The 114,564-nt window shown below is 68.7% G+C and carries 95 protein-coding genes, 23 pseudogenes and 1 CRISPR repeat array (1 of these 119 cut by a window edge); of the genes and pseudogenes, 50 read left to right on the top strand and 68 right to left on the bottom strand.

The genetic code is table 11. The annotated features are described in order from the left end of the window. The 4 genes from D9753_RS36865 to D9753_RS36185 form a co-directional block, all read right to left on the bottom strand. Positions 1 to 583, bottom strand: a 583-nt coding sequence (locus D9753_RS36865; RefSeq protein ID WP_163010901.1) for a GNAT family N-acetyltransferase, incomplete at its 3' end; no start/stop codon positions are given. 176 nt (positions 584 to 759) lie between these two features. Further along, complete coding sequence (locus tag D9753_RS36195) at positions 760 to 1,488, bottom strand: helix-turn-helix domain containing protein (RefSeq protein ID WP_121785195.1); 729 nt, start codon at positions 1,486 to 1,488, stop codon at positions 760 to 762. Next, the gene (locus tag D9753_RS36190) at positions 1,488 to 3,587 is read right to left on the bottom strand and encodes a hypothetical protein (RefSeq protein WP_121790798.1); all 2,100 of its coding nucleotides are present in this window, start codon (positions 3,585 to 3,587) and stop codon (positions 1,488 to 1,490) included. Before D9753_RS36190 ends, D9753_RS36195 begins: the two co-directional genes overlap by 1 nt. Positions 3,588 to 3,604: 17 nt before the next feature. Then, positions 3,605 to 4,201 carry a helix-turn-helix domain-containing protein gene (locus D9753_RS36185; protein WP_121785196.1) on the bottom strand — a complete coding sequence of 199 codons (597 nt, stop codon included), beginning with the start codon at positions 4,199 to 4,201 and terminating at the stop codon, positions 3,605 to 3,607. A 555-nt stretch (positions 4,202 to 4,756) separates the two neighbouring features. Here D9753_RS36185 and D9753_RS36180 point away from each other — a divergent pair. Further along, positions 4,757 to 5,980, top strand: coding sequence for a DUF6236 family protein (locus D9753_RS36180; protein WP_121785197.1), 1,224 nt, complete (start codon positions 4,757 to 4,759; stop codon positions 5,978 to 5,980). 99 nt (positions 5,981 to 6,079) lie between these two features. Here D9753_RS36180 and D9753_RS36175 read toward each other — a convergent pair whose 3' ends face one another. Genes D9753_RS36175 through D9753_RS36155 form a run of 5 tightly spaced genes read right to left on the bottom strand, consistent with a single transcriptional unit; the run spans position 6,080 to position 11,257 of the window. Then, positions 6,080 to 7,225 (bottom strand): hypothetical protein, encoded by a 1,146-nt coding sequence (locus D9753_RS36175; RefSeq protein WP_121785198.1) that lies wholly within the window; start codon positions 7,223 to 7,225, stop codon positions 6,080 to 6,082. Continuing rightward, positions 7,222 to 7,989, bottom strand: coding sequence for an ATP-binding protein (locus tag D9753_RS36170; RefSeq protein ID WP_121785199.1), 768 nt, complete (start codon positions 7,987 to 7,989; stop codon positions 7,222 to 7,224). Before D9753_RS36170 ends, D9753_RS36175 begins: the two co-directional genes overlap by 4 nt. Beyond that, complete coding sequence (locus tag D9753_RS36165; protein WP_240468412.1) at positions 7,986 to 9,092, bottom strand: ATP-binding protein; 1,107 nt, start codon at positions 9,090 to 9,092, stop codon at positions 7,986 to 7,988. Before D9753_RS36165 ends, D9753_RS36170 begins: the two co-directional genes overlap by 4 nt. Next, entirely contained in the window at positions 9,089 to 10,672 is a 1,584-nt protein-coding gene (locus tag D9753_RS36160) for a Mu transposase C-terminal domain-containing protein (RefSeq protein ID WP_121790797.1), read from the bottom strand. Before D9753_RS36160 ends, D9753_RS36165 begins: the two co-directional genes overlap by 4 nt. A 60-nt stretch (positions 10,673 to 10,732) precedes the next feature. Then, positions 10,733 to 11,257, bottom strand: a complete 525-nt coding sequence (locus D9753_RS36155) for a transcriptional regulator (protein WP_163010533.1) — start codon at positions 11,255 to 11,257, stop codon at positions 10,733 to 10,735. A gap of 836 nt (positions 11,258 to 12,093) precedes the next feature. On the opposite strand from D9753_RS36155, the gene D9753_RS36150 reads away from it, so the two are divergent. Next, positions 12,094 to 13,116 carry a hypothetical protein gene (locus D9753_RS36150; protein WP_121790795.1) on the top strand — a complete coding sequence of 341 codons (1,023 nt, stop codon included), beginning with the start codon at positions 12,094 to 12,096 and terminating at the stop codon, positions 13,114 to 13,116. 812 nt (positions 13,117 to 13,928) lie between these two features. Continuing rightward, entirely contained in the window at positions 13,929 to 14,519 is a 591-nt protein-coding gene (locus tag D9753_RS36140) for a hypothetical protein (RefSeq protein WP_163010534.1), read from the top strand. Positions 14,520 to 14,885: 366 nt separating this feature from the next. Here the strand turns inward: D9753_RS36140 and D9753_RS36130 are convergent, their stop codons facing one another. The 3 genes from D9753_RS36130 to D9753_RS37315 form a co-directional block, all read right to left on the bottom strand. After that, positions 14,886 to 15,410, bottom strand: coding sequence for a GNAT family N-acetyltransferase (locus D9753_RS36130; protein ID WP_121785205.1), 525 nt, complete (start codon positions 15,408 to 15,410; stop codon positions 14,886 to 14,888). A gap of 334 nt (positions 15,411 to 15,744) precedes the next feature. Beyond that, positions 15,745 to 16,362: a GIY-YIG nuclease family protein gene (locus D9753_RS36125; RefSeq protein ID WP_163010900.1), complete on the bottom strand. Its 618-nt coding sequence runs from the start codon at positions 16,360 to 16,362 to the stop codon at positions 15,745 to 15,747. A gap of 217 nt (positions 16,363 to 16,579) precedes the next feature. Then, positions 16,580 to 17,932 carry a hypothetical protein gene (locus D9753_RS37315; protein WP_205614347.1) on the bottom strand — a complete coding sequence of 451 codons (1,353 nt, stop codon included), beginning with the start codon at positions 17,930 to 17,932 and terminating at the stop codon, positions 16,580 to 16,582. A gap of 1,040 nt (positions 17,933 to 18,972) precedes the next feature. Here D9753_RS37315 and D9753_RS36115 point away from each other — a divergent pair. Together D9753_RS36115 and D9753_RS36110 are read left to right on the top strand one after the other, a co-directional pair. Then, positions 18,973 to 19,404, top strand: coding sequence for a hypothetical protein (locus tag D9753_RS36115; protein WP_163010535.1), 432 nt, complete (start codon positions 18,973 to 18,975; stop codon positions 19,402 to 19,404). A 244-nt stretch (positions 19,405 to 19,648) separates the two neighbouring features. Further along, entirely contained in the window at positions 19,649 to 20,332 is a 684-nt protein-coding gene (locus tag D9753_RS36110) for a cupin domain-containing protein (RefSeq protein ID WP_163010899.1), read from the top strand. A 1,004-nt stretch (positions 20,333 to 21,336) separates the two neighbouring features. On the opposite strand, the gene D9753_RS36105 is transcribed toward D9753_RS36110, so the two are convergent. The 3 genes from D9753_RS36105 to D9753_RS36095 are packed head-to-tail and all read right to left on the bottom strand — an operon-like array spanning position 21,337 to position 23,136. Continuing rightward, positions 21,337 to 21,738, bottom strand: coding sequence for a DUF6527 family protein (locus D9753_RS36105; protein WP_121785208.1), 402 nt, complete (start codon positions 21,736 to 21,738; stop codon positions 21,337 to 21,339). After that, positions 21,735 to 22,904, bottom strand: a complete 1,170-nt coding sequence (locus D9753_RS36100) for a ThiF family adenylyltransferase (RefSeq protein WP_121790792.1) — start codon at positions 22,902 to 22,904, stop codon at positions 21,735 to 21,737. The genes D9753_RS36105 and D9753_RS36100 overlap by 4 nt, the downstream gene beginning before the upstream one ends. Further along, positions 22,879 to 23,136 carry a multiubiquitin domain-containing protein gene (locus tag D9753_RS36095; RefSeq protein WP_121785212.1) on the bottom strand — a complete coding sequence of 86 codons (258 nt, stop codon included), beginning with the start codon at positions 23,134 to 23,136 and terminating at the stop codon, positions 22,879 to 22,881. Before D9753_RS36095 ends, D9753_RS36100 begins: the two co-directional genes overlap by 26 nt. A gap of 135 nt (positions 23,137 to 23,271) precedes the next feature. Between D9753_RS36095 and D9753_RS36090 the strand changes: the two genes are divergently transcribed. The 12 genes and pseudogenes from D9753_RS36090 (at position 23,272) to D9753_RS38575 (ending at position 34,009) form a co-directional block, all read left to right on the top strand. Then, on the top strand, positions 23,272 to 23,634 hold the full coding sequence (locus tag D9753_RS36090; RefSeq protein WP_240467961.1) for a helix-turn-helix domain-containing protein: 363 nt from the start codon (positions 23,272 to 23,274) through the stop codon (positions 23,632 to 23,634). A 1-nt stretch (position 23,635) separates the two neighbouring features. Next, a complete protein-coding gene (locus D9753_RS36085; protein ID WP_205614014.1) occupies positions 23,636 to 24,202 on the top strand; it encodes an ImmA/IrrE family metallo-endopeptidase in 567 nt (188 codons plus the stop codon). Between the two features lie 592 nt (positions 24,203 to 24,794). After that, positions 24,795 to 25,772 carry a hypothetical protein gene (locus D9753_RS36080; protein ID WP_240468411.1) on the top strand — a complete coding sequence of 326 codons (978 nt, stop codon included), beginning with the start codon at positions 24,795 to 24,797 and terminating at the stop codon, positions 25,770 to 25,772. Between the two features lie 476 nt (positions 25,773 to 26,248). Continuing rightward, positions 26,249 to 26,500, top strand: a pseudogene (locus tag D9753_RS36075) (IS701 family transposase); the annotation flags it as partial. 143 nt (positions 26,501 to 26,643) lie between these two features. Further along, positions 26,644 to 27,473 (top strand): annotated as a pseudogene (locus tag D9753_RS36070) (IS5 family transposase). A gap of 106 nt (positions 27,474 to 27,579) precedes the next feature. Next, positions 27,580 to 27,774 carry a hypothetical protein gene (locus tag D9753_RS36860; protein WP_163010898.1) on the top strand — a complete coding sequence of 65 codons (195 nt, stop codon included), beginning with the start codon at positions 27,580 to 27,582 and terminating at the stop codon, positions 27,772 to 27,774. Beyond that, the gene (locus tag D9753_RS36065) at positions 27,744 to 28,199 is read left to right on the top strand and encodes a serine integrase family protein (RefSeq protein WP_121790791.1); all 456 of its coding nucleotides are present in this window, start codon (positions 27,744 to 27,746) and stop codon (positions 28,197 to 28,199) included. The genes D9753_RS36860 and D9753_RS36065 overlap by 31 nt, the downstream gene beginning before the upstream one ends. A 209-nt stretch (positions 28,200 to 28,408) precedes the next feature. Next, positions 28,409 to 29,611 (top strand): annotated as a pseudogene (locus tag D9753_RS36060) (IS3 family transposase). Positions 29,612 to 29,972: 361 nt separating this feature from the next. Then, positions 29,973 to 31,265 (top strand): IS256 family transposase, encoded by a 1,293-nt coding sequence (locus tag D9753_RS36055; protein ID WP_121790790.1) that lies wholly within the window; start codon positions 29,973 to 29,975, stop codon positions 31,263 to 31,265. Between the two features lie 106 nt (positions 31,266 to 31,371). After that, a CRISPR array of direct repeats spans positions 31,372 to 31,705; the repeat unit is 29 nt; unit sequence GTCCTCCCCGCCGACGCGGGGGTGCTTCG. Positions 31,706 to 31,845: 140 nt separating this feature from the next. Continuing rightward, a pseudogene (locus D9753_RS39585) lies at positions 31,846 to 32,653 on the top strand (IS110 family transposase). Next, the gene (locus D9753_RS39580) at positions 32,610 to 33,176 is read left to right on the top strand and encodes a transposase (RefSeq protein WP_394346792.1); all 567 of its coding nucleotides are present in this window, start codon (positions 32,610 to 32,612) and stop codon (positions 33,174 to 33,176) included. Before D9753_RS39585 ends, D9753_RS39580 begins: the two are co-directional and overlap by 44 nt. A 266-nt stretch (positions 33,177 to 33,442) precedes the next feature. Further along, positions 33,443 to 34,009, top strand: coding sequence for a hypothetical protein (locus D9753_RS38575; RefSeq protein WP_240468410.1), 567 nt, complete (start codon positions 33,443 to 33,445; stop codon positions 34,007 to 34,009). Positions 34,010 to 34,100: 91 nt separating this feature from the next. On the opposite strand, the gene D9753_RS36040 is transcribed toward D9753_RS38575, so the two are convergent. Continuing rightward, positions 34,101 to 34,277 (bottom strand): thiazolylpeptide-type bacteriocin, encoded by a 177-nt coding sequence (locus D9753_RS36040; protein ID WP_121790789.1) that lies wholly within the window; start codon positions 34,275 to 34,277, stop codon positions 34,101 to 34,103. A gap of 402 nt (positions 34,278 to 34,679) precedes the next feature. Between D9753_RS36040 and D9753_RS36035 the strand changes: the two genes are divergently transcribed. Continuing rightward, positions 34,680 to 35,969, top strand: coding sequence for an IS256 family transposase (locus tag D9753_RS36035; RefSeq protein ID WP_121790788.1), 1,290 nt, complete (start codon positions 34,680 to 34,682; stop codon positions 35,967 to 35,969). Positions 35,970 to 36,360: 391 nt separating this feature from the next. On the opposite strand, the gene D9753_RS36030 is transcribed toward D9753_RS36035, so the two are convergent. Continuing rightward, positions 36,361 to 36,876, bottom strand: a complete 516-nt coding sequence (locus D9753_RS36030) for a MarR family winged helix-turn-helix transcriptional regulator (protein WP_121790787.1) — start codon at positions 36,874 to 36,876, stop codon at positions 36,361 to 36,363. A 50-nt stretch (positions 36,877 to 36,926) separates the two neighbouring features. Here D9753_RS36030 and D9753_RS36025 point away from each other — a divergent pair, with 50 nt between their 5' ends. Both D9753_RS36025 and D9753_RS36020 read left to right on the top strand, forming a co-directional pair. Further along, a complete protein-coding gene (locus tag D9753_RS36025; RefSeq protein ID WP_121790786.1) occupies positions 36,927 to 37,883 on the top strand; it encodes a DMT family transporter in 957 nt (318 codons plus the stop codon). 176 nt (positions 37,884 to 38,059) lie between these two features. Further along, positions 38,060 to 38,770 (top strand): annotated as a pseudogene (locus tag D9753_RS36020) (IS6 family transposase); the annotation flags it as partial. A 4-nt stretch (positions 38,771 to 38,774) separates the two neighbouring features. On the opposite strand, the gene D9753_RS37310 reads toward D9753_RS36020, so the two are convergent. From D9753_RS37310 to D9753_RS36010, 3 genes and pseudogenes are all read right to left on the bottom strand, one after another. Then, positions 38,775 to 39,347 (bottom strand): recombinase family protein, encoded by a 573-nt coding sequence (locus D9753_RS37310; RefSeq protein ID WP_240468409.1) that lies wholly within the window; start codon positions 39,345 to 39,347, stop codon positions 38,775 to 38,777. After that, positions 39,348 to 39,563 (bottom strand): annotated as a pseudogene (locus D9753_RS39785) (zinc finger domain-containing protein); the annotation flags it as partial. It lies immediately after the preceding gene. A gap of 60 nt (positions 39,564 to 39,623) precedes the next feature. After that, entirely contained in the window at positions 39,624 to 40,010 is a 387-nt protein-coding gene (locus D9753_RS36010) for a MerR family transcriptional regulator (protein ID WP_121790785.1), read from the bottom strand. 275 nt (positions 40,011 to 40,285) lie between these two features. Between D9753_RS36010 and D9753_RS36005 the strand changes: the two genes are divergently transcribed. Next, complete coding sequence (locus tag D9753_RS36005) at positions 40,286 to 40,906, top strand: amidohydrolase family protein (protein ID WP_240468408.1); 621 nt, start codon at positions 40,286 to 40,288, stop codon at positions 40,904 to 40,906. A gap of 194 nt (positions 40,907 to 41,100) precedes the next feature. Here the strand turns inward: D9753_RS36005 and tpg are convergent. The 4 genes and pseudogenes from tpg to D9753_RS36855 form a co-directional block, all read right to left on the bottom strand. Beyond that, a pseudogene (tpg, locus tag D9753_RS36000) lies at positions 41,101 to 41,654 on the bottom strand (telomere-protecting terminal protein Tpg). A 15-nt stretch (positions 41,655 to 41,669) separates the two neighbouring features. Beyond that, positions 41,670 to 41,891 (bottom strand): annotated as a pseudogene (locus tag D9753_RS39780) (IS5 family transposase); the annotation flags it as partial. Next, positions 41,881 to 42,189, bottom strand: a complete 309-nt coding sequence (locus D9753_RS39775) for a transposase (protein ID WP_240468407.1) — start codon at positions 42,187 to 42,189, stop codon at positions 41,881 to 41,883. The gene D9753_RS39775 and the pseudogene D9753_RS39780, both read right to left, overlap by 11 nt. A 102-nt stretch (positions 42,190 to 42,291) precedes the next feature. Next, positions 42,292 to 43,392 carry a hypothetical protein gene (locus D9753_RS36855; RefSeq protein ID WP_163010897.1) on the bottom strand — a complete coding sequence of 367 codons (1,101 nt, stop codon included), beginning with the start codon at positions 43,390 to 43,392 and terminating at the stop codon, positions 42,292 to 42,294. 123 nt (positions 43,393 to 43,515) lie between these two features. Between D9753_RS36855 and D9753_RS35990 the strand changes: the two are divergent. Continuing rightward, positions 43,516 to 44,646 (top strand): annotated as a pseudogene (locus tag D9753_RS35990) (IS701 family transposase). A gap of 642 nt (positions 44,647 to 45,288) precedes the next feature. Here D9753_RS35990 and D9753_RS39570 read toward each other — a convergent pair. The 3 genes from D9753_RS39570 to D9753_RS35975 all read right to left on the bottom strand — a co-directional run bounded on the left by D9753_RS39570 (position 45,289) and on the right by D9753_RS35975 (position 50,151). Continuing rightward, on the bottom strand, positions 45,289 to 45,525 hold the full coding sequence (locus D9753_RS39570; RefSeq protein WP_394346791.1) for a hypothetical protein: 237 nt from the start codon (positions 45,523 to 45,525) through the stop codon (positions 45,289 to 45,291). 607 nt (positions 45,526 to 46,132) lie between these two features. Further along, the gene (locus tag D9753_RS35980; protein WP_121790784.1) at positions 46,133 to 47,728 is read right to left on the bottom strand and encodes an RICIN domain-containing protein; all 1,596 of its coding nucleotides are present in this window, start codon (positions 47,726 to 47,728) and stop codon (positions 46,133 to 46,135) included. Between the two features lie 59 nt (positions 47,729 to 47,787). Further along, positions 47,788 to 50,151, bottom strand: a complete 2,364-nt coding sequence (locus D9753_RS35975) for a ricin-type beta-trefoil lectin domain protein (protein WP_121791472.1) — start codon at positions 50,149 to 50,151, stop codon at positions 47,788 to 47,790. Between the two features lie 637 nt (positions 50,152 to 50,788). Here D9753_RS35975 and D9753_RS36850 point away from each other — a divergent pair. Continuing rightward, positions 50,789 to 50,938, top strand: a complete 150-nt coding sequence (locus D9753_RS36850) for a hypothetical protein (protein ID WP_163010896.1) — start codon at positions 50,789 to 50,791, stop codon at positions 50,936 to 50,938. A gap of 270 nt (positions 50,939 to 51,208) precedes the next feature. Here D9753_RS36850 and D9753_RS35970 read toward each other — a convergent pair whose 3' ends face one another. Continuing rightward, positions 51,209 to 52,180, bottom strand: coding sequence for an expansin EXLX1 family cellulose-binding protein (locus D9753_RS35970; RefSeq protein WP_121790783.1), 972 nt, complete (start codon positions 52,178 to 52,180; stop codon positions 51,209 to 51,211). A gap of 404 nt (positions 52,181 to 52,584) precedes the next feature. Here D9753_RS35970 and D9753_RS35965 point away from each other — a divergent pair, with 404 nt between their 5' ends. The 5 genes and pseudogenes from D9753_RS35965 to D9753_RS36845 all read left to right on the top strand — a co-directional run bounded on the left by D9753_RS35965 (position 52,585) and on the right by D9753_RS36845 (position 57,377). Then, positions 52,585 to 54,396: a ricin-type beta-trefoil lectin domain protein gene (locus D9753_RS35965; RefSeq protein WP_163010895.1), complete on the top strand. Its 1,812-nt coding sequence runs from the start codon at positions 52,585 to 52,587 to the stop codon at positions 54,394 to 54,396. 271 nt (positions 54,397 to 54,667) lie between these two features. Further along, a pseudogene (locus D9753_RS35960) lies at positions 54,668 to 54,999 on the top strand (sugar ABC transporter substrate-binding protein); the annotation flags it as partial. A 27-nt stretch (positions 55,000 to 55,026) separates the two neighbouring features. Further along, positions 55,027 to 55,475: pseudogene (locus D9753_RS38560) on the top strand (aldo/keto reductase); the annotation flags it as partial. Continuing rightward, positions 55,466 to 56,173, top strand: a complete 708-nt coding sequence (locus D9753_RS35950) for a FadR/GntR family transcriptional regulator (protein WP_121790781.1) — start codon at positions 55,466 to 55,468, stop codon at positions 56,171 to 56,173. The pseudogene D9753_RS38560 and the gene D9753_RS35950, both read left to right, overlap by 10 nt. A 907-nt stretch (positions 56,174 to 57,080) precedes the next feature. After that, positions 57,081 to 57,377 (top strand): hypothetical protein, encoded by a 297-nt coding sequence (locus D9753_RS36845; protein WP_163010894.1) that lies wholly within the window; start codon positions 57,081 to 57,083, stop codon positions 57,375 to 57,377. A gap of 172 nt (positions 57,378 to 57,549) precedes the next feature. On the opposite strand, the gene D9753_RS35935 is transcribed toward D9753_RS36845, so the two are convergent. Both D9753_RS35935 and D9753_RS35925 read right to left on the bottom strand, forming a co-directional pair. Further along, positions 57,550 to 59,013: a non-reducing end alpha-L-arabinofuranosidase family hydrolase gene (locus tag D9753_RS35935; RefSeq protein WP_205614449.1), complete on the bottom strand. Its 1,464-nt coding sequence runs from the start codon at positions 59,011 to 59,013 to the stop codon at positions 57,550 to 57,552. A gap of 915 nt (positions 59,014 to 59,928) precedes the next feature. Further along, the gene (locus D9753_RS35925) at positions 59,929 to 61,695 is read right to left on the bottom strand and encodes an alpha-L-fucosidase (protein ID WP_121790777.1); all 1,767 of its coding nucleotides are present in this window, start codon (positions 61,693 to 61,695) and stop codon (positions 59,929 to 59,931) included. Positions 61,696 to 61,912: 217 nt separating this feature from the next. Between D9753_RS35925 and D9753_RS38555 the strand changes: the two are divergent. Further along, a pseudogene (locus D9753_RS38555) lies at positions 61,913 to 62,275 on the top strand (transposase); the annotation flags it as partial. Positions 62,276 to 62,398: 123 nt separating this feature from the next. Here the strand turns inward: D9753_RS38555 and D9753_RS39140 are convergent. From D9753_RS39140 to D9753_RS35870, 10 genes and pseudogenes are all read right to left on the bottom strand, one after another. After that, on the bottom strand, positions 62,399 to 62,644 hold the full coding sequence (locus D9753_RS39140; protein ID WP_338058018.1) for a LutC/YkgG family protein: 246 nt from the start codon (positions 62,642 to 62,644) through the stop codon (positions 62,399 to 62,401). A gap of 387 nt (positions 62,645 to 63,031) precedes the next feature. Continuing rightward, positions 63,032 to 64,531 carry a LutB/LldF family L-lactate oxidation iron-sulfur protein gene (locus D9753_RS35910; protein WP_121790775.1) on the bottom strand — a complete coding sequence of 500 codons (1,500 nt, stop codon included), beginning with the start codon at positions 64,529 to 64,531 and terminating at the stop codon, positions 63,032 to 63,034. Further along, entirely contained in the window at positions 64,528 to 65,268 is a 741-nt protein-coding gene (locus D9753_RS35905; protein WP_121790774.1) for a (Fe-S)-binding protein, read from the bottom strand. Before D9753_RS35905 ends, D9753_RS35910 begins: the two co-directional genes overlap by 4 nt. Further along, positions 65,259 to 66,167, bottom strand: a complete 909-nt coding sequence (locus D9753_RS35900; protein ID WP_121790773.1) for an amidohydrolase family protein — start codon at positions 66,165 to 66,167, stop codon at positions 65,259 to 65,261. The genes D9753_RS35905 and D9753_RS35900 overlap by 10 nt, the downstream gene beginning before the upstream one ends. Then, positions 66,164 to 66,475, bottom strand: a complete 312-nt coding sequence (locus tag D9753_RS35895; protein WP_121790772.1) for an L-rhamnose mutarotase — start codon at positions 66,473 to 66,475, stop codon at positions 66,164 to 66,166. The genes D9753_RS35900 and D9753_RS35895 overlap by 4 nt, the downstream gene beginning before the upstream one ends. Continuing rightward, complete coding sequence (locus tag D9753_RS35890) at positions 66,472 to 67,518, bottom strand: aldo/keto reductase (protein ID WP_121790771.1); 1,047 nt, start codon at positions 67,516 to 67,518, stop codon at positions 66,472 to 66,474. The genes D9753_RS35895 and D9753_RS35890 overlap by 4 nt, the downstream gene beginning before the upstream one ends. Further along, on the bottom strand, positions 67,515 to 68,273 hold the full coding sequence (locus D9753_RS35885; protein ID WP_121790770.1) for an SDR family NAD(P)-dependent oxidoreductase: 759 nt from the start codon (positions 68,271 to 68,273) through the stop codon (positions 67,515 to 67,517). The genes D9753_RS35890 and D9753_RS35885 overlap by 4 nt, the downstream gene beginning before the upstream one ends. Beyond that, positions 68,270 to 69,607, bottom strand: coding sequence for an L-fuconate dehydratase (locus D9753_RS35880; protein ID WP_121790769.1), 1,338 nt, complete (start codon positions 69,605 to 69,607; stop codon positions 68,270 to 68,272). Before D9753_RS35880 ends, D9753_RS35885 begins: the two co-directional genes overlap by 4 nt. A 14-nt stretch (positions 69,608 to 69,621) precedes the next feature. Beyond that, positions 69,622 to 70,473 (bottom strand): fumarylacetoacetate hydrolase family protein, encoded by an 852-nt coding sequence (locus D9753_RS35875; RefSeq protein ID WP_121790768.1) that lies wholly within the window; start codon positions 70,471 to 70,473, stop codon positions 69,622 to 69,624. A gap of 261 nt (positions 70,474 to 70,734) precedes the next feature. Next, positions 70,735 to 71,564 (bottom strand): annotated as a pseudogene (locus D9753_RS35870) (IS5 family transposase). Positions 71,565 to 72,228: 664 nt separating this feature from the next. Here D9753_RS35870 and D9753_RS35865 point away from each other — a divergent pair. The 8 genes and pseudogenes from D9753_RS35865 to D9753_RS35835 all read left to right on the top strand — a co-directional run bounded on the left by D9753_RS35865 (position 72,229) and on the right by D9753_RS35835 (position 78,538). After that, entirely contained in the window at positions 72,229 to 73,281 is a 1,053-nt protein-coding gene (locus D9753_RS35865; protein ID WP_121790767.1) for a sugar ABC transporter substrate-binding protein, read from the top strand. Between the two features lie 115 nt (positions 73,282 to 73,396). Next, on the top strand, positions 73,397 to 74,998 hold the full coding sequence (locus D9753_RS35860) for a sugar ABC transporter ATP-binding protein (protein WP_121790766.1): 1,602 nt from the start codon (positions 73,397 to 73,399) through the stop codon (positions 74,996 to 74,998). A gap of 2 nt (positions 74,999 to 75,000) precedes the next feature. Beyond that, positions 75,001 to 76,044, top strand: a complete 1,044-nt coding sequence (locus D9753_RS35855; RefSeq protein WP_121790765.1) for an ABC transporter permease — start codon at positions 75,001 to 75,003, stop codon at positions 76,042 to 76,044. A 67-nt stretch (positions 76,045 to 76,111) separates the two neighbouring features. Further along, complete coding sequence (locus tag D9753_RS35850; protein ID WP_121790764.1) at positions 76,112 to 76,813, top strand: FadR/GntR family transcriptional regulator; 702 nt, start codon at positions 76,112 to 76,114, stop codon at positions 76,811 to 76,813. Between the two features lie 450 nt (positions 76,814 to 77,263). Further along, positions 77,264 to 77,497: pseudogene (locus D9753_RS38845) on the top strand (transposase); the annotation flags it as partial. Between the two features lie 16 nt (positions 77,498 to 77,513). Then, a pseudogene (locus tag D9753_RS37305) lies at positions 77,514 to 77,694 on the top strand (IS701 family transposase); the annotation flags it as partial. A 131-nt stretch (positions 77,695 to 77,825) separates the two neighbouring features. Continuing rightward, complete coding sequence (locus tag D9753_RS35840) at positions 77,826 to 78,023, top strand: hypothetical protein (protein ID WP_121790762.1); 198 nt, start codon at positions 77,826 to 77,828, stop codon at positions 78,021 to 78,023. Positions 78,024 to 78,037: 14 nt separating this feature from the next. Then, positions 78,038 to 78,538 carry a cupin domain-containing protein gene (locus tag D9753_RS35835; protein ID WP_121790761.1) on the top strand — a complete coding sequence of 167 codons (501 nt, stop codon included), beginning with the start codon at positions 78,038 to 78,040 and terminating at the stop codon, positions 78,536 to 78,538. A 166-nt stretch (positions 78,539 to 78,704) separates the two neighbouring features. Here the strand turns inward: D9753_RS35835 and D9753_RS35830 are convergent. The 3 genes and pseudogenes from D9753_RS35830 to D9753_RS35820 form a co-directional block, all read right to left on the bottom strand. Next, positions 78,705 to 79,167, bottom strand: a pseudogene (locus D9753_RS35830) (transposase); the annotation flags it as partial. A gap of 176 nt (positions 79,168 to 79,343) precedes the next feature. Then, positions 79,344 to 79,616 (bottom strand): hypothetical protein, encoded by a 273-nt coding sequence (locus tag D9753_RS35825; protein ID WP_121790760.1) that lies wholly within the window; start codon positions 79,614 to 79,616, stop codon positions 79,344 to 79,346. Further along, complete coding sequence (locus D9753_RS35820) at positions 79,609 to 80,016, bottom strand: hypothetical protein (protein WP_205614346.1); 408 nt, start codon at positions 80,014 to 80,016, stop codon at positions 79,609 to 79,611. The genes D9753_RS35825 and D9753_RS35820 overlap by 8 nt, the downstream gene beginning before the upstream one ends. Before the next feature lie 121 nt (positions 80,017 to 80,137). Here D9753_RS35820 and D9753_RS35815 point away from each other — a divergent pair, with 121 nt between their 5' ends. After that, complete coding sequence (locus tag D9753_RS35815; protein WP_121790759.1) at positions 80,138 to 80,740, top strand: ArsR/SmtB family transcription factor; 603 nt, start codon at positions 80,138 to 80,140, stop codon at positions 80,738 to 80,740. A 34-nt stretch (positions 80,741 to 80,774) separates the two neighbouring features. Here the strand turns inward: D9753_RS35815 and D9753_RS37300 are convergent, their stop codons facing one another. Then, positions 80,775 to 80,987, bottom strand: coding sequence for a hypothetical protein (locus tag D9753_RS37300; RefSeq protein WP_205614345.1), 213 nt, complete (start codon positions 80,985 to 80,987; stop codon positions 80,775 to 80,777). Positions 80,988 to 81,110: 123 nt separating this feature from the next. After that, positions 81,111 to 81,290, bottom strand: coding sequence for a site-specific integrase (locus D9753_RS37295; RefSeq protein WP_205614344.1), 180 nt, complete (start codon positions 81,288 to 81,290; stop codon positions 81,111 to 81,113). Between the two features lie 303 nt (positions 81,291 to 81,593). On the opposite strand from D9753_RS37295, the gene D9753_RS35805 reads away from it, so the two are divergent. Then, entirely contained in the window at positions 81,594 to 82,076 is a 483-nt protein-coding gene (locus D9753_RS35805) for a hypothetical protein (protein WP_163010892.1), read from the top strand. Between the two features lie 693 nt (positions 82,077 to 82,769). Here D9753_RS35805 and D9753_RS35800 read toward each other — a convergent pair. The 4 genes from D9753_RS35800 to D9753_RS35785 all read right to left on the bottom strand — a co-directional run bounded on the left by D9753_RS35800 (position 82,770) and on the right by D9753_RS35785 (position 87,700). Then, positions 82,770 to 83,909 carry a methyltransferase domain-containing protein gene (locus D9753_RS35800; protein WP_240468406.1) on the bottom strand — a complete coding sequence of 380 codons (1,140 nt, stop codon included), beginning with the start codon at positions 83,907 to 83,909 and terminating at the stop codon, positions 82,770 to 82,772. Between the two features lie 560 nt (positions 83,910 to 84,469). Continuing rightward, positions 84,470 to 85,570 carry a helicase associated domain-containing protein gene (locus D9753_RS35795; RefSeq protein ID WP_240468405.1) on the bottom strand — a complete coding sequence of 367 codons (1,101 nt, stop codon included), beginning with the start codon at positions 85,568 to 85,570 and terminating at the stop codon, positions 84,470 to 84,472. Positions 85,571 to 85,910: 340 nt separating this feature from the next. Then, positions 85,911 to 86,279 (bottom strand): STAS domain-containing protein, encoded by a 369-nt coding sequence (locus D9753_RS35790; protein ID WP_121790756.1) that lies wholly within the window; start codon positions 86,277 to 86,279, stop codon positions 85,911 to 85,913. Beyond that, positions 86,276 to 87,700, bottom strand: a complete 1,425-nt coding sequence (locus D9753_RS35785; protein ID WP_240468404.1) for a PP2C family protein-serine/threonine phosphatase — start codon at positions 87,698 to 87,700, stop codon at positions 86,276 to 86,278. The genes D9753_RS35790 and D9753_RS35785 overlap by 4 nt, the downstream gene beginning before the upstream one ends. A 518-nt stretch (positions 87,701 to 88,218) precedes the next feature. Here D9753_RS35785 and D9753_RS35775 point away from each other — a divergent pair. The 3 genes from D9753_RS35775 (at position 88,219) to tkt (ending at position 92,003) form a co-directional block, all read left to right on the top strand. Continuing rightward, positions 88,219 to 88,581, top strand: coding sequence for an ATP-binding protein (locus D9753_RS35775; RefSeq protein ID WP_240468403.1), 363 nt, complete (start codon positions 88,219 to 88,221; stop codon positions 88,579 to 88,581). 82 nt (positions 88,582 to 88,663) lie between these two features. Continuing rightward, entirely contained in the window at positions 88,664 to 89,086 is a 423-nt protein-coding gene (locus D9753_RS35770) for an STAS domain-containing protein (protein ID WP_121790755.1), read from the top strand. A gap of 706 nt (positions 89,087 to 89,792) precedes the next feature. Next, positions 89,793 to 92,003 carry a transketolase gene (gene tkt, locus D9753_RS35760; protein WP_121790754.1) on the top strand — a complete coding sequence of 737 codons (2,211 nt, stop codon included), beginning with the start codon at positions 89,793 to 89,795 and terminating at the stop codon, positions 92,001 to 92,003. A gap of 150 nt (positions 92,004 to 92,153) precedes the next feature. Here the strand turns inward: tkt and D9753_RS35755 are convergent. Continuing rightward, positions 92,154 to 92,813 (bottom strand): annotated as a pseudogene (locus D9753_RS35755) (transposase); the annotation flags it as partial. Between D9753_RS35755 and D9753_RS35750 the strand changes: the two are divergent. Both D9753_RS35750 and D9753_RS35745 read left to right on the top strand, forming a co-directional pair. Further along, positions 92,804 to 93,031, top strand: a pseudogene (locus D9753_RS35750) (transposase family protein); the annotation flags it as partial. The pseudogenes D9753_RS35755 and D9753_RS35750 sit on opposite strands and share 10 nt — an antisense overlap. A gap of 28 nt (positions 93,032 to 93,059) precedes the next feature. Continuing rightward, a pseudogene (locus D9753_RS35745) lies at positions 93,060 to 93,281 on the top strand (DUF2283 domain-containing protein); the annotation flags it as partial. 181 nt (positions 93,282 to 93,462) lie between these two features. On the opposite strand, the gene D9753_RS35740 reads toward D9753_RS35745, so the two are convergent. Next, on the bottom strand, positions 93,463 to 94,014 hold the full coding sequence (locus D9753_RS35740) for an ATP-binding protein (protein WP_240468402.1): 552 nt from the start codon (positions 94,012 to 94,014) through the stop codon (positions 93,463 to 93,465). A gap of 614 nt (positions 94,015 to 94,628) precedes the next feature. Between D9753_RS35740 and D9753_RS35735 the strand changes: the two genes are divergently transcribed. Beyond that, a complete protein-coding gene (locus D9753_RS35735) occupies positions 94,629 to 95,027 on the top strand; it encodes a hypothetical protein (protein WP_121790751.1) in 399 nt (132 codons plus the stop codon). 474 nt (positions 95,028 to 95,501) lie between these two features. Here the strand turns inward: D9753_RS35735 and D9753_RS35730 are convergent, their stop codons facing one another. After that, positions 95,502 to 95,840 carry a thioredoxin family protein gene (locus tag D9753_RS35730; protein WP_121790750.1) on the bottom strand — a complete coding sequence of 113 codons (339 nt, stop codon included), beginning with the start codon at positions 95,838 to 95,840 and terminating at the stop codon, positions 95,502 to 95,504. 549 nt (positions 95,841 to 96,389) lie between these two features. Continuing rightward, complete coding sequence (locus D9753_RS35725) at positions 96,390 to 97,529, bottom strand: PucR family transcriptional regulator (RefSeq protein ID WP_121790749.1); 1,140 nt, start codon at positions 97,527 to 97,529, stop codon at positions 96,390 to 96,392. Between the two features lie 87 nt (positions 97,530 to 97,616). Between D9753_RS35725 and D9753_RS35720 the strand changes: the two genes are divergently transcribed. From D9753_RS35720 to D9753_RS35710, 3 genes and pseudogenes are all read left to right on the top strand, one after another. Then, positions 97,617 to 98,672, top strand: coding sequence for a ferredoxin reductase (locus D9753_RS35720; RefSeq protein WP_121790748.1), 1,056 nt, complete (start codon positions 97,617 to 97,619; stop codon positions 98,670 to 98,672). A gap of 7 nt (positions 98,673 to 98,679) precedes the next feature. Then, the gene (locus tag D9753_RS35715; protein ID WP_121790747.1) at positions 98,680 to 99,798 is read left to right on the top strand and encodes a fatty acid desaturase family protein; all 1,119 of its coding nucleotides are present in this window, start codon (positions 98,680 to 98,682) and stop codon (positions 99,796 to 99,798) included. 299 nt (positions 99,799 to 100,097) lie between these two features. Beyond that, a pseudogene (locus D9753_RS35710) lies at positions 100,098 to 100,652 on the top strand (ATP-dependent DNA ligase); the annotation flags it as partial. 201 nt (positions 100,653 to 100,853) lie between these two features. Here D9753_RS35710 and D9753_RS35705 read toward each other — a convergent pair. Then, positions 100,854 to 101,420 (bottom strand): VanZ family protein, encoded by a 567-nt coding sequence (locus D9753_RS35705; protein WP_394346790.1) that lies wholly within the window; start codon positions 101,418 to 101,420, stop codon positions 100,854 to 100,856. A gap of 492 nt (positions 101,421 to 101,912) precedes the next feature. Between D9753_RS35705 and D9753_RS35700 the strand changes: the two are divergent. After that, positions 101,913 to 102,041 (top strand): annotated as a pseudogene (locus D9753_RS35700) (IS5/IS1182 family transposase); the annotation flags it as partial. 184 nt (positions 102,042 to 102,225) lie between these two features. Here D9753_RS35700 and D9753_RS35695 read toward each other — a convergent pair. From D9753_RS35695 to D9753_RS35670, 6 genes and pseudogenes are all read right to left on the bottom strand, one after another. Beyond that, positions 102,226 to 103,116 (bottom strand): SDR family NAD(P)-dependent oxidoreductase, encoded by an 891-nt coding sequence (locus D9753_RS35695; RefSeq protein ID WP_240468400.1) that lies wholly within the window; start codon positions 103,114 to 103,116, stop codon positions 102,226 to 102,228. Further along, positions 103,088 to 103,369, bottom strand: coding sequence for a MarR family winged helix-turn-helix transcriptional regulator (locus tag D9753_RS38545; protein WP_240468399.1), 282 nt, complete (start codon positions 103,367 to 103,369; stop codon positions 103,088 to 103,090). The genes D9753_RS35695 and D9753_RS38545 overlap by 29 nt, the downstream gene beginning before the upstream one ends. 47 nt (positions 103,370 to 103,416) lie before the next feature. Then, positions 103,417 to 104,172 carry an NADPH-dependent F420 reductase gene (locus tag D9753_RS35685; protein ID WP_121790746.1) on the bottom strand — a complete coding sequence of 252 codons (756 nt, stop codon included), beginning with the start codon at positions 104,170 to 104,172 and terminating at the stop codon, positions 103,417 to 103,419. A 117-nt stretch (positions 104,173 to 104,289) separates the two neighbouring features. After that, complete coding sequence (locus D9753_RS35680) at positions 104,290 to 105,267, bottom strand: SMP-30/gluconolactonase/LRE family protein (protein ID WP_121790745.1); 978 nt, start codon at positions 105,265 to 105,267, stop codon at positions 104,290 to 104,292. A 113-nt stretch (positions 105,268 to 105,380) separates the two neighbouring features. Then, positions 105,381 to 106,138, bottom strand: a pseudogene (locus tag D9753_RS35675) (dienelactone hydrolase family protein). 84 nt (positions 106,139 to 106,222) lie between these two features. After that, the gene (locus tag D9753_RS35670) at positions 106,223 to 106,915 is read right to left on the bottom strand and encodes an SDR family NAD(P)-dependent oxidoreductase (RefSeq protein WP_163010891.1); all 693 of its coding nucleotides are present in this window, start codon (positions 106,913 to 106,915) and stop codon (positions 106,223 to 106,225) included. Positions 106,916 to 107,121: 206 nt separating this feature from the next. On the opposite strand from D9753_RS35670, the gene D9753_RS35665 reads away from it, so the two are divergent. After that, entirely contained in the window at positions 107,122 to 108,000 is an 879-nt protein-coding gene (locus D9753_RS35665; protein ID WP_121790743.1) for a helix-turn-helix transcriptional regulator, read from the top strand. 69 nt (positions 108,001 to 108,069) lie between these two features. On the opposite strand, the gene D9753_RS37290 is transcribed toward D9753_RS35665, so the two are convergent. From D9753_RS37290 to D9753_RS35625, 8 genes and pseudogenes are all read right to left on the bottom strand, one after another. After that, complete coding sequence (locus tag D9753_RS37290; RefSeq protein ID WP_240468398.1) at positions 108,070 to 108,288, bottom strand: MmyB family transcriptional regulator; 219 nt, start codon at positions 108,286 to 108,288, stop codon at positions 108,070 to 108,072. Next, entirely contained in the window at positions 108,218 to 108,484 is a 267-nt protein-coding gene (locus D9753_RS39565) for an SDR family oxidoreductase (protein WP_121790742.1), read from the bottom strand. Before D9753_RS39565 ends, D9753_RS37290 begins: the two co-directional genes overlap by 71 nt. Positions 108,485 to 109,265: 781 nt before the next feature. Continuing rightward, positions 109,266 to 110,740: pseudogene (locus D9753_RS39135) on the bottom strand (oxygenase MpaB family protein). Continuing rightward, complete coding sequence (uppS, locus tag D9753_RS35645) at positions 110,737 to 111,456, bottom strand: polyprenyl diphosphate synthase (protein WP_121791468.1); 720 nt, start codon at positions 111,454 to 111,456, stop codon at positions 110,737 to 110,739. Before uppS ends, D9753_RS39135 begins: the two are co-directional and overlap by 4 nt. A 563-nt stretch (positions 111,457 to 112,019) precedes the next feature. After that, complete coding sequence (locus tag D9753_RS35640; RefSeq protein ID WP_121790740.1) at positions 112,020 to 112,313, bottom strand: DUF1330 domain-containing protein; 294 nt, start codon at positions 112,311 to 112,313, stop codon at positions 112,020 to 112,022. Positions 112,314 to 112,425: 112 nt separating this feature from the next. Next, a complete protein-coding gene (locus D9753_RS35635) occupies positions 112,426 to 113,880 on the bottom strand; it encodes an MFS transporter (protein ID WP_121791467.1) in 1,455 nt (484 codons plus the stop codon). Between the two features lie 26 nt (positions 113,881 to 113,906). After that, positions 113,907 to 114,365, bottom strand: coding sequence for a MarR family winged helix-turn-helix transcriptional regulator (locus D9753_RS35630; protein WP_240468396.1), 459 nt, complete (start codon positions 114,363 to 114,365; stop codon positions 113,907 to 113,909). After that, positions 114,362 to 114,564, bottom strand: the 3' end of a protein-coding gene (locus D9753_RS35625; RefSeq protein WP_121790738.1) for a transposase family protein. It continues 655 nt past the right edge of the window; the window shows 203 of its 858 coding nt (coding positions 656-858); the start codon falls outside the window, past its right edge — the gene reads right to left on this strand; its stop codon occupies positions 114,362 to 114,364. The genes D9753_RS35630 and D9753_RS35625 overlap by 4 nt, the downstream gene beginning before the upstream one ends.

Here is a 114,564-nt window from a genome sequence, read left to right as displayed (position 1 = left end):
GCTGGAGTGCCTTGACGGCGAGTTGGTAACCGTCGGATCCGTCGTCACAGGAGGTGAGTCCACCGAGTCGGGTGCGGAAGACAACGGGTTCACCCTGGGCTGCGACGGTGTATCCGCGTCTGCGATACCAGCGCATGACCGGGAAGGCACCGATACGGACCTTGGCGAGAGCCAGGCGGGTCCCGTCAGCGCGTGCGGCGTGCTCGGTTTCCTCCAGCAGAGCCGTACCGATGCCGTGGTGGCGGTAAGGCTCTGCGACGGCGAGAAGCTCGATCTCGGTGAGTGAGTGGATCAGGCCGTTGCGCTGAGCCGGCGGATGTGCGCGCAGCCAGCGTATGGGCGGAGTGGCATACAGCATCCCCGCGATGGTTTCCCCGACCCTGGCGATGCGGCACTGTCCTTGACCGTAGGGCAGCGGGACACAGCCACCGTGCTCGTCGATGGCCGCGGCCAAGACCGCGGGCACCGCTGCACTGTCGAGGTGACTGCCGAGAGCAAGAGCCCCGAGGGCTGCTGCCGCATGTCCGTCTCCTCGCACAGCAAGGGCGATCGAGGCGGAGCCCCCACAGGCCTGTCCGGTCATGACCGCACCTTACGACAGGCTGGCCGAGGCCCTCGTCGAAGCGAAGACAGATACGCCCATGCTGCGCACTGGGCTGAGAGCGCACCGTGCACGCGCCTGCGTGCCCGGCCTTCGCACAACACTCGGGGGGTCGGCCGGGTGGCCGGGAGCGGTTCAGGCCGGCGGCTGAGCGCCGGTCATCGGGAGGCTGGAGGCTGCCAGGTACGGACCTCGAGGTGGAGAATACGGGCATCGGGCTGGATGCGACCGGTTTCGGTGAGCCACTGGTGGACGGCGGCGGTGACGTCACCGCCCGCGGCGTCGACCCGGCGGGCGAAATCGGCTGCGTCGAACCCGCGGGTCCGGGCGGAGCCGTAGGAGCGTTCTTCGGTGTGGTCGGCGCGTTGGATCACATCCCGGCGGATCCCTGGTGAGTCGGTGCGGCTGCCGGAGGGGTGCAGGTAGCCGGTCCTGGCCAGGCGGACGGTGAACGCCAGGCGCAGACCGCGGCGGGCGGCTTCGGCGATCAGGGGCCGCAGGCGGGCGGAGCCGGAAGCGATGGCCTGGGCACCGACGCGCCCGGTGCCGGTGCCGGTAGGGGTGATCAGGACGGCTTTGCCGCGCACGCGGGCTCGGGCGCCGGAGGCGGTGGTGCGGCGCGTGATGTGACGGGTTGCGATGGCGCGGAGTTCGGGCAGGTCGGTGATGCCGCCGGCCTCGACAGCGGTGAGGACCTCGCGCAGGGCGGGGACGAAGGCCGCTCCCTTGTTCCTGGTGTAGAACTGCGACACCAAAGAGGGGTCCCGGTCGATGATGCGGGCGATGTCGCGTTTGGTGTACCCGGCCTGTTGGAGCCGGTCGGCCAGGCGGGCCGCCTCGTTCAAGGCTGTGCGGCCGGTGGCCTGGCGTCGGCGTCGGGGCGGCATCAGGACTCCTGGTTCGTGGTGAGGGCGGTACGTCCGGCGTCCCGCAGGCTGAGGAGCTCCTCCTCGCTGGTGGGGGCAGCCAGGGGGCCGGTGAGGTGGCCGCGCAGGAGGTAGTCGCCGGGCTGGTGGTGGTAGGGCCAGTCCTGGGCCTCGGTGAGGTAGAGGGCGTCGGTGCGGAAGGCGATGACGCTGCCGGGCGGGGTGTGCAGGGCACCCGCGTAGGCGTTGTCGTCGCGGTGGCGCTGGGTGAGCAGGGCGGCCCGGGCGCCGGACCAGATCGCGGCGGCCCATTCGGGATGGGCGTTGGGGTCGCGGCTGAACCCGGTGGGCTTCTGCCAGGTGATGCGTTCGTCGTCGAAGGCGATGATTTCGGCGTCCGCGGGGACGTCGCGTTCGGCGGTGCGGGGGGTGGTGCCGGTGACCATGCGGGGGCGCTGGGCGAAGGCGCCGATGCCGTACAGCAGGATGGAGCGCACCGCGCGGGAGGCGAGGTGAGCTGCGCGGGCCTGCTGGGCATCCCCCTGGAAGTGGGCCTGGGCGGAGAGGTTCGCCCAGGTCTCCTTGAGTTTCCTGGCCCAGTCGTCGAGGGGCTTGCCGTCGTCCCACAGGATGCCGTCCAGGATCTCGATCTTCCACGGCTGGATGGGGTTGGTCAGGGCGGTGTGGATCTCGGGGCCGCCTGCCCAGGTGGTGAAGGTGGTTCCGGGCTGGGCGGGGTAGTGCCACGCGCGGTCGCCGGGAGCGGGCGCCGGCAGCAGGCCGACGTGGTTCCAGGTGGTGGGGACGGTCACGCGGACCTGCCAGTGCCCGCACCCGTACAGGGCCCGCATCTGTTCCTTCTCACTCCACGCGGCGAAGGTGGTAGCGGTGATGCGGCGTGGGGTTCCGACGGGGGATTTCCATGTGTGTTTGGCGTAGGCGAAGGTGCGGTCGTACTCGACGAGCCGGGGCAGCTGCTCGGGGACGCGGGGTGGGGTGATCAGTTCGTTGCGGCCCTGACCTGCGGTGGCGTGCAGCAGGCCGCGGAGCTCCTCGGACAGGACGGGGAAGCCGTCGGCGTACTGGCCGCGGGTGGGGATGGTGCGCGTCCACAGGTCGCGGCCGGTCTGGGAGGGGGAGCCCATGATGACGGCGTCGCTCCAGTGGCGGCGCAGGGCCTGCCACAGCAGGACGAAGGCGTCGCGGATGACGGCGGGGTCGTCGCCGTCGGTGTCGAACCACTCCCCCACCGAGCGGATCTCGACATGCTGGTCATTGTTCTCGCGCTGGTAGCGGCCGACGGGGTTACGGGCGTGGACGAAGTGCCCGGCCATCCGGTCTTTGCCGCGGCCGGTGTCGGTACGCCAGCCTGGGGCCGGTGCGTTGAGCCAGGCGGCGACGGCGTCACGGAGGTAGGGGTAGCGGTCGGCTTCGCGGTGCCAGGGATCACCGGCGGTGACGTAGATCCGCTCCACACCCTCAGGGACGGCGTGGAAGACGGCGGTGAGGAGGTCCGCGGCCGTGGCGGCGCCGAGGTCGAGGTGGTGGGTCTGCTGGCGGTGGACCAGGACGCCGGTGGTGGTGTCGAGGAAGACGGTGGAACGGGCCTGCTGGGTGAAGTTGGGCCGGGTGGAGGCCAGGCCCGGTGTGTGGGTGAACCAGGCATCGCCGGTGGTGTCTTTGGGGATCGACGGAAGGCTGCGTGCTGTGGAAGCCGGCGGCGGTGAAGTCGGGTTGACGGGTTCGACAGGGTCTGGTGCGGTGGTGAGCCGCGGGAGGGCGGTGCTCGCCGCAGTGGCGATCGCCGCCTGCGGCTTGGCAGTCTCGTCAACGGGCCCGGCGGCGAGTGTTTCGGGGGCGGGGCCCTGGGGCTGTGGCTTGTCGGCTGTGACGGCGAGGCTGTCGGGTGCCAGGGCGGGGGCGACTGCGACGACGTCGGTCACGCTCAGTCCGGCGGCCGGGGCGATCCGCTCCGCCTTTGCCTTGCCGTAGGAAGCCAGCTGAGTGATGCGCTTGTCCCGGTCAGCCTCCAGCTTCGACAGTTCCGCTCGGGCTTTCTTGATCGCGTCCCGCACGGTGCGCAGTTCGGAGAGCGCGGCGTTGTAGCTCTGTGCGTCCATCGGGCGTCCTTGTTCGGTCAGCCTGCGGTATGCGTGGTGACGTAGGCGACTGCTCCGCCCGAGTGGGAGGCGAGCCGGGTGCCCAGCAGCAGCTTGGCGAGCCGGCGGTCGCCGTCCGGGCCGGAGGTGATCACGGTTTTCGGGGTGGCCAGGTCAGTGACGTAGCCGGCCAGTCGGGCGTCGGGAAAAGCATGACGGCCCTTGGTGTTCTTCTCCCATCGCTCCAAGCCTGTAAGGACGGCAACGACGTAGCCGGACAGCGTCACCGGCAGCACTCCCCCGGCTGCGACGCTCGCGGCGTCGCATCGCCACCAGCCGCGCAGTGCTTTGAGCAGGTCCTCGGGGGTAAGGGATGAAGCGAATCCGAGCCAGTCGCGACCGGGCTCGTGTGCTGGCTGGGCTGTATCGACCCTCAGCACAGCAACTTCCGGGGCTTCCAGTTGATGCAGCGGGGCATGACTGCGCTCCCGCAGAGCCTGGACGGTTTCGAGCGGAATCATCACGCGTACGCCACGGCGCGACAGGCCCGGCAGCAGTCCTGCCTGTACGAGGCGTCGCAGGGTGGTGATTGCGCAGCCGATTTCTTCCGCGGCCTGCCCGGTGGTCAGCAGCATCTCACCCACCCTTCATGCGTACTCTGATAACTGAGTTGGCATATGCAAAATAGCGGCGTAGCGGATCGAGGTCAAACGCTTCTTGGTGAGCCGCCGCGAGCACTGCTGGCGCGGACGGCGTGTGCTGAGCGAGCGAGTAGGCCTCGCTAGGTCGTGTCGGGGTCGATCAGACGTTCGGCGATCGTTAGGTCGGCGCCCAGTCCTCTTAAGGGCAGAGCATCCACGAAGTCGCCGAACTCGCTGCGTGTGTAGGTGATGTAGCTGCAGAGGCGAAACACGAAGTCGATCCGGCTGCCAGTGGTAGAGCAGTTGCTCCAGCAGCTCCGGGACAGCAGCGAGGGCAGAGACGCCGGAGCGGAAAAGCGTGGAGAGAAGGGGTGTTCTCCTTGGCGTAGTGCAACGCCGGTCACTGTACGCACGTCCGGTACAGCTCAAGATTCGAGGGCTCGGCTGCAGTCCATGGACTCGCCTCCGTCGTCCCGCTCAGTCGCTCTAGCCCCTAGTATGACGCTGGTCGCGCCAGTGGGGGCTGGTGCATCGACCAGGGAGTTGAGGATGGTGGCCATCGGTCTGTACTACCCCTACGTTCACTTCCGTGACCCGGCTTGGATCAAGGCTGCAGCGCTGTACATGCCGCGGCTCGCCCGTGTCGTTCCCCGCGGTTTCCGGGTGTCTGATCCCAGCGAGGTCCAGGCGCTTCAAGATGGCTTGGGTTTTGTAGAGAACTTCGACCCCGCTGACGCTGTCGAAGCCGCGTCTGCACACTTGCTTGCCACAGTGAACGCTCACGGGGATGAACTGGCGGGCGCCTTTGGCGTCGGACCGTACCGGGCTGGTGGGGTGAACGCCGAGCCTTCACCTCCCGGGTTCTCAGCGCACCTTACCCACTCTGGTAACAGCAGGCAGTTTGGCGGCCAGGGTCTTGCCGGCCTTTACCCCGGCGAGATGACGGCTTCCCTGCGCCAGGCCTTGGGGGACAGCGGTCTGGCCGTGCCGGCGATCCGTAACTCTGTAAGCGGGCAGTCCGGCACAGAATGGATCGGATTGGATCCGGCTGTGGCGTGGGTGTACAAGTGCGCTCTGACGGCCGAAGTCGCACGACGTACGGCCTTCATCCCGCTGACGGACCAAGTGGCCGCACACACTGCAGCGGGCCAGTGGGACGCTGATCGCATGGCGGCAGTTCTGCTGGGTGGGCCCTTGGGCTCTACCGAGATGCTTGATCTGACCAGTCGAGTCGGGGTTCTGTCCTTGCAGTACGTGCTGCCCGCCCGGCTGGCCACGGTGCCCGTGGACAAGATCGTGGAGCTGCGCACGAAGTATCAGTCGGAGTTCGTCGCCTACAGCGATGCGGTCCGGCAGACCGCGCAGAAGCTGCAGGAGAACGTGGGTGACATCCCCAGCCGACAGGCGCTGGAACTGTATCTGCGGCAAGCAGTACACCACGACTTCGAGACGAAGGTTGACGATCTACGCAAGGTGATGAACGGCATCGGCCTGCAGACCATCACCACGGCGATCAGCGCCAAGTTCGAAATGCCCAGCTCAGTTGCCCTGTTCAGTACAGCCGGCGCTCTCGCCAGCAGCATGATGGGCACCATGGCCGGGGCAGCCGGAACGACCGCCGTAGCCGCCTTCGGCCTCGTCACCGGCGCACGACGACAATCAGACCAGGCTGCGGCAGCCAATCCAACCGGCTTTCTGCTGCGCGTCGAACGCGGCCTGAAACCGACCACCTTGTGGCGGCGGATCCGGCACAGCTGTGGAGCCAGCCTCTGATGCCACCACGCTCTGGCTGGGCCGGCTTCCCGCACAGGACGCACGGGGTCCTCTTGAGGTAAGGCCTCCGATGGGGAGGCTACTACTCACACGCTTCTCTCAGGACCGTTGGCGTGCACGGCGGGCGCGGGCTGCAATGAGGTGGCAGGTTTCGGTGGCATGGGCGATGTCGTTTCTGTCCCAGGACCCCAGCCGGAACGGCCTGTCCGCGCCCGACAGGTGGGCGGGCAGATCATGGCGGATGTATGCCTGCAGGTCGGTGTGAATGCAGGCGGCGTCCAGAAGGAGGCGCGCCCAGTTTGGCAGTTCGGTGGGGAGGTCCGCTCGTGGGTGTTCTGGGGTGGCAGTGGTGAGCTGGGACAGCTGGTCGGTGCCATAGCCGGCCAGGGCTCGGATCGCGACGGCTGCGGCGTGTATGGGGTGGGCGATGCGGGTGTGGATGCGCTGAGCCACGATCTCGTGGTGGGGGCCGCTGGGGGTGTCTGGGTGGGTGTGTGCTGGCAGAGCAATGGCAGGCGGCCGGCTGTCGGTGGCATGGAGCCGGGTGGGCGTGCCGCGGGAGCTGGTGGTGATTTCGTCGGGCGTTCCGGCGGGGTGTCGGGGGCGTGGGGGCAGCTCGTACCAGGGTTCGTCGTGAGGGCCGGGAAATGGGGCGCTGTGCCACCAGGGGTAGCTGGCGGGAGGCCGAGATGAGGTGTCTTGGTTCAGGTGCTGGCGGGCATCTTCGAGGGTGTCGATCTGGTGGTGGGCGACGGTGTTGAGGATGGTGGCCAGGGCAGCCGATGTTGGACCGCTGACGACGAGCGTGAGGCGGATGCGGGTGAGTTCGCGCAGGGCCATGAGGTGCTCGAGGTGGCGGCCGGTGATGCGGTGGGCGCGGCAGATGACGTAGTGGCTGATGTTGAGGGCTTGGGTCCACGCGGCCGCAATGCGCCAGGACTCGTCGGCGTTGCCGGTCCACCAGGGCGGGTCGATGTGTGGGGGCGGGAGATGTTTGCCGAGCGCGCGGATCAGGTCGTGGGCGAGGTAGGCGGGCGCGGTGGCCAGGGGTGTGGGGTGGACGGCAATGCGGCCGAGCCCAGGTTGGTGGGCGGCGAGTGCGGTGGTGGTGTAGGGGGGCTGGTCGTGGGTGTCGGTGATCAACGTGATGGGCGGCAGGCCGGAGTCGGTGTGGTCCGGGGACCAACTGGGGGTCCACTTTTGGAGGGTGTCGTCGGGTGCAGCGCTGTGGGGCGTTGAGGTCATGTTGTGAGGGCCAGTCGGTGGTGCAGACGGCGCAGGAGGGCGTCCGGGTCGGGTGGGTGGTCGGGGTGGCGGCGCCGGTGGGCTTGGAGCTGATGAGTCAGGGCGGCCCAGCGGCGAAGATTGCCGTGCGCCCACATCTCGTCCAGGTGGGTGAGGGTGCGGTTTGGCGTGTTGTGCCACAGCGGGTGGAAGGCGGGCAGGACGGTGAGGACTTCATCTGGGTCGAGGGGTTCCATGTGGTGCCAGGTAGTGACGCGGCTGAGCAGGGTGGGTTGTGAGCGCAGGGCTTTGAGGCGGGGACGGCTGGCCAGGAGCAGGATGGTGACCTGCGGGGTGGGGTCGTCATGGAGGTAGCGCAGGTATTCGATGCAGGAGGTGGACAGTTGGTGGGCTTCGTCCACGGCGAGGAGGCGGGGCGTGTGTGCGAGGGCGTGGCGCAGGTAGTCGTCGCAGATGCCGGCGTCCTGGGGCGGGTCGCCGGGCAGGTTGAGGGCGTGGTGGAGGCTGTGACGGAGGTCGTCGGGGCGTGCCTGGGGGCGTTGCAGTAACCGCAGTGCGGGCAGGGTGGGGCGTTGCTCGCACAGGGTGTGCAGAGTGAAGGTCTTGCCGACGCCGGGGTCGGCGGTCAGGCACATCATGCTCTGCTCGCGCAGTACCTTGTCGAGGGCGTGGGCGGCGGCCCGCACGGCCTGGGTGGTGACAGTGCGGGCGTCGGGCAGGCTGAGGTAGTGAGGAGCCGGTGCGGTGGGTTGTGTACTGGTCATCCGGCGTCCTGCTGGGGGCGGCGGGCGCGGCGGCGGTGGGGCAGGGCCCGGCGGATCGCCCAGCGGGCGATGGATTCGTCGACCTTCTCCAGGCCGCGGCGCTTCATGCCTTCGAGGACGTGATAGGTGATCTTGGACCAGACGCGGAAGGTGCCGCCGGCGCCTTCTTCGTAGACGTAGTCGATGAGTTCGGGTGATGCGCTGGCCCAGACGGGGTGGAAAAGGGGAATGTTCTTCTGGACCTCGTCGGCCTCCATGGGTGCGAATTCCTGCCAGATGTAGATGCGGGAGGCGAGGGAGGGTTCGCTGTAGAGGGTCTTGTAGGCTTCTTCGCCGCCGACGAAGAGGACGGCGGGGCGGTTCTTGCCCTGGCCGGTGTCCCACAGGTGGCGGACGAACTCGAAGCATTCGCGGCTGAACTGCTGGGCTTCGTCGCAGACGAGGACGTAGGGCTTGCGGGCGAGGGTTCGCTTGAGCAGGCGGTCGAACTCGCTGGGGTGGGAGGGGGGTTCGCCTTCGAGGCGGAGTTCGGTGAACAGTTCCTGGCGGATGTCGCGGGGGGTGGGGCGGGAGCGGAACTGCAGGAGCAGGACGCGTTCGGCGGAGATTTCCTTGAGTGCGGCCAGGACGGAGAAGGTTTTGCCGAGGCCGGCGTCGCCGTAGATGCAGGACATGGCGCGGGCTTCGATGGTGTCGGCGATGTTCTCGCTGGCTTCAAGAAGGGCTTCGGTGGCCACGATGCGGGCGTCGGCGAGGTTGAGGTAGAAGTCGGGTTCGCCGACGACGTCGTCCCGGTCGGGGCGGGGTGTCGTCTGCGTGGTGTCGGTGCCGGTCATGTGGGTGTCCTTCAAGGTGGTCGGGGCGGTGGGGGTGCTGTCGGGTGCGGGGTGGGCGGGCTGGGCGTGGGTAGTGCCCGGTGGCCGGCCGGTGTCGTGGTCGTCGAGGTCGGCGGTGCCGGCATCCTCGGAGCGGATGCGGACGGTGCAGCGGGGGTGGGTGGTCGCCCAGGCAGCCGTGCAGGAGGTGGCCTCGCCGGCGCTCCTCCTGGCCGAGGGCGGTGTGGGGGCTTGGGGTGGGTCGGGGGCGGTGCGCGGGGTGGTCATGTCTCTTCCTCGGTGGGGGTGGATGTGCCGGGGACGGCCCAGCCGCCGGGCGGGGTGATGCGGCGGGGCATGTAGTCGGAGGGCAGATCGTCAGCGGTCCGGCCGGAGCTCCAGGCGCCCAGTTCCTTGGCGGCCTCTTTGCGGGTCATCGCGGTGTCGGCCTGGGCCGGTCCGGTGGTGGTGTGTGCTTTGAAGCGGCGGCGGCGCAGGGTTTCGGCCCGGCGCAGGTCGCGGCGCACGCGGCGGGAGCGTTCGGCGCGGGCTTGATAGACCTGCTCGATTTGCTCGTCGGTGGCCTGGTCGGCCAGGTGGGCGGTGCCCAGATGCCGGCGGTTGTCGGCGTCGAAGATTTCGATCTGGTCGAGGTGGTGGGGCTGGAAGCGGATGTGGACGCGGGTGCCGGAGCGGCCGGTCATCCAGCCGGCCATGTAGTCGCGCCCCTTGAACCGGATGCCGTGGCCGTTGATGACGCGGGTGGAGCGGTCGCCTTCCAGGAGGAAGGCGTGAAGGTCCTTGGCGCTGACTTCGCGCAGCGGGGTGTTCTCGCTGTTCCACCATTGCAGCGGGGTGAGGTCGCCGTAGCCGGCCATCGTGTGGTCGGCGTTGCGGGTCTTGACCCACTGCGCGAAGAGCTCGACGAATCCTTCGAAGGTCAGGGCTGGGTCCTTGTCCCCCGAGTGGTGGCGGGAGTCGAGTTTCTGGGCGTGGGTGTAGCGGGGCAGGGTGGAGAAGAACATGCTGGTGGCGGCGCGGTTGAGGTTTTCGATGCTGCCTTTGAGGTGGGGGGTGTAGGGAGGCAGGACGTCGACCTGGACGGCGAAGGCGCCGAGTGCGTCCTGGACGGCGCGGGAGAGGAAGTCTTTGCCGCGGTCGATGCGGATCCGGGTGGGCAGGCCGCCTGCCGGGCCGTAGCCGTCGTCGTGCAGGATGCAGGATCTGAGGGCGGCCAGGATGGACCCGCGGTGCGGGAAGTGAGGGGTGACGGCCCAGCCCATGATCATGCCGGTGTGGCAGTCGCAGAACCAGGTCACCCAGGGTTTGACCAGCCGGTCGTTGGCCCACACCCAGACGGGGGCTTGCTTGTGGTCGCCTTCCCACTCCTCGTTGCGGGCGGTGGGCGGGCGGCGCAGATGCGGGTCGTGGCCGCGGGAGGCGGGGAGCCCGTTCTTGAGGCCGGCTCGGTCACCTGGCGGCAGGTCGCGTTTGATGGCGCGGTGCAGTGTGGACAGGCTCACCGGGGTGGCGCCGGATGTCTCGGCTTCCTGCGCGAGTTCTCTGTGGACGGCTTTGACGTTGCCCCGGTGGTAGGCGAGCAGCGTGCGGATGGCGTCGGTGATCTCGAAACGGTCCCGGCTGCGGTGCAGGGGTTCACCGAGCCGGGCGCGGGCCAGCTTGCGCCACACAGTCGTGACGTGAACGCCGAGGGTGTGGGCGGACAGTTCGACATGAGCGGTGGTCAGCTCTCCGCGCTGCGAGAGCTGCAGTAGGGAGCGTACGGCGGGACCCATGAGTTCCCGTTGTGCGTGCCGGCGGCGGGCCAGGTCTTCTTCGGTGAGGTCCTCGGGGTCCGGGGGCTTCATGGAGGCGTTCCTTTGGCGCGGGTCGATCAGGGGTTCGGTGCTGCGGCGGCGAGGGAGGGTTCAGGCCCAGAAGCCGAGGTGGGTCACGTGCTCGTACATGCGCCAGTCGGAGTCGAGGTCGGTGATGACGTCGTGCCACCGGTGGGTCAGTTCGCGCAGGTCGCTGCGCGACCAGGCTGCGATGATGGGGTCCCAGCGGTAGATGTTCTTGTGCCGCCACCGGGCGGTGCGCCGGTGCTTGTCATCGACGTCGCTCTGGTCGACGGGGTAGATCTCCACGCGGGTCCCGCCCCTGGCGTTGAGCCGGCGCGTCATGCTGGGCGCCATGTTGCGGCGGCGCAACAGGCGGAACGCGTCCTCCAGGCGCCGCTGCTGCTCGGGGCTTGGGATGCGTTCCTCGGCGAGCCAGGCAGTGATCATCCGCCGGTCCATCCGGATGCCGCAGTCCTGCATAAAGGTGTAGCCGTTTCGGGAGCGGGTGAGGTAGAGCAGGTTGCGTCGCAGCCGTTGTGTCGGTGTTATCCAACGGCTGGTGACCTGGGCGATCTCATCGAGTGTGGTGTTGAGGGCTACAGCCCCGGGCACGCCCTGGGCCCCTAACCGTCCGAATCCCATACGTGTTCTATCTCCAAGGGCTTACGTGATGTCGAAGTGGTGCGCTGTGCACTTGGCAGGGGCTCCCTCGTTCGGGGAGGCATCGCATTCGCTGTGCTCCAGCGCGCTGCTGGCCCCAACGTGAGTGCCGGGTGGGCGTGTGGGGGACGCGTGAGCCGGATGGGCTCCGATGCACGGCACCTTAGGAGAGCGGGAGTCCGACGGAACGAGTTCAGGCCGACATCGAGACGATGGCACTTTTCGAACATTTCGCCCCCTCGGGGCCGGCTCAACGACCCAGCCCGTCAGGCGTCGAACCCATCGACGCGAGGCATCGATCGGCGATCCGGTCAGCCAGTGCAGCCCGCGAAGTAGTGCATGATTCCGGCCACTTCAAGCCGTGCCATAGGTTCCGAGGAATCAAATAGCCGGGCCCATCCCATAATTCGGATCTGCTTTGAGCCACTAGAGAGAAGCGGGACTTCTGCTCTCCGCCTCCCCTACTCGCGAGTACATAATGCAGAACCCCGCCGCTTTAGGCATGCGCACGTCAGCCGGTGCGAGTCGACGCAGGACAACAGGAACACTAGCGTTCGGGTCTGACAACGAACGGCCGACTTCCTCGCGCGCCTCGCCATTGCACCCGGTGATTGACTTGTTTTTACTGCTTCGACGTCTTGTTGAATAGTTGATCTTTCATATTCGCTGGTCAGGGGAACATGCCTGGGAGTGCGGAACCCAGGGGTGGCTTGATAAGCCTTCAAGGAAAAACCGCAGGAAGGTTTCGGCGCGGGGGCGTTGTCAGAGCCGTCCTCCAGGATGCCCGCATGAGTCTCACCTCCCATCTCAAGGACCCGCGCTCCCCTATCTCACGCTTTCTGGCGGAGCAGCTTCCCGGCACCAAGGACGTCCTGACCGACTACCGTGAGCGCTTAGCCCGCTTCCCCGCCCCGCTGCTGCCCCGGGCAGAAGCCGGTCTCAAGCCCGAATACCGGATGCTCGGCCACACCATCGACCACCGCCTGCGCATCTCCCTGGGTGCGCCGACCGGCATCCCCATCAAGGAAGGCATCGTGCGGGCGGTCCTCGACGACGACGGCTGGCCCAGCCGGGACGTCATCCGTGCCGTACAGCAGGCCGGCGATGCGATGCTCGAGGAACTGGCCCGATACGAGAGCGACACCGGGCAGCCCCTGTCCCTTGCACCAGCGGAAGAGGAGCGGCTCATCCGGCTGTGCCATGTCGCTTCCAGCTTCGAGGCGATCTTCCGGCACTGCGGCTGGATGCGCGGCAACACTCTCGGCCTGTGCGCTCCCGGTTCCACCTTGGACGACCTCGTCGATGCCGTGGCGGACTACGTCGTCGACGACATCCGCCAGCAGATGCAACTCGCCGCGCACCCAGGCCCCTTCGAGGCCCTGCGTCTCCTAGACGCCAGCGCGCGGATCTGCGGCCCTGTCTTCGACGGCAGCCTGCAGGTCGGTGGAGCAGACGCCGACTTCATCCTCGATGGGACACTCATCGACTGCAAGGCGACCATCCGCCCGGAACGCATGGGCCGCTCCGAGATCTACCAGTTGGCCGGGTACCTGCTCCTCGACTACAGCAACACCCATTCCATCTCCACCGTCGCGCTCTACCTCTCACGCCAAGGCGCGCTCATCGACTGGAGCGTCGAGGACTTCCTGGGCCTGCTCGGCGCACGGCACGACCTTGCCACGTTGAGAGAAGCGTGCTGCCACGCGCTGACCGGCGGCCAGCACGGCACCCCGCTGCCTCCCCCGGACCCCGCCCGCCTCCTCCCCCCGGCCGCGCGCCGCCTCCCCCGCGCTTCAGCCCTCGCTTTTTGATCAGGTGGACTGAGCCGGCCCTACTGGACGACGCTCACGGGCGGGGTCGGACGTAGTCCGGCACCGCCCTCGCGCATACGCTCAGCAGCGTCGTATGGGGAAGCCGCCCGTGCACGGCTCGTAAGAGTGGCCCGGCTGGTCGTCCTTCATCTGGTCCGTGACCCATCCGGCGAGCACCGCAGCAAGGAGAAGAACCGTCAACGCGACGGCGCCGCGCACGTGCAGGGGGAGGGCGTCCCACCGCTGGCGCCGCCTCGACGCTGCCCGCTTCCGAACCAGCCGGGAGAGCCGGAGCCCGGCATCCGGGTGGCCAGCGTCCCTGGCGTGCCGCACCGCAGCAGTCATCTCGTACCCGGGGGTCGTGGGCACCTCGGCACCACAGTACGCGCACACAAACTGCGACATCATGCTCCAAAATTGGTGTAGAGCCCGGCCCGCCTTGAGGTAGGCACATTTAACGAGTCTGAAGTGGCGCAGTCGGCGCCTTGGCCCACAGCCTCCGCGCGCCGGGATACATCACGTTTGCTGGCTCGGCAAATCAGTGTGGAGCACCTCAAAGCACACGCAGCGGGCGGCACACGTGCCGCCGAGGCGGGGCTGCGAAGCCGCTGGCGATGAGACTGGCTGTGAGATCGGCTGCGGGCCAACAGCTCGGCCGGCCTCGCGAAGAGTGCGCTGCGCGGGCGCACCGAGCAGATCGTTGCCCGGTCCGCAGCCCGCGGGGCCCGCGTCGGTGCCCCTCCAGACCTGCCGGATAACTCCGGCGGGACCTGGTCCGGGCCGGGCGGGGCCCCTGAGCGATGATGGCCGGCATGAATGAGCAGTGGGCCGGTGTGGTGGGCGCCGTGGCAGGTGGGGTGTTGGCAGGTGTGCCGGCGTTGTTGAGCGCGAGTTGGAGCCGTCAGGCCCAACGCGAGCAGACCCAGTCCCAGCACATACTTCTAGCGGGCCAACTGCAGTCGGCCCATCTGTTGCAGGTGATGGAACCACGGCGGCGAGTCTACGGCGACTTCATCGCCGCGGTGCATGAGCTGCGCACCAAGTCGTATGAGGCGTGGAGCGGCGGCCATCCAGACGGCTATGGTCGGTTGCTGCTGGTGCTAGAGGATGAGGAGTTCAGCCGGCGGCTGGAGCACGTGCGCGCCCAGGTCTCGCTGGAGGGCCCCGAAGCGGTCGTCGCAGCGGCCGAAGGTGTCATGGAGTTGCTCGCCACCATGCACGCTCGTGTCATTTCGATCGAGGAGAGCGACATGGCAGCTGAGTTCGGCATGGCAGGCGAGGAGGTGCCCCCTCCCCCGGAGTTGGCTGAGCTGAAGCCAAGGCTGGACTGCATGATCACAGAGGCTCGCCAGGCCCTGGCCGACCACGGCGCCACCGTCCTGCTGCCGTCCGCCAACCACTAGCGTTCTGGACTACTGCTCCACAGCCGGACCAGGAGGCGCCTGCTGCCCGTTCAGACGGCCCTTTACTGCTCGGCATCTGGTGGTAGCGGGCTGCTCGGACGGCTCCCACCGGTGTACGCAGCGCTTGTACTTGCGGCCGCCGCCGCACGGGCAGGAGCCGCTGCGCTTGGGCGGCTGATCGCTACCGCCTGCGTAGGAGGGACGGCTAGGGCGTGTATCGAGTCATGGGCGGTGACCGTGCAGTGAGCGCTCAGGTCAAAGAGCCTTTGCCCCAGCCTGTTGCGGGGGAACTGTCGCGGGGGCACTGCGTCTCCCCTGCTCCAGGACGCCTTCACTAGCCTGTGACCACCGTATGCGCCGACTCGCCTACCGGCCTATGGCGGAGGACCCTGAAGCGGGATGGGCGGGAACGATTTCCTTGGTCATGAGGACATGTGTGTCGGTGGCGAGGCGGGAGTGTGCTGTCCAACCGTGGCCCTCCCAGAACCTCAGAGCGCCGCTCCATCCGTCGTCCCCTTTGAAGACCTTCAGGTAGACGCCCCGGCAATCGCGACGGGCCAACTCCTGGACCGCGTACCGCACGAGCCGCGAGCCGTGACCACTGCTGCGATGCTTTTCGTCGGTGACCAAGTACTCCAGATACACCGGCCAGATCCGACCAGCGATCGTCCGCGGACTCTTCCACTCGACGGTGAGCACGGTGATGGCAGCACCACCGGATTCGATCAACCACCCCCCTCGCCGGGCGCGCAGTCCGTATTGCTCGTACTGCTCCAGGTCTTCTCTCCACCGGGAGACATTGCTTTCCTGCCAAGTGGGGATCTGAGCCAAGAGCCGGACAATGCCAGGAGCGTCGGCGGAAGTAGCCGCGTGCGTCGAGTAGTTGACCATGCGATCAGTATCTTGCCAGGGCACCCTCACCAAGGCCGCGATACGCCTGCCTCCAAAGCTTCAGCCGCAGCAGTTTCCCGCTCGTTACACGGGGAGGTCGACTGGAGCAGCCTCGATCCTCAGCCGCTTCCCGGCCAGAGCACGGTGAACATCTGATGCCGAGCGGGTTCGCCGCGCCCCGCACAGGCGTCCAGCAGCCTGCCGCTACAGGCCTCACGGGGGACGCATCGGGGGATGCGGTCGCGAGGTGCGGCGCCGATGGCTGAGGGTACCCGCGCGGTGGGTGCTCCCGCGGCCGAACAGGCCGGACTTGATGGCAGTTTCCTGCCTTCATTCACGTCGGAAACTCGACGATTGTGGCGTTCTTCAGCAGGCCTCGCGCGGCTTTCGCAATCATTGCGACGGGGTCTGCGACGTCTGTGAAGTCGAACCACTCACCCCCCAGCGCTCTGGTTGCGAAGCGGTCGTGCAGGCGGCTCTCCAGGAGGCCGCCTCCGGTTGAGGTCCACCGCACCGCTAGCGGAGATCCGGATCCGGACTGCAGCGATCTCAGACGTCCGGGCACGTTCTTGGACACACCGATCTTGACTATCTTCGCTTCGGCCTCAGATGAGACGACGTACACGGACCGGGTGTCGTACTGAGGTGTCCTGGCCGGGGCCTTAGGGACCGGCGTAGATCTGAGCTGGCGCAGCGCCTCGTCCTCGCGCCGGTCTTCTTCGTCGGCCTCCTCAACCTCGTCCACGACGGCTTCGAGCATGTCGCGCACCGCGCCGGCACTGGCAGCGCCGCCCTCGACCAGCGCGAGCAGTTCGATGACAGTGGCGATGTCGATATCTAGGCGCCGGAAGGGAGGACGGGGCGGACGCCGGGACGACGTCAGGGTAACGGAGATACCGGGTAAGTCGTGGCCGGCGATGTGGAGGTCGGTGGTGAAGACGGTGATATTCACGGTGCGGGTTCCTGTCTGGCGTAGGGCTCCGGTGCTGCCGGTGGCATCCGCTTGGCCCGCCGGGGCGTTGCGCCCGTCAGAAGAGGGCGCCACTTCGGGCAGTGCCCTCGCCGACTGCATCTGTTTCGACTGTCTGCGGGCAGCAGGTGGGCACTGACCCGCCGGTTCGGGAGCAGCGCGGGACCAGAACCCGTGGCCGGTTCCGTGAGCATCACGATTAACGCGAGAGGCCGGCACGGACGGTGAGGTAGTGGGTGTACTGGTCGGGCGTCAGGCGTTGGCCGGACCATCCGTGGCAGAAGGAGCAGCTGGGGCCGTTCCATTCGCAGAAAGTCGTCAGGTCGAGGAGTTCGGCCAGGGTCATTCGTTCGGTGTCCGGGGTGAGGGGGTGGGCGTGCTGGCAGTCCCCGCCCACAGCATGGGAGCGCCCCCGGTAACGGCCGTTGAGGTTGCTGCCGTAGATCCACAGGTCGGCCAGCGGCCCGAGGGCGGCGGGGTTTTCCCGGAAGAGATGCACATTGAAGCGGCGACCGGGGAAGGTGAGGGCGTCGGTCCAGGCGTTGCGCAGGCCGAAGTGCATGTGCGCGATGCGGGCGGCCAGTTGGCGCAGGTCGGTGTCGTGGGTGGCCTGTGCAGCGACGGCCAGGGCGGTGGCGCGGTCACTGTGGCTCCAGCCGGAGGACTCGCACTCCCGCCGAAGGTCGGACAGGCTCGCGGCGGCAGCCAGTCCGTCGCTGGGCTCCGCCTCTGCCTCCGGGGCGAGCGGGGGCGGCTGACGGGGAGCGGCCGGCACGGAAGCGGCCAGCGGGGCGGGCGGGGTCACGGCTGGCTCAGGGAGAGCGGGCCGATCCTCGAGGTGGGCCCGGTAGGCAGCGGAGAGGTCCTCCAAGTCCTGGCGGCGCGCACGGTGCAGGTCGATGGGCTCCTGCAGGCTGGTGTCGAGCAGCTGCACCCCGCCGTGGAAGGCGTGGAAGCCGATCGACTCCCACAGGGCGGCGATTTTGGCCTTCGCGGTAGCACGGTAGGCGTCACTCACCTCGTCCCGGTTTTCGGGCCATTCGGCCATGCCGGGCTCAGCCGCGACCGCGCAGCAGCCACCGGACAGGCGGCGGATGGCCTCGGCGGCGAACACCGGGCCCAGGCCGAAGCCGCGCCAGGGACGGGTCAGGAACACCCGGTCCACGATGAGCAGATCCCCCACCGGACAGTCGATGGTCTCCTGGAAGGCATCGGAATACTCGCCGTCGTGAAGGATGGCGGAGGCGATGCTCTCCAGGTCTCCCGACTGGGCGTCCGCGACCATCCAGCGGTCCACACCGGTGTAGTCACGCAGCCGCCACAGACGCAGCCAGCCGACCTCGCTGCCGTCGTCGATAAGCTGCTGACAGGCTTCGGTGCAACCGCCAGCGCATTCCTCCTCCTCATCGTGGTAGGCGCGGATGGAGACACCCCAGTGCTCGAGGGTGTCCTCATCCTCGTAAGGCACGGCGGGGTGCCCGTGGCTGTAGACGAGCCGCAACTGGGCCGGGTCGCCGGGAAGTTCGCTAGCCGGTCGGCGCGCAAGACTCATGAGGGTGGAGGCTAGCCGTCGCCACTGACAATGGGTCCGGCGTCGAGCCTCGGCCGACGGTAGCTGAGGATGTTCATTGCACTCCGGACATCGGGCGCGGGCCGACATGTCGGAGTGGGAGGGGCAGTTACCACTGCTTCCGCTGCGCGGTTCGGTAGGCGAGGGGCCTCAATCATCCGCTGAAGTCTTCTCCGGAACAACGCCCCGAGCGGCAGCGTCACACAGTGGTGCGGCGAGGGCGTCCCAGCCAGGCCTGGCGGGATGCAATGCAGGCTGTCATTGCGGATCACGGCATGGTCTTTCCGCTCAACCGGCCGGTGATGAGCCGCGCTTGGGCGACCTGTGCGTCATGCTCTCCTCGCGAGCCCGCTTGGCGTCTCGGATGGCAATGGCCCATGCAGCTATGGCCGCTGCCGAGGCGACTATCGCGCTGTACGCGTCGGCAGGGAGAGCAAGCATGTGGGGTGGGCCTGTCGCTGACCGTACCAAGCCCTGCCTCCAGAAACGTCGGTTGCGACGGCGCCCACCGTCGTGCGCGCCCGGCAGCAAAATGGGAGGAAGGTTCACGAAGATCTGTCGTGTCCCTTACGGCTCCGCCCTGGGCAACTGTGTGGGCACCCCACTGCCGACGGTGCGGGGCCCCAGCCGGAGAGGCGGCACCACTGCAACTGTGCAAGCCCAGTAGGTGGTCCCGCGGGGCTTCGCCAGATGACGCGGCCCTGCCACATCTGGACACGACGCCGGGGTACCGGCGTGAGGTGTGGGTTAGCCGGAGGCCGCTTCTGTCAACCGAGAACCGGCTTATCACTCTATCGATGTGCCACCGATGTTGCCGCGGCGGAATGCGTGGAAGTAAGGCCGTAACAGCGGTACCTGCGGCGTTCTTAACCCACATCGGCGGGCAGAGTTCGCGGCTTCTCTCTCACTGCGGTCTCTGCTCGCGTCCGCGTAGCGCTAAGGTCACGGCACAGGTTGAGGAAGGGGGAAGGGTGGCTCATCAAAGCTTCCTGCTCAACAGCGCCAGACATTTGCGGAGCTTGGTGGCTGAGGACGAAGAGGCAGTGCGGGCCGCAGCGAAGCGGGTCCAGGAAGCGCAGGAGTCGCTCGAGGACGCTCAGCTGCGGGCGGAGGCCTCGCGAGAAGTTCTCCAGAGCGTGGAGAGCCGTTTGAGCAAGGTGGTGGGCTCACCCCTGGCATCGCAGGATGTGCTGTTCCCGTCGACCACGGCTGACGCGAACGCCTCCACTCCACCGATGCCTGTGGTCGATCTGATCCGGGAATTCCTGCGGCCGCGCGGGGAAGCGACAACGGGTGAGATCATCGAGCACGTCCGCCAGTCACGCCCCTCGACCAACTCCTCCAACGTCAGCCCCGAGTTGAGCCGGCTGGTGAAAATGGGCGATGTGGTGCGGCCACGGCAGGGCGTATACAGCCTTTCCCCAACCGCTAAGTCACACGAGGGGAGTGCCTGACCCGGACGGTTCTCGAGCAGCGCAAAGCACCGCCGGTTGGCCCCGACGGTGCTGTGATGCGCGCACAAATCAGCTGAAGTCACCAAACAACCCACCGATCGGCTCCGCGCGTACTCACTATAGCGAGCACGCGCGGACCGCGCGGATGGGTCACCCACCCATTTCGAAAAGCGGTACACATGTTCGTATATTCTGCTGGCGCCCTATCGCTTCCAGCGTCGGCCTGTGCGAGGGGGGCTCGTTGATGACGACCGTCACAGGCATCGATGGACGCGTGTTGCCGACCGGCCGGGCCAGCTTGCGCCATCAGCGCGAAGTGTTCCTTGGTGCCGTTCGGCTCAGTGGCCCGGAGCGTCTCGTGATCAAGAGCACGCACGTCGCCAAGGAGGTCGGTCTGAGCGGCGACACAGTCACCGAGAGCCTGCGCTTCTTCGACACCTTGGGCATCGTTACCGGCGCTCGCGGCCGCTACGCCGCTACCGAGGAAGGCGTTGCGCTGGCCGAGGTGTGGCCCGCTGACGAGACGCGTGCCCGGGTGATGCTTCACCACCTGTTTGAGGGCCACTGGGCCACCGATGCCGCCCGGACTGCTCTGGCACAGGGACCCGTGGAGGCCGAGGCGCTGGCCCAGCATCTTCAGTTGGGCCTGCCCGGCCACCCCCGCCGTGGCCTGTATGTCGTGGAGTGGCTGATCGAGGGGCTGATCATCCATCCCGACCGGCACGGCAGGGTCTATGCAACGAGCCCCGGCCAGGTGCCGCCAGCCTCTACGCTTCCGCAGCCGCGCAAGTCCGAGCACGAGCCGTCCGATGGCTACGTGATGGGCATGTGCAATGAGGAATTGCGACGGCTTCCCACCTCGCAGTACGTGTCGGTGCTGCGCAGCTTCAAAACGATGATCGAACAAGTGGACGCCGTTCCGGCCTGATGCCGGGCAGGCAGCCCGGGCCTGGATCGGTCAGACACTCCAGCTACCTGGGCAGCATCCGGTGGTCCCGTTCGGTCTGCCGTCGGGCGGGCACCGTCGCCTTGGCCGTCAGGCCGGCGGGTCGGCGGGTCTCGCCTGAGGGGTGGATGTTTCCTTTCTACTTCCCTCGGGAGTCGCGATGCAGTTGTTCAAGAAGCAATGTCCGGCGTGGTTGACCCTGACGGCCGCGGTGCTGTCGGGCGCTGCGCGGGCAGTCGTCAGTTTCGCACTGAACCTCGCCCGGCACTGACGCAGGCATAGAGCACGCTTTGCAGCAGCCCGGTCCTGACGAGCATTCGGCAGGGCCGGGTTTTCCTCGCTGCGGATGGTGACGGCGCGATGGAGCGCACAGGTTCCGCCGCATTGGATGCTGCTTCGCGCGGTGTCCGCTGACCTCTTGATCGCTCGGCGACCGGACAGCTCTCGGTGTCTGCTCGTGATGCGGGGTAGCCATTCCCTGGCGCAGCCACTCGATGTCGTCGACTGGTGCCCGCGGCGTCCAGGTGCCGAGCGCGACCGGATCCGAGACCGGGGACTGGGGGAAGATCGGGTCGATGTCTATTTCGAGGTCCTCGGGTGGCTGGCCGCGGTCGGCGAGCATGCCCGCCATGGTGTGGAAGCCGATCCAGCCGCACTTCTTGCCGTAGCAGTCGATCCGGCCGCCGGAGGTGCGACCCCGCCGGGAAGCTGCTGAGGTGATGCGGCGTTCCACCTCATCGAACGGGTCGGGGCGCCAGCCCAGTGCGTACACCACGCCGAGGACGACAGCAGTGGCTTCCCGGTGGCCGGGGTGGGAGGTCGTCGTAGTTGTCGCGGCCCGAAAACAGGGGTCCGAGGGTGTAGTTGCCGAAATTCATGCCGATCGTCGTGCTGACGTCATCCCGGTGCGGGTCGCGCAGGCGTTGATGCTCCCTGGCTTAGGGTCCAGGGGTGCGTACGCGGGCCGAGTCCCCGCGCTCATCGGCCTACCGGAGCCACGACCGCAGGTGGCGACGCAGACTGGTCAGCGGCCTTGGCCTGTGCTCTTCGGTGTATTGGGACAACAGATGGCGGTCACGATCCCTGTTCTGGGCGACTTCTGCTGTCGAGTAGTGCCGGCTCCATCGGATGCGGCCGTCATCAATCCAGTAGTGCGAGCGGCAAGGCAGCGCCCAGTTGCCGATCGAGGGGGTGAGGGACACGTTTTGGCCGTCGTAGGTAATCGACCACTGTGCCGGGGAGAGTGGTGTGATGACTTCGTGGCCGCAACCGCAGCAGCAGAGGTGGCTGCAGGTGCGGTAGGGGATCGAGACGTACAGCACTCCCGCGTCCATCGTTTCGGGGAAGGTATCGGTGAAGACCGGGCGCAGGGTGTCTTGTGCGGTCACGGCAGGTCCTCGTTGGTGATCTCGTTGGTGATCAGCGAGTACGTGGTGTGGCTCTCGTCGGTGGCGTCGGCGTAGACGCCGATGGAGCGTTTCCAGCGGATCACGGCCAGGACGGCGTTGAGTGCGTTCAAGTCGGCGGTCTGGATGTTGCGTGCGTAGGCGTCGCCTTCGGGCGCCGGCTGGGGGATGCGGTGACGGGCTGTGTCTCGGCGGCCCGGGAGGCTGGTGGTGACGCGCAGGAGTCCGCTCAGGCGGCCGTCGATCTCTTCGATGCCCATGCCGACGTCGATGAACGGTACTTCGTGGGCTTCGAGCCAGTCGATGATCACCGGTTTGCTTGCGGCGTCGTCGGAGGCGAGGAACACGAATGTCGCGCTTTCGAGGAGGTCGAGGTTGTCCTCGTCGAGGTACTGCGCACACGCGGATACCCCTCGGTGCATGTTGGAGTAGACCAAGGCAAAGTGGGCGGCCTTGTTGGGGCGTTCGCGCAGGGTGTCGAGAGTGGGGGCGCCGGGGGCGCGGAAGGCGTTGTGGTTGTCGAAGGTGTCGCCGTCGATGAGGAGGATCGAGTCGACCTCGGTCTTGGCGATCTGGTCGAGGATGTAGGTTCCGCTGCCGCCGAGGCCGACGATCACAATGCGGTGGCCTCGGAAGCGGCGGTTGACGGCCGCGATACCGGCGCGGGAGGTGGCGGTGTCACGGTAGGCGAAGGGACTGTCGTCGACGATCTCCTGCCACGCCGCGCCGGGGGTGGGAGTGGCCGTGAAGTCGAGGGCTTGCGCCTGGGCGGCGATGATCCTGGCGTACGCGGTGATCTTCGTGTACTCGTCGGGGTAGCCATCGGGACCGGGTTTGGCCGAGAGCATGAAGTTCGCCTGCATGCCCTCGGCGATTACCCGGGTCTCCGGATTGACGAGGGTTAGACGGCGGCCGTGCTCATCGCAGGGAGTGGAGCCGCCGAACCAGATGCGGTGATCAGTGCCGGAGACCAGGTGGTCTCCGCTGACGGTCATGGGGTAGGCGAGGAAACCGTGGTCGACGGTGCGGTTCTCGGTGGCATAGGGGATGTGCCGGACGATGATGTGGCCGGCGTGGAGGACGACGTCGTAGCCATCGTCGAGGAGGCGGGACAGGTCCGGGTCACGAGCGAGAAGTACGGTAGACATCGAAGATCATCCCCTCCTTCACCCGGACGCTGTGGCCGGCCGTGAGGCTGCCCGATCCGTGTCCGTCGCGGCCGCGGCTGTACTGAACTGTGTAGGTGTCCTGCTCGTTCGGCTGCTGGCCGGGGTAGGCCAGGGCGACGGCCTGCTCGTAGGTGATCTCCTTGGTCTCCCAGGTGTGGGAGCGGGTGTTGACGATGATCGTGACGGGCTTGGGCCCGCGGTCCTGCGTCATGGCGTTCCTGTCGCGCACACGGTGACGCGAAAGTGCATCACTGCTCGAAATGTCGAGCAGTTACACTGTACCAGGGGTGATCGAAAAGTCGAGCAGTGACGAAAATCGGGGACAGGCATGAGTGAGAGTCCGACCGTGGACGTGCAGGCCCTGCATGGGGCGCTGGATGCGGCACGCATCGAAAAGGGGCTGTCATGGCGACAGCTCGCCAAGGACCTCGGGGTGAGCGCCTCGACCATCTCCCGTATGGCCAACGGGCTGAAGCCGGACGTCACCGCATTCGCAGCCATGACGACGTGGCTGCGCATGCCAGCGGAGACCTTCTACGTAACAACCCGTGACGGATCCGTCCGGGAAGAGCCTGAGCTGGTGGCGTCACTCGTTCCCCTACTGCGGGCGCGCAGCGATCTCAGCGGCGACGACGTTGCGTACCTCGAAGAGGTGATCAGCGCCGCGGCCCGGCGGTTCCGCGCCGAGCGTGAATCCCGGAGCCACTGAGTTGCGCTGGACGCAGGCGCTGATGCGTGAGGTCGCGCAGGAGGAACGCGCCGGGCTGAGTTTGGGTCCCCTCGACCCCCTCGATCCCTACGCCCTCGCCGAGGAGCACGGAATCAAGGTGTACACCCTCGAGGGTCTGCTGAGGTTCGAGTTGCGAGACGAGGCTCTCAGCCACTTCACCGTGCAGAGCTCCTCGTCCTGGTCTGCCGCTCTGGTGCCTCTCGGCAGTGCGCGAGTGATAGTGGAGAACGAGTCCCACAAGCTCGTCAGGCGTCGCTCCAACATCGCCCACGAGCTCGGGCACCACCTGCTGGAGCACTCCTTCGACGGTGTGGTGCTCGGCGAGGACCACAATCGCCAGTTCGACCCCGTGCAAGAGAAGCAGGCCACCTTCATGGCCGGCGAACTACTGGTTCCGCTCATCGCAGCACAGCGCATGGCCTACCGCGGCTGGGACAACGAGCGTGTGGCCAACACCTACGGAGTCAGCGAGCAGTTCGCTCAAATGCAGATGAAGGGACCGCGGGTTCGGGCCGAGCGGGCCGCCAGGAAGTATGGGTTCGCCTAACCTCTTCAGACCTCGACGGGGCAGAGGCTCACTCCATGCCGCGACCTCGGTTCGAAACCGAGGTCACGGGACGGCGTCCGAGGGCCGCCCGGCTGAAGTGGTGCCCGTCGCCGTTGTAGTGGGCAACGCTGGCCGGCGCCTGTTGCGGCGGCCGCGGCCCGGCCTCAGGCCCCACTCCGTGGGATTTGCCGCCCGACCGTGTCCTCCTTGAGACCGATGGCCCGTTCGCCCGTCACAACAGGCACCCCGCTCGACCGGCAGACCTCCGACGTCGTCGCCCGCCTCGCCACCTGCTGGGCGCTGACACCCGAACAAGCCGCCGGCACATCTGCGGCAACCAACAGCGTTTCCTCGGCGCCACTGGACTTCCCCAATGACCGCAGCGTCAAGCGCCTCCTACGCCCCGTTCCTCACGGTCGCGGCTGGGCGCTGAGCAACCACAGCGTGGGAATCCGAGCGGACCAGTAAGCGCGAAGGTCACTGGTGCGGGCCTCGGGTGGCGCCGCACCGATCGCCCTTGGGCGGTGGGTCGCCTCAGTGGCTGTCTATCTCACCTGGTGGTCGCCCGGAGGGAGGATGAAAGGGTGCAGTCATGCCTCTCATGCAGCCTTTCGCTTCCGATTGGGACCGCCCGGCCTCGCAGGACTCCGAACAGTGGAACTGGCTCGCGGTCGAAATAGCCGAGATCCGGCGATGTGCCGAGGCAGGCGACCAAGCACACGATCGCCTTGCCCTCATCCTCCTGGACCATCTAGTCGAGGTGATCATCGGCCGTGAGGTCAACGCCCAACTGGCCTTCCAAATCCCCGACAGCACCATCGAAGAGATGTGGAAGTTCCGTGACAGCGGCGGGCAGCTCGACGGACAGCTGAGTCAGCTGATCGACCAGCATGTAGGCCCGGACCGACGGGCAAAGATGGACAACCATCTGGACCAGAAGACCAAGTTCCTGAGGCAGCGGGGCGTGCTGACGGACCACGAACGCGACGTACTCGACCGGCTGCACGAATACCGCAACGCGGCCTACCACCGCGACACCCTGGAACCCGACCTGATCGCAGACCTCGTACTGGCCTACCGGGTGTTGGCGGACGAACTCCTCAGCCGACACAAACCGATCGCCTGGGTCATGGCTTCATCGGACCCCGCCCCCATCGTGACGCCACACCAGCTTCGGGGCCGCCTGGCCGAAGGCGTCGACATCGATCTCACATCGATGGCCCGCCGGTTCCACGACCACGCTGCGAAGCGAGTCCAGGCTGTCTCCACAGCCGTCGCTACCGCCCAACAACTCCTCGGCTCCAAAAGCTCCGGTGAAACGGCCGTGGCCCCGCCGGATGACGACATGGCGCGTATGCTGACCGGCCTCAGCGACACAGCCAAACACCTGGCCTCCTGGACGAGGCAGGCAGAGGGGTTGAAGTCCAAGACCTCGTCACTCACCGGCCTGATGGTGCCGTTCCTCAACCTGGACCGAGCCCTGAGCCGTATCGAACCGTCCGTCAAGCGCCTCGACATGATCCAAGACTGGTGGGAACAGCGTCGGATCGATGACCTCAGGGGCAAGTAGCGCCATACCCAAATGCACACACGGGCCGGCCTGCGGCGGACTCGCCACGATGGTGCTGCCTGCCGTGCCGATCGATAAGGAACGGGCATCCGATGTCCCGGCCGACCACGCCCTGAACCGCCGCACAGCACACCGCTCGCAGCCACGTCTCCCCCAACACGGCCGCTGCCCCTACACACACCGCATAGCTCGACAAACACGCCCAGCCCTCACCATCAAGCGGGCCCTCACCGTGATCGTCAGTTGATGGAGTACGCCCTGACCCCACCCCTGGAAACGCGCGTCCTAACAAGCGAAGTCGTCTGGGGAAGTGCCGCAAATCTGTTCTGGCTGGTGCCACTATCTGCCAGCAACTGGTGCCACTAGACGCCAGTAGGCCGAACTAGGATCTCACCAGGTCAGGGCACATGGTCAAGGAATCCGGTGGTGGCAGAGAAGCGACGTGCGGCCCCTGGCACCAAGAAGACACTTCACACCAGGCAGCGAAGAACGAATGCGGCCTCGACCAGTACGAAGTTCGCCGCTACCCGGGCTGGTACCGGCACATCACACTTGCCATGCTCGCCCACGCGTTCCTGGCCGCCGTCGCAGCCCAGACCACCGAAAGGGGGGCCGCAGAAACGAGCCCACCAGCACCATCCACTTCACCGTGGCAGAAGTCCGCCGACTCCTGGACGCTCTGCTGCCCCGCCCCACACCCCGCCTCGGACCCGTTGCACATGCCCTGAACTGGTCCCTCTGGCGCAGACGACACCAAGCCACAGCCCGCCGCTGCCACTACCGAAGAAGAACCAGCTCAGGCAACGATTTCTGACTGGAGTACTAGGGTCTGTCGTCAAAGTGATCTTGTTTTGTGGATCATGGAGTCGTGATACGTCGCCATGAACTGTCCGATGCCGAGTGGGAACTCGTGCAGCCGCTGCTGCCCCGGCCTGCGCTGGGCCGGCCCCGGCTGGACGACCGGACGGTCCTGAACGGGATCGTGTGGAAGTTCCGCACCGGGGTCGCCTGGCGGGATGTGCCCGAGCGATACGGGTCGTGGGCCAGCCTCCACACGCGTTTCCGCCGGTGGGCGGCGGACGGAACCTTCGAGCGGATGCTCCAAACCGCGCAGGCGCAAGCGGATGCCGCGGGCGACATCGAGTGGCTGGTGTCGGTCGACTCCACCATCGTCCGAGCCCACCAGCACGCCGCCGGAGCCCGAAAAGGGGGCTCCGGGGTCCGGAACTGGGCCGGTCCCGAGGCGGGCTGACCAGCAAGACTCACCTTGCCTGCGACGGCTCGGGCCGCCCGCCGGCCTTCGTGCTGACGGGCGGGAACACCAACGACTGCACCCAGTTCACCGCCGTGATGGACGCGATACGGGTGCCCCGAATCGGGCCAGGCCGGCCCCGGATCAGGCCCGATCACGTGATCGGCGACAAGGGCTACAGCTCGAAAGCCATCCGCACCTGGCTCCGCCGCCGCGGCATTGCCCACACCATTCCCGAACGGTCTGACCAGGTCGCCAACCGGGCCCGGCGCGGTAGCACTGGCGGCCGCCCTCCGGCCTTCGACCGCAGCGTCTACAAGCACCGCAACGTCGTCGAACGCTGCTTCAACCGCCTCAAGCAATGGCGCGGCATCGCCACCAGGTACGACAAGACCGCCCAGTCCTACCAAGCAGCCGTCACCCTCGCATCGCTCCTGATGTGGGCGTGAACACTTTGACGACAACTCCTAGCCCCGGGGGCGCCTCCCGGGACATTGATGAAGATGCATCAACCTAGGGTGATTGGTTTCCTTACTCTCCGTAACACTTGTTCGTGTGCGTCTGACGTGCGTTCACCAGGTGGTGTGGGAGGGGGGACGAGCGGCCGAGCTGGCCATCGCCCTGCTGTGGGTCGAGGAGAAGAAGGCCCAGGGCATCGTGGCGCCGAACCTTGACCGTCTGGCCCGCAAACTGGTGGTGCAGGAGGCAGCCCCGGCGCAGTGGGGAAGCACGGCAGCCGCGCGTTCATAGCCGATCAGGGCGAAATCCTGCCCGACGACCCCGAGGACCCGATGCGCACCGCCATGCGCCAGATGATGAGCGTGTTCGCCCAGCTGGACCGCGGCATGACCGTGGCCAAGCACCGCCGCGGCCGCCGCATCAAGGGGAAGAAGGGCCAGTACGCCTACGGCGCCCCGCCCTACGGCCGGCAGGCCCACAAGAAGGAGCTGACCGAGGAGGAGATGGAGCAGGCCGGCCGCGCCCGCGCCCGCGCCCGCGCCCGCGCCCGCCAGCTCCGGGACGAGGAACAGCTGTCGTTCCGCGAGATCGCCGCCGTACTCGAGGCGGAGGACATCCGGCCCAAGCGCGGGGAGCGCTGGCACCCGGAGACCGTCCGCCGGTTGTTCGTCAACACGAGCGACCGGCCGCCGACCCTGGGTCGACGCACCGCGTAGGGACGACGAAGGGCCCGGCCAGTCGGCCGGCCCTTCTGCAGTTCTTCGTCACGGACGTCCGGCGGCGCAGGCCCGACGGGGACCCGGAGCGGGGGATCCCTGACGGTGACCGGCAGTGTCGCAGCACGCTCCCCTACGCCCCCGGGCCTTGACCCTTGATCCTGGACACACGAGACACTGGATCCTGAGGATCTGAGAACGGATATCTCGTGGTCATGAAGAACTATCCGCCGCAGTTCAAGGCGGACGCGGTCGCGCTGTACCGGTCACGGCCCGAGGCGACGATCAGGCAGGTCGCCGCCGATCTGGGGATCAATCCCGAAACCTTGCGGAACTGGGTCCGAGCGGCCGGAGCGAGCCGGCCCCGGGGGCGACGGGCGGAGGCGCCGGCCGAGCCGCCCACGCCGCTGGAAGCGGAGAACGTCGCTCTGCGCAAAAAGGTCCGTGAGCTGGAGGAAGAGCGCGAGATCCTGCGGAAGGCGGCCAAGTATTTCGCCGGGGAGACGCGCTGGTGAACCGCTTCCAGTTCGTCGCCGACCATCAGCGCCGTTACGGCGTGAAGCGGCTGTGCACCATCGTGGGCATCGCCCGCTCCAGCTTCTACCACTGGCGGGCGAACGGCCGTGGATCGGGCCGCCCGGCAGGCAGCGGACGCTCGCCTCGCTGCCCGGATACGGGCCGTGCACCGCGAGTCGGACGGCACCTATGGCGTCCCCAGGATCACGGCCGAGCTCCGCGAAGCGGGCGAACGCGTCAACCACAAGCGGATCGCGCGGGTGATGCGGGGCGCCGGTCTGGCGGGCGTGCGCTTGCGCCGCAGACACCGCACCACTGTTGCGGACCCGGCTGCGGCGAAGGCCCCGGACCTCATCGGCCGCGACTTCACGGCAAGCGAGCCGAACACGAAGTACGTCGGCGACATCACCTATCTCCCGCTGGACGGCGGGAAGTTCTTGTATTTGGCCACCGTCATCGACCTCGCCTCACGCCGCCTGGCCGGCTGGGCGATCGCGGACCACATGCGCACCGACCTCGTCACCGACGCCCTGGCCGCCGCCGAACGTACCCGCGGCAGCCTCGCCGGGGCGGTCATGCACACCGACCACGGGGCCCAGTACACCAGCCGGGCCTTCGCCGACGCCTGCCGCCAGGCCGGCGTCCGCCAGTCGATGAGCGCGATCGGCTCCAGCGCGGACAACGCGCTCGCCGAGTCCTTCAACGCGACGTTCAAACGCGAGACGCTCCAGGGCCGAAAGCACTGGTCCAGCGAGCGCGAGGCCCGCCTCGACGCGTTCCACTGGCTCCATCGCTACAACACCCGACGCCGTCACTCCCGCCTCGGCCACCGCAGCCCGACCGCCTACGAGAACACCCTCCGAACGACACCAACTACGCTGACCCAAGCCGCATAACCCGTGTCCAGGAATCAGGGTCAAGGCCCTACAACTCGACCACCTCGCCGAACAACACAGACGCCCCACCCACAACCGCTAACCCTCACCAGACCGACCAGGCAAAACAGCGCTGACCAGCACAAACACCAACCGATCTTTTACACACTGGCGAAACCCACAACGAGCCCGGTCCCACTCAGGGTCAAGGCCCGACGTCAAAGTTCTACGATGACCCGGTGACCGAGACGCTGCCCCCCGTGGGTATTGACCTCTTCGACGTTGAACGGCTCCAGCTAACGGAGGCCATGGAGCCGCCGCTGTCACCCGCGGAGGGACTGTAAAACGTTCGGTGTAACTCCCGATCACGGAAGATGCATCGATGACCAGCAACAACATGACCGAGGCTGAACCCGTCGCGCCGTCTGAGGCGGTGCCGGCGAAGTCTGTGGACGATCGGCTGATTGACGAGTTGGTGGGCCGGGCTCAGGCCGAAGGCCTCCAGCTGACCGGCGAGGGCGGGCTGCTGCAGCAGCTGACCAAGCGGCTCCTGGAGTCCGCTCTGGAGGGTGAGATCACCGACCACCTCGGCTATGACAAGCACGATCCGGCCGGGAAGAACGGCGGCAACTCGCGTAACGGCACCCGCGCCAAGACCGTCCTTACCGACGTCGGCCCTGTCGGGATAGCCGTGCCCCGCGACCGGGAAGGCAGCTTCGAGCCGAGGATCGTCAAGAAGCGGCAGAAGCGTCTGTCCGGCGTGGACGAGATGGTCATCTCGCTCGCGGCGAAGGGCCTGACGACCGGCGAGGTCCAGGCCCACCTGGCCGAGGTCTATGGAGCCGAGGTGTCCCGCCAGACGATCTCCACGATCACCGACAAGGTCCTCGACGGCATGGCCGAATGGCAGAACCGGCCCCTCGACGCCGTCTATCCCGTGATCTTCATTGACGCCATCCACGTGAAGATCCGTGACGGCGCGGTAGCCAACAGGCCCATTTACGTGGCCCTGGCGGTCACTGTCGAGGGCCGGCGGGACATCCTCGGGCTGTGGGCCGGCGACGGCGGCGAGGGCGCCAAGCACTGGATGCACATCCTCACCGAGATCAAGAACCGCGGTGTCAACGACGTCCTGATGCTGGTCCGCGACGGACTCAAGGGCCTGCCCGACGCGGTCGAGACCGTCTGGCCCCGCACCACGGTCCAGACCTGCGTGGTCCACCTGCTGCGGAACTCCTTTCGTTATGCCGCCCGCCAGGACTGGGACAAGATCGCGCGTGTCCTCAAGCCCGTCTACACCGCGGCAACCGAGGAGGCCGCACTTGATCGGTTCGCCGAGTTCGCCGACGCCTGGGGCAAGAAATACCCGGCGATCGTGCGGCTCTGGGAGAACGCATGGGAGGAGTTCACGCCGTTCCTCCGCTTCGACACCGAGATCCGCCGCATCGTCTGCACCACGAATGCGATCGAGTCCGTCAACGCCAGGATCCGGCGGGCAGTCAAGGCCCGCGGGCACTTCCCCAACGAGCAGGCCGCGTTGAAGTGCGTCTACATGGCCATCATGTCCCTGGACCCCACCGGCAAGGGACAAGCCCGCTGGACCATGCGCTGGAAGACCGCACTCAATGCCTTCGACATCACCTTCGACGGCCGCCTCTCTGCAGCCCGCCAGTAACTCCAACAACCCAGTTACACCGCTCGTTTGACAGACCCCCACGACGCAGAACCCCCGCCAATGCAAAGGACGGGCAAAGCCCTTCTTGAACCCCAGGTCAGAAAGGGTCCTCCCCGCCGACGCGGGGGTGCTTCGGGGTGGCGGAGTTTTAGCAACCACCCTATTTTGTCCTCCCCGCCGACGCGGGGGTGCTTCGCTGATGAGGGAGTCGGTGAGCAGCTCGTTCGGGTCCTCCCCGCCGACGCGGGGGTGCTTCGACGGGATCGTAGGCGAGGTTGGCCGTGTGCTCGTCCTCCCCGCCGACGCGGGGGTGCTTCGCCGCTGCCGCCTCTACGCGCCCGCCACCTCGGGTCCTCCCCGCCGACGCGGGGGTGCTTCGCCGCTGCCGCCTCTACGCGCCCGCCACCTCGGGTCCTCCCCGCCGACGCGGGGGTGCTTCGGCAGTTGTCCCCCGTTATCTTCTTTGCGGTCCTGCAAGAGGGCCGCTGGCCTCCGGGCCCGGCATGGCTGTTCCCCCCTGTCGAACCGATGACCTGGGGGGTGGTGCCACCGGGCCCGAGAGGCGCCGTCGGAGACGCTGATGAGAGGCCCGACCACCGCCCGGCCGTGCGCAATGCACGGCACCTGGTGGGCGGCAGGTCTGCATAACGTGGATGCGCGCACGACGCCGACGCCCCGGCCAGCACCGCACGAACCCGCCTCGGAGGATGGCTTGTACGACAGCGACGAGATAGGCGTCTTCCTGGGCCTGGATGTCGGCAAGAGTGCCCATCACGGGCTCGGGCTCACCCCGGCCGGGAAGAGGGTCTTCGACAAGCAGCTGCCCAACACCGAACCCAGGTTACGGGCCGTCTTCGACAAGTTGAAGGCCAAGTTCGGCACCGTCCTGGTCATCGTGGACAGCCGCCTCCATCGGGGCCCTGCCGCTCACGGTCGCTCGCGATGCCGGCTGCAAGGTCGCCTACCTGCCCGGACTCGCCATGCGGCGGATCGCTGACCTCTACCCCGGCGAGGCGAAGACCGACGCGAAGGACGCCGCGGTCATCGCCGACGCGGCCCGCACCATGCCGCACACCCTGCGCTCACTGGAACTGACCGACGAGATCACCGCCGAACTGACCGTGCTCGTCGGATTCGACCAGGACCTCGCGGCCGAGGCCACCCCACCAGCAACCGCATCCGCGCCTGCTCACCCAGTTCCACCCGTCGCTGGAACGCGTCCTCGGCCCCCGGCTCGACCATCAGGCCGTCACCTGGCTGCTGGAACGCTACGGATCCCCGGCCGCGCTGCGAAAGGCCGGCCGCCGACGGCTCGTCGAGCTGATCCGGCCCAAGGCACCCCGGATGGCGAAGCGGCTGATCGACGATGTCTTCGACGCGCTCGATGAGCAGACCGTCGTCGTTCCGGGAACAGGCACGCTCGACATCGTGATCCCCTCGCTGGCCCGCTCGCTCGGCGCCGTCCACGAACAACGCCGGGCGACAGAAGCCCAGATCACAGCCCTGCTGGAGGACCACCCTCTTTCGAAGGTCCTGACGTCGCTGCCCGGCGTCGGCGTCAGGACCGCCGCCACACTGCTGGTCACCGTCGGCGACGGCACCAGCTTCCCCACCGCCGCCCACCTGGCCTCCTACGCCGGCCTCGCCCCGACCACGAAGTCATCGGGCACCTCGATCCACGGCGAACATGCCCCACGCGGCGGCAACCGGCAGCTCAAACGCGCGATGTTCCTGTCCGCGTTCGCCTCCCTGCACGATCCCGCCTCCCGCACCTACTACGACAAGTGCCGGAGCAGAGGAAAGACCCACACACAGGCCCTCCTCCGCCTCGCCCGACAACGGATCAACGTGTTGTTCGCAATGCTCCGCGACGGCACCTTCTACGAACCCAGAACCCCACGCCTCGCTTGACGAAAGACATAGAGGCACCCCCCTGTCGCCCAAGGAGCGGGCGACGGGCACCACGGACGTGGAGAGCCACCCCAGCGTCACCGGCGCCCTGGTGAAGAGCCGGACTCCTGCGGGCTGGTCTTCTGGCGCATTGGCACTCATGGGCACTCATCTTTCGAGAATCGAATGCGATCAGAAAAGGACTGCCGATTACTTGCTGACAAGCGTCATGCGCTTCGTGACACCTGTACTGCGTTCCGGATGGACCGCTACGGTAGGCTGAGCAGGTGATCAATGAATCCGGCAGCCGAAAATTGAGCGAAAACCGGCCCCTGCAAGGCGCGGTCATAATGTCCGTTTTCGCGTCAATGTGGGAAATCCTGGGAGTGTCCGGCCTGATACCTCGGGTGTCCGCGCCAGCATCGTTCTGCATAGTCGCGCTGGCGGCGGCCGTGGCGGTCACGGCTTTGACCCTCACCATCCGGTTCGGCGCGCTGCCGGGACAGAGACGCATGCGCCGGGGGGCGCCGAACAGCTTCCAGGTTTTCGGCCAGGTGAATATCGGTCAGACCGTGGCCGTCGTCGGGACGATCCTGATCCTCGGCCGGCTCGATCTGTGGCTCTACGTTCCCGCCGCGGTGTGCCTGATCGTCGCGCTGCACTTCCTCCCGCTCGCGCGGTCCTTCGCGCAGCCGCAGTACTGGTGGACCGGTGGGCTGCTCATGGCCCTGGCACTGGTCACGGTCCTGTCGCTGGCCGGCGGCATGGACGCGGCGAACGCCCGTGCCCTGCTGGGATTCGGGGCCGCCGGTATCCTGTGGGCCACCGCGCTGCACGTCGCCCGCAGGGGCTGAGCCGCGGGCTCGGTTCCGGACGGGCGGCGGTGTCCACCCCCGAGGGGGCGAACACCGCCGCCCGCGTCACCGGATCAGACATCTGCCTTCGTCAGCAGGTGGACGAAGAGCAGGTCGACGAGGAGGACGACGTACCGCCCTTACCGCCGGAGGCGCCCATCTCCGGCAGAGCCACGCCCTGCGAGATCTCGAGGACCTCCAGTTCGGTCACGTCGAACGAGTCGAAGACCTGCTCGATGTCGGCAGAGTTAACCGAGACGGTGTTCATTGAGAACTCCTCAACAGTTTCCTTGTGCGACCGGACGGCCGCACAAGGAAACTATTTCGAATTTCCCGGCCGAAAACCACTGTGTGGCACCTTCGATTGACACTTGTCACTCCCGTAATTACTGATGTCACGAGAAAAGCGACAGGCGAGAAAGTGGAATTACGAGTTCCATGAAAAGGGAAGCGAATACCCCCGCCGAATCGGCGGGGGCTTCATTCGGGTTTTCCGTCCGAGCGCTCAGGTCCGGCGCAGCTCCGCGCCGGCCCATGCCGCCCACTCCGGGTCGTTGACCCATTTCCAGCCTTGATCCCGGTCCCAGATGCCGGGGTCGCCCGGCGGGCGGCTACCTAAAGGGAGACTGTAAAACGTTCGGTGTAACTCCCGATCATGGAAGATGCATCGATGACCAGCAACAACATGACCGAGGCTGAACCCGTCGCGCCGTCTGAGGCGGTGCCGGCGAAGTCTGTGGACGATCGGCTGATTGACGAGTTGGTGGGCCGGGCTCAGGCCGAAGGCCTCCAGCTGACCGGCGAGGGCGGGCTGCTGCAGCAGCTGACCAAGCGGCTCCTGGAGTCCGCTCTGGAGGGTGAGATCACCGACCACCTCGGCTATGACAAGCACGATCCGGCCGGGAAGAACGGCGGCAACTCGCGTAACGGCACCCGCGCCAAGACCGTCCTTACCGACGTCGGCCCTGTCGGGATAGCCGTGCCCCGCGACCGGGAAGGCAGCTTCGAGCCGAGGATCGTCAAGAAGCGGCAGAAGCGTCTGTCCGGCGTGGACGAGATGGTCATCTCGCTCGCGGCGAAGGGCCTGACGACCGGCGAGGTCCAGGCCCACCTGGCCGAGGTCTATGGAGCCGAGGTGTCCCGCCAGACGATCTCCACGATCACCGACAAGGTCCTCGACGGCATGGCCGAATGGCAGAACCGGCCCCTCGACGCCGTCTATCCCGTGATCTTCATTGACGCCATCCACGTGAAGATCCGTGACGGCGCGGTAGCCAACAGGCCCATTCACGTGGCCCTGGCGGTCACTGTCGAGGGCCGGCGGGACATCCTCGGGCTGTGGGCCGGCGACGGCGGCGAGGGCGCCAAGCACTGGATGCACATCCTCACCGAGATCAAGAACCGCGGTGTCAACGACGTCCTGATGCTGGTCCGCGACGGACTCAAGGGCCTGCCCGACGCGGTCGAGACCGTCTGGCCCCGCACCACGGTCCAGACCTGCGTGGTCCACCTGCTGCGGAACTCCTTTCGTTATGCCGCCCGCCAGGACTGGGACAAGATCGCGCGTGTCCTCAAGCCCGTCTACACCGCGGCAACCGAGGAGGCCGCACTTGATCGGTTCGCCGAGTTCGCCGACGCCTGGGGCAAGAAATACCCGATCGTGCGGCTCTGGGAGAACGCATGGGAGGAGTTCACGCCGTTCCTCCGCTTCGACACCGAGATCCGCCGCATCGTCTGCACCACGAATGCGATCGAGTCCGTCAACGCCAGGATCCGGCGGGCAGTCAAGGCCCGCGGGCACTTCCCCAACGAGCAGGCCGCGTTGAAGTGCGTCTACATGGCCATCATGTCCCTGGACCCCACCGGCAAGGGACAAGCCCGCTGGACCATGCGCTGGAAGACCGCACTCAATGCCTTCGACATCACCTTCGACGGCCGCCTCTCTGCAGCCCGCCAGTAACTCCAACAACCCAGTTACACCGCTCGTTTGACAGACCCGATCAGAAGAACCGCTCCTGAACAGCGGATGGAGCAACTGTCCGCCATCGGGATGCGGTGGTCGTAGCACACAGGTGCAGCAGTGGGCCGGGCAGGCCTTCTAGGACTTCTGCCCGGCCCACTGCTGTGTGGTCTCAGCGGCGGGTGGTGTACATGTGGAGGATGTCGCGTCTATTCGGCGCAGGGCGGCAAGCCCCCGCGATCCCCGTGGGTTCGGGAAAACCGAAGGCTCTTCAACTCGAACCCACGGGTCCATCAGCGTGCTTCAGGTCGGTGCATCCGTAGATTCGGGTAAAACACGGGGGTGCTGAGCAAGTCGAGGCGAAGAGCTTCGGCAGTGCCATGCAAAGGAGTCACTCCGGTGCGCTGGGAGGCGGCTCGACACGTGCCAGCCAGGTGGTGAGCAGTGTTTCGAGACGTGCGGCCTCGTCGGGGTCAAGCTCGTCGAGTATGCGGCGTTCGTTGCTCATGTGGTCGGCGAAGGCCCGGTCGATCAGCTCCCGTCCTGCCGGGGTGAGTGCGACCACGCGTCCCCTGCCGTCCTCGGCGGACCGGCGTCGTGTGGCCAGTCCGTTACGTTCGAGCCGGTCGATGCGTTTGGTCATCGCACCCGTGGTGACCATGGTGAACGTGGCCAGTTCGCCCGGGGCGCGCTCGAAGGGGTCCCCGGCCCGCCGGAGCGCCGCCAGGACGTCGAACTCTCCCTCGCTCAATCCGTAACGCCGGTAGACCAGGCATAGCTGCTCGGTCAGAAGGCTGGCGAGGCGATGGAGCCGGCCGATCACGCCTTGGGGGCTCACATCCACATCCGGACGCTCGCGAGCCCACTCGCGCTGGATGCGGGCAACGTGATCCTCGTAGTAGTTCACGGCTTCATTATAGCTTCCCTGGAAGCTATATTCCTTCCGTGGAAGCTACTATGCGATGGACACTGGTGACGGCGATCGCTCCGGTCGCCTGGGCTACGAACTACTTCGTCACCCACGAATACCTGCCCACCGGCCAACCGCTCTACGGTGCGGCAATCAGGGCTCTTCCCGCAGGGGCCCTGCTGCTGGCACTGTGCCGACAGGTGCCGCACGGAGCGTGGTGGTGGAAGTCGCTGGTGCTCGGCACCCTCAACATGGGGTCCTTCTTCGCCCTGATCTACCTCGCGGCGCAGCTACTGCCGACGAGCATCGCCTCCACCATCATGGCGGCCTCACCGACAGTCTTGATGCTGCTCGCCTGGGCCGTGAACGCGGAACGCCCTCACGGCCTCCCACTGATGGGCGCCGGCATCGGTATCGCAGGTGTTTGCCTGATGCTGCTCACCGGCAACGTCACCCTGAACCCACTCGGCGTCCTCGCATCGGCCACAGCAATGGTGACGTCCTCCTTCGGCTACGTGCTCGCGAAGCGGTGGAGCACCGAGGTCGACATCCTCGCCTCGACGTCCTGGCAGCTCATTGCCGGAGGCCTGGTCGTGCTTCCGTTGGCCGTCGTCCGCGAAGGAGCACCGCCCCACCTCGGTGTGGGCGCCATCCTCGGATTCGCCTACGTCACCATCGTCGCGACCGCGGTCGCCTTCGCTGCCTGGTTTGCCGGCCTGCGTCACCTGCCGGCAGCCGCTGTCGGCCTGATCGGGCTGCTGAACCCGGTCACCGGCGTACTGCTCGGCACCGTCATCGCCGAAGAGACCCTCACTCTGCGACAGATATGCGGACTGGTCCTTGTCCTGCTCGGGATCGCGCTCGGGCAACCCATCGCCGCCACGGCCGCCGGCCGCATCCGGTCCCGGGCAACGGGAGCCGACTCCCGACGCGACGCACCGACCGGCCGAGCCCGCCGCCTCGGCCCAGGAGAATCCAACTGCGCGACACAGCGGGACGGTTGACCGAGCACAATGCCCACTCGGCTCCTCCTGCACCCGCCGCAGAGCGGCATTGCCAGCCCTGATGCGCGTGGTGCTGGTTGAGGGCGCATCGGCCAGCACATCGATCTCGACGGCACTGTCACGTTGGCTGCCCGGTGGGATGATCTTCGGGTTGATCAACCTGGGAAGGGTCGTCCGTGGGGAGCGCGTCGCTGTCGTACAAGGGGCACCGGTACCCGGTCGAGGTCATCTGCCACTGTGTGTGGCTGTACTTCCGTTTCCCGCTGTCGTTCCGCGAAGTCGAGGAGCTCATGCTCGAGCGCGGGATCGTCGTCTCGTACGAGACGATCCGCCGCTGGTGCGGGAAGTTCGGGCAGACCTACGCCAACGCGCTGCGCCGCCGGCAGCCCCAGTTGGGGGACAAGTGGCACCTGGACGAGGTCTTCATCAAGGTCAACGGGCGGTTGCAGTACCTGTGGCGGGCCGTCGACCAGGACGGCAACGTCCTCGACATCCTGTACAGAACCGGTGGGACAAGGCCGCGGCCAGACGCTTCTTCCGCCGTCTTCTCACAAGAACCCGCACGGTGCCGCGGGTGTCGCTCACCGACAAGCTCCGCTCCTACGTCGCGGCCCACCGCGAAGTCATGCCCGCCGTCGAGCACCGGCAGTCGAAGTACCTGAAGAACCGGGCGGAGAAACAGCCACCAGCCCACCAGGCAACGCGAGCGCGCGATGAAGGGCTTCCGCAGCGTCGGCGCAGCCCAACGGTTCCTGTCCGCCTTCAGCGGCATCTCGCCCCACTTCCGCCCTCGACGGCACCTCACGAACGCCCCCGACCACCGCACCGAGATGATCAACCGCTTCGCAATCTGGAACCAGATCACCGGCACCGCCGGCCTGCCCGCAACGGTCAGACCCAGAGCCGGCACCCGGGCCGGTCGCCGTGCTTGCCCTTGCGGGCCGCCGCGTCGATTCCTTCGAGGGTCGACTCCCGGATGTTCTCCCGCTCGGTCTCCGCCATCGCCGCGAAGAACGCGAACAGCAGGCGGCCAGGCCCGCTGGGGTCGTACATCCCGGGCAGGGGTCCGGCGAGCATCTCCAGGACCAGGCCGTGGGCGGTGAGGTGGTCGGCGAGGGCGGTGAGTTCGGCGGCGTCGCGGCCCAGGCGCTTCATCTCGTACACGGTGAAGATGACGCGGCAGTGGGGAGCGTGGGCCTTGATCTGCCGGGCGAGCGCGAGCGCGGCCTCGAAGTGGGGCCGCACCCGTACGCGGGTGCTGATCTTCTCGGAGAACACCTTGCCGCGCTCGATGCCGTGCCCCGCGAGGGCGTCGAGCTGCGACTGGAGTTCCTGGGTGAGCGTCGAGCATCGGGCGTACCCGATGCGGATGTCGGCACTCGGAGTGTCCGGTGCGAGGGCGAGCGGGCCCGGGGTACCGGGGCGCCACGGCTGGCCGGGCCCGCGGTCGGCGGGGGTGGGCACGCGCAGGAGCTTGGCGAGCCGGGGCGCCTTGGTGAAGCGGCCGGTGTGGTAAGTACCGGCGACCGCGCCGGAACGCGAGCGGCACGGCGGGCCGGGCTCGGCCCGGCAGCGCGGGCAGGGGTGGCGCTCGACGCCGTCCGCGCCGCTCGGGGAAGTGTGACTGAGCTCTTCAGTTCGCGAGTTGGGCGCTCGACGTGATGAGCCCGAAGTCTTCACCCGACGGACGAGAGGGCGGCTGCGGTTTGCCCCGGCGAGCACTCAGTGAGGCGACGGAGTTCAGGTGCCCGGCGTTGGAGCCTGGCCGGCCGTGTTCTCGGTGTCCTCGGTGGCGGCGATCGTCTGGCGCAGCAGGCGACGGGCGGTCTTCAGCTCGGCGGCACGCTGGTCGAGGATATCCAACTGGTCGCGCAGGCTGGTGAGGACTCCGGGACAGGGGCGCAGCGTCGCCGTGTCCTGGGTGCAGGGCAGGACCTGGCGGATGATGCGGGTGGGCAGGCCGACGGCGAGCAGGGCGCGCACGCGGCGCACCGTCTCCACCGTCTGGTCGTCGTATTCGCGGTAGCCGTTGGCGCGGCGTTCGGCATGGATCAGTTCCGTCCGCTCGTAGTAGCGCAGCAGCCGTTCGCTCACTCCGGTTTGGCGTGACAGCTCTCCGATCAGCACCGATCCGTTCCTTTCGATTTGACCTTCCAACGGTGTCAGGGAGCAACAGTGCCCTGACCGGCCGAATTCCCGACCGGTCAAGACGGAGGGAACAGGGAACGAATCAGTGATCATCGACGCGCACAGCCACGTCCACGACCCGGTTGAGGCGCACGTGGGGCTGCTGGACGAGGCCGGAGTCGACCGCGCCGTCCTGTTCCCCACCCGACCGCACCCGGAGCGGGCCGGCGACCTGGCCGCACTGCGCCGGGAGATGGCCGTTCTGGAGAGGGCACTTGGAGGCCGGGCCGGCACGGTCGAGGCGTACCGGGGGGGCGTGGCGGGAACTGGACGCCGCGCTTGCCGCACTGCCGGACCGGTTCATCGGCTTTCTGTCGGTGCCGCTGGGTCTGGGATTGCAGGAGACAGCCGAGATCGTGGAGCAGGAGGTGGTCGGGCGCGGACTGCACGGGATCGGGGAGCTGACACCACCGCCTGGAGGGGCAGGGCTGATCGAACCGGTCCTCCAGGCGGCGGCCGACCAGGGGCGGCTGCCCGTGGTCGTGCACGGATCCGCGCCAACCCGTACGGAGGACCTGGCAACGCTGGCCGCACTGGCCCGCCGATACCATGACGTTCCGCTGGTGGTCAGCCAGTTGGGAGGGCAGCACTGGATGCAGGCCCTCGAACTGGTGCGGGACACCCCGAACATGTACCTGGAGCTGTCCACGGCCAACATCGTCTTCGCGGTCCGGTTGGCTATCAAGGAGATCCCGGACCGGACCCTGTTCGGCTCGGACGCACCCTACGGTGACCCGGTCCTCGCCCGGGCGCTGGTGGAACGGGTCACCAGCCCGGGCGAAGTACGCGACCGGGTCCTCGGCGGGACGATCGCCGAACTGGTCGGGCTCGGCTGATACCTGACCGCCCCGCCAGGCGCCCCGGACGGACCGAGCACTTCGGGTCGCGAGCCGTACGCGGGCTGGGCGGGGCATCGGTGGAGTCGGTCCGGTGAATTCGCACGCTCAGCTCGCCAACTCAACTGCTCATCCGCCAACTGAAGCGCTCAGTCACAACGGCACGCACAGCCGACCACTTCGCCTTTCCCGAGCTACAGGTCGAACTCCAGTTGCTCGACGTCGGTGAACTCCACCATCAGCTCCTGGGCGCGGCGCCGCCGTCGCGGAAGTAGACGTGGGCGAGGGCTTCGGCGGTGATGTCGCGCAGTTCTGCTGCTCGGTGGCGCCGGCTTGCTGGGCGTCGAACAGGCGGGCGGCGTAGTCGGGTGGCAGGGCGAGGGTGAGGTGGCGCAGGCGGGCGTCGTCAGTGGTGCCGGGCGCGGCGGTGAACCCGAACCGGGCGCGGGTGTCGATGACCAGGCCGGTGCTGGTGGCGGCCTGGCGGCGGGCCTGCTCGCGGATACGGGGCTGCCAGCGGGCCCGTACGGCGTCGGCCAGGCGTTGAGCGAGGCGGTCGGGGCCGGCGGATCTGGTCCTTGACGTAGCGCTCCACGGTGCGCTGGGAGACGCCGAGCGCGGTGGCGACCGCGCGGGTGCCCTTGAGCTGACGGACGAGGTAGCGCATCTGCGCGCCCGCGGATTTCGGGATGGGGCGGGTGAACGCCTTCTGCACGGCGCGGTCCAGGCCGTCGGCGACCAGGCCCAATGGGAGGGTTCCCTTCAAGATCGGCTGTACCGCGTGCCGCTGCTTGTAATCGTCCTTGTCGAACGTCAGTGGCCGCCCGCCGCGTGATCCGCGCTTGAGGCGGTTGCGGACACGGTCCGCCGGGATGGGGATGGTGGCCTTGATCCCGCGTCTGCGCAGGTAGGAGCGGTTGCCACGGGAGTCGTACGCCTTGTCGGCCCGCACCCGGTCCGGGCGCTTGCGCGGCCTAGACGGTGGAGTCGACGTTCACGTCCCAGGTGATCAGGCCCTCGGCGTCCGCCTCGGCCTGGAGCTGGGTGAGGATCCTTGCCCAGGTCCCGTCTCGCTGCCAGCGCCGGAACAAGTCATAGACCCGGTCCCACGGCCCATAGCGTTCGGGCACATCGCGCCAGGGAGCACCGGTCCGGGTTCGCCACCGTATGCCGTCCATGAGCTGCCGCCGCGTCCACACCTGCGGACGGCCCGGCTTGATGCCCCGCGGCAGCAACGGTTCAAGCCGGGCCCACTGTCCGTTCGCCAGATCCCCACGTCCCACAAGACATGATCATCAACGAACAAGATCCACTTTCGCAACACGCCCTAGAGCCTGAGCGCCGTCGGCGGCTTAAAACACGGCCCAGTCTCTTCCGTGCTGACTCTATGAAAGAGACGCTACCGCCGTTGGGGTCTCACCACGTTGGCCTTGACGGGCTCGTTCGTCGACCATCCTCGTGAAGGCAAGCAGCACGTTTGTGTCGAGTTCACGAGTGCCACCTCCATAGACGATACGGGAAACAACCGTGCCAGCGCGGTTGATCGAAGCCATCTGATAGGTCGTTGCATTGCCGTTGTATCCCTCCGTGGCGAAGGCAGCAGTCTGCTCTCCCACAGCGCTCATCGCCATAGGTCGCCCCTTCAAACCATCGTCGCTGGGCTGAGCTGCGGCGGTTAGAAAGTCTTTGTAGCCCGCTTCAGCCGATTTTTCCGTGCGGTACGAGAGGACACGGAACACCGCAACGTTGTTGGCACTCGGGTCAGTGAAGGTGACCGTGCTCTCCCAAAGGATCCCGGCACAGGAGGTGGTGCAGGCTTTCCCCGAGAAGGTGTTAGCGGGTGTCTTTAACGACCAGCCATTCAAGATACTGTCTACGCCAGGCAGGACCGCTTCGAGCTGACCCGTCTCGGTGATTGGCATCATCTTGCGCGGCGTATTTTTGCCTCCGCCCGGCAGAGCCCCCGGATCCGACCCATTCCCCCCTGACTCACCCAAGGAGGACGGTATATCAGTCCCCTCGCCGGTAAGCCATTTCACCCCTCCGTATAAACCTAAGGCAATGAGTACGGCCAGGATGGCAACGATGGCGGTCAGCGAGGCCCGCGCTCCGGGGGTGTTCTGAAGTGTTACGGGGCCGATAGTAATCGTGCTCTTCTCTACGCCACCTCCGATGGTGATGGTGTTGATGTCCGATCCGGCCCTGACGTGCGCCGGCTCCAGGGCCTCCCGAAGCCTTCTCACAAACTCCGGGTCGCTGGTGATCGCTGTTGCGAGTTGTGCGCGGGCTTCCTCTTGAGGGCCAGGTGCAGACGGCGCCTCATCGAGCTGCGTGAGTGTCGCGCTTCCCTCGTCTGAGGAACCGAGGCGCTCTCGTGCCAGGCGCCGAACCTCCTCCGTAGCCGCGGTGCCAAGGCCAGTGCCCGCACTGCTTGCTAACCCCGTGAGTGCCGACATGACCACCGACACCAACCCATCCGATTCCATGCTTCTCCCCCACCGATGGATGCTGAGCAAGCCATGATTGCCGCACAAGCGCGCTATCAACAAGCCCTAATACTGCAGCCGCAGTTGCTGTGACGGTTGGTCTGGCTGCTCGTTGAGCTGGGCATGGGTGGGGACGTCACGGTTGATGAGGTGCACCGCTGGGCGACCGGTCTGGACGCACTGCATGCTCGGATCGGTGGGTATTTCCGCAGGTCCGAGCCACGTCGGCGGGCAAGGGAGTATCTGCGCGGACTGCTTGCACCCTTGGAACGCAAGAACGGCTGGACGCTGGCCGAGCAGGCCGGTGAGCTGTGCCCGGACGGCAGCAGCGGCTGCTGAACCAGGCCGACTGGTCCGCCGACGCGGTCCGTGACGAGGTTCGCGGCTTCGTGCTGGAACATCTGGGCGCCGAGGACGGCGTGTTGGCCGTGGACGAGACCGGCTTCATCAAGAAGGGCTCCCGGTCGGCCGGCGTGCAGCGGCAGTACACCGGCACCTCCGGGAAGATCGACAACTGTCAGCTAAGAGTGTTCTTGGCCTACGCCTCCACGAAGGGGCGGGCGTTGATCGACCGAGAGCTGTACCTGCCCACCTCCTGGATCGAGGATCCGGCCCGCCGGGCGGATGCGAGGATCGGCGCCGAGGTCGTCTTCCGCACCAAGCCCGCGCTGGCCCGCGCGATGCTGGAGCGGGCGGTTGCCGCGAGGGTGCCGTTTTGGGTGACCGGACGAGGTCTACGGCCAGGACCCCGTCCTGCGCCGCTGGCTGGCCGGGCAGCGCCTGAGCTACGTCCTGGCGATCTCCGGCAAGCACCGGTGCGGGCCGCGCGGGCAGAACGCCCGCACCGTCTCGGCGATCCTGCCGGAACATGCCTGGGAGATCCGTTCCGCCGGTGACGGTGCGCACGGCCTGCGTGAATACGCCTGGGCCCTGGTCCCGCTGCCCGGCGAGGGCGACGACGGCTTCGAAGACGCACTGCTGATCCGACGGTCCCTCGCCGACGACGAACGGGCCTACTACCTGGTGCACGCGCCCGCGAACACTGCGCCGGCCGAGATCGTCCACGCTGCCGGGGCCCGCTGGGCGATCGAGGAGTGCTTCCAGGCCGCGAAGAACGAGGCGGGTCTGGATCACTACCAAGTCCGTCAGTACGCGGCCTGGTACCGGCACATCACCCTGGCCATGGCGGCCGCCGCTCACCTGGCTGCGGTCCGGGCCACCGCTCACGAAAAGGGGGACACGGCAGCGACCTGATCCGACTGAGCGTGAACGAGATCCGCCGCCTGCTGAGCAGATTCACCCACGCCGTCCGGCACGAAGCCGGTCATATCCTGCACTGGTCATACTGGCGACGCCGTCATCAACACCGCGCCCGCCTCAGCCACTACCGCCGACGAGGCCACCGACCCCCGTAACTGCGGCTGCAGTACTGAGCGACCTTGCGGGAGGTCCCGGGATGCCACAGCGATTCCGGGACTCCGCGTGGATTGCGTTCCACCGGCTGCCTGTCGGTCCCCACTCGTACGCTGTTGCCAGCGCAGGCGCGCTGGAGCCAGGAGGCGTTCAAGGCACGACAGCTGACGTACGAAGAGCGGTTCGCTTTGATCAACAAGTGGAAGAACCCACCGGGCGCTTCCGAGCAACTCCGGCTGGAGCACGGTAGACGCTCTGGCCCTTGGTGTTCAGTTTGCCTCGGCGGGCGGTGGCCGACACCGGTGGGCCGGCCACCGCCCGCTGGACAGGGCTCCACAAGGGAGCTCACGCGGGCTCGATGACGGCGAGAAGCCGCCACGAAGGACACCCCGGCGGCGGGTGAACGGCGGTCGTTGGGCACATCTCGCGTACAAGGAAGCGGCGGCTGAGCCCAGGGCAGACCAGGCGCCCGGCGGAGGTCCGTCACGTCCTCCGTCCGGGCGCGGTGTCGCCCAGCAGCTGCCCCTCGGCGGTGCCGTCCTCGGCGACGGTGAGCAGGACGCGGGCGTATCCGTGGAGCCAGCCGGACAAGGTGAGAAGGATCTTCCCGCCCGGCCTCACCTGTGCGAGCAGGGCCGGGGGCACGGCGCGGAAGGAGCAGGCGGCCACGATCCGGTCGGACTTCGCCTCGGGCCAGTACCCGTACAGCCCGTCCGCCACCGCCAGCGTCGGCGTCTACCCGCAGGCGTAGAGCCGCTCGCCGCCTGCTCCAGCCGGCGGCCGTCTATCTCGATCGAGGTGATGGCGGCCGAGCCGAGTCGTTCGCAGCCAGCGCGGTGGAGTAGCCGGTGCCGGTGTCGGTCTCCAGCACTGTGTGCCCCTCCTGCACGTCGGTGTCCGTCCACATGCGGACCACCAGCGACGGCAGCGTGCCAGGAGGCCGACGGCCGCCTGTCCCAGCCGTGCCCGAGCCTGCACCGGGTGCACAACCGGGCTTGGCTGATCCGCGCGCTGTACGAGCGGCTGGACCGGTTGCGGGCCGCTGTGCCTGCCGGCGACGAGGCAGCGGTCGCCTCCCTCTGAGCCGTCTCCCGGCGCCTCCCCCCGTGGGCCCGGATGACGAAAGAAGTCCCCGGCGGCTGCTCCTGCACCGAGCACCGACGAGGGCTTCCTGCTCACGTCCTGTTGAGCCTGGGACGCAGACCCCGTACGGTCGGCGCACCCCGTGCGGCGCAGGTCCGTCCGCCCTGATCCGGCCTCTGCCCAGGCCCGCTCCCCTCTCGAGGGGGCGGGCCCTTGCGTTCGCCGGCCGGGGGTCTGACCGCGCCTACCGCAGCGTGGACAGATCGACGGCGTTCGCCATCGCCTGCATCCCAACGTCATTGGGGTGCAGATGGTCACCGCTGTCGTAGGCGGGGAGCATCTGGGCGGGGTTGTCCGGGTCGCGGATGACGGCGTCGAAGTCGACGGCCGCGTCGAAGGCGCCACTCGTGCGGATCCAGTTGTTCACTGTCACTCGGATGCCGGCCAAGCCGCTGGTCTGCGTGGAGTTGGGCAACATGGTGCCGCCGATGATCCTCACGCCCGCCGCGTGTGCCTGCGCGATGATGTTCTTGTACCCGTTGATCAGCCGGTCGGCGGTGAGGGAGGGGGTGCCGTTGATGTCGTTGATGCCTTCCATGAAGATCACGTCGCGTACGCCCGGCTGGCCGAGGGCGTCGTGTGCGAACCGGTCCACGGCGGCTGGGCCCTGAGGGTCCCACCCCGTCGCGCGGAGCACCATGTTGCCCGACATCCCCGCGTCGGCGACAGCGAGCCGCGGGCCGCCGCTCGCCGACTGCAGCCGGGCCGCCAGACGGTCCGGCCAGCGCCGGTTGGCGTCGGTCGTGGTGTTGTACCCGTCGGTGATGGAGTCGCCGAACGCCACCACGGTTCCGGTGGTCACGGCGGACGGCACGACGTCCACGCCGGACACGCAGTACCAGCTCCACATCGACGTGGTGAAGGTGGTTCCGGCGTCGTCACCGGTGTGGTTGCCGGAGCCTGCCGCCGAACGGTACGAGGTCTGGAAGGCGTCACGATGGAAGGTGGAGGCGCCGGTCCTACCCGGCAGATACAGGCTCACCAGGAGGTCCTGCCCCGCGGTGACCGACATCGGGATCACGTCGCTGGTCAGTTCCGCCCCGGCGGCGATGGTCAGACTGCCGGATCCACCGAAGGTCACGGTGCGGTGGGTGCCGGGCACCGCGGCCGCGCCGCCGGACCGGACGGCCGCGTCGACCGCTCCGACCAACAGCGCGGTTGAGCTGCGCAGGTTGGACAGACGGATCCGCACCCCGGAACCGGCGGCGCTGGGATGGACGACCATCCGCAGGGTCTGCTCGGAGAAGGTGTCACCGCCGGCGGCCATGCCGGGGCCGAAGGACGCGACCCGGGGGCGTTCGGTGAGGCTCCACTGCTGGTTGCCATTGCTGTTGCACGGCCACTGGACGAGCGGTGCGCCGTCGGCCGTGGCGGAACCGGAGACATCGAGGCACATGCCGCTGTTGACGGAAACGATCGCGGAGCCGTTGAAGGTCCAGCGCTGGTTGCCGTCGCCGGTGCACGGCCACTGGACGACCTGCGCCCCCGCCGAGGTGGACGCACCCGACACGTCCGCGCACTTGCCACTGTTGATGTTGACCAGCGAGAACGAACCGCCTCCGTGGGCGACGGCCTGCCACAGCTGGGTAGGGTCGCCGGAGGGAGCGTCCTGCACCACGTTCACCGCGTTGGCCGACGAGGCCGACTGGACCTGTGCGTTCTTGCCGCTGTGCGCTGCGGTCAGCGCGTACACATGGCCGTCCTGCGGTCCGGTGGCGGCGCCGGCCTGATGTACCGGGACTAGCGAAAGGCCCACTACGGCGAGAGCCACGGCCCCCATGGCGGCCGCCTTGTTCCGACGCCGCTCATGGACACTTCCTGCATATGTCGTCTTTCTCGTCATCGGGGGCCGCTTCCCCTGCGTGGCTCGGACAAGGTCCGCGTCCACTGCTGGTTGGTACCGCCGCTGCACGACCAGAGCTGGAGCCCGGTGCTGTCGGCAGTGCCTCCCTTGATCACATCGAGACAGCGCCCGGACTCGACTCCCACTAGGCTGCCGTTCGAGTTGACGGTCCACTGCTGGTTGGGGCCGCCGTTGCAGGACCAGATCTGCACGGCGGTACCGTCGGCGGTGCCGTGGCCCTTCGCGTCCAGGCACTTGTGGCCGTACACCCGCAGTTCCTTGGCCGAGGTCAGCGTCCACTGCTGGTTGGCGCCGGCGTTGCAGTCCCAGATCTGCGTAAGGGTGCCGTCGGTCTGGTTGAACCCCGGCACGTCCAGGCAGCGGCCGGAGCCGACGCCCACGATCTTCGTGGTCGAGCCGATCGACAGGTTGTCGAACTGGCCCGTCTCTCCCTGGCTGTTGCCGTAGCCGGCCTGGCCCGTGCCGTAGGTGCTGTCGTTGACCGACCCCACCTTCACGCCGTCGATCCACCCGGTGATCGTGTTGCCGTAGAAGCCCAGTCGCAGGTTGTGCCAGGAGTCGGTGCCCAGCGCTGCGACCGTGCCACTGGCCAGAGTCACGAACTTGTCATCGGTGTCGTTGCGCAGGATGGACCAGGAACCGGTGCTGCCGACCCGCAGGTAATAGCCGTCCAGGCCCTCGGGACCGAAGGAGTGCTGCCAGGTGGCGCGGCCGATGAGCTCGGTGAAGCCCGCGTTCTCCAGCAGCACGTCGCTGGAGACCTGGTAGTCCTTCCAGCCGACGTCACCGAAGAGTGCGTAAGGGTGCGACAGGGAGGCCCAGGTGATCGGCGCCTGTGCCGACATCTGGCGGACGCACTGTCCGGCGCGTCCGCCTCCGCAGCCGACGACCTCGTAGGCCCCTTGCTGGTCTTGGACGTACTTCGCCTCGGAGCCGGTGGCGTAGCCGTCGTAGGAGTCGGTGTACGGCAGTGCCAGGGAGCCCTTCGCCGGACTGACGGCGGTGCCCTTGCCCTGCCCTGTCGTGGTGGTGAGGGAGTAGACGTACCCCGGCTGGACGGTGAGCGAGTAGGCGCCCCCGGTGGGGGTGATGTCGGTGACGTGCACCATCGCGGTCGCGGGGTCGGTGGAGTTGACGTTGGTCGACCACACGTGGACGGTGCTCGTGGACAGGCCGCCGGTCACCGTGAAGTCGAGCGTCTGCGCAGCGGAGGCCTGCGTGGTCTCGATGACGGTGCTGTAGTCGGTGTTGTCGGTGGACTTCAGGGTCACGTAGCTGCCGTTGGCGGAGCTGCCGCCGATGTATCCCGTGGAGCGGTCGAGGTAGCGCCAGCCGGGAGAGGTGAACTGGGTGGTCTGGGCGGTGACCCACAGGCTCTGGCCCACGGAGTACGCGCCGGACCACGGCTGGTTGGCGACGGCCAGACCGGCGGTCGGGAAGGGCAGGTTGGGCGTCATGGCTCCAATCACGGGCCAGTTGATGGTCGCCGTCATCCTCCCGTCGATGTAGTCGCGGTTGTTGGCACGGGCCATCGCCGCGGCGCCGCCGTTGTAGTCCTGCGAGCCGTTCTCGCTGGCCCACAACTGCTTGCCGGTGGACAGCGCGTTGGCGGTGCTCGGGCAGGAGGTCTGCGGGGTGAGCCAGCCGCAGGGGTAGTGACTCCCGACGATGTCCACGGACGCGGCGAACGCGGAGTCCTTCACCATGTCATCGGCGACCGACCAGTCCCCGTCCGAGCCCACGATCTTGATCGAGGAGTAGCCGTTCGCGTTCAGCGCGGAGCGCAGGCTCTCGTACCACGAGGTGCTGTAACCGCGCTCGTTCCAGCCGCCCAGGTAGCTGATGGCCAGCCCGTGCGACTTCGCGCAGCCCAGCCAGGACAGCAGGTAGTCGGTCATGTCTTTGGACCAGAAGTTGCCACCGCCGATCCAGCCCGGCGCGCCCCAGGCCAGGCCGTAGAGCTTGATGGCCGGGTTGCGCGCCACGGCCTGCTTCATCAGCCACCACTCGTAGCCCCTGTCGCAGTTGACCGTGCCGGCAGTGTGTTCGATGCTCGGCTCCGCGCCGCTGGTGGAGTTGGTGTCCCCGCCGATCTCCGCCTTGAGGATCTGCAGGGCGGCTCCGTAGCCGGGTTTGAAGAGATAGTCCAGGATCCGGCTGCGCTGCGGCTCCGGGTAGTCGATCAGCAGTCTGCTGTTCCCGCCACCACCGCTGATGGCGCCGACACCGTCGTAGGTACGCCCGGCCGATGTGCCGTCCAGGGTGATCGCCGTCGCCGCCTGAGCCGGGACGGCGGTCAGCACAGCTCCCATCATTGCGAGGATCAGTGCGCACACCATGGCGAGGATGCGCCGTAGGCCCGCGGCGGGGTACGGCGGCGCCGGCGGCCGGCGGCGACTGTTGCGCCCGGTCGGCGGCTGTCTGTCGATCAGCATCCGTTCTCCTCGGATTGTTCGATGATGGCGGATTGCGTTGGAGGAAGGAGGTCGACGAAGCAGCGGGACGGCAGACTCAAAACACGATCGACCTGGGGATACATCCCATGTACGGGAAAAGACTGTTCAGCGTCCGAACACCCCTACAAGCTTCGACGCTGAAGGTATGTGCGACTCCGTTCGGCGTCAATGCCCCCTAAAAAGGCGACAGTTGCTGATCGATCACGCACCGCACGCCGAGTGCGGCAACGGGACGGAAGCGAACCGTTCGGCGAGGGAAACGAAAGAAACATCCCACCTATTGGTGGGCACCGGGTTCCTCGTCAGGGCAGTGATCCAGGATGCGCTGGGATCGACGCACAGCGCTGTAGGAGCCGGAGCATGGAATCGGCGGTCACCACGACGGCCGGGCAGGCGAAAGCGGCTGTGGCGGGGGGCGCACTGCCGGGCGACCAGGCACGCAGGCTCCCGGAACCGCGGGCGGGCGAAGGGGCCGGCCGCCGCACTGCTGGCGTCCGGCGACCGCCAGGAACCCGGTGACATGCCGAGGTGGGCCAAGTCGGCTGCCATGGTCGAGGAGTTCGTCGCCCATGACATCGCCGTCAAGGTGAGGAACGTCGAAGCCGCAGGCAACCCGGTGGGGCAGCGGGTCCGCCGTTCCTCGCAGTGCGCGCACCGGGAGGCATTCTGAAGAACCTCTCACCGGCTGATCCGCTCCGCCCGCCGCGGAACGGGCCCGTGAAGCGGCATCCCCGTCGGACAGCCCTGCTCGCTCCAGACGAACGGACCGGGCAGCCGCAGGGTGATGTTGCCGAAGGGGAGCTGAGCTCGGCGAGTGGGACACACTCCACTGAAGGAAGTCCGCCTCGCCGGCCAGGGCCGGCAGACCCCAGTACGTCGAAGTCGTACCGCCGAGGTCGGCAGGCGGCCCGGGGGCGCCTGCCGACGTCGGACAGCACGGTCAGTGCCGGGCGAACTGGACACCGGTGGGCTGGATGACGTTCGGCCGTATCCCGATGTCACCGACGGTCAGCCGCTGCCCGTAGATGTCCGTGATTCTGATCGCGCCGCCGCAGCCGCTGCCGTCGGCGGACAGGAAGTAGTTGTAGGGGGTACGGGGCAGCTGCCGCCAGCCTCCCGAGGTGCGGACCTCCAGCGCGGCGACCGGATTGCGGTGGTTGAGGACCTGGATGCCGCACCAGTAGGGGCTGGAGCCCGTCTTGTAGCGGACCAAGAGGGCACCTGGGCTGCCGGGGCTGAGCAGGCTCCAGGTGATCGGGATCCGGCCGAGCCCGAGGTCGCCGAGCTTGATGAACGCCTCGTGGCTGAGGTCGATCTGGCCAGGCGCGCAGGGCAGCGGGCACTCATTGGTGATCCGCACCGTGACGGAGGCGCCGTTCGCCGCGCGGACGTGCACATACGCCCCGCAGGCTCTGGCCGACTCGTAGTCGGTGGTGTTCATCGCCGCGATCATCATGTCGGGGCTCGGACCGAACCCGCAGGCGCCGTCCCCGACGCCGGCCTCATAGGCGGTGGCGACGCCCCGATAGCTGGTGCCGGGCCGGATCCGCCCCGGCGACGCGGCCGTGGTGGACCCCGTGCGCGCCGGACGCGGGGTCTTCGCGGGCGAGGCCTTCGCCTTCGTGGTGGTCGCAGACGCTTTCGGGGCGTCGGTCGCGCTCCGGGAGCGGGACGGGCTCGGGGAAGCCTTCCCCTTCGGGGAGGGGGTGCCAGAGCCGCTCGCCGTGGCTGCCGTCACTCGGCCGGCGGCGACAGATGTGCTCGCGGCCGGCTTCGCGTCGGCCTTGCCATCGGGCAGCAACGCCATCACCAGACAGGCGACCACGCCCGTGGCGGCCAGTGTCAAGGTGGCCCCCAGCATCAGTCTGCGCCTGCGTCTGCGCTCCCGCGCGACCTGCCTCGCTGTGCTCATGTCTGTCCGTTTCGGAGATGGAAGCCGATGGTGCACTCCTCAGTGGGCACTGAACGCGAAAAGGTTGCCGGGCGCGTGTCCTTTTTTCCTCGGCACAGTCCCCGCGGACGGCGCCCTCGGCGGGTCGGTCCTGCGCCACGACCCGCAGAGGTCACAGTCCGGCGTCCCGCTCCTCGGCGACGAACAGGCCGCGCGCGATCGGGACCTTCCCAACGAGTGCCAACACGAGTGTTGACAGCGGCACTTACCCCTTTGCACATTGGGCATCCAATTGTAAGCGGCCCTGACAAATCTGCTGCGCGCAGTCGGGGACAGCAGCAGCGGGCCCTGGCGGAAGCGGGACGCCCTCCATGAACCTCAGACGCACATACCGCGGAGTCGGAGCGCCGGCCCTCGCTCTGGCGATGACCGCGGCAAGCGGGCTACTGGCGGTGTCGAGCGGGACCGCCGACGCGACGACGGCCACCGTAGGGGTCACGCTGACCACGTCCGACCTGAGCAGCGCTCTGACGCCTCAGCCGGGCGTCGGCCTCGGCCCCGTGTCCTCCGGGCCGGTGAACCTGACGGTGGACGACAGCAGGTCGTACCAGAGCATCGACGGGTTCGGCGCCGCCTTCACGGACTCCTCGACCTACCTGCTGCAGAACAAGCTCGATGCCACCACCCGCGACCAGGTGATGAAGGCGCTGTTCAGCCGGGGCACCGGCATCGGGCTCTCGCTGATGCGCGTGCCGATGGGGTCCTCCGACTACACCGCCACCCCCGCGAGCAACCCCTCGACGTATTCCTACGACGACGACAACGGCGTCGCCGACCCCTCCCTGAGCCACTTCTCCACCGCACACGACGACACCTACGTCATCCCGGTCATCAAGCGGGCCCAGTCGCTCAACCCGTCGATGAAGCTCTTCGCCAACAACTGGAGCCCGCCGGCGTGGATGAAGACGAACAACTCGATGCTGGGCTCCAGCGGAGGCGGCAACGGCAGTCTCAACCCCTCTGCCTACGGCCCGCTCGCGCAGTACTACGTGAAGTTCCTGCGGGACTACAAGGCCAAGGGTGTCGACGTCTGGGGCATCACCCCGCAGAACGAGCCGGACCAGGCCCCGTCCAGCTACTCGGGCATGGTCCTGTCGGGCGCCGAGGAGTCCGACTTCATCAAGAACAACCTGGCGCCGGCGCTGGCGCAGGCGGGTCTGAACACGGTGATCCTCGGTGGTGACAGCAGCCACCCGGACCTGCCCTTCGCCAACACACTCCTGGGCGACAGCGCCACCTACAACGCGGTCTACGGAACGGCGTGGCACTGCTACTGGAACGACCTCCAGAACATGACCACGATCCACAACTCGTTCCCCGGGAAGAAGCTGTACGAGAGCGAGTGCTCCACCGGTCCTGGCATCGCTCCGATGAACGCCACGCAACTCGCGCTGGAGTCCACGTCCAATTGGGCCAGTGGCGCACTGCTGTGGAATCTGGCCCTGGACGCGAACGGCGGCCCGAAGATGGGTGAGGGGTGCAACGGTTGCACTGGTCTGGTCACCATCGACCAGTCCACCGGCAAGGTCACCTACAACGACAACTACTACCAGCTCGGACAGTTCTCGAAGTTCGTCGTGCCGGGCGCCACCCGCATCGGGTCGACCGACGGCGGCGGCATCTGGTCCCAGGCCTATCGCAACCCCGACGGCGGCGAGGTGGCGGTGGCCTACAACACCAACTCCTCACGGACCGACTTCACCGTCACCTGGAACGGCTCCGGATCCTTCAGCTACACGCTCCCCGCGCACGCCACGGTCACCTTCACCAAGAACGCGGGCGGAGCCGCGACGCGGATAGCGAGCAAGGGCTCGGGCCGCTGCCTGGACGACGCCGGCAACCCCGGCAACGGCACCCAGCAGATCATCTGGGACTGCGGATCCGGCAACTACAACCAGTACTTCCTGTACTCCGCCGCCCGCGAGTTGCAGATCGGCGGCAAGTGCCTGGGCGCGGCCGGCAACGGCACCAGCAGCGGCACCAAGGTCATCACATGGGACTGCAACGGCACCAGCAGCCAGAAGTGGACCTTCCACCCCGACGGCAGCATCACCAATGACCTGTCCGGCCTCTGCCTCGACATCACCGACAACGCCACGACCAACAATTCCCCGGTCCAACTGTGGGGCTGCTCGGGCGGCTCCAACCAGTCATGGACGGCGGCCAGCGGTGGCTGACCTGCCATGACCGGCTTCGTCGCGTCCGGACCGCCCGGGGAGGACCCGCTGACGTGGGTGGTCGCCCCGGGCGGTCCTGCTCCGTCCGACCTCGCACGAACCCGGCTGCGACCGAGCGGGCACCGCCTTCCGCCAGCGTGTCACCGACAAACATCATCGATGCGATGGATCGACCCCCGAGAAGGTGCTGGGCTTGCGCCGCCAGAGCATCTTCCGGGTCAGCCGTCGCACTGACGTAACAACCCCGCTCCGGGACAAGCGCGAGGAAGTAGAGGGCCTGCTGGTGGGGCCGAGGGACAAAGAGCGCGTCTTCATCGTGTCCACCGACGGCATCCCCGAGGAACTCAAGAACATCGCCGTCGGCAGCATTGACTGCCTCCCGGCCCGCCGACCTGTACGCCAAGTACGCCCCGTGCTACCTCAAGGCGGCGATCGACGGGAAGACGTTCGAGCCGGGCAAGACCGACCACGACGGCACGATCATCCAGATCCGTGAGTCTGCTGGAGGACCGGCTCTCCGCTCCTCTGGTCACCGTCGACGGCGGCACCCACGGCAGCCTCCCCGGCGTCCTCTCCGTCGACGGCGGACGGCTCGGCCGATGAGCGGCGCCGACCTCGCCTCCGTACGGAGTGGTGATGCTCGCGGGGCGCTGCCAACTCCTCGACCGGTCCGCCCTCGACGACGTCCTGCCCGCCGCGCAGGCACTCGGCGAGAGCGTGGTGGCCGTGGGCGTGTTCGACTCGGGACTACTCTCCCGCGACCGCCCCGCGGAGGGCATGAAGGAACGACTACCAGGACGCGCCCTCGGATCTGGCGGCCCGCGCTCTGGCGATCGCCGAGATCCGTGCCGCGCACGGCACGAGTCTGCTGGCCGCCGCCATCGCCTTCCCCCCTCAGGCATCCCACTATCATCAACGTTACGCTCGGTATGCGGGACCCGGAACAGGTGATACGAGACGTGGAACTCCACCGCCGGCAGGTCCCCGACGGCCTCCGGGACGATCTCCGCCTCCGAGGGCTGATCAGGTCGGACGTGCCTACAGCGTGCGGTCCGGGAAGGAGTTCGCAGTGTCTCTGACGGACAAGGCCATAGCGCAGATCCGTGAGCTGATCCGCACGGGTGCGCTGCCGCCGGGATCGAAGCTGCCGCCCGAACCGGACCTTGCGGCCCAGCTAGGCCTGTCCCGCAACCTGGCCCGTGAGGCGGTCAAGGCGCTGGCCGTCGCGCGGGTCCTGGAGGTCCGGCAGGGCGACGGCACGTACGTGACCAGCCTGCAGCCGAGCCTGCTGTTGGAAGGTCTGGGCGGTGCGGTGGAACTGCTGCAGGGCGACTCGGCCGCCCTGCAGGACCTCATGGAGGTAAGACGGCTCCTGGAACCGGTCGCCACCGCCCTGGCCGCCACCCGGATCAACGACGCCCAGCTGGCCGAGATCAAGGGCCACCTCGATGCCATGCGCGAGGCCCGCGACGAGCCCGAGCGGCTCACCGCACACGACGCCGCCTTCCATCACGCGGTCGTCTCCGCCACCGGCAACGAGACCCTGCTCACCCTTCTGGAGAGCATCTCCGGCCGCACCCTGCGCGCCCGCATCTGGCGCGGCCTCCTCGACGCCCAGGCCTCGGACCGCACCCTCGCCGAGCACGAGGCGATCTTCAACGCCCTGTCCACCCGCGACGCCGCCCTCAGCCAGGCCGCCGCGCTGCTGCACGTGAGCAACACCGAACAGTGGCTGAGAGAACACCTGCGCTCCGGCGAAGCGCTCTCCCTTCGGTAGACGTCGGTGAGATTGCTGGCTGCGGCTCGTCGTGGTCAGACCGAAGCCGGTCGCGGTGAAGGACCCGTCGAGGACGCTGTGCGGCCCCTTGACACCCCCCGGCGGACAGGGCTGAACGGCCCGCTCGGCCGGTCGACGCCCGGTGTCCTTACCGCCGTCGACCGGCCAGCCCTCACCGTGTCGTCGGACCGGCTGGAGGGCCGTCGGCTCGTCTCGAGGAGGTGAAAACGGGCAAGGCCCGGGTCCACCGATAGCTGGCCGATCCCTTCGCTGCTGTGCCGGTCTCGTCCATCAGCGGTCGGCTGTTTCCCCCCGCCTCCGCTGCTCGTGCCTTCACCGTCGGGTGTCAGCCCGGGCAACGCTCCGCTCACCGTGACGGTGGTCGGCGACGCCGCGGCCACTTGCGTCGCGGATGTTCCGACCGAGAGCGCGGCCCATCACCATGACGGTCTACCCGGCCAGCCGACGGCGCCGCGTCGCTCTGGGCCAACGAACAGCCGGCGGTGTGACGCGCCGGCGGGCAGCCTGGGCGACGTTGCCCGTGCCCGGGCTCGGAGGCCGCCGCCACTCAGCCGAAAGTCCGTTTCCGGTTGGCTCCGCCGTTGCAGACTGCGGCGTCCGCAGGCCGGGTTCGGTGCGGCGGTTGCCGCGGGCGGCCGTGCGACACGTTCCGTCCGCGGCAGAGGGGCGGCCCCCGCCCGACGTGTCCCCCGCCGCACCCCGACGGGGCCCGCGACAAGGCGGGCAACTGGGTGCAGTTCGCTCACCAACTGGTGTCGCAGGGCGGCAAGTTCGCCCCGGACGCCTGGGCGCAGCAGTTCGTGGACGCGGGCACGGAGTTCGCCGGACCGGTGCCCGAACGTGCCGTAGGGGCGGCCGCCGGTCAACCGCAGATCGAGAACCCGTCGTGGACCACCAGCTCCGTCAGCATCCCCAGCCAGTTCGCGGCGACGTGCTGGCCACGACGGAGGCGAAGTACGCCGCCGACCGCAACGCCGGTCCCGCGCCCTGGACGTCGTACCAAGAGTCCGGCCGGTCCTTCGCCCCCGACTACGCCCAGGGCGCCATCGTCCTCACCTCGGACTCCCTGTCCACGATCAAGGACGGCGCGCAGGTGACCCTCACCTACCACTTCTGGAGCGGCGCGACCGTCACCTACCGCACCACCCCTTCCGGGACGGCCGTCATCGGCTCCGCCTCCTGAGCCGCCCACGCAGAACGCTCGGCTGGAGAGCCCAGCCGAGCGCCCGGACGAACTGCTCGCGGCCTGTCACCCATCAACGCGACCACGGGCTTGCCACGACCCTCGGAGGCGTCGCTCGGCCAGGTCTACGCGTTGTGGGTGAGGGACTCGCGGGCGGGAGTGCGCGGTTCGGTCAGCAGGTCGAGTTGGTCTGGGTGAGGAGGCCCATCCGCCACGGGAGCGAGTTGTAATCGCCGGTGGCACCGGGATCCACGCCCTGGTAGGCGTACCGCATGTTGCAGGGGTCGATGGGAAGTGTTTGGTCGTTGCCGGCGCGGACCATCTCTCCGTGGCTGATGTCCTGGGTCCAGGGTGTGCCGGAGAAGGTGACGTTCTTGGCGCCCGCGAAAGGCGAGGACTCGGTGCCGGCCAGCGGTGTCCAGTTTCCGGTGAGACTGGTGGAGGTCCAGGACCGGAAATAGCGTCGTCCGTTGGACGGTGCCATCGCCTCGACGATCAGCAGGTACTGGTTGGTGCCGGCGACCTTGTACACGTTGGTCGCCTCGAACAGGTTGCTGGCCGTGTCGGAGAGGGCCACGGTGGTGTTGCCGAAGCCGTTGGGGAAGTTGGCCAGGCTGGTGTCCGCCCGGAAGAGCTGCCCCTTGTTGTTGGTGAAGAACAGATGGCAGTCGGTCGTGTCGCAGATGACCCAGAAGTCGAGCCAGCCACCGTTGTACTGCTGCACGATCGGAGGCTCGTTGTCGATGAACGTCTTCGGCGCCGACCAGGACGCCGGGTTGCTGGGGTCGGTGCTCGTCGAGTACGTGGGTGGACCGGTCTGGTAGACCATGTACCACAGTTTCTGCGGGGCGAAGTAGAACACCTGCGGCGCGGCCCGGTAACCCGGTCCCATCGGCGACACCTCGTCGAGGTACGTCTGTGGCGCCGAAGCGGCCTGTGACCAGTCACCGAACTTGAAGGTCTCGAGACCGTAGCCGAAGTTCGGGCCGACCGCCGAAGCGTAGACCAGCCACTCGTTGTCGTAGCGGACCACCGAGAAGTCCTTGATGGCGACGGTGTTGTGCTTCGCGTCCGGCTTCGGGCCCGCCAGTACGCCGCTGGAGCTCCACTTGAACGTCGACGGCAGTGACGGGGTGGAGGCGTTGCCGACGCGGACCAGTTGCCATTGCTGGTTGCTCCCGTCCCAGTCCCAGGACTGGGTGACCCTGCTCCCGTCAGCGGTGGAGCCGTCCTTCAGTTCAGCGGCCATACCGCTGTGACGATTGATCAGCCGCACATAGCCGCCCGGCGAGTCCGCCAGCCGGAACTGCTGGTTGGTCGCGTTCTGATCGCTCCACTGCACGATGTCGGCCCCGGCCGTGGTCGACCACCCCTGGTCATCGAGCACCTTGCCGGAATGCCGGTTCTGCAAGCGGTAGTAGCCGCCCCCCGAGTCGAGGAACCGCCACTGCTGGTTGGCTGCGTCGCCGCGCGTCCACTGCACCACCGCGGCACCGTCACCGGTGGCGAAGTTGGCGTCGTCCATCGCCTTGCCGCTGTTGTGGTTGACCAGCACGTACCACCCGTCGAGGTCCACAGTCGCCGCCGACGCCCGGGGCGCACCGGCCACAACCAGAAATGCGGCCACCATGGCCATGACCACTAATGCCACCACGCCACGTTCTCGGGGCAGGGTGGCTCCGGCCCTACCAATGGCCATCATCTGTTTCCTCCTTCGTCATCAGGGCCCGGGCGGCCCGTCCTCGAGGCACGGCGCACGGCGGTCTGAGAAGGCCTGCGGCGGCCACTGCCAGTGCGATGACCTGCGCACCGGACGTTTCGGAACGACGCCGCAGAAGCTGCGAAACATCTCTCCTCCCACCCACCCCGAACACTGCGCCTTTTTGTAAGGGCAGTTGATTAATCGGGCTTACTGTGGGGTCGCAGCATGCCCCCGTCAAGACCTGGTGCGGATCCAGCGAGCCGTCCGGGACGGCCGGGACTGGCCGGAGAGGCAGCCCTCCACCCGCTGATCAACAGGCCCAACCGGCCTGACCTGCGTCGTTGTTGCGCCCTGCCGATCGTCAACCCCCTGCGCTGTCACGGTGAATGGCATGACACAGCTCTCGCCCCACCTCCGACTCACGCCCCCACTCCGGACTCCCGCGGCAACAGCCGGATCCCTCTGACGTCAGCCATGCGGGCCGTCCCGGACCCGGTGGCCGCGCACACGCGCACACGCGCACACCACTGCGGGCACGGACGCGGCACGGCCAGTGAAACGCCATCGGCGCGAACCCTCCACGCCATCGCCATGGGGCTGGTCCTCGTCCTCCTCCTCGGCGAGATCAGCCTGCCCGCCGGGTACGCCAGCGGGTCTCGCGCCGCCGTTCCGGCCATCCTGCTCACCGACCACGGGTGGCCCTGGCTACAGCGCCGTCGGGCGCGGCCATCCTCACCGGTACGGTCACCGGCCTGCTGCTCGGCGTCCTGGTGGCGAAGGTCGGCACCCCTCGTTCGTGGTGACCTGGGCCGCCGGGCAGGGTGCCAGGGTGCGCCACCGCGGGGCCGCTCAGCCGACCTTGGTCATGCCCCACCGCTGCGGGGCGCCGCCGTTGGGGGTCCACTGGATGAGCTGGGTGTTGTCCGCGGCGTTGTTGGAGTTGTCCAGCGCCTTTCCGCTGTGCCGGTTGACGAGCCGGAACGCGCCGTCGCCCAGCGCGGTGACGGCCCACTGCTGCTGACGACTGCCGTCGTCGGTACGCTGCACCATCACTGCGCTGTCGGAGGTGCTGTTGTTGTCGTCGAGGGCCTTGCCGCTGCGGACGCAGACCAGCTTGTAGTAGCCGTGGCCCAGGTCGGTGACCGTCCACTGCTGCGGCGTGCCACCGTTGACGGTCCACTGGATGACCGGGCTGCCCTCGTTGCCGACGTTGGCGTTGTCGAGAGCCTTGCCGCTCTGGGCGCAGACCAGCCGGTAGACGCCGTTGGCGAGGACGGCGGGCATGCCGTTGACCTCCACGCAGACCACGGAGTCGTTCGCATCGGGCGCGGTGGCCGGCACTTGGACGTTGATCTGCCCGCCACCGGCCCAGTAGTTGAGGCTGGTGCCGGGGTTGTTCATCAGGTACACGCGGTTGATCGTGTTGTACACCGCCGGGATCTGGAGGGTGCCGCCCGTGGGCCAGTTGAAGACGTGGGCGAAGAGCTTGCCGTTCTTCTTGGTGATCTTGCCCCAGGACGGCTCGGTGGCGAAGGGGCTGCCGCTGGTGCCGTGGATGCTGTCGCCGTGGGTGGCCATCCACGAGGCCAGGCCGTTCAGAACGGTCACGGATCCGGCGGTCACGGAACCGTCGCCCTTGGGGCCGATGTTGAGCAGGTAGTTGCCGTCCCGGGAGATGACGGTGACCATCTCACGGATGATGTCCTTGACGGGCCGGTAGAGGTTCTCCGCCCAGTCGGTGTAGCCCCACTGGCCGTTCATGGTGGCGCAGGTCTCCCACGGCCGGTCCATCGGCCCGTCGGGAACCGTCTGCTCCGGGCAGGCGAAGTCGCCGAGATTCTCGTCCCGCTTGACACGTTCGTTCACGACGAGGCCGGGCTTGCGCTGCATCAGCCAGTTGTACAGGTCCTGGCCGTCGGATTTGGCCCACCAATCGCACCAGTCGCCGTCGAACCACAGGACGGCCGGGTCATAGCGGTCCAGCAACTCTTGCAACTGGCCCTTCATGTCGTTGATGTAGCCGGTGCGGGCCGTCGGGGATATGTCGGCGGTCCAGCGCTCGGGGACACAGGTCTGCGAGGGATGGTTCCAGTCCATGATCGAGTAGTAGAGCCCGAACCTGATGCCCCGGTTCGTGCACTCGGTCTTCAACTGGGCCAGCAGGTCGGGCTGGAAGTTGCTGTAGTCGTGCAGGTTGTACTGCTTGGTGCCGGTGGTGTCGGTGAAGCCCGCGATGTCGGAGTCCCACATCGCATAGCCCTCGTGGTGCTTGGAGGTGATCACAAGGTACTTCATGCCGGCGTTCTTGGCCAGCTCGGCGATCTGGGCGGCGTTGAAGGTGGACGGGTTGAACCGCTTGCTCACGTTGTTCTGCCAGTCGGCCTTGGACCAGTGGTTCTGGCTGAACTCCCACTCGCCCTTGCCGTAGTAGGAGTAGGACCCGAAGTGGATGAACATCCCGAACCGGGCTTGGTACCACCAGTCCAGCTTCGGGGAGACGGAGTAGGCCTCGGCGGTGGTGGGCCACAGGGCCTGCGGCAGACCGAACGCCACGGTACCGCCGGCGAGAGCTGCGGCCTTGATGAGGGAACGCCTGCTGAGGGGAGCGGAGGACATCGTGCGGCTCCTGGAGGGGTGAGGGACACAGGGTGCCGGTGACTGCTTGTCCGCGGCACTGCGCAGACGGCGGCTCGTATCCGGCCGGGCCTCAAGCGCCTCCCACGGACATCGGATGTATTAACGGGCACAGTCATACCCCGTGTCCAGAGCGAGGAGAGGGAATTCGGAAAATCCCTGGTCACAACACATCGCCGCCAGGAGCCTGGGGTAAATCATGGGATCAATGTCGCGCAGCGGTCGGCCGGATCATCGATCGGCACGGTTCACTGCTCGCCCCGGCCCGGACCGGGGCGAGCAGAAGGCGGCCGAGGTCGTCATCGTCGACGGCACGCTCGTGCCCGCCGGCGACCGCAGCGTGGCCGGCTCCTCCAAGAACTACCGGTACTCGGCGAACCTGCAGGTCCTGGTGCACGCCGACACCCGCCTGGTGCTGGTCGTCGGCCGGCCGCTGCCCGGCAACCGCAACGACCGCACCGCCTTCACCGAGTCCGGCATCGACAGCACCGTCGGCAAGGCCACCGTCCTGGCCGACGGCGGCTACCACGGCACCGGCGCCCTCGTTCCGCGTCGCCGCGAGGCCGACCAGGACCAGCTCGAAGGCTGGAGAGACGACCACAACGCCTCCCGTCGCCGAATACGCGCCCGCCCGGCCCAGCACCGGCCTCCCCGAACCGCAGCAGACGCAGTTACGAGCCGGCCTTCAGGCGCCCCCCACCACGACGATGTCCAGGGTCCTGGGCCCGTGCACGCCCTCGACGCGGTCCAGTTCTATGTCGCTGGTGGCCGAGGGGCCGGAGATGAGCGTCAGCGGGCGGTAGGGGTCGAGCAGGCCCCATGCCTCGGGTACGTCGGAAGCGATCTGGTCCGCCCGGACCACGCAGATGTGCTGGTCCGGAAGCAGGGTCAGGACCCGCCGTCCCTGGCCCGGACCATGGTCGAGGGTCACGGTGCCGGTGACCGCGATGGCGGTGGCGACAGTGGTGACCACGGCGTCCGCCGCGTCGAGTTGTCCGGCTGTCAACGGCGGGACGTCCGCCAGCAGTGACCACGCCCCCTCCGGAACCAGGTCCTCAGGAAGCCCGGGCGGAACCACCAGGGACCGTGCTCCGGTTCGGGCCAGCGCATGACCGACGGCCGCCGCGGCACCGGCCGGCGGCACACGGACCACCGTGGCGCGGTATCTCGGCGGCACGCTCGACGAACAGGCTGACGATGTCCGGTCCCGCGTGATCGGCGCGGCGACCGTGCGACATCGCTACATCGTCGGGGCGCTCCGAACCCGGCACGCCGGACAGTGCTCCGCGGATCGCGCTCAGGACGGTCTGGCGGCCGTTCATCGTCGTCCCTTCCCCTCTGCTGTCGTACTACTGCCTTCGCTGCTGGGCGGTCGCGTGCGGCGCCACCAGGCGCGCAGGGACTCGCGGGCCGGCGCCGGGATGTCCCGGGTGTCGGACCAGCGGGCGAACGGACCGGGCAGGGCGCCGATCCGGCCGTCACGGGCCAGCAGCCGAGCTCCCATGGCGGCCAGCCGCTGTACGGTGGCCAGCCGGCGGGGTGAGCCCAGGACGGCACCAGCGGCCTTCATGGCTAGTGCCTCGAATGTGGGCAGCAGTCGGTCCCGGCGTTCGGCCTCCACAGCCTCGGCGCGCAGGTGGACCAGCACCTCGGGAATGTTGATCTTCACAGGGCAGGCGTCGTAACAGGCGCCGCACAGGGTCGAGGCGAAGGGCAGCGAGGCCGCGTTCTGGATGCCGGCCAGCTGCGGGGTCAGGACGGCGCCGATCGGCCCGGGGTAGACCGAACCGTAGGCATGGCCACCCGTGCGCTCGTACACCGGGCAGACATTGAGGCACGCCGAGCACCGGATGCAGGCGAGGGCCTGGCGGCCCACCTCGTCGGCGAGAGTGGCGGTGCGGCCGTTGTCCAGCAGCACCAGGTGGAAGTTCCGGGGACCGTCGCCCTCGATGACCCCGGTCCACAGGGAGGTGTACGGGTTCATCCGCTCACCGGTCGACGAGCGGGGCAGGAGCTGGAGGAACACGTCCAGGTCGGCGAAGGACGGCAGGATCTTCTCGATGCCCATGACGGTGATCAGGGTCTCCGGCAGGGTCAGGCACATCCGCCCGTTGCCCTCCGACTCCACCACCGCCACCGTTCCGGTGTCGGCGGCCGCGAAATTGGCGCCGGAGACGGCGACCTTGGCCCGCAGGAACTTCTCCCGCAGGTGGAGCCGGGCCGCCTCGGCGAGATCGCGGGGCTCGTCGGTGAGGTCCTCGGGGGCGGGCCTGCCCCACTCCCCCATCTCCCGGCGGAAGATCTCCCGGATCTCGGAGCGGCCCCGATGGATGGCCGGCACCAGGATGTGCGACGGACGGTCGGCGCCCAGCTGCACGATGAGTTCCGCGAGGTCGGTCTCATAGGCACGGATGCCCGCACCCGCGAGCGCCTCGTTGAGGCCGATCTCCTGGGTCGCCATCGACTTGACCTTGACGACCTCGTCCTCGCCGGTCGCCTTCACCAGGGCGGTCACGATGCGGTTGGCCTCGGCGGCGTCCGACGCCCAGTGAACCACTCCCCCCGCGGCGGTCACCGCCTTCTCGAGGCGCAGGAGATGGTGGTCGAGGTGGCGGAGGGTGTGGCGCTTGACCGCGGCGGCCGTCTCCCGCAGTTCCTCCCAGTCCTCCAGTTCGGCGGCGACCGCCAGCCGCTTGTCCCGGATGGTGCCGGTCGCCCGGCGCAGGTTCGCCCGCAGCCGGGTGTCGGCGAGCGCGGTGCGCGCCGCCTCGGGAAAGGGCGGGGTGCCCAGCCATACGACGTTGTCGGCGCCACTCACCGCGCGCCCCCTTCCGTGGAGGCCAGGATCTCGGCCAGATGTATCGTGCCGACGCCGGTACGGAGCCGGGACAGGCCGCCACCGATGTGGGTGAGGCAGGAGTTGTCGCCCGCGCACAGGAACTCCGCGCCGGTGTTCTGCACATGACGCATCTTGTCGGCCAGCATCGCGTTGGAGACCTCCGCGTTCTTCAGGGCGAAGGTGCCGCCGAAGCCGCAGCAGGATTCGGCGGCGGGCAGTTCGACGAGGTCGATGCCCTTCACGGCGCGCAACAGTTTCAGCGGCCGGTCGCCGACCCGCAGCATGCGCAGCGAGTGGCAGGTCGGGTGGTAAGTGACGCGGTGCGGGAAGTACGCGCCGACATCGGTGACGCCGAGGACGTCGACGAGGAGTTGCGACAGCTCGTACACCGTCGGGACCACGTGCTCGACCGCCTCGGCGAGCGCGGCGTCGCCGTACTGGGCGACCACCACGCGGTAGTGGTCGCGCACCATGCCCGCGCAGGACCCGGAGGGGGCGACGACGGCGTCGTAGCCCGCGAAGACCTCGGCGAACCGACGGACCATGGGCAGGGTCTCGGGGCGGTAGCCGGTGTTGAAGTGTATCTGGCCGCAGCAGGTCTGGGCCTGCGGGAACTCCACGGTGTGGCCGAGGCGCTCCAGCAGTTCGGTCACCGCCCGGCCGGTGCGGGGGAACATCGTGTCGTTGAAGCAGGTGATGAAGAGGGCTATACGCATGGGGTTTCCTGGGACGTGGCCGGCCGTGCGGTGACGGACAGGTCGTAGGTCCGCGCGGCCGTACCGGTGAAGACGTCATGACGCTCGGCCGGCCCGAGCCCGGCCGTCAGCTCGCGTGCGACGGCGATCACCTCGGCGTACGTGGCGGCGAGCCGACAGACCGGCCAGTCGGAGCCGAACATCAGCCGCCCGGGTCCGAAGGCGTCGAGCACGGTGTCGGCGTACGGCGTGAGGGCCGCGATGGTCCACGCGCCCCAGTCGGCCTCGGTGACCATGCCGGAGAGTTTGCAGACGGTGTTGGGGAGGGCGGCGAGGCGCCGGATCTGCTGCGCCCAGGGGGCGAGTTCGCCGGACGCGATGGGCGGCTTGCCGAGGTGGTCGAGGACGAAGGTGAGGTCTGGCAGGCGCTCCGCGGCCTCGACGGCCGTCGCGAGTTGGTGGGGCTTCATCACCAGGTCGTAGACGAGTCCCGCCTCGGCGACCGCGGCAAGGCCGCGCAGTACGTCGGGGCGTACGAGCCAGCGCGGGTCCGGCTCGCCCTGCACCTGGTGGCGGATGCCCACCAGGTGTTCGCCTCCGGGCCCCACGCGCAGCCCCGCAAGGGTTTCGGCGACATCGGGTGCGGTCAGGTCGGTCCAGCCGACGACCCCGGCGACCAGGTCGCTGCGAGCGGCCAGGGCCAGGAACTCCGGGGTCTCCTCCGGCACGGTGATCGTCTGCACCAGCACGGTCGCCGTGACACCAGCCGCGTGGGCCTTGGGCGCCAGATCGTCGAGAAGGAAGTCACGTCGTAGCGGGGCGAGTTCGTCTCCGCTGATCCAGTCCTGGTCGCGGACGGACAGGTCCCATACATGGTGGTGGGCATCCACGATGCCGGGCACGGTTTCCGCTGTGGTCACAGTTTCCACACCACCGGCAGCGAGGCGTCCGTGCCTTGCGCGGAGTAGTCGTGGACGACGTCGAGCAGGTCGGCCATCCGGGCCTGCCAGGCGATGTTGGCAGGCAACTTGTCGAGTTCGGCGATCATCGCCCGGTAGTCCTCGACCTCCAGCACATGGAACAGGTCCGTGCCACTGCGCCAGATCGTCCATTCACGCACCCCCGCGGCGCGGATGGCGGCGGTGAGTTCCTCAGGCACTTCCCGGTGCGCGGCCTCGTACTCCTCGATCCGGTCGGCGCGGACCTCGGTGTGCAGGGCAACCCTCATGACGGCTCCTTCGACGGCGTGGCTTCCCCGGTCGGCGCGGCGTTCCCGACCGGCGCGGCTGCGGGGACGGGGGCGTCCGGGTCCAGCAGCCCCTCGGCGCGCAGCTCGTCCCACAGGGCGTGCGGGATGGGGTGCCGCAACTGCTCCACCGTGTCGCGCACCTCCTGGGGGGAGCGCGCCCCGGTCAGGACACTCGCGACCGCGGAGTGGCCGAACGGGAAGCGCAGCGCGGTGGCCCGCAGCGGCACGCCATGGCGTTCGCAGACCGCGAGCAGCCTCAGCGCCCGGTCGAGGACCGGCTGCGGAGCGGGTGCGTAGTCGTACGTGGCGCCGGGCCGGGGGGCCGTCAGCAGCCCGGAGTTGAACACCCCGCCGATGACCACGCTCCGGCCGCGGGCTGCTGCTTCCGGGAGCAGTTCGGTGAGCGAGCCCTGTTCCAGGAGGGTGTAGCGGCCGGCCAGCAGAACCACGTCGATGTCGGTCTCGCGCAGGAACCGGGCGGGCAGGGCGGACTGGTTCATCCCGATACCGATCGCTCCGATCACGCCTTCGGTGCGCAGCCGCTCCAGCGCCGGGTACGCCTCGTGCAGCGCCTGCTCGGCGTGGTCGTCGGGGTCGTGGAGCAGGGCGATGTCGATCCGGTCCAGGCCGAGGCGTTCCAGGCTGGCCTCCAGGGAGCGCAGCACTCCGTCGGCGCTGAAGTCCCAGACGCGGCGGTGGGTGGCCGGGACCGCGAAGCCATGGGCGAGGTCGTCGCCGACGCTGCCGGCCGGGTCCGGTACGAGAAGCCGCCCGACCTTGGTGGAGAGCGTGTAGGTGTCACGGGGGCGGTCGCGCAGCGCGGCGCCGAGCCGCCGTTCCGACAGGCCGAGACCGTAGTGGGGCGCGGTGTCGAAGGTGCGGAGGCCGGCGTCCCAGGCCGCCTCCACCGTGGCGTGGGCGGCCTCGTCGGTGACGGGGTGGAAGAGGTTGCCGAGGGCGGCACAGCCCAGCGCGAGTTCCGAGACCGGTACCGTACTGCCGCCCAGCGTGGTGGTCCTCACGACCGGTCCACCGGGCGCAGTCGCAGTCCCTGCATGCCGCCGTCCACCGCGAGCGCGGTGCCGGTGACGGACGCCGCGGCCGGACTCGCCAGGTAGACGATGGCGGCGGCGACCTCGTCGGCGGTGACCAGGCGTCCCATGGGCTGGCGGGTGTTGAGGGCCGCGCGCTCTGCCTCGGGATCGTCGGCCGCGTCCAGCAGCCGGGAGACCCAGGGGGTGTCGGCGGTGCCGGGGTTGACGCAGTTGACGCGGATGCCCTCGCGGACGTGGTCGGCGGCCATGGCCAGAGTCAGTGAGAGGACCGCACCCTTGCTGGCGCCGTACAGGGCGCGCTGCGGGAGGCCCGCGGTGGCGGCGATCGAGCATGTGTTGACGACCGCCGCGTGTGCGGAGCGGCGCAGGTGGGGCAGGGCGGCGCGCGTGGTACGCACCATGCCGAGGACGTTGACGTCCAGAACCCGGTGCCACTGCTCGTCCGGGTTGTCCTCGATGGTGCCCACCGCGCCGATGCCCGCGTTGTTCACGAGGATGTCCAGGCCGCCGAGCCGCGCGGCGGCCTGTTCCACGGCGGCGCGCACGGAGGCGTCGTCGCTGACGTCGGCCCGGAGGCCGAGCAGCGGTTCGCTGACGCCGCCCGGGTCGAGGTCGAGCACGGCGACCGCCGCGCCCTGCGCCGCCAGTGCGCGGGCCGTGGCGAGCCCGATGCCGGACGCGCCCCCGGTGATGACGGCCTTGAGCCCTGACAGACCCGTCATGCCACTTCCTCCCGTCCGGCGAGGTCGGCGGCCCAGAAGGCGCCGGCCGGGTAACGGTATTCGGCAAGGGACTCGGGGTGCATGGTGGCGGAGAACCCCGGGGTCAGCGGCGCGGTGTAGTGACCGTCGCGCATCACCACGGGCGCGGTGAAGTGCTCATGGAGGTGGTCGACGTACTCGATGACGCGGTTCTCGGTCGTGCCGGACAGGGCCAGGTAGTCGAACATCGACAGGTGCTGCACCAGCTCGCACAGGCCCACTCCGCCGGCGTGCGGGCAGACCGGCACCCCGAACTTCGCGGCGAGCAGCAGGATCGCGAGGTTCTCGTTGACCCCTCCGACCCGGGCCGCGTCGATCTGGAGCACGTCGATGGCGTCGGCCTGGAGGAGTTGCTTGAAGATGATGCGGTTCTGCACATGTTCGCCGGTGGCGACCTTCACGGGGGCGACGCCCCGGCGGACGGCGGCGTGGCCGAGGACGTCGTCGGGGCTGGTGGGCTCCTCGATCCAGTACGGGTCGAACTCGGCGAGCGCATTGGTCCACTCGACCGCCTCACCGACGTCCCAGCGCTGGTTGGCGTCGATGGCGATGCGGATCTCCTCGCCGACGGCGGCGCGGGCGGTGCGCATGCGGCGGATGTCGTCGGCGAGATCGGCGCCGACCTTGAGCTTCATCTGGGTGAAGCCGTCGGCGACGGCCTGCTTGGCCAGCCGGGTGAGCTTCTCGTCGGAGTAGCCGAGCCAGCCCGGAGAGGTGGTGTAGCCGGGGTAGCCGCGCTCCAGCAAGACGCTCTCTCGCTCCGCGAGCCCGGTGCGGCCCTCGCGCAGCAGCTTGAGGGCGTCCTCAGGGTTGAGGGCGTCGGCGATGTAGCGGAAGTCGACCTGGGAGACCAGCCACTCGGGGTCGGCGTGGGCGAGCAGTCGCCACAGGGGCTGCCCGGCGCGCTTGGCGGCCAGGTCCCACACGGCGTTGACGACCGCGCCGATGGCCATGTGCATCACGCCCTTCTCGGGGCCCAGCCAGCGCAGCTGGCTGTCTCCGATCAGGTCGCGGTTGATCGAGCCCGGGTCGGTGCAAAGGTCCTCCACGGATCGGCCCAGGAGGTGGGGCCGCAGGGCGCCGATGGCGGCGACCTGGACATCGTTACCGCGTCCGATGGTGAAGGTGAAGCCGTGGCCCTCGTGCCCGTCGGCCGCGTCCGTGCGCAGCACGACATAGGCGGCGGAGTAGTCGGGATCCGGGTTCATCGCGTCGGAGCCGTCCAGTTCCCGCGAGGTGGGGAAGCGGACGTCGTAGGTGTCGACGGCGGTGATCCGGGCGGAGGTCGTAGTCAAGGTGGTCCTCCCTTTTACGCTTGGGTGAAGGTCTGGCGCTGGCTGCCGAGGCCGTCGACGGAGAGCTCGACGGTGTCGCCGGGGCGCAGGAAGGGAGAGCCGGGGAGCCCAAGGGCCACGCCTGCGGGCGTACCGGTGTTGATCACGTCACCCGGCTCCAGGACCATGTACTGGCTCAGGTACGACACCATGTGGTCGACCGAGAAGATCATGTCGCCGGTATGGCCGTCCTGCCGCTTCACCCCGTTGACGCTGAGGTGCAGGCCCAGGTCCTGCGGGTCGCCGACCTCGTCGGCGGTGACCAGCCACGGGCCGAGCGGGTTGAAGGTCTCGCAGGACTTGCCCAGATCCCACTGCGGGGAGTACTCCAGTTGGAATTCGCGTTCGGAGACGTCATGGCTGATCGCATAGCCGGCGATCACGGCCCGCGCGGCCTCGAGGCCGTCGAGGTAGCGGGCCCGCCGTCCGATGACGACCGCCAGCTCCACCTCCCAGTCGGTCTTGACCGAGCCTCGGGGGATCAGCACCTCGTCGCACGGGCCGACGACCGTGCCCGGGTCCTTCATGAAGACCACCGGGCGGGGCGGGATCGCGGCGCCGGTCTCGGCGGCGTGGTCGCGGTAGTTCAGCCCGACGCAGATGATTTTGCCGGGGCGGGCCAGGGGGGCGCCGATCCGCAGGCCGTCGGTGTCGAGTTCGGGCAGTCCGCCCGCCACGACGGCTGCGCGGGCCCGGTCCACTCCCCCGGAGGCGAGGAAGTCGCCGTCGATGTCCCGGGTCACAGAGGACAGGTCCAGCAGCCGGCCGTCGTCGGTACGGACTGCGGGTCGCTCCTCGCCGGGGGCGCCGACTCGTAGCAGTTTCACTGGGGGCTCCCTTGCCGTGCGGGTTTCGTCTGAGTGTTGGTCGCCATAGGGCTGAGCCGCCTGCCGTGCGCCGGGCCGGACCTGCCGACGGGCTTCGCTCATCCACCTCTGCATTCATCGGATGTATGGCGGCACAGTGACCCTAGATGCGGAGATGGCACCTGGCAACGGATTCCTCGGATGTATATCTTCGACGATGTCAATCAGGCACACACGAAGGGAGATCCACCATGGTCGCCCTAGGAGTTGTCGTCAAAGTGTTCACGCCCACATCAGGAGCGATGCGAGGGTGACGGCTGCTTGGTAGGACTGGGCGGTCTTGTCGTACCTGGTGGCGATGCCGCGCCGTTGCTTGAGGCGGTTGAAGCAGCGTTCGACGACGTTGCGGTGCTTGTAGACGCTGCGGTCGAAGGCCGGAGGGCGGCCGCCAGTGCTACCGCGCCGGGCCCGGTTGGCGACCTGGTCAGACCGTTCGGGAATGGTGTGGGCAATGCCGCGGCGGCGGAGCCAGGTGCGGATGGCTTTCGAGCTGTAGCCCTTGTCGCCGATCACGTGATCGGGCCTGATCCGGGGCCGGCCTGGCCCGATTCGGGGCACCCGTATCGCGTCCATCACGGCGGTGAACTGGGTGCAGTCGTTGGTGTTCCCGCCCGTCAGCACGAAGGCCGGCGGGCGGCCCGAGCCGTCGCAGGCAAGGTGAGTCTTGCTGGTCAGCCCGCCTCGGGACCGGCCCAGTTCCGGACCCCGGAGCCCCCTTTTCGGGCTCCGGCGGCGTGCTGGTGGGCTCGGACGATGGTGGAGTCGACCGACACCAGCCACTCGATGTCGCCCGCGGCATCCGCTTGCGCCTGCGCGGTTTGGAGCATCCGCTCGAAGGTTCCGTCCGCCGCCCACCGGCGGAAACGCGTGTGGAGGCTGGCCCACGACCCGTATCGCTCGGGCACATCCCGCCAGGCGACCCCGGTGCGGAACTTCCACACGATCCCGTTCAGGACCGTCCGGTCGTCCAGCCGGGGCCGGCCCAGCGCAGGCCGGGGCAGCAGCGGCTGCACGAGTTCCCACTCGGCATCGGACAGTTCATGGCGACGTATCACGACTCCATGATCCACAAAACAAGATCACTTTGACGACAGACCCTAGGCCGCAAGGTCGACGTGCGAGTCGCCATCCCATGAATCCGGAGTGACCCGCGAGGCCACCCTTACTGGTGAGAACGACACCGGCAGGCACACACCACGGGTCACCCAAGGGGGAGACGGGTCCTCCGGGCCTTCGCCCTGCCCCGCTTCCGCGGGCCCGGGGGGGCTCGTTGCCGGATCGTGAGCTGCCGCAGCGCATCGACCGTCCCCCATGAGGGTCGAGCTATGCAGGTCGCAGAGGGTGTGAGCGTGAAGCAGCGCGATCGGCACAGCGCCTTGGCGCCCTACGGCGTGATGTCCCGCGAATCTGTGGCGGCGAACCCTTGTCAACGTCGGCAACGCCGTCGTAACGTCCTCGGCGTCCGGGATACATCGGAGGAATGGTTGCACGATCCTGTACGCCCATTCGGCTCGCATCCGTGCGGTCGCTCCGCCTCCGCACCTCCTCGGTCCCCGGCTGCCCCTCACACCCACCCCTCAGGGCATGATCCGCGCATCTCCGTGCCGGATCGGCAACTGCCCGTCCGGCGACGTCGCCCTTCCCCCGCAGGCAGGTACGCCCTCCCCACCGTCGCCCTGCGGCCCCTGTGCCCCCGGCCAAGGAGAGAACACGGTCATGAACCTCGCTCGCACCCGCTCCACCGCCGCAGCCGCCACCGCTGTTCTCGCGGCACTGGCGCTCGCCGCCGCATGCAACCGCGAAAGCACTGACCCGGCCGCCTCGGGCGGTGACAAGCCCACCGTCGGGATCGACCTGCCGCGCTCCGACTCCGACTTCTGGAACTCCTACGCGCAGTACATCGAGAAGGGCGTCAAGTCCGACGGCATCAACGCGCTGCCGATCAGCAACTCGCAGAACGACGTCACCAAGCTCGTCGCCAACGTGCAGGTGTTTGAGAACACCGGGGCCAAGGCCGTGGTCATGGCTCCGCAGGACACCGGGGCCCTCGCCTCCACCCTCGACACCCTCGCGTCGAAGAAGATCCCGGTGATCAGCGTCGACACCCGGCCCGACAAGGGCGACGTCTACATGGTCGTACGCGCCGACAACCGGGCGTACGGCACCAAGGCCTGCGAGTACCTCGGCGAGCAGCGGGGCGGCAAGGGCAAGGTCGCCGAGTTGCAGGGCGCCCTGGACTCCATCAACGGGCGCGACCGCTCGGAGGCGTTCGCGGAGTGCATGAAGGAGAAGTTCCCGAAGATCAAGGTGTTCGAGCTGCCCACCGACTGGAAGGGTGACGTGGCCTCGGCCAAGCTGCAGTCGCTGCTCGCCCAGCACCCGGATCTGAACGGCATCTACATGCAGGCGGGCGGTGTCTTCCTTCAGCCGACCCTGGCGCTGCTGGAGCAGAAGGGCCTGCTCCAGCCGGCCGGCCAGAAGGGGCACATCACGATCGTCTCCAACGACGGCATCCCGCAGGAGTTCGAGGCCATCCGCAAGGGCCGGATCGACGCCACCGTCTCCCAGCCCGCCGACCTCTACGCCAAGTACGCGCTGTACTACGCCCAGGCCGCGGCCGAGGGCAAGACCTTCAGGGCGGGCAAGACCGACCACGACTCCACCATCATCAAGCTCCCCAACGGCCTCGAAGACCAGCTGCCCGCCCCGCTGGTCACCAAGGACAACGTTGACGAAAAGACCCTGTGGGGCAACAACGTCGGCGGATGACAGGTACTCGCTGCCCGCCGCGTCGGGGGGGGACGCACAGCCTCCCGCACCCCATCGCGGGCAGCCTCCCGCACCGCTCGGCTCCAGCCTCCGTACACGAAGGACGGTATCCACCATGGCGGACACCGCGACCGCCCCGGCGACCGGCCCCGGCACCCCGGCCCCCGTGGCCGAGGCGACCGGCATCAGCAAACGCTTCGGCGCGACCGTCGCGCTGCGCGACGCCCGCATCAGCGTCGCCCCGGGCGAGTCGCACGCCCTGGTCGGACGCAACGGCGCCGGGAAGTCGACGCTCGTGTCCATGCTCACCGGACTCCAGCAACCGGACTCCGGGACCCTGCGCTTCTCCGGCGAGCCCGCGCCCGCCTACGGCGACATCGGCGCCTGGCGCTCCCGGGTCGCCTGCGTCTACCAGCGCTCCACCATCATCGGAGACCTGACCGTCGCCGAGAACCTCTTCCTGAACCGGCAGAGTGCCGGGACGGTGCAGCCCATCCGCTGGAAGCAACTGCGCCGGCGCGCCGAGGAACTGCTCGGCGAGTACGGCGTGGGCGTCGACCCCAGCGCGCGGGCCAAGGACCTCACCGTCGAGCAGCGGCAGTTCGTCGAGATCGCACGGGCCCTCTCGTTCGGCGCACGCTTCATCATCCTCGACGAGCCGACCGCGAAACTCGACGCCCGCGGCATCAACCGCCTCTTCGACAAGCTCCGCCACCTCCAACGGCAGGGCGTCGCCTTCCTCTTCATCTCACACCATCTGCAAGAGGTCTACGACCTCTGCACCACCGTCACCGTCTACCGTGACGCGGCCCACATCCTGACCGCGCCCGTCGCCGAACTCGGTCACCAGGCACTGGTGGAGGCCATGACCGGCGAGTCGGCCTCCACGATCACCGTTGCCGGGGGGTCTCCGGGCGCGCGGAAGGATGCCCCGGAACTGCTGGCGGTCGACGGCCTGACCCTGCCCGGCGTCTGCGAGGGCATCTCCCTCTCGGTCCGCTCCGGCGAGGTCGTCGGGCTCGCCGGCGCCACCGCCAGCGGCAATGTGCAGGTGGGTGAGACGATCGCCGGTCTGCACCGCGCCAAGGAAGGCCGTATCACGGTGGGCGGCAGGACCGTGCGCACCGGCAGTGTGCCGTCCGCGCTCACCGTCGGAGTGGGTCTGGTCCCCGAGGACCGCCACCTCCAAGGGCTGGTGAACAACCGCAGCGTGGCGGAGAACGCGACGCTCACCGTCACCTATCAGCTCGGTCCGTTCGGCACGGTGCTGCCCGCCCGCACCAAGGCGTTCGCCGGACGCATGATCAGGGACCTCGACATCAAGGCGCCGGGAGCCTCCACCCCGGTCTCCGCCCTCTCGGGCGGCAACCAGCAGAAGGTCGTCGTCGCCCGGGCCCTGGCCACCGATCCGCAGGTCCTGGTGGCCATCCGCCCCACCAACGGAGTGGACGTCAAGTCCAAGGAGTTCCTCCTGAGCCGCATCCGGCAGGTAGCGGACGGCGGCAAGGCCGCGCTGATCGTCTCCGACGAACTGGACGACCTGAAGATCTGTGACCGGGTCGTCGTCATGTTCCAGGGGCGCGTGGTCGCCGAGTTCGACCGCGGCTGGAAGGACGAGGTCGTCGTCGCCGTCATCGAGGGCGTCAGCGGCGGCACGGTCCCCGCATCCGCGTCCCCCGCATCCGCCTCAACCGGTACAGACGAGCACGGAGGGTAGTCATGTCCGCCACCACAGATCTCACCGACCCCGCAGTGAGCAAGGCCGAGCCGGCCGCCGCGGACGCCGCGCGCCGCCGGGTCGACTTCGGGCGCTTCCGTGAACTGTCCCTGGTCCCGGCGATCCTCGTCCTCGGCCTGATCGGGTTCATCGTCTCGCCGGCCTTCCTGACCGTCGACAACCTCATCGGCGTCGCTCAGCAATCCACCGAGCTCAGCCTGCTGGTGCTGGCCACCGCGTTGATCCTGATCAGCGGCCGGATGGACCTGTCCCTGGAGTCCACCATCGGCGTGGCGCCCGTCATCGCCGTGTGGCTGGTCCTGCCGACCAGCGGAGCCCGGTTCACGGGCCTCCAACTGTTCCCCGAGTGGACGGCCGTACCGCTCTGTCTGCTGGTGGGCGTGGTGATCGGGGCCGTCAACGGCTTCCTGATCCTGAAGCTGCGTCTCAACGGCTTCATCGTCACCCTCGGCATGCTCACCATGCTGCGCGGACTCCAGGTCGCCCTGTCCGAGGGCCAGTCCATCGTGGAACTGCCGTCCTCCTTCACCTACCTGGGCAAGTCGTCGTGGCTGGGTGTCCCGGCCGCGATCTGGATCTGCGTGGCGCTCTTCGCCCTCAGCGGCAGCGCGCTGGCCTGGCTGCGCCACGGCCGGGCGCTGTACGCGATCGGCGGCAACCCGGAGGCGGCCCGCACCGCCGGCATCCGCGTCGACCGCATCGTGTGGATCGTCCTCATCCTCGGCAGCGTCCTCGCCGCGTTCGCCGGTATCCTCTACAGCGGCCACTACGGCTCCATATCCGCCACCCAGGGCAGCGGCTGGATTTTCCAGGTCTTCGCCGCGACCGTCATCGGCGGAGTCAGCCTCAACGGCGGAAAGGGCTCGATCTTCGGCGCGCTCACCGGTGTGCTGACGCTGCAACTCGTCGTCAACGTCATGACGTTGGCGGGTGTACCACCGCTGTGGAACCAGTTCCTCAACGGAGCCATCATCATCATCGCACTGATCATCTCCCGCTTCGCCTCCGGCGAGAAGCAGGAATAGGCACGCACCACCGTCGGCTCCAGCGGAGCCGACGGCCGGCGCGTCCCCTAGTCAGAGAGGCATCCTCGTGGCACTGACGGACGAGGCGATCGGCAAGATCAAGGCGATGATCCTGGCCGGTGAACTCGCGCCCGGCTCCCGGCTCCCCAAGGAGGAGATCCTCGCCGGACAGCTCGGCCTGTCCCGGAACTCCCTGCGCGAGGCAGTCCGGGCGCTGACGGCCATGCACATCCTGATCACCCGGCAGGGCGACGGCACGTACGTCTCCAGTCTGGAGCCCCATCTCCTGCTGGAGAGCCTCTCCTTCGCCGCCGACGTCTCCCAGGGCCACACGGCTCTGCAGTTGCTCCAGGTACGACGGCTGCTCGAACCGCAGGCGACAGGACTGGCCGCCTCGCTGCTCAAGGAGGAGGACCTCCGGGAACTGCGCAACATCCTCAAGCGGTCCCGGGCCGTCGCCACCGTGGAGGAGTTCGTCGCCCACGACATCGCCTTCCACCTCAGGATCGTCGAAGCAGTCGGCAACCCCGTGCTGTCCATGCTGCTGCAAGTGCTCTCCACCCGCACCCAGCGGGTCCGCATCGTGCGCGGCAGCCAGACCAGTCACGCCCTGAACAACGCCCACGAGGACCACGAGCAGATCCTCAGCGCGCTCCAGTCACGCGACGCCCTGCTCGCCGCCGCTGCGGCGACCGTCCACATCACGGCCGTGGAGCAGTGGCTGGCCACCAGTCTGACCGATAACCCGACACAGGCGATCGACGACTGACCTCGAGCGCTCTCCCCTCAGCCCCCGCCGCCATCGGGTCTCCCCTCCCATGCCCGGACCGGGTGAGGGGGGGCAACCAGGACGGGAGCCACCAGGCGCGTCGTCCGGCGAGGGCGAGGACTGCCAGTCCGGCGCAGGGGTCCCTGGACCTTCCGTACGCCGGCCCCTGACCGCCGACGAGCGCCTGGGACTGAAGGCCGGCGCGGCGCAGTAGCTGACCGCGTGGGGTCCGCTCGGGTTCGCGCCGATGGCCGACGACACGCTCCAGCTCGCCGAGCGAGACCGGAGTGAAGTATCGGAAGCTGTCCGGGGCGATGGTGGTGCGCATCCGACGGCATCCGCAAGCTCCCGGAGAGCGACGACACAACAGGCCACGACCTCGATCCTGGATCGCACGGCTCGCAGCCGCACCCCCGGTCCTAGGGTCTGTCGTCAAAGTGATCTTGTGTTGTGGATCATGGAGTCGTGATACGTCGCCATGAACTGTCCGATGCCGAGTGGGAACTCGTGCAGCCGCTGCTGCCCCGGCCTGCGCTGGGCCGGCCCCGGCTGGACGACCGGACGGTCCTGAACGGGATCGTGTGGAAGTTCCGCACCGGGGTCGCCTGGCGGGATGTGCCCGAGCGATACGGGTCGTGGGCCAGCCTCCACACGCGTTTCCGCCGGTGGGCGGCGGACGGAACCTTCGAGCGGATGCTCCTTCCAGAGCGCGAAACAGGAGTGCGGCCTGGACGACTACCAGGTGCGCCGCTATCCCGGATGGCCCGCCACATGACCCTGGCCATGCTGCCCACGGCTGCCTGACCGTCCTGCGAGCCCGCGAGCCGGATGCCGGGAAAGCGGAAACGGATCCTCCCAGCTCATCCACCTCAGCCCGGCCGACCCCACCCGTCGAGCACATCCTGCACTGGTCGGCCTGGCGCCGACGGCGACGACGCCAGGCCCGCACCAGCCACTGCGAACGACCACGACCCTGTCCCTGGATCCGGAGATTGCCGGGGCGCTGGCCCCGATGGCCGTGGCCGCCGAGTTCCAGCTCGACCCGGCGCGCACGGGCGGTGACCGGTGGCCCTTCCGCGATCCGCTCGGCCGCACCACGTTCACCGTCACCGGGCCGCAGCAGATGCCCGAGCCGCGCGAGCTGTCCACCCAGCAGGTGGCCGCGACGGTCGACGACTCCGCCCCTGATCCTCACCTGACCGACCTTTGAAGGAGACAACCCCGATGATTCCCGACGACGATCCGTCCCGCTCGCTGACCGTGGCGGACCCCGACGACCCCGGCACGACGTACATCTCTCTGGTGGGCAACACGTACGCCATGCTGGTCACCGGCGAGCAGACCAACGGCCGGTACTGCCTGATCGACATGCGCGTCCCCGACGGCGGCGGCCCGCCGCCTCACCGGCACGACTTCGAGGAGATGTTCACGATCCTCGAGGGCGAGATCGAGTTCACTTTCCGCAGCGAGAAGCACACCCTAGGGGCCGGGTCCACGATCATCATCCCGGCCGACGCGCCGCACAACTTCCGCAACGCTTCGGGTGCGTCGGCCCGCATGCTGTGCATGTGCACCCCCGCCGGCCAGGACGAGTACTTCCTGCGCATCGGCGATGTCGTCGCGGGCAAGGACGCGCCGCCGCCCCAAATGTCGGAGGACGAGCTCGCGGAGCGCCGCCGCCGCGCGGCCGAGTTGGCCTCGACCTACCGGAGCGAGTTCCTGTGACTCACGGGGCCGGCAAGCCCGGCACCGGTCGACAGGGTGAAGTTCCCCGCCGAACCGGACAGCCCGGACCAAGACGTTCGGGTCCAGGAGGCGCAGTCCAGGTTGGGTGGCAGGAGCACATGGGCAAGCGATACACGCCCTAGAGGTTGTCCCGTATGGGCGTGAGTTATCCAGTGAGGGCCAGGTTGTGGAGCCGGGCGACGCCGAGCATGGCCTGGTGAACGCCGTTACCCTCTGGGCCGGCAGCCCGTGTTCCACTCGGGCTCGCGCCCGGCGGTGGACGGCGTTCTCCGCTTCCTGCTGCGGACTGAGGTGTGTCTGGCCTCGCCGTTTGCGGTGCGGGATGAGCAGGTCGGTGCCCTGGTATCCGCCGTCGGCGATGGTCGGGGCTCCACGACAGCCCGATCGACGCCGGACTCGGTGAAAGCCCGGCAGTCGTTGCGGCTCCCGGGCAGTGGCAGACCGATCGCCACGACCAGGCGGCTGTTGGCGTCGATCAGCACTTGGAGGTTGGTCGAGTACCGATAGTTCTTGCTCGAGGCCGCGACGCTGCGGTCGCGGGCGGGCACCAGGGTGCCCTCGAGCGTGGACGTGGCCTTCGAAGAACGCCTCCTGGCCGCAGGAAGCGAAGATGCCTACCTGCACTAACCAACGGCGTCGGGTGACCGGTCCATCCACTGGTGGGCTCGCGACGGGAGAGAGAGCCCGTGCGCACATCTTCGCTCTCAGCTCTGCCTTGCTCGGAGACCGGACTCTATGGGCCGAGTACGATCGGCGGGTCGGCGAGAGCTTGGTCCACGGACCGTCAACGACGGCGCGCGGTAAGCAACCAGACGAGATCGATCACCGCGATCGCCCCCCAGATCCAGCAGACGACGGCGCCTCCAGTCGGCGCCAGCGCCGTGGCGAGGGCGCCCAACCCGACGGTGCCCAGCACTACCCCGGCGCTGCGCCCCAATGCCGGTGACGCGCGCAGTGGACCCGGTTCAGCCAGCCGGTCGGCCAGGTAGGCATCGAAGGCTTCCGCGACCTGGTCGTCGATCTCGTCCCGCATCCCGGCATCCAGCGAGTCAGACATGGACGGCCACCCCTTGCGCCACGGCTGGCTGAACGGAAGCCACCCCTGGCGGCCGCAGCGCGGCGACAGCGCACAATATCGCCAGGGGCAGCTCCAGCGTGCAGGCCAGCACCAATGAGAAGACCACGTCGCGCCCGGCCGTCATGACGTCGAACCATGCGTCGACCAGTAACAGCACGGCCGTCGCGATCGACGCCAGCGGCGCCCGGTGGTCACTACGCCGCACCAGCACCGCCGACGTCAGCAGACCGGCGATCTCCAACGCATCGAAGCCGACCCAGGCGACCCGCCAGTGCTGCGCCGGATAGGGGTCCGGCAGCGTCGTCCACAGCACCGCGAGCCACGGCATCAGCGCCACCCCAGCGGCTAGCAACACCCTCCCGACCAGATCTTCCCGCATCTCAACCCCCCAGCGTCTGGGCACCTGCTGGTGCCCTCCCGAACCAAAGTAGCGACTGCAGAGATGTTCTGCAAACAATCTCTGTAATGACTGCAGAGAGTCTCTGCAGTAGGCTGGTCGCATGGTCGAGCGCACTGAGAAGAGAGTGCTCACCGGCCCGGACCTCAAAGCCTTCTACAAGGCCCTGTCCAACCCGGTGCGCCGCGACATCCTGAGCTACCTCGGAGAGCACGGCGAAGCGAACTCCACCAGCGTCGCCAAAGCGCTCGGCGAGAGTACCGGCACCACCAGCTACCACCTGCGTAAACTCGCCGCCCTCAAGTTGATCGCCGAGGTCGAGGAGCGGTCCGCCGGCCGGGAACGCTGGTGGAAGTCGCTCATGACGGACATCTTCACGCCACCGGGCCTGGAGTTGACGGCCGACGAACGCGAGGCCGCGGTGAAGATCGGCGCACTCAAGATGACCCATGACCTGAACCTGGTCGTGAGCGCATACGCCGGGTACGACTCCTCCGCAGGCTGGAACCAGATCTACCGCGCCGGATTGCGGATGACGAAGGAGCAGGTCGCCACGTTCGTCGAGGAGTACCAGGCGCTTCTACGCAAATACCTGACGGAGCCCGGTGACCACCCACCCGACTCACGGCACATGGCCGTACGCCTGGTAGTTGTGCCCGACGAAGGCCCCCGGCCCACCCTGCCGGCCGAGCCGGACGACGATTAGCGCCGCACCGGACCACAGAGTCCTGGCATCGAGGTCAGCCCAGGGCAGTGACACCATCCTCGGCTCGGTCTGCTTGGGCTCGCCGACGTTCGGCCTGCTGTTTCTTGCCGGCGATGTGCCGCAGGCTCTCCTGCAGTCCGGCGGCTTCGCCGAGCCACTGCATCCGCTGAGCTTCCCCGAGGCGCTGGCGGGTGTTGGCCTCGATCTCCAGCAGCCGGGGTTCCTGGGCCAGGTCCAGGCGGAGCATGGGGCATCTGACACAGGCGTTCTCGTGCTGGCAAGGGGTTCCATAGGGGCGGTCGCAGGTGCCGAGGGCGACCTTGCGCAGGCTGCAGTGATCGCGGAATTCCTGCCACTCGGTGTCGCCGGGCTAGCGGTACTCCTCGCTGGGACGGTGCGTTCGGCGCTGGTCGACGAACTGCCGGTAGTGGCGGATGACCCCCTCGGGATAGACCGCGAGGTATGCCTGAGTGGTGTTGAGATCGAGGTGGCCAAGGAGCTTCGCGGCGATGTGGATCGGCAGGCCGCCGTTGACCGTCTCTGTCGACAAGATCCTGCGGAAGAGCCAACTGTAGGAGGCCGGACGACCTGCAGGACGATCAACGTGCCGAGACCGGCGGTGAACCGCGACCGGGTGCCCGCGCTCAGCCCTTGCGGTCCCCAGCCGGAGCCCAGGTCGTCGGAACCGCTCAGCAGCCAGCGGTCCTGCCAGGTGTCGGCGGGGGATCCACCCGGCCAGTCGAAGACGCGCGTCAGTGAGAGCTGCTGGCGCCACAGGTTGCGGACGGTCGGCTCGCTCAGCAGGCCCTCGGCCAGGCGGGCGAGTTCACCACGATCCGCCGTCGCCTGCTCGATGCTGCCGGTCGTGCTCCTTGGTTCAGGAAGCACGGTGGTGAGGAGGGCGGGGTCGCGTGGGCTGACCGAGGCCTTTGACCTGCTGCGCTGGTTCCGGTTCCTCGCCGCAGTGGACGTCGATTGGAGCCGTGCGAAGCGCGTGGACGTACGCGACTTCGTCCTGTGGCTGCGGACGTGCCACAACCCGGCGTGGGACCGGCACCGCCCGGATGCACCCGCGCCGGGGTCGCTGAACGCGCGCACCGGCAAGCCGTACCTGAAGTCGGGGTACGCCCCGGCAACCATCAATCATGCGGTGTCGGTACTGGCGGCGTTCTACGACGAGGTCATTGCCAAAGTCCACGAGCCCTACACGCGCCCCGAGCCTGCGCCGCAGCCGCTAACCCCCAACTACCTTGACCACGGCTCCTTTTCGGGCGACTTCGAGCACTGCCAGCAGACGCTCAGCCGTCACTCAGAGTGGCCGCTGCACGGAAGCTGAGCCAGAACCACAACCCGTGAACAAAGCCAGGACGCCCCCTGGCGGCCCGTGCCGAGCAGTTGGGTCTGCCCGCGCGCGACTGACCGTGCGCCGGCGCCGTCGCCCGTAGGTCCGGCTGCTGACATCCACCAGGCGGTGCAGCCCGCGCGCGCCCCGCGAATACCCAGGCCAGCGGGGGGACACCACGGATGCCGGGCAGCGCCCGCAAGGTGCGGGGACCGTCGCGGGCCGGCGGCATACGGCTGGGCAACCGCCGGGACCGCACCGGTGAGGGCTCCGCGGGCAGCGCCGCCTCTGGGGCGCCGTCTCCCCGGGGCGGGGGTCGCGGTGTTCGGACGGCCCGAACGGCGTCCACCTCGCGGCGTTGCTCAGCGTTTTCGCGCACTGCATGGCAGCCGGGGTTCGGTGACCGGTCCATGCTGCCGCGGCCCGGAGCAGGGCGCTGGCGTGCGAGAGGACGGCCTGAGGGGCCCCATAACGTCTGCGGGCCGGGCGACGAGGCGGGCGGTCAGCAGGAGCGCGTCCCGGTTGCCGGGGTGAGCGGCTGCGCGTGAGGCGGCGGTGCCCGGGGGGGGGTGTGGGCGGCGTGTGTTCGGCGCCGGCCAGGGGCAGCCCCGGGTGCGTCGTCCGGGGGGCGGGGTGGGTGATGGTCGGGTTGAGGAGCGGGGCTTTCACAGGGGCGGAAGGTGTGCTTCAGGTGACCGGCCAGCGGGGCCCGCTCTGGGAATCGTTGACCCACATGTACTGGGCGGTGCCGCTGTCCGTGACGGTCATCCCGAAGTCGTACAGGTCAGGTGCACCCTGCTCCAGCCACGTGTTCCAGGCTGCCTCCAGCTCGTCGGCCAGTCTGCGGGGGCCGCCCTGGAGGGCGATCGTCCGGCCGCCGCCGACGGCCGAGAGCACGGCCCAGGACTGCCGGGCGTCGTGGATCCAGGCGTTGAGCCCGTCAGCGTCCTCAGCGAGGGCGATCCTGAGATCGGGCAGAGCGACGCGCAGCGCGAACCGCAGATGCACGTCGTCCCGGAGCGGGGCGAGGTCGCGGACGAAGGGCTGCTCCCCGTCCGGCTCGCTGCCGGCGCGTACCTGGGTGAAGCCGGGTTCGGCATGCAGGGTACGGCGGTCGGGCATGAACTGTGCCAGTCCCTGTACCCATCCGGTGGCGGAGCGGCCGTCGTCGGCGACGGTCAGCGCCACGTGTCCCAGGCGGCCCCACGGGGTGACGATCCGTCCGCCCGGCTTCACCTGCTCGACCCAGGCCCACGGGATCCGCTCGACGGCGTAGGTTGCGATGACCCGGTCGTAGGGGGCCTTGGGCGCCCAACCCTGGTTTCCGTCACCGACCTGCACGTCCACCATGACGCCCGCTGCGGCCAGTGCCCGGCGCGCTGTCTCGGCCAGATCGGGGTCCGCCTCCACACTGACGGTGAGGCCCGGGCCGGCTCGCCGGTCCAGCAGGGCGGCGTCCCAGCCGTTGCCCGTGCCCAGCTCCAGCACTCGGTGGCCGGGTTCGAGCAGGAGTGAGTCCAGCATGTCGACCACCACGGCCTGGCAGGACAGGCTCGATGTCGGCAGTCCGTTGGTGACCTGGGTGACGGTCGCCGCATCCGGCCCGGCATACACCTCGTCCGCCCAGCCGGCCGGATCGTGCCCGTGGTCGACCGGCACGTAGGCGTGCCCGTCCCATCGCCAGACGCGTCGCGGGGCGAACAGGTGCCGGGGCAGGGCGTCGACGCCGTCGCGGATCCACGCGGAGCGTTCAGGCCAGTCGCCCCGCTGGTCCATGGCAGCGGCCAGGGACCGCTGCGGCCCATCCAGGTCGGATACGGACCCCACCACCACGGGCCTACTTCTTGTGCTTGCCGTCACTGGGCGGAGGCGGGGGCACCTGTCCGTCGCTGTTGCCCGGCGGCGGGTTCCCGGTACTCGGGTCCGCCGGCGGCTTGTCGTGCTTGCCCATCGTTTCACTCCTCCACCGGATAGGAACGGCACCGCCATGGTCCCGCCCCCTGTGGCGGTGCCGGCCGGGATGCCGGAAATCGCCTACGGAACGGCCGAGAGCAGCCGACTGTGCGGCTGCGGCTACCGGGGCGCGCGCAAGAGCAGCACCGTTCGGGCGGCGCTGCGCGTACTGCGCACCGAGGGACCGGTCGACATCACGGCCCCCGCCGGGAGGGCGGGGGCCAAGGGGACGGCGGGGGTCAGTCCTCGTCGATCCCGAGGTACGCCTGTCCGCCTGCTCCGGCGAACCAGGACGCCCCGGCCGGGTGGCTCAGGCGACCGTGTCGTAGTCGTCGGCGTCGAGGTCGAGGTGGTCGTTCAGCCGGTAGCGCTGCCTCTTCGTAGTCCCGTACCTGGATCGGCGGCAATCTGGACTGGCAGCGCGAAACCCCCCGCTACCGCAGGACAGAAAGGTCCACGTCGGATCCGCGCCGATGGGGCCGCTTCACCGACACCCTCGTCCGGCACATCCCCGCCTTCACCTGGCCGGACGCCCCTGCAGCCACCGGCACGGCCGCTTTCGCCGCTGGCCGGCTGCCGTAGCCGCGGGACCGTTGTCCGCCCGAGCTCGCATGCCCGACGACGGGCGTCTGCACCAGGACGGCCGGGGCGGCGTCCTCGGTCGTCCAGTCCCCGTCGAACAGGGCGGCGACCAGGCGCGCGTCCGCTTCGGGGAGCTGGCCGGAGCGGTGCCGGTGGCGGGCCTTGGCCAGCCAGGCGCCGATTTGGACGGTGTCGCCGTCGACGCGGATCGTCTCGCGGGCGGATGGGTTGCGGCCTTCGCGGTGCAGGAAGAGTTCCAGGAGCTGGACGGTCTGGGCGAAGGTACGGCGGGTGCGACGGGCGGGGGCGAGCGGGTTGCTTGTGGGGGTGAGGCCGAGGGCGTTCATCAGCCGTTGCTGGCCGGGGTGAAGGTTGTGCCAGGTGGTGAGCTGCCGGGCCAGCCAGGAGCCGATCTTCACGCCTGCGAGCTGGGTGTCGCGGGTGAGGGCGGCGGGGTCGGCGCCGGAGGCGAGGTGGGCGCGCAGCAGGTGGTATTCACGGTGCCAGTCCGCTCCGTGCGGGAGGCGCCAGTCGGCGGCGAGGGTGGTGAGAGCGTCCGCGCGGGCGCTGGCCAGCTCGTTCTTCGCTGCGAGGTGGCGTTGCTCGGCGAGCCAGGCTCTGACGGGGGTGGTGGCGGGGGCGGCGAGGCGGCCGTGGGTGCGGTGGTAGTCGGCGGCCGCGGCCAGGCGGGAGCGCCAGGCGGCGTCGTGCTTGTCCCAGATCATGCCCAGGGCGTCGAGTTCGGCGGTCCAGTCGGCTTCGAGGCGGCCGGCGGTGTGTGCGTCGCGCATGGTGGTGATGAAGGTGCCCAGCCGGTAGCCGGTGGGGTCGGTGTAGTCGGCGGGGACGTCGAGGTGGCCGTACTGGTCGCGGTAGGACTGGGCGGCGGCAAGCCCCAGGCGGCGGGAGCGGGAGACGGCCGGGTCGCGGGGGTCGAAGGAGGCCAGGTCCATCGCCTGGGCGATGCGTTCACCCCCGCAACGCCGGCCGCCCCGGCCTGACGGCGACAGTCCTCGAGGAGTTCGCGCGGCCGCGGCTGCTGATCGAAGGCGCCGAAGCGGCCGGCGACCCGATCGAGGTCCAACTCCCCTCCGAGCGTCACGCTCCACGCCGCCGCGCCGACGTGGAGCGCTAGGAACGGAGTAGATGAGCGCGCGCCGCGACCAGTACATCGGTCGCGACGCGCGCTCAGCCATGCCCGCCCGCGCCACCGCAGGGGAACGGCTGGGCTGGGCTGTGCCGACCGAACTCGCTGATGCCGCCCGCCGCTGCGCGCGACAAACGACGAAAGGTTCAGGGGGTGGTGCAGTTGCCCTGGCTGGCGGCGAGGGCGGCCTCGGCGCTGGGGTAGGCGGGCAGGAAGGTGTCCATCCCGGTGACGCTGAGCAGGCGGTCCAGCCGGTCGGGGATGGCCGCCAGGGTCAGGGAGCCGTCGGCGTCCTTGGCGCAGCGCCAGATGCCGACGAGGGCGCCCAGCCCGGAGGAGTCGCAGAAGGTGACGTCCGAGAGGTCGGCGACCAAATGGGGGTGGCCGTTCGCGATGAGCTCGAGGGCGCGGGTCCGTACGGCGGGTGCGGTGGTGATGTCGAATTCGCCGGACAGTGCGAGCACGGCCAGGGCGCCGTCGGTGTGGGGGACGTCGATGTGGAATGCGTCGGTCATGGGCGTCGGTTCTCCTGCCCGACGGAGACGTCGGTGGTCGGGGCGGCGGCGCTGTGGGCGGTAGTGGTGATGCCGGCGGGAGCGGCATCGGGTGTGGGGACGGAGAGGGCAAGCAGCGCCACGTCGTCGCGTTCGGTGTCGGGGAGGGTGTCGAGGAGCGCGACGGTGTCGTCGATCAGGGCACCGGCACTGACGGGCGCCGGTCGCTGGGCCAGGAAGTCCGTCAGGCCCGTGTCGGCGAGCATGTGGCCATCGGCGGTGCGGGCCTCGGTCAGCCCGTCGGTGTACAGCAGCAAGCCCTGGCCGGGTGCCAGGTGCAGGGTGCGTGAGACGAAGGCAGCTTCGGCGATCGCGCCGACCAGCATGCCGCCCTTGGCACGGACCGCCTCGACCTGCACACCGCCGCCCCCGGTGGGGCTGAGGTGGTAGGCGGGCGGGTGACCACCGGTGGCCAGCGTGACCGTGAAACCGCCGTCCCGGGCGGGATCGAGCAGGCCGAAGACGGCGGTGCAGAAGCGGGTACCGACCGCGGCGTCCAGCAGCAGTGCGGTGTTCAGGGCTTTGAGTGCGGCCGTGGGGTCCGCGTCGACGAGGGCTGCGGCCCGCAGCGTGTAACGGGTCAGTGAGGTGACCGAGGCGGCTTCGGCGCCCTTGCCACACACATCGCCCAGGAAGAACGCCCATCGGCCCCCGCCGACGGGGAAGACGTCGTAGAAGTCGCCGCCCACTTCCTGCGGGGAGGCGGTCTTGTAGTGGCAGGCCAGCTCAAGCCCCGGCACCGCGGGCAGCGCGGGAGGCACCAGGGTGCGCTGCAGGGTCGAGGCGAACGCGGCGATGGCCGCCCTGTCCCGCTCCGCCCGCTTCCGGGCCTCTTCCTCCGCCTGACGCTTCTCCTGCTCGACCCGACGGCGCTCCTGCTCGGCGCGCACCACGTGCAGCGCGGACAACCGCAGCTCCAGCTGGTCACGTACCACCGCGGCCAGGTCCGCCAGCGTGGCCGAATCCGCCTCGCTGATCTCGCGGGGACGGGTGTCGAGGACGTTGACCGTGCCCAGCCGGTATCCGTCGGCGGTGATGATCGGAGCGGCGGCGTAGAACCGCACCCCCATCGGGCCGGCGACCAGCGGGTTGGAGCAGGCGACCGGATCGAGGAGGGTGTCGGGGATGACGGTGGTGTCATCACTCAGCACTGCCGAGGCGCACAGGCCCGGATCGCGGCCGATCTCGGTGACGCCTTCCAGGCCGTGCGTGGCCTTGAACCAGATCCGGTCCTCGTCCACGATCGTCACCGTCGCCACCGGCACCTCGAACAGGCGCGCGGCCAGCGCCGCGACCCTGTCGTAGGCGCCGTCCGGAGGGGTGTCGAGAATGTCGTAACGGCGCACCGCCGCCATCCGCGCCGCCTCGACCACTGCGGCCACAGGCTCGCTCGGTGCTATCGCAGGCGGACTCGCTTGCTCCGGCATGTTCCTCGTCTCGCTCATCCCCCCAGGAAGGCACCGACCGGACAGCCAGCACCCCAGAACCCTACCGAACGCCCCCCACCCGATACGACGGCGAGCCTCGTGGAACGGCCGCCGAAGCACCGACCGCAACCAGGGGGAGTGATCGGCGGAAAGGCTGAACGTGACGGCCTTCTTGGTCCGGCGGTTCATCGACCGCGGCCTGCTGGTCGACCTGAACGCGAACCCGGACGGGACGCTGCACCAACCCCGGACAGGTCGACCAGGTCTGCCGCGACACGAGGACCTGGCGGAGCTGGTCGCCGCCGACACTCCGCTCGGACCCGAACAGGCCGCCGCCCGGCTCCGGGTACGCCGTGCCGACTTCGACCGCGTGGCACGGCTCGGCTGGGTCCGCTCACCTCAGTCGATCGAGGTCCGCTTCGACAACCTCGCGGGCCGGGGCCGTCGACATCGCGCTCTGCACCGGCAGTCAGGTGGACGGGCTGGAGGAACCGGTCTCCAGCGCGGTCCCCGACGCCCGCGACCTGGTCTCCAAGGTCATGCGCGAGTGGGGTCTGCGGCATCTGGCGAACGACATGATGCTGATCGCGGACGAGATGGTCGCCAACGCCGTCCGTCACGCCAGGACACCGTTGCGCGTCGAGCTGCGGCGAGCCGGTGAACACGTGGTCCTGGAGGTGACGGACAGCAGTCGCGAGGAGCCTCGTGTCATCGTTTCCCAGCCCGGGGAGTTCGGGCACCGGGGCATATTCCTCATCGACGCCATCGCGACACGATGGGGCACCCGCCGGATCGACGGAGGAAAAGTCGTGTGGGCGGAGGTCAAGACCTCATGACGACGTACCCCGGTCGACTCCTCGACCGCCACCAGGACCATCAGCCCACCCATTCGCCCCGGATACAGGAGAGCCGCTCCCGATGACCCCCTCCCCCGGCCCCGAGGCGCACACGGCCTCCGACAGCGCACCACAGGTCGACGCCGACAGTCTGCTTCCCACCGGTCCGACACTGGCCCTCGCATCGCGCCGCGGCCCACGGCACGCGGTCGTCGCCGTGGACGGTGCCATCGATTACCACACCGCGCCCCAGTTGCTGGGACATCTCGCTACCACGGAGATGCAGAAGGTCCCGCTGCTGATCCTGGACCTCACCCAGGCGGACTTCTGCGACTCCAGCGCGCTGGGAGCCTTCGTCGAAATGCACCGCCGCCGTTCGGACGCCGGGCACCGATTCGCGTTGACCGGTGTTCAACCGGAGGTCAGACGCATCCTCGAACTCACCCGTCTCACGTCCGTCCTGCCACTGCACGAGACAGTCAAGGACGTGCTCTCCGAAGACTGACCAGCTCACCCACCAACCGGTATCGCACCAAAGGAGAACAGGCGACGGACGGCCCGGACGGCCGTGGCCCAACAGCCGGAGGCCCCTCCGCGACACGAGTCCTGTTTGCCCCCCTGCCTATGGGTACTCGGAGGGGGCAGGCCGAAACCCAGGCAATGCCCCAGTGGAGTGCAGCAAGTACTTCGCGACCCCATGAGGATGCGCGCCCATGACCACCATGAACCCGCCCGGTACTCCGGCTGAACGCGCAGGCAACGACTCCACGACTCACCAGGTCCGCAGGCATTCGACCGAAACGAAGTCAGCGCTGAGACCACCGAGTTCTTTGTCTACGTCGCTTCAGTCGTCGCGGTCCTGTTCGCCTCCACGCTCGTCGGAAGCGACGACGGTCACGCCGACTACTTCCGAGCCGACAAGGCATGGCTGTACATCGTGATCCTGACCGTCGGTTACATGATCAGCCGAGGACTGGCCAAGTCCGGCAGCCGCGACTCCTACGACGACAACCGCTGAGCGCCCCCTGTTAACCAGGCTCCAGGAGCCGGGGACAGAGAAGAGTTCCCAGCCTGCGTAATCGCCCGCCTGTTGATGCAAAGCGCCAGGCGGGCCTTCCCCTGTTCATCCAGAGGCGGCTTTCGCCACTCACGCGAAGGCCGGCCACAGAACCCGAAGTCCGGCTCACCGGTTTTCGTGAGGAGCAATTGGCATGGCAAGCAAGGAGTCGAGCATCCAGCGGAACAGGTCGGTGCCCCTGCCGGTGGCGGAGCGGGCCGGCTGGGACGCGGTGGACGTGCGCGCGGTCGACACCGCGCGGCTGCTGGCGGCCGACGCGGTCCAGAAGGCGGGCAACGGCCATCCCGGGACGGCGATGAGCCTGGCCCCGCTCGCGTACCTGCTGTTCCAGAACGTCATGCGGCACGACCCGGCTGACGACCAGTGGCTGGGGCGCGACCGGTTCGTGCTCTCCTGCGGACACTCGAGCCTGACCCTGTACATCCAGCTCTATCTCTCCGGGTACGGGTTGCAACTGTCCGACCTGGAGGCGTACCGGACCTGGGACTCGGCCACCCCCGGCCACCCGGAGTACCGCCACACCCGTGGCGTGGAGATCACCACGGGCCCGCTGGGCCAGGGTCTGGCGAGCGCGGTGGGCATGGCGATGGCCGCACGCCGCGAGCGCGGTCTGCTGGCCCCCGACGCGGCGCCAGGCACCAGCCCGTTCGACCACCACGTCTACGTGATCGCCTCGGACGGCGACATGATGGAGGGCGTCGCCTCCGAGGCCGCCTCGCTCGCCGGCCACCAGCAGCTAGGCAACCTGATCACGTTCTACGACTCCAACCACATCTCCATCGAGGACGACACCGACGTCTCCTTCAGCGAGGACGTTCCCGCCCGGTACGCCGCCTACGGCTGGCACGTGCAGACCGTGGACTGGACGCGCACCGGCTCGTACGTCGAGGACGTCGACGCGGTGCTGGCCGCGGTCGAGGAGGCCAAGCGGGAGACCGGGCGCCCTTCGCTGATCATGCTGCGCACCCTGATCGGCTGGCCCGCGCCGAACAAGCAGAACACCGGGAAGGCGCACGGCTCGGCCCTGGGCGATGACGAGGTCGCCGCCACCAAGCAGGTGCTCGGCTTCGACCCGGAGCGCACCTTCACCGTGGAGGACGACGTGCTGAGCCGGGCCCGCGCGGTGGCCGACCGGGGTCGCGACGCGCACGCCGAGTGGGAGCGGGGCTTCGCGGCGTGGCGGGAGGCGAACCCGGACCGTGCCGCGCTGCTCGACCGGCTCCAGGCGCAGGAGCTGCCCGACGGCTGGGCCGACGCGCTGCCGACGTTCCCGGCCGACCCGAAGGGCATGGCCACCCGCAAGGCGTCCGGCCAGGTGCTCGCCGCACTGGCGCCGGTACTGCCGGAGCTGTGGGGCGGCTCGGCGGACCTGGCCGAGAGTAATAACACCACCATGACCGGCGAGCCCTCCTTCGTTCCCGCCGACCGGCAGACCAAGGAGTGGAAGGGCGGCCCGTACGGCCGCACCCTGCACTTCGGCATCCGCGAGCACGCGATGGGCTCCATCCTCAACGGCATCGCCCTGCAGAGCCTGACCCGCCCCTACGGCGGCACCTTCCTGACGTTCTCCGACTACATGCGCCCCGCCGTACGCCTGGCCGCGCTGATGCAGCTACCCGCCACCTACGTCTGGACCCACGACTCCATCGGTCTGGGTGAGGACGGCCCCACCCACCAGCCCGTGGAACACCTGGCGGCCCTGCGCGCCATCCCCGGCCTGGACGTGGTGCGCCCCGCCGACGCGAACGAGACCGCCGCCTGCTGGCGCACCGTCCTGGAGCACAAGGACCGGCCCGCCGGGCTGATCCTGACCCGGCAGAACCTGCCCGTCCTCGACCGCGACAGCGGGAGGTACGCCCCCGCGCAGGGCGCGGCTCGAGGGGGATATGTCCTGGCCGACGCGGCGGACGGCGCCGCGCCGGACGTCATCCTGATCGCGACGGGTTCCGAGGTACAGATCGCCCTGGACGCCCGCGAACTGCTGGCGGCCGACGGTCTCGCGGTGCGGGTGGTGTCGATGCCGTGCCGGGAGTGGTTCGCCGCCCAGTCCCCGGCCTACCAGGACGAGGTGCTGCCCCCGGACGTGCGCGCGCGGGTCAGCGTAGAGGCTGCGGTCGGGCAGGGATGGCGCGAGGTGGTCGGCGACGCCGGACGGATCGTGAGCCTGGAGCATTACGGAGCCTCCGCCGACTACCAGCGCCTGTACGCGGAGTTCGGCATCACCCCGCAGGCGGTTGCCGAGGCCGCCCACGACAGCGTTCGCGACACCCGCCAGGCACCACGACCCGGCGGCCACCAGCGCACCTCCGCCCCCACCGGTGGAGGCACCGGCGACCACCCCTGACGGCCCCGCCCTACGAAGGCGGTCCCAGCGGGTTCGGTGGGGCAGGCCCGCTTCACGGGCACCGGAAACGGCGGTGCGGAGCAGCGGCGGCAGTCCGTCGCCGCCGACGTGGACCCGTGCGGAGTCGGTCCTCGGCTCAGCCACCGAGGGCAAGGCTAAGAGGACGTCGATGCGGCGTCGGGCGAGGAAGACGAGGGCTGCGACGTGGTGTTTTCCTTCGCGTCGTTTCCTGTCGCCTCGTTTCCTGTCGTAGTAGGCGCGCGAGGCTGGCTGGGACAGTGAGGCGAAGGCGGCCAGACAGAAGGCCCTCTTGAGCTGTTTGTTGCCGCGGCGGGAGGGGTGTTCGCTGCGGATGGAGGAGCCGGATCTGCGGGTGGCGGGTGCGAGGCCGGCGTAGGCGGCCAGGTGGCCTGCGGTGGCGAAGCTGCTGCCGTCACCGACGACGTCGACGAGGATGCGGGCTGCGGTCCTGACCCCGATGCCGGGCATCGAGATCAGGACCTGGGAAAGAGGGTGTGCCTCCAGCAGTTGCTCAATCCTTTTGGCGAGGAGGGCTCGCTGGTCGAGCACGGCGGTGAGCGAGGCGGCGAGGCTGGGGACGATCAGCGCAGCGGCGTCGGTGCCGGGAACGATGACAGTCTGCTCGTCGAGTGCGTCGAAGATGTCCTCGACGAGCCGTTCGGTCATCCCCGGGGCCTTGGGCCGCAGCATTGATATCAGCCGCCGCCTGCCGGCCTTCCGCAACTGAACCGGAGAACCGTAGCGTTCGAGCAGATGAAGGATCGCCTGATGGTCCAGGCGAGGGCCCACAGGGGACGATCCGGGTGCCCTACCGCGGCCGCTGGAGCGCGCTCCCAGCCGGGAAGCGGGCGGTGAACTCCTCCCACGCCAGGATCCGAGCCGTCGGAGAGCAGGCCAACGCCACCCTGAAGAGTTGGCGGCTCCTGCGCAAACTCCGTTGCGGCACCACCCGCATCACCGACATCGTCAAGGCCGTTCTGGCCTTGCACCTCGCCACGGCAGCCTGAGGTCGCTACAGACGTCAGAGTCACCTACGACGAGACCGTGGACGCAGCGTACATATACCTCACTGAACCGCAGGCCCGCGTGAAGTCCGCGCGCATGTATCCCTGCAATCCGGTGGACGTCGACGGCATGATTAACCTCGACTTCGACGAGCAGGGCCGCCTCATCGGCATCGAGGTGTTGGCGGCGAGTTCAAAACTGCCCGAGTACCTGGTCCAGTCCGCGGAGCGACTGGACACCGAGGGTGCATGACCAGTCGAGCACCACGCTCGCGGCGAGCAGGTTGGAAAAGGCTCATTCACGGATAACGTCACCGCGTGGCCGCCGCCGTGACACTTCAGCGACCTGGCGGCCCAGCGGGTGCGGTGCGCCTGCCGTCCACCGAGTCCAGTTGTCTTCGCTGTCAGTTGTGGACCGGTGACGCTGGTCGTGTTCAGCCCGGGAGAGCCGTTCCGCCAAGACCGGTGGTGCTCTGGTTCGGTGTCAGGGACAGATGGGCGGTGATCCGTTTTCCCGTTTCACGAAGCGCGACGACGACCCTGTCGCTGACCGTGTGCACCAGGTGCAGCCCATGACCGCCGATGCGGCGCGGGTCGGCCTTCTTCGCCGCCGGCTTGTCGGTGGAGCTGTCCCACACGGTGATCGTCAACTCGTCGCTGGACAACTTCAGGGTCATTCCGCAGGGGCCCGGAGCATGCCGGACGGCGTTGGTGACCAGCTCACTGGCGGCGAGTTCGGCGTCTACGGCCAGGTCGGCCGACACTGCTGTGCGGCCGGTTCGGGGGGCGTGGCTCAGCAAGGCGCGCAGGGCCTGACGGGCGTCTGCGGCACGGGCCGCGCCTTCCCCCCAGGTCGCGCCGTACCGCAGCGGCGGGCTGCCATCCTGACCGTGCGTGTCGGCCTTCCGATTCCTCAGCGGGAGGACCATATGGTGCCCTTTCGTCGCGTTCACCTTCCCTGTTCTCTCGCGTACCCGGGTGCCCACCACACACACCGCGGACGCTCCCCACACCGCCGCACGGGTCAGGACTGGGTAGCGGCGTCGCTGTCGGGGAGAAGATCTGGTCGAGGCAGGCTCCGCTACCCACCACGCACACCAGCACCGCGATGGTCATCACGTACACACGGGTGCCGAGCGGGGACGTCATGGCCAGCAGTATGTCCACGCCCTCGGGGCCTGCGGCTGGGGTGCTCGTGAAACTGGGCTGGCACCCCTGACGGGGGTCCTGTTGTCAGTGGTGCCAGGGACACCGGTCGCAAGCCTCAGCGCCACAGCCGCAGCTCAGGGGCCGGTCTTCCTGGACGAAGGATTGGCACATGCTCACCGAAGCACTCATGGCCGTGGCTGGAGCGGGCGGTGCCGCCGTCGTCCGAGCAAACGCGTAGCCCGTCTGCTGGGGCGCGGAGACACTCAGCGCGAGCGTGCGGAGCTGGAGCGCCTGGACCGTACTGCGCAGGCGTTGGAAGAAGCCGATGCCACTGGCGATGCGGAGCGCGCGCCTGCGCCAGGAGGCGTCGTGACAGACCCGTTTCGAGTCGCTTCTGGAGACCCTGGAGGACTCCGAGCAGCAGCAGGTCGCGACCGAGCTTCAGGCGCTGGTGGCTGAGCAGCAGGAATTCGCGGCCCGCCCGGGCGTGTTCGGCAACACCTTCAACGGCCCCGCTGCCCCGCAGGTCGGAAACCACAACCAGCAGGAGAACCGCTTCAACATCGCGAGCTACCTGCCCGCTCCCATAGGCCCCCGGGTCGTCCTCCAGGTCTCCAACTCCATCCCTGTCTACGACCTGCCCGACGGCAGTCAGGACCTGGGCGATCATTTCGTCAGCGTGGAGGCGGTCGACGCGGGTGACCAGCCGATCGCCATCACCAGCTGGGGCATCGAGCTCCCCGGTGACCGGCGCATGTTCGTCACGCGAGGGGAGAACTGGGCAACTCCCGCTCCCCCACGTGCTTGCCCCCGGTGCCCCTCCCGCGCGGTTCCTGATCCGAGCCGATGAGCTGCGGCGGGTAGAACGGGAACAGCGCATCCCGTACGCGCAGATGCGGCCGTACGTGGGGCTGGCCGACGCGACGGTCATCCACGCCGACCGCAGCGTGCCGTTGTCCAACTGACGGAAGCCTTGACGAAGGGGCGGGCTGCCAAGGTGTTGGCAGCCTGCCCCTTCGACCTGACTCGGCAGGTCAGGTGTGCAACACACCTCGGGTGCTGCAGTGTGGTGTTGCAGTGGTGGCCGGACCGCGCGGGGCGGTCGGCGGCTACCGCTGGCGCGGGATGGTGACCCGGACCTCCGCCAGGACGATGCCGGTGGTCGGGTCGCGGTGTACGGGGACGTACAGGCCCCAGACCACCCCGAGCGGGCCCTGCGTTATGTGACCTGTGGGGATCTCTCAGCCCCAAGGTGTCTCAGGCGGCGCGCAGCTCCCACAGACGAGACGTGACGGGCGTCGCGGCCACGTGCCGCAGCGGCCGCTCAGAGGTGGCCGTCCAGGAACTTCCGTACCTCGGCGATGGTCGTAGGCCCCGTGCCGTGCGCCACCGCCTCTCCCTCCTTCAGCAGGACGTAGGACGGGGCTCCGGTGATCCCGTATCGCTCGGTTGCGGCCGGACAACGCGTGATGTCGGCCCGGACGGCCGTCAGGCGGCCCGTGTAGTCGTCGGCGATGCCACCCACGACGAGGTCCATCACCCGGCAGGGCTCGATTGCCTTGGGCCATGTCCCGGTGAAGTATGCGAGGACCGGAACTCCGCTCATCCCGAGGATGAAATTGAACTCCGCGTCCTCACGGGGTCGGTGAACCCGCTTCGTCATGGAAGCTCCTGATCTCACGTTCCGTCATTCCATCCCCATCATCCCTCGCGCGGTGTGCCAGGCCGGCCCGGTCGGTCGTCCGGTTGACCTGTCGGAAGGGAGGCAGGGGGCCGTCGCAGAACCACGGTGGTCCCCGGCGCGAGCGGCCCGGCCCCCCGCCCCTGGTGACCCGGCCTGGCCGCCCCGCCGGTCACCCGGCTGCAGCCCGCCGCGCGCCCGTGGGTCAGCTCGTGCCAGGACAGCGCTCCACGACGACATGAAAGCCGTTTTCCAGGGCGTAGTGGCCCAGATCACCAACCAGATGCTCGATGAGCGGGCCGGTGCGCATCGTCCACCGGATCCAGTCGAGCCCTATCCGCCACCGCGCTTCTCAGAGACAGCGCCCCCGACGGGCTTCCCGAGGCCTTGTCTGGTCTTCACATCGACCCCCGGTCTCAGCCGGCTAATACCTCTCTTCCCCGGGCCGCATGAGCCAGACTGATGGCACCGGGAACGAGGCACGATTCCTGGACCGCTCGCGGACGCGGTCGTGGACGGTCGAAGTACGCGTCAACTGACCCGAAGACCGACCGCCAGCGTCAGTTCAAGGACCCGGTGTGGCGATGCGAGATCCGGAAACAGCTCCCGTAGCTGCGACATCCGGTACCGGACCGTCTGGGGATGGACGAACAACGCCGCCGCCACCTCGTCCCGCCTGCCCTGGTGCAGCAGCCACGCCCGCAACGTCTCCTCCAGTCGCCGTGCCGTCGCGACGGGCAGGTTCCGCAACGGTGCGAGGGCTCGGGCACGCAGGTCCGCGAACGCGTCCGCGTCGGCGCTCAGCACCAGCTCGGGCAGGTGGTCCTCGGTGTCGCGGATATCGGAGGAGAGGGAGCGCGCGCGTACGGCTCGCGCGTACGAGGCGGACGCACGAGTCCATGGCCGGGCCGGGCCGACCACGGCGGTGCGGTCGGTTAGCTGCCGCAAGAGATGTGATCGGTCGGCATCGGGGACGAGCAGCACACCGGTGGCGTCCGGCAGATCGTCGAGGACGAGGGTCCTCGGGTCGAGCGCGCGGTAGGCAGGACGGGCCTGGGCGGCGGGCAGCAGGACCGCGGTCAGCGAAACCGGAGGCTGCCACCCGGCCCGTTGAACGGAGGCCAGCAGCACGTCCGGGCTCGCGCCGGCGAGGAGGTCGCGGGCCAGGTGTTCCAGGTGACGCTCATGGGCCCTGCCCTGGGCGGCCAGTTCGTCGGCGTGGCCCGCGGCGCTCGCGGCGGAGAGCTCGTCGATGTAGGCGAAGGTCAGCTCGGCGAACTTGGCGACCTCGGCGGCGGGCAGACCTGCGGGTACGGCACCCGCTGCCAGGCATCGCCAGGCCACGCGGGCGCCGACGCGGTAGGCGCTGAGCAGGGCGTCCATCGAACGGCCGTCGCGCACCTCGCCGCGGCCCAGCTCGTAGGCTGCGTCACCGGCGTCGCCGCCTGTGGCGTTCCCGCTCGCGAGGTCCAGGTAGTGCCCCAGGGCGGTGCGGACGGCTCGGCGGATGGTGGCGCCCATGTGGCCCGAAAGGGCGTTGGCGTAGGGAGGTACCTCGTCGATGATCGCCTGGACGACCTCGTCGGCGGTGGTCTTCAGCGCGGCCCGAAGTGCGGTGACCGTCGTCTCATCGAGGGTCAGTTCGCTGGCCCTCCGGATTGCGTGGCTCACGTTTTTGTTCCCTGCGAACAATTCAGCCGACCAGATTTACGTCCTGCGGTCAGGACTTTACGCCTTGAGGCGCAGCAAGCTGGAGCCATGACAAGTGCAGCCCTCCGCAGCAGGGCGTGGAAACTGCTGGAGATGGTCACGACGCCGCTGCTGCCGTCGGACTACCTCGACCTGGTCAGCCCGCTGCGTGCGGGCGCTGACCTGCGTGGGCGCATCGAGGCCGTGCACCCCGAGACGGGTGACGCCGCGACTGTCGTGATCAGGCCGGGACGGGGCTGGCGCGGCCACACAGCCGGTCAGTACGTGCGTATCGGGGTCGACGTCGACGGGGTGCGCCTGTGGCGTGCCTACTCCATCACCTCGCCGACGAACCGCCGGGACGGCCGCGTCACGATCACCGTGAAGGCGATCCCGGACGGCAAGGTCAGCAACCACCTGGTCCGCAGGGCGAAACCTGGCACGCTGATCGAGCTGGACCAGCCGACCGGTGACTTCGTGCTGCCGCAGGCCAAGCCCGCCAAGGTGCTCTACCTGACGGCCGGCAGCGGCATCACGCCCGTGATGGGCATGCTGCGCGACACCGAGTTCGACGACGTCGTCATGGTCCACTGCGCGCCACAGCCGCAAGACGTGATCTTCCGCAACGAACTGCACGACCTGGTCGCGGACAGGAAGCTGCGGCTCACCGAGGTGCACACCGACACAGACGGCATGCTCGACATCGCCCGTCTCGACGAACTCGTGCCCGACTGGGCCGAGCGCGAGACCTGGGCCTGCGGGCCCGCGGGCCTGCTCGACGCCGCCGAGGAGCACTGGAGCGAGCACGGCGTACAAGAGCGCCTGCACACCGAACGCTTCCGCCCCAGCATCGTCGTCGCCGGCGACGGCGGCGAGGTCACGTTCAGCGCCACCGGCAAGACCGTCGACGCGGACGGCGCCACGCCGTTGCTGGACGTGGGCGAGGAGGCCGGCGTGCTCATGCCCTCCGGGTGCCGCATGGGCATCTGCTTCGGCTGCATCACGCCGCTCAAGGCCGGCGCCGTCCGCGACCTGCGCACCGGCGAGATCACCGAGGCAGAGCCGGGCGTCCTCATCCAGACCTGCGTGTCCGCCGCGGCGGGCCCCTGCGACATCGAACGGTAGGAGCACCTTGACCGCCATCGACCCCACCGCCCACCTGACCGCGGAGCAGATCGAGGAGCTCGGCCGCGAGCTGGACGCGATCCGCGACGAGGTGATCGCCAGCCGCGGCGAGAAAGACGCCGCCTACATCCGTAAGGTCATCTCGGCGCAGCGCAAGCTCGAGGCGGTCAGCAGGGGCGTGCTGCTGTTCTCGATCTTCCCGCCCGCGTGGCTGCTCGGCACCGCCGGTCTGTCCGTGGCGAAGATCATGGACAACATGGAGATCGGCCACAACGTCCTGCACGGCCAGTGGGACTGGATGCGAGACCCGAAGATCCACTCCACCACGTGGGAGTGGGACCACGTCTCGCCGTCCGAGCAGTGGAAGCACTCGCACAACGAGCTGCACCACACGTACACCAACGTGATCGGCAAGGACAACGACCTCGGCTACGGCATCATGCGCGTCGACGAGGACCAGAAGTGGCACCCGTTCCACCTCGGCCAGCCGCTGTGGAACTTCATCAACGCCTGCTTCTTCGAGTACGGCATCGCAGCGTACGACCTGGAACTCGGCAAGAACCTGCACAAGCGCCGCCGCAAGAGCCCGGAGTTCCGCGCTCAGGCCAGGGCCGTCGGCCGCAAGATCCGCAAGCAGGTGCTCAAGGACTACGTGATCCACCCGCTGCTGTCGGGCCCGTCGTTCCTCACCACGCTCGGCGCCACGTTCACCGCGAACCTGGTCCGCAACATCTGGACCCACTCGGTGATCATGTGCGGGCACTTCCCCGAGGGCGTACAGGTCTTCGAGCGCCGGTCGATCAAGGGCGAGACGCGCGGCCAGTGGTACCTGCGCCAGATGATGGGCTCGGCGAACATCAGCGGCAGCAGGGCCATGCACTTCATGACCGGCAACCTGTCGCACCAGATCGAGCACCACCTGTTCCCGGACCTGCCGAGCAACCGGTACGCCGAGGTCGCTGTGAAGGTGCGCGCGCTGTTCGAGAAGTACGAGCTGGAGTACGTCACCGGGCCGCTGCCCAAGCAGGTGTTCTCCGCGTGGCACAAGGTCTTCCGGCTCTCGCTGCCGAACGCGAAGCCCAAGGTCGAAACGCCGGACCGCGAGCAGGAGCTCGTCGCGGCCTGATTCCCGGTATCGGCTCAGATCTCCCGGCCGTACCGGCGGCACCGCCGGTTTCGGTGAGATCCGTTGCGGACGGTGGGCGGCCACGACATCAGACCGTACGACACGGGATCCGGGCAGCCCGGTGTCCGGCTGCGCTGCCTTGACGACGCCAGGAGCTCAGCACACAGCCCCCGGCGAGATGTTGTAGTGCGCTGACCTGCCGTGGTCGGGCCGGTAGTCGGGTGCGTACGCGCACTCGGTACGCCGGCGGGCGGGCTGGGTGCAAGGCATGGGCTGTGACGTGGACACTGCCGGAACCGATGCTCGCCGCCCCTGTGTCCGACCCTGCGCTGCTGACGGGGTGGGCGGGTGAGCCGAAGCGGGATGGATTCCGAGCCCTGGTCTCCGTCGATGCAGGTCGGGTGGTGCTGCGCTCCAGGCGCGGCACCGAGATGCTTCCGGCGTTTCCGGAGATTGGGGCCGGGGCCGTGCAGTTGCCGGACGCGACCGCGCTGGACGGCGAGTTGGTCGTATGGGACGCCGCGGGCCGCCTCGCGTTCGAGCGGCTGCAGAACAGGCTTGCCCGGCGCGGTGCCGGGGCGGCCCGGGCGGCAGAGGAGTGGCCGGCCCACTTCGTCGCGTTCGATCTGCTGAGGCTGTCCGGGATGGAAACGACCTCCTGGCCGTACCGGCGGCGCAGGGCCGCGCTGGAGTCCGTGTTCGCCGCCCGCCGGCTGTCGGCGCCGTGGGCTCTGTGCCCGTCGACCACCGATCCGGACACCGTGCGTGAGTGGAGACGTGGACGTCCGTCGGGATGGAGGGCGTGCTATTTCAAGCGGCTGGACAGCGTGTACGAACCTGGAGTACGCGGGTGGCGGAAGTACAAGGTGCGCGAGACGACCGAGGCGATCGTCGGCGCGGTCACCGGCTCCCTGGCCGCCCCCAGCAGTCTGCTGCTCGGCAGGTTCGACGACGATGGCCGCCTTCAGTACACCGGCCGCACCACTACCCTCGCCCAGGCGGCGAGTAGCACGGTCGCTCCGGCGAGGGGCGGCGGAACAGGGGGCGCGGCGCACCTATGCCGGGTCTTCAGCAGTCAGCTGGCGTTTGGTGAACCGGTGCCACCAGTGGCGGCGTCGGGGATGCACTGCGAGACCCATCCGGCGGCCGATCAGCAGGTAACCCATGAGGGCACCCGTGGTGTTGAGCAGTACATCGTCGACGTCGAAGGCGCGCCCGGTAATGAGGGCGCCTTGGACGAGTTCGACGAGGATCATCACGAGAGCGGTGGCCGCCGCTACGCGGACCAGTCCTCGCGTTCGGGGTACCAGTACCGGCAACAGCACACCGAACGGTATCCCCATCACGATATTGCCGCCGAGCTGCTTGACTGTGTCAGGGGCCATGGGCTGCGCGAGGTACGCACGGATGGAGTCACCAGGGCGCAGGTTATTGTGCGTCAGCGGCACGGACGCTGCCGAGGGCTCCAGAGTCAGCCGGGCCAGAACCACCGCGAATACGACCGTCCCCGCGAAAGCCAGCATCATGGCCAGCACCCGACCGAACGTAGACATGGGAGGTTTTCCGGGGACCCACTCCCCAGGATCCTTAGCGGTCTTGTCATGCAGGACTATCCGCGCCATTACGAGCTCCCAGCCAGAGGTAGTTTGCTTGGACGTTCCGATACCCGAGCTGTGGAGCGGCGAGCTGCGCGGCGGTTCACGCAGGGACCGCACGTGTCCGTACAGTCGGCTCGCCCAGGAGACGGTGGGCGAGCATGGGGCGCAACAGCGTGTCGTCGGGTACCTCAGCGACCGTGGCGGACATTGACCACGGATCAGTTTCGATTGTGTCATGGCCGGGTTCGCTGGCGCGATGCCCGGGTTGTTTTGGACCTTGGTGTTGGCGACCGCAGCCGACGGCCCAGCCAGTGGAGACGGGATCACGACCGGCTCGTGCACGCGTCACGATGGCGCAAGGTCTGCCGCCTTCGACGAGCCTCAACCGGGCCCCGTGTGACGCTGGGGTCGCGGTCCCACGACATCGAGACCGAACTGGTCGGCGAACCCCGGCCCAGGGAAGGACCCGGAGCGCGCGGTGACCCTGGCCCTGGCCCACCTGCGATGCGGCGACCCCGCTGCCTCGGCGGGCAGGCGATGGCCACTCTCGAGGGCTGGCGCCTCCTGCGAAAGCTCCGTTGCAGCACCAACCGAATCACCGCCATCGTCAAGGCCGTCCTCGTCCTTCACCACGCCTCAACCTGAGGTTGGAAGTGGCTCACTGCCGCCGCTGTTCTGGACCCATGTGAATCCGTACGGCCGGTTCGAGCTGGACATGAACAGCCGCCTCGACCTGGACCTGTCCATCCGGGGCTACGGTGCCAGGCCCGGATACCCCGCAGAACGAGGCAGCCGCAACCCCGGCGTGACAACCGGTTCCGGGTCGGCCCTACCTCGCGAGGGGCTCCACCCCGAGGAGGGCTGCGGTTTTGGTGTAGACGGTGCGGGCGAGGGCGCCGTTCAGGGCCAGGCGCGAAGGGGTGTCCGGCTGGGACTCGCTGAAGAAGCCACCGCTGGGGCGCGGTGCGGGCGAGGCGCTGGCGAGCCAGACTGGGGTCTGCACACCTTCGTCCGGAATGATGGCGAACGGGCGGAACAGCGGGGCGGTCAGCCGCATCAGGCCGCCGGCGTTGCTGTTCATCGCGGTGCCCTTAACCATGCCGGGATTGGCGTTGTAGAGGCTCATACCGTCGGGCAGGCGGTGTGCGAGTTCACGCGCGGCCAGGAGGCTGACGAGTTTGCTCGTCGCGTAGACGTTGATCTGGTTGTAGAAGCGCTTGCACCACGATGTTCCCGTGACATCCGGATCGGTAGCATCGAGCTTGCCGCGCTTTTCCACGAACGAGGACATGTTGATGATCCGCGCTTCGAGCGTGAGCACTCCTTCGGCCAGGAGGGCGTGGGTGAGCAAGAACGGGGCGTGGTGATTGAGCGCGTAGGTGCACTCCACGCCATCCGGCGTCTGCTCGTACCGGGGGAACGCCGCCCCTGCGTTGTTGATGAGGACGTCCACCGGGTATCTGTCGGCGGCCAGTTCCGCTGCCAGTGCCCGTACCTGCGACCACTGTTTCAGGTCAGCGGTGTACGTCGTCGGCGGTACCGCGTCACTGCCCGCAGGGGCCAGGCCGCGCAGGTTGTCGGCGGCGGCCCGGGTGCGCGTCGCGTCCCGGCCGACGAGGCTCCACCCGTGATGACCGCGGTCCCGCTGCTCATTGCTGCTCCTTTTCACAGTGTCCTTGGCGCTGGCGGCCTCATCTGTCGGGCGGGGACCGTCGATCACTTCGCGGGAGAAGCGTGTGCAGGCGCAGCCTGCTCTCGTGGTCGAGGAGGGCGAAGGGTGAGTGCTCGGTGGTGTGCTGGATGAGGTGATCGCGCAGCGCGCATCCCTCGGGGGTGAGCCGGATGACTTTCGCGCGGCGGTCGGCAGGGTGGGGCACGCGGCAGACCAGGCCGCGCTTCTCCAGCCGGTCAATCATCGACGTGGCGGTTGAGGCGTCGCACTGCAAGAGGTCGGCCAGACGGCGCGAGGTCATCTCCCGCCCGCGACTCAGCCTCCACAGCGCATCGGCCTGAGTGTCAGTCAGCCGCCGATGGAGCCGCCCACGGAGCCTCGGACCGCCTGGTCGATGAGCTGCTTGACCCGGTCGGCGGGCACCGGCTCGCCCTCGGTCTCGCGGAACCACCGCTGCCACTCCGGCTCGTGCCAGTCCTGTCGCATGATCGAGGCCGGGCGCTGGCCCTGGTACGGCTGGACATAGACGGGAGTACCGGGCTCGCAGCGCCAGCTGTCGGCGAGAGTGCCGATGTCCACGGCGTCGTAGCCCAGGACGTCCATCAGACGAGTGACCTCCGTCTTGGCGGCCGGGTCATCGCCGGCCACGGGCAGGGCACTGCGGTCCGGTGCGCCGGCGGGACGGGCCCGGCGGTACAGGCGGATCCAGTCCATGTTGTGGAGCGCCTTGACCACACGGGAGCCGGCCAGATGCCGCTGGAGCAGCTCACTGGAGGACACTTCGGCGCTGTCCAGTTCGGCGATGCGGCCGTCGCGGTCCGGGTAGTAGTTCATGGTGTCGATCACGGTCTTTCCCGCGAGAGCGTCGGCGGGGAGCCTGTCGTAGACGCCCAGGGGGACGGTCGCCACGACGATGTCGCCCGCCTTCGCCGCCTCCTCCGGGGTGGCCGCGCGGGCCCGGTCACCGAGCTCGGCGATCAGGTCGGCGAGGGTCTCGGGGCGGCGGGAGTTGCTCATGACGACGTTCAGGCCGGCGGTGACGGCGAGACGGGCGAGCGAGCCGCCGATCATGCCGCTTCCGATGAATCCGATGGTCTGGGTCACAGTGGTGTACCTCCATGTCGAGCGCGCCCGGAAGAGGCGCCCTCTGTGGGCGGGGGATGAGTCCTGGGCGGACCCCAAGGGGAGTGCACAGGCGTAGGTCTGGGAGTGGTGCGGCGGTCAGTGACCGTGGCGGACCAGGCGGGCGTGGAGCAGGTTGGGGTCGGTGGCGGTGGTGTAGGCGGCGCTGGGGATGTAGACGTCCTTGCCGCGGACCGCCACAGAGGTGGGGTTCTGCAGTCCATCGGAGGCGTTCAGGACGGTGGTGTTCTTGCCGTCGTCCGTGATGCGCACGATCTTGTTCGGCTTGTTGAGAGCGGCGAGGATCTCGTTGCCGCGGCCGGTGAAGGCGAAGTCGTCGATGCCCTGGAGACCGGTGGCCTGTATGGCCGGCCTTCCCGCGCGGTGGTCGTTGCCGATGGGGATGCGCACCACGGTGCCCTGGTCGAGGTTGGTCACCCACAAGGCGCCATCGTGCACGCGTGCGCCGTTGGCACCGAGGAATCCGTGTGGAGTGAGTTCGGGTGCGGTGGACCAGGCCGTCGCGCGTCCGCCGTGGGAGGGCACGGACCATACCCGGCCGAGGACCGAGTCCGTGATGTAGAAGGCGTTCGAGCGGAGGTCAAAAGCCAGTCCGTTGGGCAGGCTGTTGGCCGGGAGGGCCGCGATGCGTTCCGGCGTCTTGTGTCCCGGCTTCAGGCGCCACAGACCGGTCAGGTCCTTGGTGCCGGTGGCGTACAGGGCGTAGAGCGTTCCGTCGGGGGTGCGGGCGAGTCCGGTGGCCAGGGCGAAGCCGAGCACAGGGGTGTGGACGCCGCCGTCGGCGGGCGCCGGCAGGGTGGCCAGGATGTGCGTCGTGCCATTGGGCTCGATGCGCGCCACCTGGTGGGCTCCGGCGAAGGTCACGTCCACGGAGCCGTTCGGCTCGATGAGGGCGTTCTCCGGGCTCTGCCCCTTGGCCATGTCGAAGTGAGCGACGATGTCGGTGCGGGAGACCGGATCCGTGGCGGCCTGCGCGGCAGTCGCGGTGGCAACCGTCGCGAGAGTCAGACTTGCCGCGGTCGCGGCAAGAACGGCGCGCGTGATTCTGTTCTTCATGATTACTCCTGGAATTCGAGGAAGAGTGGCATTTCCCTCGAAAAGGGCGATCTGAGGGAGAGAGGGCGCAGAGGCGCTGGGAGAGAAAGAGCAGAGAAGGAGGGGAACCCGGGTCACAGGTGCCGACCGAGCAGGTTCAGCAGGTTGGTCCAGTGGCGTTCGGTGGCTTCGGCGTTGTACGCCTCGGTGTCGGCCATGCTGTAGCCGTGTTCGGCGCCGGTGTACACCTCGGTGCGGTGATGGACGCCGGCGTCGGCGAGAGCCTTGTCGAGGCGTTCGATCTGCTCCGGCGGCATCGAGTGGTCCCGGTCGGCGTGACCGAAGTACAGCTCGGCGGTGATCCGGTCGGCGACCAGATGGGGACTTTCAGGATCATCGTCGGTGGCCAGGCCCCCGGCGTGGAATCCCGCAGCGACCGTGACCTTCTCCGGATGGCTGGCGGCGGTGAGCAGGGCCAGGCGGGCGCCCATGCAGTAGCCGGTGATGCCCACCGGTTGTGGGGCGACTTCCGGGCGGGTCGCCAGCCATGCCAGGTAGCTGTCGGCGTCGCGCGCCACCGCCTCCGCGGTCAGCTTGCCCATGATCGGGAAAATCTGCTCGAAGAGGGCTGGGCGGTCGGCTGAGGCGATGAAGTCGGGCAGCGGGACAACGGGGCGCGCCCGTGGCGGTAGAAGACGTTGGGAACCAGAACGGTGTAGCCGGCCACAGCGAGCCGGTCGGCCATCTTCTGCGGCTGGGGACGCAGTCCGAAAGCGTCCATGTAGAGCAGTACGGCCGGGTGTTGGGCGTCGTCGTCGGGGTGGGCCAGGTAGGCGTCGGCGGTGCCGTCCTGGGTGGGGATGTCGGCGTTTGTTCCGCGTATGGCGGTCATTGGGGAGTTCCTTGCCGGGTTGGGGGCTCGGCCTGTGCGCGTCATGGCCCGGTGGCCGTGTCGAGGGCCGCCGGATCGGGGGCGTCAGCAGCGCGGAGCGGGCCCGAAGGCGGGGTGGTCAGGGTAGAGAAGTTCCGCCTGCCACCAGCCCTGCGGCTGGTGGTGCAGGTCGAGGTAGGCCGCGGCCAGGGCCTCGGGGGTGAAGCGCGGGTCGTCGCCTCCGATGTAGCCGGTGACGGTCACGGTGGTCACGTGTACGCCGGTGCCCTGCTGCTGCTTGTACAGGGACTGGACGTAGGCGCGCAGTGCCGCTTTGCCCACCGACAGCGAGCTGTACTCGGGTGAGGGGTCGAGGGCGAGACCACCGCCGGTGAACAGCAGGCTCCCGCGGTCGTCCGGCAGGAGCGGGAGGACCGTCCGGGCCGCGACCATGGCCCCGGTGACGTTCACCGCGAGGGCGCGGGCGAAGTCCTGCGCGTCCAGTCCGGTGGGCGTGTCCGCGGCCAGCAGGGCCGCGTTGTAGACGAGCACCTCCGGCGCGCCGAGCTCGTCGGCGGCCTTGACGAGCGCTGCTTGCAGAGCCTTGGGATCGGCGGCATCCGCCTGATAGGCGTTCGCCGTATGGCCTTCGGCCACCAGTCCGGACGCGTATTCCTCCAGGCGCTCGGCGCCGCGGCCGAACAGCGCCACCGGGTTGCCGTCCCGGGCGAAGGCTCGGGCGAGGGCCAGACCCAGGCCGGGGCCCACACCGACGATGAGCGCGGATCCCTTGCTCACGATTGCTCCTCCAACTGCCGAGTGTTCCTGCGGCCCCGTGACAGCGCGGCGACCGGACGTCCTGCCTGCGACGAGCGGACGATTCCGGCCGCGGCCGGGGCGGCGGACTCCATGCAACCTTCCGGGCGAGGGATGTGGGAGAGCCTGATGACCCAGGCACTGGCAGGACCTCCCAGGTCACGCTCACGCGGACCTAGCCTCGGAGCATGGACAGGCATACACAGATCCGCGAATTCCTGACGTCCCGGAGAGCGAAGATCACCCCGAAGCAAGCAGGGCTACCGGTCTACGGCGGTGGCGCACGGCGCGTTCCGGGTCTGCGTCGCGAGGAGGTCGCCCTGCTGGCGGGGGTCAGCGTCGACTACTACACCCGCCTGGAGAGGGGCAACGCGCGCGGTGTCTCCGACAGCGTTCTGGACAACCTCGCGCGCGCCCTGCAACTCGACCAGGCCGAGCGCACCCATCTGTTCGACCTGGTCCGTGCGGCGAACGCAGCCGCCCGCCCCCGCCAGGCCGTCAAGCAGCAGATCCGTCCTGCCGTCCAGCGCATCCTGGACGCCATGGCCGTTCCGGCCTTCGTCCGCAACGCACGCCACGACACCCTGGCCGCCAACCAGCTCGGCCGCGCCCTGTTCTCACCGATCATGTTCGGTCAGGCCCTGCCGGTGAACAACGCCCGGTTCATCCTCCTGGACCCGCGCGCGGTCGACCTCTTCCCCGACTGGGAGGACGTCGCGGGCGACACCGTCACCACCCTGCGCTGGGCCGCCGGCCGCAACCCCTACGACAAGGGGCTGACCGACCTGGTGGGCGAGCTGTCCACGCGCAGCGAGTTCTTCCGCACCCGCTGGGCCACGCACAACGTGCGCATCCAGTGCAAGGGCCGCAAGGCGTTCCGCCATCCCGCCGTCGGCGATCTGGCACTCTCCTACGAGTCGATGACCATCGATGCCGATGCAGGGCTGACCTTGGTCGCCTACAGCGCCGAACCCGCAACGCCCTCCGAGGACGCTCTGCGCCTGCTGGCCAGCTGGGCGGCCACCGTCGAGGGCGAAGAGAACATGCGGCAGCCGTCGACCACCTGATGTCTTGGCTGGCGGACGGCCCTGGGCCCGCGCACCCGGCGGTGATCGAATCCGCCGAGTGGCAGGGCCTCAGCCGGTGGCAGCCTGGGTGCTCTGTTCGCCCTCGACCGTGGCGGCCCAATCGGCCAGCCGACGAAGGGCCTTCTCGGACAGGGAGTCGGGCTCGGCACTGTAGACGGTGAGAATCAGGCCGGCGTCGGAGTCGACGGTCATCGACTCATAGGACACAGTGAGGTCGCCGACGGCAGGGTGGCGGATGCCCTTCACACCACCGCGATGGATGCGCACGTTGCACCACCTGAACCCTCTGATCGAAGTCCTCCGGAAGGCCGGTCCCAGTGGTCTCCAAGGCGTGGCGGAGCCGCCGAGCGGCGATAGCCGGCGTGTCACGGACGAGAGCCACCACATCGCCGTCGGAGGCGAGCAGCTCGCGCAGGAGGTAGGAACCGAGGAAGCCGGTGGCTCCTGTCAACGCCGTCAACATGTCATGCACTTCCCAAGGGGCATCAGGTGCGAGCGCCCGGCTTCGCACCGCGAGAATCTCTGTGATGGGAAACGATCACTGTCCGGTCAGGTCACCGGGGTCGTCGTCTCGCGGCCGACCGCTTCCAGCTCGGCTCCGGAGCCTGGGGCGCGCCCAGCGCCTCCACAGCGCCGGACACGGTTGCTAGCGCTGCCGGAGGCCGGGTGGACGCTGGCAACGGTGGTCCTGTTCGGATCTCCCTCCCGCTGGATCTCCGGGACCCTATTCTGGCTGTGGCCTCCTGGTCGTCGGTGTACATCACGGGTGACTGAGAGTCGGGTCGGCTCTGCAGGCATGAACCCGTTCGCAAAACCAGTCGATTTCCCACCACAGCGCTCGGGTTCCAGGCGCACCCCCATCGACATTTCGCTAACTCGCGCGCTTCCTCCCGAACCGCGCAGAAGATCCGTCGCCAGGAGCAGCGCTACCGGTACGCCCAGGAGCAGCTCATCGCGCTCGGAGCTCCGCGGCCGCGGCCCGGAGCCGATCCGGCGATCTGGCTGCGCGAGGCTCTGACCGCGGTCGGTGCTCGCAACGTCCGCCACCGCGGCGCCCACCGGTTCTGCGGACAGTCTTCATGTGTTGCAGCCTGGCTGGCGACGCCACCAGAGCGACGAGTGCGTGGATGAGAAGGGCGCGTCAAGGAGGCCCTGCCGCTCGAGGAAGTTCGCGGGCACCTGAGCCGCAAGTCCGGACGTGGGTACAGGAGCGTGCAGCCGTGGCCGCCACATGCACGAGTTCGTTAGGCGTCGGCGAGAAGAGGGCCGTACGGGGTGCTCGTGCGTCGGCCCGACATGAAGGAGAGGAAGTCGCCCACGAAGGTGCTCCGGCCGTAGGCGCCGTCGGTGGCGGTGAGGTCGCGGTGGAAGGCGGTGCGGAAGAGGGTCCGGTACTCGTCAGCATCGATGCTCCCGCTGCCGTCCTTGTCGGTGGCGTCGAAGAGCACCTCGGCGACGCGGATGAGCGCGGGTCCGGCGAGGGAGGGGACGGCGGCGGCGTACTCGTCGGCGCTGACGCGGCCGTCGCCGTCCGTGTCGAGGGCGGCCTGGAGCTCGCGCCACCAGGCGGCGAAGGCGTCGTAGAGCCGGGTCTCCTCGGGCTCGTCCAGGTCGAGGCGGGTGGAGAGTTCGCGTGCCATGGCGGCGAGGTCAGGCCAGTCGAGGTGGCCGTCGCCGGTCTGGTCCAGCACCTGGCGGAAGAACTCCTCCCCCGCCGAGCGTCGGCCCTCTCCCGTGCCCGCGGAAGGCGCCGGGTCCGGGCCGGTGCCGGCGTCGCCGCCCAGCGCGGCGTGAGGAGACGGAGCAGGGCCGATGCCCTATTCATGCGGGCGCGCAGGGCGGTCACGGTCCGGGCGCGGGGGTCGTCGCTGCCAGGTGAGAGTGAGAGGGCTTCGATGATGCTTTCGGCGTTGATCCAGCCGTCGGGCAGGAAGCGGGCGAGCCCGGCGGCGAGGTAGGCGCCCTGCATGAGGGTCTGGGCACCGGGCATCTCCGGCAGCCCGGCCCTGCGCCGGTATGGCTCGGGGAGCGAGGCGACGGTGATCGCGCCGAGGAGTGGGCCGGCGACGGCCCGGCCGGCCGCCCACAGCGTCGGCGCGCCCTCGAGCAGTGCTGGGGCGGGCAGGTGGTCGAAGAGCCGGTAGAGGATGACGCGGGCCGCTTCGGTGTTCTCCAGCTCGTTTTCGACGACCCGGTCGAAGTACCGCCAGAAGTCGTTCAGGTCCTCGGGGAGTTCTGCGGCGTCGCCGTCGAGCGTGGCGAGGAACGTGCGGTACTCGGCGTACATCCGCTCCATCGTGTCCTGGTCGAGCGGCTGGCCGCTCAGCCGGCACATGGTGACGGCGCTCTCGAAGAGGGTGGCGACCACCCAGGCGCGGGTCGCGCGGTCCATCGCGTCGTAGGCGCGGCCGCGGGAGTCGGAGCCGCTCATGCGGGCGTGCAGCCGGTTGAGCCGAGCGGCCTCCCGTTCGCGCACCGCCGAGTCGGTGCCGAACATGCGCCGCATGCTGAGGAAGGTGTTGCGAAGCCTGCGCCAAGGGTGGGCGACGAAGGTGGAGTTGTCGACGAGGGCGGCGCCGATCTGCGGGTGAGCGGCCTCTAACACGGTGGCGCGGACCATGGCCAGCGCCCAGCGCGGGTCGTCGAAGAAGGTACTGAACTGCGATTCCGGGCCGAACAGAGGTGTCTCGTCGGCCGTTCCCGTGGTTCCGGTGGTCATGATGGGTCTCCGTTCGTCCGGGGCGGCACGCCGCCGAAGCGGCGGTCGCGGCACCGGTAGGTATGTAGGCACGCGAGGAACTCGGGGGCCCGGAAGTCCGGCCAGAGCACCTCGGGGAAGACCCACTCGGCGTAGGCAACCTGCCAGAGCATGAAGTTGGAGATGCGCTGCTCGCCGGAGGTGCGGATGACGAGGTCCACGTCGGGGGTGTCGGGGAACGGCAGGTGGTCCGCGAAGAGCCGCTCGGTCACCTCATCAGCGGGCGTCTTGCTGCGGATCAGCGACCTTGCGGCCTCCACGATGTCCCGGCGCCCGCCGTGGTCGAAGGCCACGGTCAGCGTCATCCCCCGGTTGTCGACGGTCAGCGCCGCCAGATCGGCGAAGTCTCGGGCCAGTTCACGGGGGATACGCGGGTCGGCACCCCCGAGGAAGCGACAGCGGATGCCACGGGCCAGCAGTAACGGCGCGTGCTTCCGAACGACCCGGCGGACCAAGCGCATCAGGTAGTCGACCTCGGTGCCAGGGCGGTTCCAGTTCTCGGTAGAGAAGGCGTACAGGCTGAGCCACTCGACACCGGCGGCCCGGGCCGCCTCGATGATGTCGATTACGGTAGTCTCCGCAGCCCGGTGGCCCGCCGTCCGGGGAAGCGAACGCTGCTGCGCCCAACGGCCGTTGCCGTCCATTACACAGGCTACGTGCCGCGGCACCGCACGCACCGGCCCGTCGTCCTGCCATTGCTCGTCGCCGTACTGTCGCCCGCCCTGCCGGTCCTCCGTCGCCGGGCGTGCGTGCGGGACGCCGTGATCCGTCACGCCCAGCCCCGTCTCACCCGGAGCGGCACGGTCGGCCCTACCACGCTCGGTCACGCCCACCCCGTCTCGCCCCCCTCGCCCATACCCACGCCCCACCGGAGCGTTCCCTCCCAGGAGTCTGACGGCGCGAAAGGGTCCTGACCGGCAAAACAGGTGGCTGTCACCCGTGGCTCATATGCCCGATTCCCCAGTTCCGGCATCGGTAGCTTTCTCCGGTGACCGCGATCGACAACCTCGTCCGCCTCCCCCGCCCCGCCGAGCCACCGTCGCCCGGTGGACCGGGCGTGGGCCGAACAAGCCCTCGGCGTATCGCGATCTGGCTGTCGGTGCGGCTGATGGTCGCGCACGCCGGATGGCAACGGGAGTGGTCCGGGGTGTTCCGGCCGCCGTCGCGCGCCCGGCGCGCTGACGAGCCGGGGTGATCCCCGCAGTCGGCTCCGTGTTCGTCGCCGACGCAGCCTCGATCGTCAGTCGAGGCCTTCGATGATGCGGAAGTCGCGCTCGACGCCGTCAGCAAGTACGGCCAGCGCCTCCTGGTAGGCCGCACTCTCGCGTGCGGCGACCGCCTGTTCGAAGCTGTCGAACTCGATCAGGACGGTGCGCTCGGCGATTCCGGCGTCGTGTGCGACGACCCGGCTGCCGAGGGAGAGCAGCCGCCCGCCTGCGGCCTTGACGGCTGGACCGGCCAGCTTGTCGTAGGCAGCCACCTTCTCGGGGTCTGCGATGGTGCGGTAGACGCTGACCCAGTAGCCCTTGGCCACGGTACCTCCTGTGTTCGGAATTGATGCTCAGAAGCATGCTCAGATCCATGGCCGGCGCGCTGTGGGTCAGCGAGCCGACGGAGACGGCGTCGAAGTCGGACGGCTTCGAACCTCAGCTTCCGGTTCGACTCGACCGGCCCAGGCCCGGCACACCGACTGGGGCTGTGATCGGATTGGTCTCGGGTGAGCGTCGGCGGGCGAGGGCGAGGCCGGCCATCGTCGTGATCGCCATCGCGGCGACGCCGACCAGCGCCGCGGTCGTGTAGGCGTCGTCGTTCGGGAAGAGGCGGCCCGTGGCGGTGCCGGCGGCCAGGACCAGACCGCCGATGGCGCTGCCCAGGGAGTACCCGACGCTGCGGACGACGTAGTTGAAGCTCATGGCGCTCGACGTCTCGCTCTTGGGGGTGACGGCCAGGATGACGCCGGGCATGGCGGCCGAGAAGCTGCCGACGCCGAAGCCCAGCACGCCCATGGCCGCGAGCAGTTCGGCCAGGTTGGACCGGGCGGTGGCGAACAGGACGAACCCGCCGCCGACGATGGCGGCGCTGCCGGCCAGGAGCAGGGGGCCGTCGATCCGTTCGCGGACCCGCGGCGTGAGCTTGCCGGCGACGAACCCCAGCACGGAGAACGGGATGAGGACCAGCCCCGCCACGAAGGTGGTCAGTCCGAAGCCGTAGCCGGCGCTGTGCGGCGTCTGGGCGTAGCGGGTGATGAGCGTGAGCAGGAGGTACATGCCACTCCCGCCGACGAACCTGGCGATGTTCGCCCCGGCGACCGCCGGGTGCCGTACCGCCCGGACGTCGACCAGGGGCGTCTTGGTTCGCAGTTCGTAAACGGTCCAGACGCAGAGCAGGAGTACGGCGGCGACGGCAAGGGTCACCGCCACGGCGAGGTGTCGGCTCCACAGGCTCCTCTCGCCGGCCAGGAACAGGACGAGGAGCAGTCCACCCGCCAGGACGAGCGCACCGGCCACGTTCACGTGAGCGGAGCGGCCTTCGGGAGCTGCGGGCATGGAGCGCCACGCGGTCACGAAGGCGATGGCGGTGACGAGCAGGCCGAGGCCGTAGGCGGCCCGCAGTCCGCCGAACTCGGCGAGCAGCGCGGCCAGCGGGTAGCCGACGCCGGCTCCGATGATGGAGACCACTGAGATCAGGGCGATCGTGGCCGCGCTGCGCTCCTCGGGAAGATGGTCGCGGGCCACGCCCATCATCAGCGCCGTGAGACCGAGTCCGACGCCTTGGGCCGCTCTGCCCACGAGCAGCCAGGCGAACGGCAGCGGCAGCACGGTGAGCGCACTGCCGACGACGACGATCGCCAGCGTGGCGAGAATCGTGGCCCGCCGGTGCGGACCGGCTCCGAGCCGGCCGAGGACGGGTGTGGCGACGGCGCCGCTGAGCAGGGCGATGGTCAGCGTCCACTGCGCGCTGTCGAGGGAGACGTGGAACGTGGTCGCCACGCTGGTGATGAGCGGCGTCCCGAGGCTGGCGACCGCCGCCACGACCAGGGCGATGAACATCAGGGCGGGGATCAGCAGACGTGCCTCGGAACATATCAGGGCAGTGCTCATGGGCTGGTCATGAGCCTGGGCCTCGGTCACCGGTCCGACTCCTCCCGGGCGTGGCTTTCGAGCTCCGCCAGATGCAGCAGCGCCGGAAGGGCTGCTGCCAAGGCCCTGACCTCGTCACCGGTGAGTTCGTCGATCAACCGTGCGTACGCGTCGACGCCCGCCTGGCGTCGCGTCCGGACGTACGACGCGCCGGCCTCGGTCAGGCACACCAGCGTGACCCGCTTGTCGGACGGATCGCCCTTCCGCTCGACCAGCCCGGATTCCTCCATCACCCGGACCAGGACGGTCATCGCGGGCTGGGTGACGCCCTCGGCCACCGCCAGATCGGTGATCCGTCGCGGGCCGGTCTTGTCCAGGGTGGCCAAGGTGGCGGCGGACGTCAGGCTCATGTCGCGGGGAAGGCGTCTCACGGCCCTGGTGGCCAGACCGTAGAGGGCTGACCCGATGGCATCGGAAGCGCCGTGCGCGGCGTCTCGGCGACTCATGGCTGAAGCATAGCAGCTTTATATGAATCCTTTATGCATCTCCCGATCAGGGTTCGGCGATACTCCAACGCGTTCGCGTAAAGATGAACGGCGTCGGTTTTGATCGCCCTGTAGATCCCTTCGGAGGCGGAGTTGGTGACGCCGGTCGTGATCGCGGCGAGGATCTGCGGCCACCACGTGCTGACGTGCGGCAGCGAGT

Source organism: Streptomyces dangxiongensis (genome assembly GCF_003675325.1).
Classification (GTDB): domain Bacteria; phylum Actinomycetota; class Actinomycetes; order Streptomycetales; family Streptomycetaceae; genus Streptomyces; species Streptomyces dangxiongensis.
Note: the sequence above shows the minus strand (reverse complement) of the source record. Positions and strands in the feature narration are given on the sequence as shown.

Coding starts and splice junctions, on each gene's coding strand:
- D9753_RS36195 (WP_121785195.1), bottom strand. CDS start 1,488: ATGCCGCCCCGACGCCGACGCCAGGCCACCGGCCGCACAGCCTTGAAC.
- D9753_RS36190 (WP_121790798.1), bottom strand. CDS start 3,587: ATGGACGCACAGAGCTACAACGCCGCGCTCTCCGAACTGCGCACCGTG.
- D9753_RS36185 (WP_121785196.1), bottom strand. CDS start 4,201: ATGCTGCTGACCACCGGGCAGGCCGCGGAAGAAATCGGCTGCGCAATC.
- D9753_RS36180 (WP_121785197.1), top strand. CDS start 4,757: ATGGTGGCCATCGGTCTGTACTACCCCTACGTTCACTTCCGTGACCCG.
- D9753_RS36175 (WP_121785198.1), bottom strand. CDS start 7,225: ATGACCTCAACGCCCCACAGCGCTGCACCCGACGACACCCTCCAAAAG.
- D9753_RS36170 (WP_121785199.1), bottom strand. CDS start 7,989: ATGACCAGTACACAACCCACCGCACCGGCTCCTCACTACCTCAGCCTG.
- D9753_RS36165 (WP_240468412.1), bottom strand. CDS start 9,092: ATGACCACCCCGCGCACCGCCCCCGACCCACCCCAAGCCCCCACACCG.
- D9753_RS36160 (WP_121790797.1), bottom strand. CDS start 10,672: ATGAAGCCCCCGGACCCCGAGGACCTCACCGAAGAAGACCTGGCCCGC.
- D9753_RS36150 (WP_121790795.1), top strand. CDS start 12,094: ATGAGTCTCACCTCCCATCTCAAGGACCCGCGCTCCCCTATCTCACGC.
- D9753_RS36140 (WP_163010534.1), top strand. CDS start 13,929: ATGAATGAGCAGTGGGCCGGTGTGGTGGGCGCCGTGGCAGGTGGGGTG.
- D9753_RS36130 (WP_121785205.1), bottom strand. CDS start 15,410: ATGGTCAACTACTCGACGCACGCGGCTACTTCCGCCGACGCTCCTGGC.
- D9753_RS37315 (WP_205614347.1), bottom strand. CDS start 17,932: ATGAGTCTTGCGCGCCGACCGGCTAGCGAACTTCCCGGCGACCCGGCC.
- D9753_RS36110 (WP_163010899.1), top strand. CDS start 19,649: ATGACGACCGTCACAGGCATCGATGGACGCGTGTTGCCGACCGGCCGG.
- D9753_RS36100 (WP_121790792.1), bottom strand. CDS start 22,904: ATGTCTACCGTACTTCTCGCTCGTGACCCGGACCTGTCCCGCCTCCTC.
- D9753_RS36095 (WP_121785212.1), bottom strand. CDS start 23,136: ATGACGCAGGACCGCGGGCCCAAGCCCGTCACGATCATCGTCAACACC.
- D9753_RS36080 (WP_240468411.1), top strand. CDS start 24,795: ATGCCTCTCATGCAGCCTTTCGCTTCCGATTGGGACCGCCCGGCCTCG.
- D9753_RS36055 (WP_121790790.1), top strand. CDS start 29,973: ATGACCAGCAACAACATGACCGAGGCTGAACCCGTCGCGCCGTCTGAG.
- D9753_RS39580 (WP_394346792.1), top strand. CDS start 32,610: ATGGCGAAGCGGCTGATCGACGATGTCTTCGACGCGCTCGATGAGCAG.
- D9753_RS36040 (WP_121790789.1), bottom strand. CDS start 34,277: ATGAACACCGTCTCGGTTAACTCTGCCGACATCGAGCAGGTCTTCGAC.
- D9753_RS36035 (WP_121790788.1), top strand. CDS start 34,680: ATGACCAGCAACAACATGACCGAGGCTGAACCCGTCGCGCCGTCTGAG.
- D9753_RS36025 (WP_121790786.1), top strand. CDS start 36,927: ATGCGATGGACACTGGTGACGGCGATCGCTCCGGTCGCCTGGGCTACG.
- D9753_RS36855 (WP_163010897.1), bottom strand. CDS start 43,392: ATGGAATCGGATGGGTTGGTGTCGGTGGTCATGTCGGCACTCACGGGG.
- D9753_RS35980 (WP_121790784.1), bottom strand. CDS start 47,728: ATGGGGGCCGTGGCTCTCGCCGTAGTGGGCCTTTCGCTAGTCCCGGTA.
- D9753_RS35975 (WP_121791472.1), bottom strand. CDS start 50,151: ATGGTGTGCGCACTGATCCTCGCAATGATGGGAGCTGTGCTGACCGCC.
- D9753_RS36850 (WP_163010896.1), top strand. CDS start 50,789: ATGCCGAGGTGGGCCAAGTCGGCTGCCATGGTCGAGGAGTTCGTCGCC.
- D9753_RS35970 (WP_121790783.1), bottom strand. CDS start 52,180: ATGAGCACAGCGAGGCAGGTCGCGCGGGAGCGCAGACGCAGGCGCAGA.
- D9753_RS35965 (WP_163010895.1), top strand. CDS start 52,585: ATGACCGCGGCAAGCGGGCTACTGGCGGTGTCGAGCGGGACCGCCGAC.
- D9753_RS35935 (WP_205614449.1), bottom strand. CDS start 59,013: ATGGCCATGGTGGCCGCATTTCTGGTTGTGGCCGGTGCGCCCCGGGCG.
- D9753_RS35925 (WP_121790777.1), bottom strand. CDS start 61,695: ATGTCCTCCGCTCCCCTCAGCAGGCGTTCCCTCATCAAGGCCGCAGCT.
- D9753_RS35905 (WP_121790774.1), bottom strand. CDS start 65,268: ATGCGTATAGCCCTCTTCATCACCTGCTTCAACGACACGATGTTCCCC.
- D9753_RS35895 (WP_121790772.1), bottom strand. CDS start 66,475: ATGAGGGTTGCCCTGCACACCGAGGTCCGCGCCGACCGGATCGAGGAG.
- D9753_RS35885 (WP_121790770.1), bottom strand. CDS start 68,273: ATGACGGGTCTGTCAGGGCTCAAGGCCGTCATCACCGGGGGCGCGTCC.
- D9753_RS35865 (WP_121790767.1), top strand. CDS start 72,229: ATGAACCTCGCTCGCACCCGCTCCACCGCCGCAGCCGCCACCGCTGTT.
- D9753_RS35860 (WP_121790766.1), top strand. CDS start 73,397: ATGGCGGACACCGCGACCGCCCCGGCGACCGGCCCCGGCACCCCGGCC.
- D9753_RS35855 (WP_121790765.1), top strand. CDS start 75,001: ATGTCCGCCACCACAGATCTCACCGACCCCGCAGTGAGCAAGGCCGAG.
- D9753_RS35840 (WP_121790762.1), top strand. CDS start 77,826: ATGGCCGTGGCCGCCGAGTTCCAGCTCGACCCGGCGCGCACGGGCGGT.
- D9753_RS35835 (WP_121790761.1), top strand. CDS start 78,038: ATGATTCCCGACGACGATCCGTCCCGCTCGCTGACCGTGGCGGACCCC.
- D9753_RS35825 (WP_121790760.1), bottom strand. CDS start 79,616: ATGTCTGACTCGCTGGATGCCGGGATGCGGGACGAGATCGACGACCAG.
- D9753_RS35820 (WP_205614346.1), bottom strand. CDS start 80,016: ATGCGGGAAGATCTGGTCGGGAGGGTGTTGCTAGCCGCTGGGGTGGCG.
- D9753_RS35815 (WP_121790759.1), top strand. CDS start 80,138: ATGGTCGAGCGCACTGAGAAGAGAGTGCTCACCGGCCCGGACCTCAAA.
- D9753_RS37300 (WP_205614345.1), bottom strand. CDS start 80,987: ATGCTCCGCCTGGACCTGGCCCAGGAACCCCGGCTGCTGGAGATCGAG.
- D9753_RS35805 (WP_163010892.1), top strand. CDS start 81,594: ATGCTGCCGGTCGTGCTCCTTGGTTCAGGAAGCACGGTGGTGAGGAGG.
- D9753_RS35795 (WP_240468405.1), bottom strand. CDS start 85,570: ATGGACCTGGCCTCCTTCGACCCCCGCGACCCGGCCGTCTCCCGCTCC.
- D9753_RS35790 (WP_121790756.1), bottom strand. CDS start 86,279: ATGACCGACGCATTCCACATCGACGTCCCCCACACCGACGGCGCCCTG.
- D9753_RS35770 (WP_121790755.1), top strand. CDS start 88,664: ATGACCCCCTCCCCCGGCCCCGAGGCGCACACGGCCTCCGACAGCGCA.
- tkt (WP_121790754.1), top strand. CDS start 89,793: ATGGCAAGCAAGGAGTCGAGCATCCAGCGGAACAGGTCGGTGCCCCTG.
- D9753_RS35730 (WP_121790750.1), bottom strand. CDS start 95,840: ATGACGAAGCGGGTTCACCGACCCCGTGAGGACGCGGAGTTCAATTTC.
- D9753_RS35720 (WP_121790748.1), top strand. CDS start 97,617: ATGACAAGTGCAGCCCTCCGCAGCAGGGCGTGGAAACTGCTGGAGATG.
- D9753_RS35705 (WP_394346790.1), bottom strand. CDS start 101,420: ATGGCGCGGATAGTCCTGCATGACAAGACCGCTAAGGATCCTGGGGAG.
- D9753_RS38545 (WP_240468399.1), bottom strand. CDS start 103,369: ATGACCTCGCGCCGTCTGGCCGACCTCTTGCAGTGCGACGCCTCAACC.
- D9753_RS35680 (WP_121790745.1), bottom strand. CDS start 105,267: ATGAAGAACAGAATCACGCGCGCCGTTCTTGCCGCGACCGCGGCAAGT.
- D9753_RS35665 (WP_121790743.1), top strand. CDS start 107,122: ATGGACAGGCATACACAGATCCGCGAATTCCTGACGTCCCGGAGAGCG.
- D9753_RS39565 (WP_121790742.1), bottom strand. CDS start 108,484: ATGTTGACGGCGTTGACAGGAGCCACCGGCTTCCTCGGTTCCTACCTC.
- D9753_RS35635 (WP_121791467.1), bottom strand. CDS start 113,880: ATGAGCACTGCCCTGATATGTTCCGAGGCACGTCTGCTGATCCCCGCC.
- D9753_RS35630 (WP_240468396.1), bottom strand. CDS start 114,365: ATGAGTCGCCGAGACGCCGCGCACGGCGCTTCCGATGCCATCGGGTCA.